This is a genomic window from Rhodococcus sp. 66b (assembly GCF_002076325.1).
Lineage (GTDB): Bacteria > Actinomycetota > Actinomycetes > Mycobacteriales > Mycobacteriaceae > Rhodococcus_F > Rhodococcus_F erythropolis.
Map to the genome: position 1 here is coordinate 173,015 of NZ_MUZB01000001.1, position 115,343 is coordinate 288,357.

Annotated in this window: 102 protein-coding genes and 1 pseudogene (1 of these 103 cut by a window edge); 55 read left to right on the forward strand and 48 right to left on the reverse strand. The window is 61.9% G+C overall.

From position 1 onward, the window contains the following. Positions 1 to 345: the end of a 23S rRNA (guanosine(2251)-2'-O)-methyltransferase RlmB gene (gene rlmB / locus B0E55_RS00805; RefSeq protein ID WP_020906105.1), read on the forward strand. The gene continues 633 nt to the left of window position 1, outside the view; only the last 345 of its 978 coding nucleotides appear in the window; the start codon falls outside the window, past its left edge; it ends in the stop codon at positions 343 to 345. A 34-nt stretch (positions 346 to 379) separates the two neighbouring features. On the opposite strand, the gene B0E55_RS00810 is transcribed toward rlmB, so the two are convergent. Further along, positions 380 to 2,161, reverse strand: coding sequence for an ABC transporter ATP-binding protein (locus tag B0E55_RS00810; protein ID WP_080908899.1), 1,782 nt, complete (start codon positions 2,159 to 2,161; stop codon positions 380 to 382). Further along, the gene (locus tag B0E55_RS00815) at positions 2,158 to 3,786 is read right to left on the reverse strand and encodes an ABC transporter transmembrane domain-containing protein (RefSeq protein WP_031330913.1); all 1,629 of its coding nucleotides are present in this window, start codon (positions 3,784 to 3,786) and stop codon (positions 2,158 to 2,160) included. The genes B0E55_RS00810 and B0E55_RS00815 overlap by 4 nt, the downstream gene beginning before the upstream one ends. A 199-nt stretch (positions 3,787 to 3,985) precedes the next feature. Here B0E55_RS00815 and B0E55_RS00820 point away from each other — a divergent pair, with 199 nt between their 5' ends. Continuing rightward, positions 3,986 to 4,975, forward strand: a complete 990-nt coding sequence (locus B0E55_RS00820) for an iron-siderophore ABC transporter substrate-binding protein (protein WP_029254436.1) — start codon at positions 3,986 to 3,988, stop codon at positions 4,973 to 4,975. Positions 4,976 to 4,979: 4 nt separating this feature from the next. On the opposite strand, the gene B0E55_RS00825 is transcribed toward B0E55_RS00820, so the two are convergent. Together B0E55_RS00825 and B0E55_RS00830 are read right to left on the reverse strand one after the other, a co-directional pair. Beyond that, on the reverse strand, positions 4,980 to 5,777 hold the full coding sequence (locus B0E55_RS00825; protein ID WP_020968391.1) for a helix-turn-helix domain-containing protein: 798 nt from the start codon (positions 5,775 to 5,777) through the stop codon (positions 4,980 to 4,982). A 172-nt stretch (positions 5,778 to 5,949) separates the two neighbouring features. Continuing rightward, positions 5,950 to 6,669 carry a hypothetical protein gene (locus B0E55_RS00830; RefSeq protein WP_241895978.1) on the reverse strand — a complete coding sequence of 240 codons (720 nt, stop codon included), beginning with the start codon at positions 6,667 to 6,669 and terminating at the stop codon, positions 5,950 to 5,952. 366 nt (positions 6,670 to 7,035) lie between these two features. Between B0E55_RS00830 and B0E55_RS00835 the strand changes: the two genes are divergently transcribed. Beyond that, positions 7,036 to 7,683 (forward strand): hypothetical protein, encoded by a 648-nt coding sequence (locus tag B0E55_RS00835; protein WP_080908901.1) that lies wholly within the window; start codon positions 7,036 to 7,038, stop codon positions 7,681 to 7,683. An 88-nt stretch (positions 7,684 to 7,771) separates the two neighbouring features. Here B0E55_RS00835 and B0E55_RS00840 read toward each other — a convergent pair whose 3' ends face one another. The 7 genes from B0E55_RS00840 to B0E55_RS00870 form a co-directional block, all read right to left on the reverse strand. Then, complete coding sequence (locus tag B0E55_RS00840) at positions 7,772 to 8,464, reverse strand: LpqN/LpqT family lipoprotein (protein WP_080909048.1); 693 nt, start codon at positions 8,462 to 8,464, stop codon at positions 7,772 to 7,774. A 77-nt stretch (positions 8,465 to 8,541) separates the two neighbouring features. Continuing rightward, the gene (locus B0E55_RS00845) at positions 8,542 to 9,414 is read right to left on the reverse strand and encodes a biotin-dependent carboxyltransferase family protein (protein WP_080908902.1); all 873 of its coding nucleotides are present in this window, start codon (positions 9,412 to 9,414) and stop codon (positions 8,542 to 8,544) included. Positions 9,415 to 9,471: 57 nt separating this feature from the next. Further along, positions 9,472 to 10,086 carry a 5-oxoprolinase subunit PxpB gene (gene pxpB, locus B0E55_RS00850; RefSeq protein ID WP_030534778.1) on the reverse strand — a complete coding sequence of 205 codons (615 nt, stop codon included), beginning with the start codon at positions 10,084 to 10,086 and terminating at the stop codon, positions 9,472 to 9,474. Next, the gene (locus B0E55_RS00855; protein WP_020906114.1) at positions 10,083 to 10,844 is read right to left on the reverse strand and encodes a LamB/YcsF family protein; all 762 of its coding nucleotides are present in this window, start codon (positions 10,842 to 10,844) and stop codon (positions 10,083 to 10,085) included. Before B0E55_RS00855 ends, pxpB begins: the two co-directional genes overlap by 4 nt. Before the next feature lie 34 nt (positions 10,845 to 10,878). Next, a complete protein-coding gene (locus B0E55_RS00860) occupies positions 10,879 to 11,760 on the reverse strand; it encodes a metal ABC transporter permease (RefSeq protein WP_003945811.1) in 882 nt (293 codons plus the stop codon). Beyond that, positions 11,757 to 12,599 (reverse strand): metal ABC transporter ATP-binding protein, encoded by an 843-nt coding sequence (locus B0E55_RS00865; RefSeq protein WP_020723636.1) that lies wholly within the window; start codon positions 12,597 to 12,599, stop codon positions 11,757 to 11,759. Before B0E55_RS00865 ends, B0E55_RS00860 begins: the two co-directional genes overlap by 4 nt. A 102-nt stretch (positions 12,600 to 12,701) precedes the next feature. Next, complete coding sequence (locus B0E55_RS00870; protein WP_019746850.1) at positions 12,702 to 13,652, reverse strand: metal ABC transporter solute-binding protein, Zn/Mn family; 951 nt, start codon at positions 13,650 to 13,652, stop codon at positions 12,702 to 12,704. A gap of 139 nt (positions 13,653 to 13,791) precedes the next feature. On the opposite strand from B0E55_RS00870, the gene B0E55_RS00875 reads away from it, so the two are divergent. Next, positions 13,792 to 14,880: a LacI family DNA-binding transcriptional regulator gene (locus B0E55_RS00875; RefSeq protein WP_007733995.1), complete on the forward strand. Its 1,089-nt coding sequence runs from the start codon at positions 13,792 to 13,794 to the stop codon at positions 14,878 to 14,880. Between the two features lie 3 nt (positions 14,881 to 14,883). Here B0E55_RS00875 and otsB read toward each other — a convergent pair whose 3' ends face one another. Further along, positions 14,884 to 17,424: a trehalose-phosphatase gene (gene otsB / locus B0E55_RS00880; protein WP_019746851.1), complete on the reverse strand. Its 2,541-nt coding sequence runs from the start codon at positions 17,422 to 17,424 to the stop codon at positions 14,884 to 14,886. An 87-nt stretch (positions 17,425 to 17,511) separates the two neighbouring features. Next, on the reverse strand, positions 17,512 to 18,150 hold the full coding sequence (gene kstR / locus B0E55_RS00885; RefSeq protein WP_003945752.1) for a cholesterol catabolism transcriptional regulator KstR: 639 nt from the start codon (positions 18,148 to 18,150) through the stop codon (positions 17,512 to 17,514). Between the two features lie 94 nt (positions 18,151 to 18,244). On the opposite strand from kstR, the gene B0E55_RS00890 reads away from it, so the two are divergent. The 6 genes from B0E55_RS00890 to B0E55_RS00915 all read left to right on the forward strand — a co-directional run bounded on the left by B0E55_RS00890 (position 18,245) and on the right by B0E55_RS00915 (position 25,294). Beyond that, the gene (locus tag B0E55_RS00890) at positions 18,245 to 20,407 is read left to right on the forward strand and encodes an acyl-CoA dehydrogenase (RefSeq protein ID WP_080908904.1); all 2,163 of its coding nucleotides are present in this window, start codon (positions 18,245 to 18,247) and stop codon (positions 20,405 to 20,407) included. An 83-nt stretch (positions 20,408 to 20,490) separates the two neighbouring features. Then, positions 20,491 to 21,531: an acyl-CoA dehydrogenase family protein gene (locus B0E55_RS00895; protein ID WP_020968401.1), complete on the forward strand. Its 1,041-nt coding sequence runs from the start codon at positions 20,491 to 20,493 to the stop codon at positions 21,529 to 21,531. Next, the gene (locus tag B0E55_RS00900; protein WP_080908905.1) at positions 21,516 to 22,667 is read left to right on the forward strand and encodes an acyl-CoA dehydrogenase family protein; all 1,152 of its coding nucleotides are present in this window, start codon (positions 21,516 to 21,518) and stop codon (positions 22,665 to 22,667) included. Before B0E55_RS00895 ends, B0E55_RS00900 begins: the two co-directional genes overlap by 16 nt. A gap of 10 nt (positions 22,668 to 22,677) precedes the next feature. After that, on the forward strand, positions 22,678 to 23,685 hold the full coding sequence (locus B0E55_RS00905) for a bifunctional MaoC family dehydratase N-terminal/OB-fold nucleic acid binding domain-containing protein (protein ID WP_021342830.1): 1,008 nt from the start codon (positions 22,678 to 22,680) through the stop codon (positions 23,683 to 23,685). Between the two features lie 2 nt (positions 23,686 to 23,687). Continuing rightward, a complete protein-coding gene (locus B0E55_RS00910) occupies positions 23,688 to 24,128 on the forward strand; it encodes a MaoC family dehydratase (RefSeq protein WP_020968404.1) in 441 nt (146 codons plus the stop codon). Continuing rightward, the gene (locus tag B0E55_RS00915; RefSeq protein ID WP_003945661.1) at positions 24,125 to 25,294 is read left to right on the forward strand and encodes a lipid-transfer protein; all 1,170 of its coding nucleotides are present in this window, start codon (positions 24,125 to 24,127) and stop codon (positions 25,292 to 25,294) included. Before B0E55_RS00910 ends, B0E55_RS00915 begins: the two co-directional genes overlap by 4 nt. 107 nt (positions 25,295 to 25,401) lie before the next feature. On the opposite strand, the pseudogene B0E55_RS00920 reads toward B0E55_RS00915, so the two are convergent. After that, positions 25,402 to 26,707, reverse strand: a pseudogene (locus tag B0E55_RS00920) (DUF222 domain-containing protein). Positions 26,708 to 26,792: 85 nt separating this feature from the next. Here B0E55_RS00920 and B0E55_RS00925 point away from each other — a divergent pair. The 6 genes from B0E55_RS00925 (at position 26,793) to B0E55_RS00950 (ending at position 32,666) form a co-directional block, all read left to right on the forward strand. Next, a complete protein-coding gene (locus tag B0E55_RS00925) occupies positions 26,793 to 27,335 on the forward strand; it encodes a GNAT family N-acetyltransferase (RefSeq protein ID WP_080908906.1) in 543 nt (180 codons plus the stop codon). Between the two features lie 55 nt (positions 27,336 to 27,390). Next, complete coding sequence (locus tag B0E55_RS00930) at positions 27,391 to 28,392, forward strand: AraC family transcriptional regulator (protein WP_080908907.1); 1,002 nt, start codon at positions 27,391 to 27,393, stop codon at positions 28,390 to 28,392. A 134-nt stretch (positions 28,393 to 28,526) separates the two neighbouring features. Next, entirely contained in the window at positions 28,527 to 28,937 is a 411-nt protein-coding gene (locus B0E55_RS00935; protein WP_047890314.1) for a VOC family protein, read from the forward strand. A 180-nt stretch (positions 28,938 to 29,117) separates the two neighbouring features. Next, positions 29,118 to 30,257 carry a serine hydrolase domain-containing protein gene (locus B0E55_RS00940; protein WP_241895993.1) on the forward strand — a complete coding sequence of 380 codons (1,140 nt, stop codon included), beginning with the start codon at positions 29,118 to 29,120 and terminating at the stop codon, positions 30,255 to 30,257. A gap of 103 nt (positions 30,258 to 30,360) precedes the next feature. Beyond that, a complete protein-coding gene (locus B0E55_RS00945; RefSeq protein ID WP_003945658.1) occupies positions 30,361 to 31,209 on the forward strand; it encodes a mycofactocin-coupled SDR family oxidoreductase in 849 nt (282 codons plus the stop codon). Then, the gene (locus B0E55_RS00950) at positions 31,206 to 32,666 is read left to right on the forward strand and encodes an MFS transporter (RefSeq protein WP_021342838.1); all 1,461 of its coding nucleotides are present in this window, start codon (positions 31,206 to 31,208) and stop codon (positions 32,664 to 32,666) included. Before B0E55_RS00945 ends, B0E55_RS00950 begins: the two co-directional genes overlap by 4 nt. 30 nt (positions 32,667 to 32,696) lie before the next feature. On the opposite strand, the gene B0E55_RS00955 is transcribed toward B0E55_RS00950, so the two are convergent. Next, positions 32,697 to 34,190, reverse strand: coding sequence for a glycoside hydrolase family 71 protein (locus B0E55_RS00955; protein ID WP_080908909.1), 1,494 nt, complete (start codon positions 34,188 to 34,190; stop codon positions 32,697 to 32,699). A gap of 326 nt (positions 34,191 to 34,516) precedes the next feature. Between B0E55_RS00955 and B0E55_RS00960 the strand changes: the two genes are divergently transcribed. From B0E55_RS00960 to B0E55_RS00970, 3 genes are read left to right on the forward strand one after another with little or no spacing between them, the layout of a single operon-like run. Then, the gene (locus B0E55_RS00960; RefSeq protein ID WP_003945489.1) at positions 34,517 to 35,473 is read left to right on the forward strand and encodes a daunorubicin resistance protein DrrA family ABC transporter ATP-binding protein; all 957 of its coding nucleotides are present in this window, start codon (positions 34,517 to 34,519) and stop codon (positions 35,471 to 35,473) included. Beyond that, complete coding sequence (locus B0E55_RS00965; protein WP_003945537.1) at positions 35,470 to 36,270, forward strand: ABC transporter permease; 801 nt, start codon at positions 35,470 to 35,472, stop codon at positions 36,268 to 36,270. The genes B0E55_RS00960 and B0E55_RS00965 overlap by 4 nt, the downstream gene beginning before the upstream one ends. 30 nt (positions 36,271 to 36,300) lie before the next feature. Then, positions 36,301 to 36,930, forward strand: a complete 630-nt coding sequence (locus tag B0E55_RS00970; RefSeq protein ID WP_080908910.1) for a TetR/AcrR family transcriptional regulator — start codon at positions 36,301 to 36,303, stop codon at positions 36,928 to 36,930. Here B0E55_RS00970 and B0E55_RS00975 read toward each other — a convergent pair. Further along, positions 36,921 to 37,715, reverse strand: coding sequence for a putative protein N(5)-glutamine methyltransferase (locus B0E55_RS00975; RefSeq protein WP_020906129.1), 795 nt, complete (start codon positions 37,713 to 37,715; stop codon positions 36,921 to 36,923). The genes B0E55_RS00970 and B0E55_RS00975 overlap by 10 nt on opposite strands. A gap of 207 nt (positions 37,716 to 37,922) precedes the next feature. Here B0E55_RS00975 and B0E55_RS00980 point away from each other — a divergent pair, with 207 nt between their 5' ends. After that, on the forward strand, positions 37,923 to 39,083 hold the full coding sequence (locus tag B0E55_RS00980; RefSeq protein WP_080908911.1) for a lipase family protein: 1,161 nt from the start codon (positions 37,923 to 37,925) through the stop codon (positions 39,081 to 39,083). A gap of 10 nt (positions 39,084 to 39,093) precedes the next feature. On the opposite strand, the gene B0E55_RS00985 is transcribed toward B0E55_RS00980, so the two are convergent. Then, on the reverse strand, positions 39,094 to 39,660 hold the full coding sequence (locus B0E55_RS00985) for a TetR/AcrR family transcriptional regulator (protein WP_042950808.1): 567 nt from the start codon (positions 39,658 to 39,660) through the stop codon (positions 39,094 to 39,096). Positions 39,661 to 39,787: 127 nt separating this feature from the next. On the opposite strand from B0E55_RS00985, the gene zapE reads away from it, so the two are divergent. Then, a complete protein-coding gene (gene zapE, locus B0E55_RS00990; protein WP_080908912.1) occupies positions 39,788 to 40,735 on the forward strand; it encodes a cell division protein ZapE in 948 nt (315 codons plus the stop codon). A gap of 9 nt (positions 40,736 to 40,744) precedes the next feature. Here the strand turns inward: zapE and B0E55_RS00995 are convergent, their stop codons facing one another. After that, positions 40,745 to 41,494, reverse strand: coding sequence for a helix-turn-helix domain-containing protein (locus B0E55_RS00995; protein WP_080908913.1), 750 nt, complete (start codon positions 41,492 to 41,494; stop codon positions 40,745 to 40,747). Here B0E55_RS00995 and B0E55_RS01000 point away from each other — a divergent pair. Continuing rightward, positions 41,469 to 42,314 carry an ABC transporter ATP-binding protein gene (locus tag B0E55_RS01000; protein WP_029254452.1) on the forward strand — a complete coding sequence of 282 codons (846 nt, stop codon included), beginning with the start codon at positions 41,469 to 41,471 and terminating at the stop codon, positions 42,312 to 42,314. The two genes, B0E55_RS00995 and B0E55_RS01000, sit on opposite strands and share 26 nt — an antisense overlap. Then, positions 42,311 to 43,618, forward strand: a complete 1,308-nt coding sequence (locus B0E55_RS01005; RefSeq protein ID WP_080908914.1) for an FtsX-like permease family protein — start codon at positions 42,311 to 42,313, stop codon at positions 43,616 to 43,618. The genes B0E55_RS01000 and B0E55_RS01005 overlap by 4 nt, the downstream gene beginning before the upstream one ends. Before the next feature lie 18 nt (positions 43,619 to 43,636). On the opposite strand, the gene B0E55_RS01010 is transcribed toward B0E55_RS01005, so the two are convergent. From B0E55_RS01010 to B0E55_RS01025, 4 genes are all read right to left on the reverse strand, one after another. Further along, positions 43,637 to 44,485 (reverse strand): sterol desaturase family protein, encoded by an 849-nt coding sequence (locus B0E55_RS01010; protein WP_019746874.1) that lies wholly within the window; start codon positions 44,483 to 44,485, stop codon positions 43,637 to 43,639. An 82-nt stretch (positions 44,486 to 44,567) separates the two neighbouring features. Beyond that, positions 44,568 to 45,377, reverse strand: a complete 810-nt coding sequence (locus tag B0E55_RS01015; RefSeq protein ID WP_020968420.1) for a PE-PPE domain-containing protein — start codon at positions 45,375 to 45,377, stop codon at positions 44,568 to 44,570. A gap of 188 nt (positions 45,378 to 45,565) precedes the next feature. Beyond that, complete coding sequence (locus B0E55_RS01020; RefSeq protein WP_176450500.1) at positions 45,566 to 46,753, reverse strand: serine hydrolase domain-containing protein; 1,188 nt, start codon at positions 46,751 to 46,753, stop codon at positions 45,566 to 45,568. Between the two features lie 144 nt (positions 46,754 to 46,897). Continuing rightward, positions 46,898 to 47,185: a MerR family transcriptional regulator gene (locus B0E55_RS01025; protein WP_020906139.1), complete on the reverse strand. Its 288-nt coding sequence runs from the start codon at positions 47,183 to 47,185 to the stop codon at positions 46,898 to 46,900. A 485-nt stretch (positions 47,186 to 47,670) separates the two neighbouring features. Here B0E55_RS01025 and B0E55_RS31495 point away from each other — a divergent pair, with 485 nt between their 5' ends. Then, positions 47,671 to 47,907, forward strand: coding sequence for a hypothetical protein (locus tag B0E55_RS31495; RefSeq protein WP_125461407.1), 237 nt, complete (start codon positions 47,671 to 47,673; stop codon positions 47,905 to 47,907). Positions 47,908 to 48,042: 135 nt separating this feature from the next. Here the strand turns inward: B0E55_RS31495 and B0E55_RS01030 are convergent, their stop codons facing one another. The 3 genes from B0E55_RS01030 to kstD all read right to left on the reverse strand — a co-directional run bounded on the left by B0E55_RS01030 (position 48,043) and on the right by kstD (position 52,447). Beyond that, positions 48,043 to 49,806 carry a cholesterol oxidase substrate-binding domain-containing protein gene (locus tag B0E55_RS01030; RefSeq protein WP_020906140.1) on the reverse strand — a complete coding sequence of 588 codons (1,764 nt, stop codon included), beginning with the start codon at positions 49,804 to 49,806 and terminating at the stop codon, positions 48,043 to 48,045. 69 nt (positions 49,807 to 49,875) lie between these two features. After that, on the reverse strand, positions 49,876 to 50,733 hold the full coding sequence (locus B0E55_RS01035; RefSeq protein ID WP_003945880.1) for a MaoC/PaaZ C-terminal domain-containing protein: 858 nt from the start codon (positions 50,731 to 50,733) through the stop codon (positions 49,876 to 49,878). Further along, positions 50,723 to 52,447, reverse strand: a complete 1,725-nt coding sequence (gene kstD, locus B0E55_RS01040) for a 3-oxosteroid 1-dehydrogenase (RefSeq protein ID WP_198538381.1) — start codon at positions 52,445 to 52,447, stop codon at positions 50,723 to 50,725. The genes B0E55_RS01035 and kstD overlap by 11 nt, the downstream gene beginning before the upstream one ends. Positions 52,448 to 52,562: 115 nt before the next feature. Between kstD and B0E55_RS01045 the strand changes: the two genes are divergently transcribed. The 6 genes from B0E55_RS01045 to B0E55_RS01070 are packed head-to-tail and all read left to right on the forward strand — an operon-like array spanning position 52,563 to position 58,142. Further along, positions 52,563 to 54,161: an FAD-binding protein gene (locus tag B0E55_RS01045; RefSeq protein ID WP_070385814.1), complete on the forward strand. Its 1,599-nt coding sequence runs from the start codon at positions 52,563 to 52,565 to the stop codon at positions 54,159 to 54,161. Between the two features lie 3 nt (positions 54,162 to 54,164). Further along, the gene (locus B0E55_RS01050) at positions 54,165 to 54,950 is read left to right on the forward strand and encodes a 2-keto-4-pentenoate hydratase (protein ID WP_003945480.1); all 786 of its coding nucleotides are present in this window, start codon (positions 54,165 to 54,167) and stop codon (positions 54,948 to 54,950) included. 8 nt (positions 54,951 to 54,958) lie between these two features. Continuing rightward, a complete protein-coding gene (locus tag B0E55_RS01055; protein ID WP_080908917.1) occupies positions 54,959 to 55,861 on the forward strand; it encodes an acetaldehyde dehydrogenase (acetylating) in 903 nt (300 codons plus the stop codon). Continuing rightward, positions 55,858 to 56,901, forward strand: coding sequence for a 4-hydroxy-2-oxovalerate aldolase (gene dmpG, locus B0E55_RS01060; RefSeq protein WP_020906144.1), 1,044 nt, complete (start codon positions 55,858 to 55,860; stop codon positions 56,899 to 56,901). Before B0E55_RS01055 ends, dmpG begins: the two co-directional genes overlap by 4 nt. A gap of 3 nt (positions 56,902 to 56,904) precedes the next feature. After that, on the forward strand, positions 56,905 to 57,657 hold the full coding sequence (locus B0E55_RS01065) for an SDR family NAD(P)-dependent oxidoreductase (protein ID WP_080908918.1): 753 nt from the start codon (positions 56,905 to 56,907) through the stop codon (positions 57,655 to 57,657). Beyond that, positions 57,654 to 58,142: a VOC family protein gene (locus B0E55_RS01070; RefSeq protein ID WP_020906146.1), complete on the forward strand. Its 489-nt coding sequence runs from the start codon at positions 57,654 to 57,656 to the stop codon at positions 58,140 to 58,142. The genes B0E55_RS01065 and B0E55_RS01070 overlap by 4 nt, the downstream gene beginning before the upstream one ends. Here B0E55_RS01070 and B0E55_RS01075 read toward each other — a convergent pair. Continuing rightward, positions 58,129 to 59,736: an FAD-dependent monooxygenase gene (locus tag B0E55_RS01075; protein WP_080908919.1), complete on the reverse strand. Its 1,608-nt coding sequence runs from the start codon at positions 59,734 to 59,736 to the stop codon at positions 58,129 to 58,131. The two genes, B0E55_RS01070 and B0E55_RS01075, sit on opposite strands and share 14 nt — an antisense overlap. 103 nt (positions 59,737 to 59,839) lie before the next feature. Between B0E55_RS01075 and B0E55_RS01080 the strand changes: the two genes are divergently transcribed. Next, positions 59,840 to 60,346 carry an HIT family protein gene (locus B0E55_RS01080; protein WP_230587419.1) on the forward strand — a complete coding sequence of 169 codons (507 nt, stop codon included), beginning with the start codon at positions 59,840 to 59,842 and terminating at the stop codon, positions 60,344 to 60,346. Positions 60,347 to 60,428: 82 nt separating this feature from the next. Here B0E55_RS01080 and B0E55_RS01085 read toward each other — a convergent pair whose 3' ends face one another. Continuing rightward, positions 60,429 to 61,862 (reverse strand): DUF1254 domain-containing protein, encoded by a 1,434-nt coding sequence (locus B0E55_RS01085; RefSeq protein WP_020968429.1) that lies wholly within the window; start codon positions 61,860 to 61,862, stop codon positions 60,429 to 60,431. 318 nt (positions 61,863 to 62,180) lie between these two features. On the opposite strand from B0E55_RS01085, the gene B0E55_RS01090 reads away from it, so the two are divergent. From B0E55_RS01090 to B0E55_RS01115, 6 genes are all read left to right on the forward strand, one after another. Next, a complete protein-coding gene (locus B0E55_RS01090) occupies positions 62,181 to 63,356 on the forward strand; it encodes an alkane 1-monooxygenase (protein WP_029254461.1) in 1,176 nt (391 codons plus the stop codon). Further along, positions 63,353 to 63,523: a rubredoxin gene (locus tag B0E55_RS01095; RefSeq protein ID WP_020906150.1), complete on the forward strand. Its 171-nt coding sequence runs from the start codon at positions 63,353 to 63,355 to the stop codon at positions 63,521 to 63,523. Before B0E55_RS01090 ends, B0E55_RS01095 begins: the two co-directional genes overlap by 4 nt. Positions 63,524 to 63,553: 30 nt before the next feature. Beyond that, entirely contained in the window at positions 63,554 to 63,745 is a 192-nt protein-coding gene (locus B0E55_RS01100) for a rubredoxin (protein ID WP_007734094.1), read from the forward strand. Next, the gene (locus tag B0E55_RS01105; protein ID WP_029254462.1) at positions 63,745 to 65,001 is read left to right on the forward strand and encodes an NAD(P)/FAD-dependent oxidoreductase; all 1,257 of its coding nucleotides are present in this window, start codon (positions 63,745 to 63,747) and stop codon (positions 64,999 to 65,001) included. The genes B0E55_RS01100 and B0E55_RS01105 overlap by 1 nt, the downstream gene beginning before the upstream one ends. A 70-nt stretch (positions 65,002 to 65,071) precedes the next feature. Then, positions 65,072 to 65,698 carry a TetR/AcrR family transcriptional regulator gene (locus B0E55_RS01110; RefSeq protein WP_020906152.1) on the forward strand — a complete coding sequence of 209 codons (627 nt, stop codon included), beginning with the start codon at positions 65,072 to 65,074 and terminating at the stop codon, positions 65,696 to 65,698. Positions 65,699 to 65,892: 194 nt separating this feature from the next. Then, on the forward strand, positions 65,893 to 66,726 hold the full coding sequence (locus B0E55_RS01115; RefSeq protein WP_080908920.1) for a hypothetical protein: 834 nt from the start codon (positions 65,893 to 65,895) through the stop codon (positions 66,724 to 66,726). A gap of 73 nt (positions 66,727 to 66,799) precedes the next feature. Here B0E55_RS01115 and B0E55_RS01120 read toward each other — a convergent pair whose 3' ends face one another. Further along, a complete protein-coding gene (locus B0E55_RS01120) occupies positions 66,800 to 67,171 on the reverse strand; it encodes a hypothetical protein (protein ID WP_007734099.1) in 372 nt (123 codons plus the stop codon). A gap of 2 nt (positions 67,172 to 67,173) precedes the next feature. Next, a complete protein-coding gene (locus B0E55_RS01125; RefSeq protein WP_003945847.1) occupies positions 67,174 to 68,334 on the reverse strand; it encodes a Rieske 2Fe-2S domain-containing protein in 1,161 nt (386 codons plus the stop codon). A 195-nt stretch (positions 68,335 to 68,529) separates the two neighbouring features. On the opposite strand from B0E55_RS01125, the gene hsaA reads away from it, so the two are divergent. The 4 genes from hsaA to hsaB are packed head-to-tail and all read left to right on the forward strand — an operon-like array spanning position 68,530 to position 72,077. Beyond that, positions 68,530 to 69,705, forward strand: a complete 1,176-nt coding sequence (hsaA, locus tag B0E55_RS01130) for a 3-hydroxy-9,10-secoandrosta-1,3,5(10)-triene-9,17-dione monooxygenase oxygenase subunit (protein ID WP_031332838.1) — start codon at positions 68,530 to 68,532, stop codon at positions 69,703 to 69,705. Between the two features lie 10 nt (positions 69,706 to 69,715). Continuing rightward, positions 69,716 to 70,594 carry a 4,5:9,10-diseco-3-hydroxy-5,9,17-trioxoandrosta-1(10),2-diene-4-oate hydrolase gene (gene hsaD / locus B0E55_RS01135; RefSeq protein ID WP_080908921.1) on the forward strand — a complete coding sequence of 293 codons (879 nt, stop codon included), beginning with the start codon at positions 69,716 to 69,718 and terminating at the stop codon, positions 70,592 to 70,594. Further along, a complete protein-coding gene (gene hsaC, locus B0E55_RS01140) occupies positions 70,594 to 71,496 on the forward strand; it encodes an iron-dependent extradiol dioxygenase HsaC (RefSeq protein ID WP_003945585.1) in 903 nt (300 codons plus the stop codon). The genes hsaD and hsaC overlap by 1 nt, the downstream gene beginning before the upstream one ends. After that, positions 71,493 to 72,077, forward strand: coding sequence for a 3-hydroxy-9,10-secoandrosta-1,3,5(10)-triene-9,17-dione monooxygenase reductase subunit (gene hsaB, locus B0E55_RS01145; RefSeq protein WP_003945677.1), 585 nt, complete (start codon positions 71,493 to 71,495; stop codon positions 72,075 to 72,077). The genes hsaC and hsaB overlap by 4 nt, the downstream gene beginning before the upstream one ends. A 63-nt stretch (positions 72,078 to 72,140) precedes the next feature. On the opposite strand, the gene B0E55_RS32100 is transcribed toward hsaB, so the two are convergent. Both B0E55_RS32100 and B0E55_RS01155 read right to left on the reverse strand, forming a co-directional pair. Beyond that, the gene (locus B0E55_RS32100; protein WP_019746907.1) at positions 72,141 to 72,965 is read right to left on the reverse strand and encodes an Abi-alpha family protein; all 825 of its coding nucleotides are present in this window, start codon (positions 72,963 to 72,965) and stop codon (positions 72,141 to 72,143) included. Positions 72,966 to 72,979: 14 nt separating this feature from the next. Next, positions 72,980 to 74,254 (reverse strand): DUF445 domain-containing protein, encoded by a 1,275-nt coding sequence (locus B0E55_RS01155; protein WP_080908922.1) that lies wholly within the window; start codon positions 74,252 to 74,254, stop codon positions 72,980 to 72,982. 330 nt (positions 74,255 to 74,584) lie between these two features. On the opposite strand from B0E55_RS01155, the gene thrS reads away from it, so the two are divergent. After that, complete coding sequence (gene thrS / locus B0E55_RS01160) at positions 74,585 to 75,805, forward strand: threonine--tRNA ligase (RefSeq protein WP_080908923.1); 1,221 nt, start codon at positions 74,585 to 74,587, stop codon at positions 75,803 to 75,805. On the opposite strand, the gene B0E55_RS01165 is transcribed toward thrS, so the two are convergent. Continuing rightward, on the reverse strand, positions 75,802 to 76,248 hold the full coding sequence (locus B0E55_RS01165) for a MarR family winged helix-turn-helix transcriptional regulator (protein WP_003945852.1): 447 nt from the start codon (positions 76,246 to 76,248) through the stop codon (positions 75,802 to 75,804). The two genes, thrS and B0E55_RS01165, sit on opposite strands and share 4 nt — an antisense overlap. Before the next feature lie 143 nt (positions 76,249 to 76,391). On the opposite strand from B0E55_RS01165, the gene B0E55_RS01170 reads away from it, so the two are divergent. Next, positions 76,392 to 77,588: an MFS transporter gene (locus tag B0E55_RS01170; RefSeq protein ID WP_080908924.1), complete on the forward strand. Its 1,197-nt coding sequence runs from the start codon at positions 76,392 to 76,394 to the stop codon at positions 77,586 to 77,588. Between the two features lie 81 nt (positions 77,589 to 77,669). Here B0E55_RS01170 and B0E55_RS01175 read toward each other — a convergent pair whose 3' ends face one another. The 3 genes from B0E55_RS01175 to B0E55_RS01185 all read right to left on the reverse strand — a co-directional run bounded on the left by B0E55_RS01175 (position 77,670) and on the right by B0E55_RS01185 (position 81,405). Continuing rightward, a complete protein-coding gene (locus B0E55_RS01175) occupies positions 77,670 to 79,724 on the reverse strand; it encodes a neutral/alkaline ceramidase (RefSeq protein ID WP_080908925.1) in 2,055 nt (684 codons plus the stop codon). Between the two features lie 95 nt (positions 79,725 to 79,819). Further along, positions 79,820 to 80,548, reverse strand: coding sequence for an acetoacetate decarboxylase family protein (locus B0E55_RS01180; RefSeq protein ID WP_007734116.1), 729 nt, complete (start codon positions 80,546 to 80,548; stop codon positions 79,820 to 79,822). Next, on the reverse strand, positions 80,545 to 81,405 hold the full coding sequence (locus B0E55_RS01185; protein WP_080908926.1) for an SDR family oxidoreductase: 861 nt from the start codon (positions 81,403 to 81,405) through the stop codon (positions 80,545 to 80,547). Before B0E55_RS01185 ends, B0E55_RS01180 begins: the two co-directional genes overlap by 4 nt. 139 nt (positions 81,406 to 81,544) lie before the next feature. Between B0E55_RS01185 and B0E55_RS01190 the strand changes: the two genes are divergently transcribed. Next, a complete protein-coding gene (locus B0E55_RS01190) occupies positions 81,545 to 82,750 on the forward strand; it encodes a cytochrome P450 (RefSeq protein WP_080908927.1) in 1,206 nt (401 codons plus the stop codon). Here B0E55_RS01190 and B0E55_RS01195 read toward each other — a convergent pair. Beyond that, complete coding sequence (locus B0E55_RS01195; RefSeq protein ID WP_003945598.1) at positions 82,739 to 83,173, reverse strand: cupin; 435 nt, start codon at positions 83,171 to 83,173, stop codon at positions 82,739 to 82,741. The genes B0E55_RS01190 and B0E55_RS01195 overlap by 12 nt on opposite strands. Before the next feature lie 125 nt (positions 83,174 to 83,298). Between B0E55_RS01195 and B0E55_RS01200 the strand changes: the two genes are divergently transcribed. After that, a complete protein-coding gene (locus B0E55_RS01200; protein WP_241895979.1) occupies positions 83,299 to 83,655 on the forward strand; it encodes a hypothetical protein in 357 nt (118 codons plus the stop codon). Between the two features lie 313 nt (positions 83,656 to 83,968). Here B0E55_RS01200 and B0E55_RS01205 read toward each other — a convergent pair whose 3' ends face one another. Then, the gene (locus tag B0E55_RS01205) at positions 83,969 to 85,192 is read right to left on the reverse strand and encodes a PucR family transcriptional regulator (protein ID WP_080908928.1); all 1,224 of its coding nucleotides are present in this window, start codon (positions 85,190 to 85,192) and stop codon (positions 83,969 to 83,971) included. 38 nt (positions 85,193 to 85,230) lie between these two features. After that, the gene (locus B0E55_RS01210; RefSeq protein WP_020968441.1) at positions 85,231 to 86,565 is read right to left on the reverse strand and encodes a lipase family protein; all 1,335 of its coding nucleotides are present in this window, start codon (positions 86,563 to 86,565) and stop codon (positions 85,231 to 85,233) included. Positions 86,566 to 87,032: 467 nt separating this feature from the next. Here B0E55_RS01210 and B0E55_RS01215 point away from each other — a divergent pair, with 467 nt between their 5' ends. After that, positions 87,033 to 88,418, forward strand: coding sequence for a hemolysin family protein (locus B0E55_RS01215; RefSeq protein ID WP_020968442.1), 1,386 nt, complete (start codon positions 87,033 to 87,035; stop codon positions 88,416 to 88,418). Further along, positions 88,415 to 89,428, forward strand: a complete 1,014-nt coding sequence (locus B0E55_RS01220; RefSeq protein WP_020968443.1) for a hemolysin family protein — start codon at positions 88,415 to 88,417, stop codon at positions 89,426 to 89,428. The genes B0E55_RS01215 and B0E55_RS01220 overlap by 4 nt, the downstream gene beginning before the upstream one ends. Before the next feature lie 89 nt (positions 89,429 to 89,517). Here the strand turns inward: B0E55_RS01220 and B0E55_RS01225 are convergent, their stop codons facing one another. The 4 genes from B0E55_RS01225 to B0E55_RS01240 all read right to left on the reverse strand — a co-directional run bounded on the left by B0E55_RS01225 (position 89,518) and on the right by B0E55_RS01240 (position 93,133). Then, positions 89,518 to 90,600, reverse strand: a complete 1,083-nt coding sequence (locus B0E55_RS01225; RefSeq protein ID WP_020968444.1) for an ABC transporter substrate-binding protein — start codon at positions 90,598 to 90,600, stop codon at positions 89,518 to 89,520. Positions 90,601 to 90,678: 78 nt separating this feature from the next. After that, positions 90,679 to 91,476, reverse strand: a complete 798-nt coding sequence (locus B0E55_RS01230) for an ABC transporter permease (RefSeq protein ID WP_003945590.1) — start codon at positions 91,474 to 91,476, stop codon at positions 90,679 to 90,681. Continuing rightward, positions 91,473 to 92,303, reverse strand: coding sequence for an ABC transporter permease (locus B0E55_RS01235; protein ID WP_029254471.1), 831 nt, complete (start codon positions 92,301 to 92,303; stop codon positions 91,473 to 91,475). Before B0E55_RS01235 ends, B0E55_RS01230 begins: the two co-directional genes overlap by 4 nt. Then, entirely contained in the window at positions 92,300 to 93,133 is an 834-nt protein-coding gene (locus tag B0E55_RS01240; protein WP_020906250.1) for an ABC transporter ATP-binding protein, read from the reverse strand. Before B0E55_RS01240 ends, B0E55_RS01235 begins: the two co-directional genes overlap by 4 nt. Before the next feature lie 97 nt (positions 93,134 to 93,230). On the opposite strand from B0E55_RS01240, the gene recC reads away from it, so the two are divergent. The 3 genes from recC to recD are packed head-to-tail and all read left to right on the forward strand — an operon-like array spanning position 93,231 to position 101,698. Continuing rightward, positions 93,231 to 96,512 carry an exodeoxyribonuclease V subunit gamma gene (recC, locus tag B0E55_RS01245; protein WP_080908929.1) on the forward strand — a complete coding sequence of 1,094 codons (3,282 nt, stop codon included), beginning with the start codon at positions 93,231 to 93,233 and terminating at the stop codon, positions 96,510 to 96,512. A 3-nt stretch (positions 96,513 to 96,515) separates the two neighbouring features. After that, positions 96,516 to 99,833 carry a UvrD-helicase domain-containing protein gene (locus B0E55_RS01250; protein WP_080908930.1) on the forward strand — a complete coding sequence of 1,106 codons (3,318 nt, stop codon included), beginning with the start codon at positions 96,516 to 96,518 and terminating at the stop codon, positions 99,831 to 99,833. After that, the gene (gene recD, locus B0E55_RS01255) at positions 99,830 to 101,698 is read left to right on the forward strand and encodes an exodeoxyribonuclease V subunit alpha (protein WP_080908931.1); all 1,869 of its coding nucleotides are present in this window, start codon (positions 99,830 to 99,832) and stop codon (positions 101,696 to 101,698) included. The genes B0E55_RS01250 and recD overlap by 4 nt, the downstream gene beginning before the upstream one ends. Before the next feature lie 26 nt (positions 101,699 to 101,724). Here the strand turns inward: recD and B0E55_RS01260 are convergent, their stop codons facing one another. Both B0E55_RS01260 and B0E55_RS01265 read right to left on the reverse strand, forming a co-directional pair. Further along, the gene (locus B0E55_RS01260; protein WP_069146986.1) at positions 101,725 to 102,093 is read right to left on the reverse strand and encodes a cupin domain-containing protein; all 369 of its coding nucleotides are present in this window, start codon (positions 102,091 to 102,093) and stop codon (positions 101,725 to 101,727) included. Positions 102,094 to 102,338: 245 nt separating this feature from the next. Then, positions 102,339 to 102,902, reverse strand: coding sequence for a TetR/AcrR family transcriptional regulator (locus B0E55_RS01265; RefSeq protein ID WP_020968451.1), 564 nt, complete (start codon positions 102,900 to 102,902; stop codon positions 102,339 to 102,341). A gap of 98 nt (positions 102,903 to 103,000) precedes the next feature. Between B0E55_RS01265 and B0E55_RS01270 the strand changes: the two genes are divergently transcribed. Together B0E55_RS01270 and B0E55_RS01275 are read left to right on the forward strand one after the other, a co-directional pair. Continuing rightward, a complete protein-coding gene (locus tag B0E55_RS01270) occupies positions 103,001 to 104,227 on the forward strand; it encodes a metal-dependent hydrolase family protein (protein WP_020968452.1) in 1,227 nt (408 codons plus the stop codon). Then, entirely contained in the window at positions 104,224 to 105,096 is an 873-nt protein-coding gene (locus tag B0E55_RS01275; RefSeq protein ID WP_020968453.1) for an alpha/beta hydrolase, read from the forward strand. Before B0E55_RS01270 ends, B0E55_RS01275 begins: the two co-directional genes overlap by 4 nt. A 165-nt stretch (positions 105,097 to 105,261) precedes the next feature. On the opposite strand, the gene B0E55_RS01280 is transcribed toward B0E55_RS01275, so the two are convergent. After that, positions 105,262 to 106,572: an NAD(P)/FAD-dependent oxidoreductase gene (locus B0E55_RS01280; RefSeq protein ID WP_080908932.1), complete on the reverse strand. Its 1,311-nt coding sequence runs from the start codon at positions 106,570 to 106,572 to the stop codon at positions 105,262 to 105,264. A gap of 257 nt (positions 106,573 to 106,829) precedes the next feature. Then, a complete protein-coding gene (locus tag B0E55_RS01285; protein WP_069147015.1) occupies positions 106,830 to 108,170 on the reverse strand; it encodes an MFS transporter in 1,341 nt (446 codons plus the stop codon). Between the two features lie 50 nt (positions 108,171 to 108,220). Between B0E55_RS01285 and B0E55_RS01290 the strand changes: the two genes are divergently transcribed. After that, positions 108,221 to 109,807, forward strand: a complete 1,587-nt coding sequence (locus tag B0E55_RS01290) for a PucR family transcriptional regulator (RefSeq protein ID WP_241895980.1) — start codon at positions 108,221 to 108,223, stop codon at positions 109,805 to 109,807. Positions 109,808 to 110,446: 639 nt separating this feature from the next. Here B0E55_RS01290 and B0E55_RS01295 read toward each other — a convergent pair. Continuing rightward, the gene (locus B0E55_RS01295) at positions 110,447 to 111,871 is read right to left on the reverse strand and encodes an outer membrane protein assembly factor BamB family protein (RefSeq protein ID WP_080908933.1); all 1,425 of its coding nucleotides are present in this window, start codon (positions 111,869 to 111,871) and stop codon (positions 110,447 to 110,449) included. A gap of 246 nt (positions 111,872 to 112,117) precedes the next feature. On the opposite strand from B0E55_RS01295, the gene B0E55_RS01300 reads away from it, so the two are divergent. Both B0E55_RS01300 and B0E55_RS01305 read left to right on the forward strand, forming a co-directional pair. After that, positions 112,118 to 112,717, forward strand: a complete 600-nt coding sequence (locus tag B0E55_RS01300) for an RNA polymerase sigma factor (protein WP_019746930.1) — start codon at positions 112,118 to 112,120, stop codon at positions 112,715 to 112,717. Then, positions 112,717 to 113,838, forward strand: a complete 1,122-nt coding sequence (locus B0E55_RS01305) for a CU044_5270 family protein (RefSeq protein ID WP_080908934.1) — start codon at positions 112,717 to 112,719, stop codon at positions 113,836 to 113,838. The genes B0E55_RS01300 and B0E55_RS01305 overlap by 1 nt, the downstream gene beginning before the upstream one ends. A 64-nt stretch (positions 113,839 to 113,902) precedes the next feature. Here B0E55_RS01305 and B0E55_RS01310 read toward each other — a convergent pair whose 3' ends face one another. Beyond that, a complete protein-coding gene (locus tag B0E55_RS01310) occupies positions 113,903 to 115,204 on the reverse strand; it encodes a TrpB-like pyridoxal phosphate-dependent enzyme (RefSeq protein ID WP_003945451.1) in 1,302 nt (433 codons plus the stop codon). Positions 115,205 to 115,343 lie beyond the last annotated feature (139 nt).

Genomic DNA, 115,343 nt, shown 5'->3' on the forward strand with positions numbered 1-115,343 from the left:
GCGAGCGTGAGTGCTGTCGCTTGGCGTACCAGCGCCGGTGCTGCCGCTCGTCTGCCGATTGCTCGGGCAACCAACCTCACCCGCACGCTCAAGGACTGGGCGTCGAAGGGTGTTCAGGTCGTCGGTCTCGACGCCGAAGGTGACACCACTCTCGACGATTTCGACGGCAGCGGTCCCGTGGTGATCGTGGTCGGTTCCGAGGGCAAGGGCCTTTCGCGCCTCGTCCGCGAGAACTGCGACGCGATCCTGTCGATTCCGATGGCGGGTCCGGTCGAGTCGCTCAACGCCTCGGTTGCCGCCGGAGTCGTCCTGGCGGACATCGCCCGCAGGCGTCGTAGCAGCTGAGTTGTAACGGCTTTCAGGTGAGCCTGGCGGGGTTCTAGCTCCGTACCGACCAGGCTTCCCACAGTGCAGCGTAGGAACCGTCCGCGCCGATCAGTTCGTCATGTGTCCCGCTCTCGACCACGCGGCCACCGCTCATGACGAGTATGCGATCGGCGCGGACTGCTTGGCTCAGGCGGTGTGCGATCACCACGGCAGTCCTGCCGGTGACTGCGAGCTCGGCTGCCTGATCGAGTAGACCTGCTGCAGTGGTTCCGGCTTCGGCAGTCGCCTCGTCGAGGATGACGACGGGCGGGTCGAGCAGAGCCAGCCGGACGAGGGCTATGTGCTGTGCCTGTGCCGCCGTCAACTGGTACCCGCCCGCCCCGACCCTGGTCTCGAGCCCGTCCGGAAGCTCATGGATCCATTGAGCTTTCATCGTTTCGACGGCTTCGGTGATCTTCGCATCGTCCGAATCTGGTGCGCACAACCGGAGATCGTCGGCGATCGTCCCGACGAACACGTGAACTTCCTGGCTGACCAGGACGACTTTGTGCCGAAGTTCGGCATCACTCAGGTCGTCAATCGGTGTGCCGTCGACGGTGATTCGCCCGTCCCCGACGGGAATGATGCCGGCAATCAGTTTGGCGAGTGTGGTCTTTCCGGCACCACTGCTGCCGACGACGGCGATTCGTTCCCCCGGTGCGATCGAGATCGAGATCGAATCGATCACCGGGGTGGAGTTGTCGTACGAGTAAGAAACCCGCTTCACGTCGACTCCGATGGGTGCGGACCGAGCCGAGGCAGGAATGCTCGCGGGACGCCCGGGCATCGCGGTGACACCGATCAGGCGAGCCAGGCTGGCACCCGCATCCTGCAATTCGTCGATGTTCGAGAGAAATACCGCGATGGGGCTGAACAGACTGTGGAAGTAGAGCGCAGCGGCGGTAGCGGCCCCGATGGACACCGATCCCGTGGTCACGAGCCAGTAGCCGACGCTCAGGACCGCGGCCAGTCCGAGCAGTTCGGCGCCGTTGAGTTGAGCGAAGAAGTTGGTGCGCAGTCGAACTGCCTGCATGTCGAAGCTGATGGCATGCTCGGAGGTCTCGGCGATTCGGCCGATGTGCTCGTCGGTTCGACGCAGGGCAGTGACAGTACCTGCACCACCCAGGGTTTCGATGAGCTGCTGTCCCCGCCTGGCCTGCGCAGCGCGAGAGCGTCGGTAGACGGGTCCGGAGCGTCGGAGGAAATGGCGAAGAGCGAAATAGTGAATTGGTGCAACGGCAACGATTGCCACGGTGAATCGCCAATCGATCACTCCCACACCGACAAGCGTCAGTGAAATCATGAACAGGGCGGACACCGTTGCGGGCAGCACCCGTGCGATAACGGTGTTGACCGCTTCGACGTCACCCGAGACCCGGGAAATCAGATCACCGGTTCCGGCATCCTCGACCAGTGACGACGGCTGCGCGAGCGTGGCGGCGAACACGTCCTCACGAAGATCGGCCAGCACGTTCTGCGCGACATTCGCGAGAAGCTGTGTGCTCCACCAGGTCAGCGCAACTCCTGCTGCCGCTGCACCGAGCATGAATGCGGTGATACGCAGAAGTGAGACAAACGGTTTGCCCTCCGTAACCGCATCGACCATGAGCCCGAGCAGCGCCGGGGTGGACAGGCCGCAGGCCGTAGCGGAGAGAAGTACGACGGTCGTGAGTGCGAGCGCTCGCCCCCGTGGCCGAAGCAGTGCGATCAATGCGCGGACCGTCTGTGTGGTCGACGCGATCGGCAAGGCAGATGTAGCCGGAACAGCAGATGCATCCGGAAGGGTGTCGGTCACAGTGAGTCTCCGTCCCGAGCGGCGTGGTCGATCGTGACGACACGGTCACACGAATGGAGCAAGGTCGGACTCGAGGTGATCACCACAATGGCCTTGTCGGGAAAGTTTCTCAGTGAGTGTGCAATTCGATGTTCGGTGACAGAGTCCACGGAAGTGGTGGGTTCGTGGAGGACCAGGATCGGCTGGGGTTGATGCAAAGCGCGGGCGAGGAGAAGGCGTTGCCGCTGACCTCCGGAGAGTTTCTTTCCTTGCTCACCTACCTCGGAGAGGTGGCCGTCGGGCAGATGCGTCAACACGTCGTCGAGCGCAGATGACGTCATTGCCGACGAGTCGACGTTCGGTGCAGCCAGATTGTCGAAGACGGTGCCGGTGAACACGGTTCCTTCATGAGCGGAGACGAACACCTGATCGCGAACTCCGTCCGGACCGAGTTCGGTTGCATCGGTGCCGAATACGAAGTAGCAGTCGGGGTCCAGCGGAGTCTGAAAGGCGAGTTGGCGTGCCAGTCGGTGAGCGGAATCGTCCGCGCGCACGCCCACCACCTCGCCGCGGCGAGCTGAGACGACAGTTCCGTTGTCCGTCGAAATCAGCAGGGCGTCTTCACTTCTGACAGCGCTGATCGGGGCGGTGGAGGGCGGCGATTCGATCAGGTGCGGCTCGGCCAGGAGTTCGGACAGCCTGCGTGCGGAGCCTCGCTTGGCAGCGAGTTCTGCACCGAAGAACCCCAGAGTTTCCATCGGACCGGCAATGACCCTGCTCAAGCCGACAACGGTGACGAAGTTGCCCACGGTGATCGTGCCTTGATGCGCCATCCACGCGGCTCCAAGTGCGACCGACGCCAGCACCAACGCGGAGACCCCGGAATTGAGCGCGGTCAGACTGGACATTGCTCTGACCGTCCGGATCGCTGCTTTCATCGACGCCCGGCTCGCCTTGACGTATCGCGACAGGGCAGTGGGCTCAGCCCCGAAACCCTTCAGTACTCGCAGTCCCAGCGTGAAATCAGTTGCAAGCATGCCTGCCTCGGCTGCCTTCTTCTGCTCTGCATACACACGCTCGTCCAGTGGACCGCTGATCTTGTGAATGAATACGAGCTGCGCAGCAGTGATGAGTACGACGATCAGTGCGAGCGGCCACGAGACGAAGGCAAGCGAAATCACTGCCGCGGCGAGCCCCGCAAAAGCTGAGCCCTGTTCGGCGACAACCCAGGAGAAGCCCGAGACGTGTGAGGCGTCCGAGGTGGAGATGGTGAGAACTTCACCCGTCGAGCGCTGAGCTTGCATGCCTCTGGCATCGAGTACCCGTCTGGCAGCGTTCAATCGTAGGTCGTGTTCGCCGTAGACGAAGACCTGCGTGTTCAGGCGAACCGCGATGCGCCACGACAGAGCAAGTCCCACGAACAGAGCACACAACACAGCAAGCCATACGAGAAGTGCTGTGCTGTCGGACTTTCCGATTGCACGGTCGACGACGGTACCGATCAGCACCGGAATGAGGGCTTGAGCTACCTGATACGACGCCTGGCCGGTGACGGCTGCAACCAGTCGCGGGCCGCGTCCGGAGGAGAACGATCCGACTCTGATCATCTCCATCGGACCGGAACGAGTTTCGGGCAGCGCTGACACTCGTGAAACTCCTCGCCCAGATCTGAACACTCGTTGTGCAGTTCTACGGTAGAGCCGGAGCGGGTGCGGAAAGTGCTCGCAGATGCCAAGGGCTACGCGGCAGCGGACAGATGGAGTATCGACACCCCATTACCGGGATCAGGTCTCGATATACCTGCCTGGTCGAAACAAGTACGTTTGCAAAGAGAGCTGACAGAAGATGAAAAGCACTACCCGAATAGTGGCTGCGTTGGCCGCGATTGCCCTGCTCGCAGGCTGCCAGAGCAGCACCGAGTCAACAGCGTCGGAGGACACGACGCAGTTGGCCGAGGCCGGCGCTCTGCCGGTCACCGTAGATCACGCGTACGGCTCGACCACCATCGAGACCGAACCTCAGCGGATCGTGACCATCGGCTGGAACAGCCAGGATTCGGTCCTCGCACTGGGCAAGACGCCCGTCGCCATGGAGTCGTTCAGTGGGGCAGGCTTGGAGAACGGAATCCTGCCGTGGGACGAAGAAGTGTTGGGCGACGTCGAACCCACGTTGCTCGACAGCACTTCCGGTGTGCCGTTCGAGCAGATCCTGGCGTTGGAGCCGGACGTGATCATCGCGGTGGTCTCGGGAATCACCGAAGACGACTACGCACGTCTTTCTCAGATCGCACCCACGATTCCGTTCAAGGAGACCGCATGGGCGACTACGTGGCAGGAGCAGATGTCGACCATCGGTTCAGTACTCGGACAACCGAAGCGGGCGGCTGAGCTGATCGAGGAAACTGACGATTCCATAGCCGACCTGGCTGCGGGGTCCCCGAATCTGAACGGGAAAACCTTGACCTTCCTCTCGGGAAACATCGACGGCCTCACCAATTACTGCGCCGACGACGGCAGAGTCATCCTGATGTCCCAGCTCGGACTGAAGCAGTCGGCCGGAAGCGCAGAGCTGTGCGGCGACACCCAGGGGTCGGTGACTGCATCGCGCGAACAGTACAACGAACTGGACGCGGACGTGATCGTGCTCAACGACGCGAGTGGTCAGGGGCTCCCCGGATTGATGGGGGACAAGTTGTTTGCCGACCTGCCTGCAGTCAAGGACGGCAGGCTGATTCAGCAGCTCGGTCTGGCCCGAGTCATGGCACTGGCTTCGCCCACGTCGCTGAGCGTCAAATATGCCTTCGCCGAACTGGTCTCGAAGATGAACGGCTTCTGACCAGCTAGGCTGACAATTCGCACGCGTCCGAGTAATAGTTCTTCGGTGTTCGTCCGGTGACCTTGCGGAACACGCTGGTGAAGGCGCTGGGGGTTTCGTATCCGACGCGACGGCTAACCGTCGAAACAGGAACGCCCGCAGCGAGATAGGACATCGCGGCGCGGACGCGAACTTGAATCCTCCACTCGGTGAAGGACATCCCCGTTCCCTGAGAGAACACGCGGCTCAGGGTACGGGGGCTTCCTCCGACCACATAGGCCCAATCGGCAAGCCCGCGTTGATCGGCGGGGTCGGCGATCAAGCGGCGTGCAACGGCGAGGGCCCGGGGATCGGCGGGCATCGGCACTGCGACATCAGCCGCCTCGATGGGCGCGAGCGTGTCGAAGACCACGGATTCCGCCCGCAAGCGAGCCTCGGTAGGCATGTTTCGCTGGTGCAGATGGATGAGCATCGTCTTGACCACGTCGTCGATGCCGATGATCGCGGGTTTTGTCCACGGGTGGGGGAACGACTCGGGCCGGAAATAGGTGAAGCGAGCCTCGGTGGATGCGCCGAGCGTGATGCGCCGTGGAGTTCCAGCCGGAATCCACATGCCGACCGTCGGTGGGATCTGCCAACGAACGTCGTCGATGTACGCGCTCATCTCGCCGGAAGCGCCCCACAGGAGTTCGTGCTCGGGATGGCGGATCTCGCGCCACACGCGCTTCTGATCGCGCCCGATGGTGGACGTCGTCATGGCGAAGGGGAGCGGAACGTACCGGCCTGCCGGCACAGCCCAGTACGGAAATCCTGTGGAACTCATCGGTGGATCATACCGCGAATGACTTAGGTAACGCTTTCCTATTTGGTTCTTAGGCGCAGGGCACGACGGAGTGCGGTCGCGACAAAAGACCGAGGGTGGCACCGAGTCCGAAGACTCGATGCCACCCTCGATCACATTCCCCGACGGAGTGTTTACAGGTGGAGCAGGTGAATCAGCTGCCGTTGGCCAGGACACCGCTGATGATGTCGGAGATGAAGCCGGCCGGGTTGTCCAGGATGGAGGAGCCGGCCGAACCGGTTCCGCCCTCGCCGTCAGAAGAGCCGAAGCCCAGATCTGCAGAGCCTGATGCGGCAGCCTCACCGGGGTTCTTGGCGCGGATCTTGGCGTACACGCCGCTGATGTTCTGCTCGGTGTTGAACGTCGAGATGCCGATCGAACTCGACATTTCCTGGTACGAACCGATCGGTGCATCGTCGGCGACGAGGTACTGCGCCTCGATCGTCACGGTCTTGCTGCCGGTGGGCGAGATCAGCCAACCGGTGCTGGGCACATTCACGGTTCGGGCGGCAGTGTCAACCGAAGGCGTGACGGATTCGGTCTTCTGACCGCCGATCAAATGCCAAGCGTTGACCGTCGCCGTGCCCTGGATGTATTTGAACGTGGCGGGGTAGCGGTCGACGAACTGGTCGACGTAACGCTCGGGGTGGCCGGTCGTGGAGATGACCGTGCGCACGGTGACTTTGCCGCCGGGTGCAACTTCGCCGTCGCCGACGATGTTCTTGGTGATCCGGACGTTGGAGGAGTTGACCGTTGCCGAGGACGGGTGGGTGGCATCGGCGCTCGCGGTGCCTGCGGTCATTACGAGCCCGCTGGTTGCAAGCGCAGCGATTGCTACTCCGGTGAGTGTTTTGCGCATTGAGAAACGTGACATGAAATTCTCCGTTCGAGGGGTTCACGCTGACGGCGATGGGGATGACTCTTCAAAGGTTGCGCCGTGGTAACCATTGAAACCTATCGGACGCTTGCCTATGTGTCAGTTCGGCAGAATTTACGGAAAAGTCCGAATTGAGAGGACTTTTTCGACCTTGATTGCCTGTTGTTAACTGATTGGCGACCAATTCGGCGAAAAGCTGGGCGAATGTCCAGGTCGACTGTATCGTACTTCGAGAATCGGGTTGCAACAAGTTCCAGTAATCAATGAATTCGGTTGTCCTGGAACCACACAGAGTGGAGATTGTTCGTGGCAAAGTTTGGATCCAGGAATCGTAGTCTGTCCACCGTTGGAGCTGGTTTGGGGGTGATTGCTCTTGCTGTGGGCGCAAGCGCGCTGGGTGCGGGAGTCGCGACTGCCGAGATAGCAACTTCTGGTGCCTACACATTTACTCGCACCGTGGACAATGCGTCCCCGAAGGTCGGTGACACGATCACCTACACGACAGTGTCGAAGAAGAGCGGAATCGACGGATATATCAGCAGGTTCACCGAGACGCATGCCGCATGCTTGACCTTTGTCCCGGGCTCGGCGAAGGTCACGAAGTTTCACGTTGGCGGGACGATGACCGAAACCACTGAAACGCCGGAACTGACAGCCACGACGCTCGAGGTGACCAGTGCCGGCTGGATCAACAACGGCAGCAAACCGGTGACCATGAAGACCAGCTACACGGTCACTGCTTCGTGTGCGCCGGGAACCGTGTACGGAAGTGGATTGGCGGTAGGTGCCACGGTGATGGGCAACGGATTCCAGTCGAGTGCGAATTTCGCCAACTTGGGCCCGTCCATCACTGTCCGCGCCGCGGATGTGGTCGATCCCGTTGACCCGGTTGATCCCGTTGATCCCGTTGATCCCACTGGCCCCGGAACCGGAACCGGTGGCGGAACCGGATCGCTCGGCTCGTTGAGTGGTGGCCTCGGTTCCCTCAGCGGCCTGTTCGGCTCCAGCTAGGCGAGAGTTGTGAAACGGCGGGCCGAGACTGTCGTAGTCTCGGCCCGCCGCGGTTGTTCGGTGATCAAGTGCTCAAATCATGAGGTGCTCAGCCGAATTCGATCGAGGTGTTGATTTCTTCCACCTGGTTGGAGGTCTGCATGTTCGTCGTGTCGGTGAACTGATTCGCAAAGCTGACCAGGTAGACCGGCGAGTTGTCGTCGGCTTGGTAAGCGACGACTGTCATGACGGCGTAGAGCGGAACGTCCAGGTTTGGGGCGGTCCAGGTTCCGGAGAGGCGGAACCCCTGCTGTCCGTCGACGTCGATCTCGGTGTACTTCACCTCGGTCCATCCGTCGAGGGTGGCGATCGTTTCACGCTCAGCGGCAAGAGCCTCGTCTTTTGTTGTGGTGCCTTGGTTTTCGACCTTCACGGTGGTGTTCGGCATGAAACCGCTGGGTTCCTGGCTGTTGCTGGACAACGCATCCGTAACGCCGGCAGGGATGTTCTCGCCGTGAGTCCAGCTCGGCGGGAGGCTGACGCTGATGTTCGGCGCTTCGGGGTCGTCGCCGGTTTCGATCGTCGTCCGCTCACCGATGAACGGTGTCCCGTCCCGCAAAGTCGGCGTCGCGGCAGCGGCAGACGACGAGGATGCAGAACTTTCGGAAGCAGTGGTCTCACTGGTGTTGGTATCACTGGAGACAGCGTCTCCGCTTTCCGAACTGCTGCATCCGGACAGGACGAGTGCAGCAGTGATCATTGACGCTATTCCGAGAGCAAGTGTGCTGCTCTTAGGGCTCATAGTGTGAAAGTCCTTCAGGTTCTGGCGACGGCCGAGCGCCGCCGGCAGCATTGCTGGCGCGGCTGAGACTATCAGCGCTAGGACGGCCTGGTAGTGGCCTTCAAGGTAATGGTGCTGCCGGGCCGCAGCTGTGCCAGCGACGCAATCCCTGCGTCGGAAACGACGGCGATGACCGGGTATCCGCCGGTCACGGGATGGTCTGCCAGAAACACGACGGGCTGGCCGCCTGGCGGCACTTGGATGGATCCCATCACGACGCCTTCGCTCGGCAATTCCTCGGTGCGTGAGCGATGTAAAGGCCCTTGGCCCTGTAACCGGACCCCGACTCGGTTGGTGTGTTCGGTGATTTTCCACGTGGTGTGAAGGAGCGCGTGAACGGATGCGGCGGTGAACCAGGAATTTCGGGGGCCGAGCGTGATCTCGATCGGAACCGCGCCGAGTGCAGGTGCGGGCGGTGGAATCAACTCTTCGGTGGGCCACGTCCCTTCCTCTGCCCCGAGGAGGAGTAGATCGCCGGCGGCGAGCGGCGGCGGCCCGAGCCCGGAGAGTGTGTCGGTGGATCTGCTGCCGAGTACCTGTGGGACGTCGACGCCACCGCGTGCAGAGATATACGTTCTCAACCCGGTTGTGCTGTAACCCAATTCGATAATGCTGCCACCGCCCAGGTGGATGCTCGCGTAGTCAGGTGCCGGCCGTCCGTCGACGACCAGCGGCACCCGCGCGCCTGTCACTGCCACCGTCATCGAACCGACGGCCCGCATCGCAAAACCCCCAGTGGTGACTTCGATGGTTGCTGCTCGAAAAGTGTTGCCTACGAGTCTGTTCGCGCTGTCGTGCGAGATCATGTCGACGGCGCCGGATCTGCCGACCCCGAGAGCGCCGTAGCCTCTCCGCCCGCGGTCCTGAACTGTGGCGAGCGGGCCGGTACGCACTACCTCGAGCCAGGCCATGAATCCATTGTCCCGCAACAACGCGGTGAAGACACCAAAATTATCCTTGCACCTAAATCATGCACGGACAAAGGTGACTGTGGTGCCGGGTAGAAGCAGCGCCGGCGGGCGGCGCTCGGCATCCCACACCGACAGTTCCGTCGTTCCGATCAACTGCCAGCCGCCCGGGGAGCTACGCGGGTAGACGCCCGAGAACGGTCCGGCCAACCCGACTGCACCGGCCGGGACCTGCCTGCGCGGGTCCGATCGACGTGGAACTTCGAGCTTTCTCTCGTTGCTGGTCAGATACGCGAAACCGGGGGCGAAACCGATGAACGCGACGGTCCACGACGCAGTCGTGTGAGCCTCGATGACACCGTCGACCCCGAGTCCGGTCAGCTTGCCCACTTCGACGAGATCGTCGCCGTCGTAGCGGACCGGAATCGCGACAGCAGGCCCGCTCTCATCTGCTGTGAGTTCGATGGGTACGGCCCCACGTACCCATTTCTCCACGAGTTTGTGTCCGGTAATCGTGTTGTCGTACTCGATCAGGATGGTTCGCGCCGCGGGAATCAGATCGATCACTCCGGGGATTCGACTGGCGTCGAGAGCCCTGAAGTTGCCCAGCACGCTCGGCAGTTCGTCGTACTCGACGAGGACTGCGGATTCACCGGCGGGCAGGATCGTGATCATGTGAACGGTGTGATCTCGACGTCGGAGGATTCGAGGAGATCGCGGATCGCTGCGGCCATGTCGACGGCTGCCGGACTGTCACCGTGTACGCACACCGACTCCGCGGTGATTTTGAGGGTGCTCCCGTCGACCGCATCCAACTCGCCGTCGACGACCATTCGCCGAACCCGTTCTGCAACAAGCGCCGGGTCGTTCAGAACGGCGCCCGACTCGGTGCGGGGGACCAAAGTGCCTTCTGCCGTGTACGCGCGATCGGCAAAAGCCTCGGCGACCACGTCGAGGCCGGCTTCGCGCGCCTCTTCCAGAAACACCGAACCAGGTAGTCCGAGAACAGGTAGCGAACTGTCGTAGGCAACGACGGCGGCGACCACGGCCCGCGCCTGCCGTCGGTGATGGACTATTGCGTTGTAAAGCGCACCGTGGGGTTTGACGTACGTGACCCGCGATCCGGCGACGCGAGCCAAACCGTCGAGTGCCCCTATTTGATAAATGACGTCGGCGGTGAGGTCTTTCGGGGACATGTCGATGAAGCGTCGGCCGAAACCGGCGAGGTCTCGGTAACCCACCTGCGCGCCGATCCGCACGCCGCGGGTGGCGGCTGATTCGCAAGTCGCCAACAGCGTTGTCGGGTCACCGGCATGGAATCCGCAGGCGATGTTCGCACTGGTGACAAGTTCGAGCATGGCGTCGTCGTCGCCCAGAGTCCAGGCTCCGAAGCCCTCGCCGAGGTCGCTGTTCAGATCAACGCTGTAGCCCATACCTCGATTCTAGGTAGGTATGGGCTCTCGGTGTTCAGGCGTGCGCCGGAATCCGTCCCGCATTCTTGCGACGTGCGGATCCGAAGAGTCGGCATATCAGGTAGATCACGAACGAGACCGAGGTGACGAAACTCGAGACGGGAACGCCGGGTGCCAGCGAGAGAAGGATGCCGCCGACGGCTGCCAGTTCGGCGAACACGACGGAGAGGATCGTGGCCTTGAGTGGGCTTGCCGTGACGTACGCGGCGGCCGCTGCGGGGGTGATCAGCAGCGACATCACCAGCAGCGCACCGACGATCTGTACGCCGAGTGCTGCGGTGATGCCGACCAACACTGCGAACACGATCGACAGTGCCCGAACCGGAACACCGCGAGCTGCAGCAACTTCGGGGTCGGTGCTCGCGAACAGCAAAGGGCGATAGATGAATCCGAGTGTGCCGATCACGATGACCGCGCACAGCAGAAGAAGTTCGAGACCACTGTTTCCCGGCGCCACGATCTGTCCGACCAACAGTGAGAAGCTGGTTCCCGTGCGACCGTCGTACGCCCAGAGGAACAACACCGACAAGCCGAGACCGAAAGCCATGATCACGCCGATCACCGAATCTCGGTCCCGCGCTTTGGCTCCGAGCAGCCCGAACAGCACTGCCGCGACCACGGATCCGACGATGGCACCGAAGCCGACGCCCACACCGACGAGAAGTGCGGCGGATGCACCCGTCAGTGACAGCTCGCTCGTTCCGTGCACCGAGAACGACATCTGACGACTCACGATCAGCGGCCCGATGATGCCTGCCAACAATCCGAGGATGGCACCGGCAATCAACGCCTGTTGGACGAAGTCGTACTGCAGTAGGTCGACGGTGGCGGACACGTCGAACATCCGCGACATCGCGTCGGTGAACTTGTTACTCACTGGTGGTGATCCTCATCAGAATGGTGAACGCCTTCTCCCGGGCGTAGTCCGCCTGCGCTGCCGAGCGCGTCGATGGCGTCTCCGGTGCCGATCACGACGAGGCGGCCACGAACCTGCAACACTTCGACGTCGGTGTTGTACAGATCCGAGAGAACCTCGGACGTCATCACTTCGGCCGGCGTCCCGATCCGGAATTTGCCGTCCACCAGATAGAGCACTCGATCGACCAACGGCAGGATCGGATTGATCTCGTGCGTCACGAACAGCACTGCGGTGTCATGGCTGCGCCGACGCTTGTCGATCAGCGTCGAGACCAGGTGCTGGTTGGCGAGGTCGAGGCTGAGCAGCGGCTCGTCGCACAGCAGGATCCGCGGGTCGCCGACCAAAGCCTGTGCGATCCGCAGTCGCTGCTGCTCACCGCCGGACATGGAACCGATGGGAGCGTCGGCAAACGACTGGGCGCTGACCTGTGCGATGGCGTCGTCGACGATCTTGCGGCGACGCCCCCGGCGCAGTAGGCCCGTACCCCACTGGTGACCGTCGACGCCGAGGCCTACCAGGTCGCGGCCGCGGAGCGGGAGGCCGTCGTCGATGGATTTCTGCTGCGGGATGTACCCGACGTGTGAGTTCCCGGCCCGTGCCGGCGTGCCGACGATCTGTGCGCTACCGCCGCTGAGTTGTAGTTGGCCCAGCAGAATCTTCAGGAGCGAGGTCTTGCCCGACCCGTTCGGTCCGAGTACGGCGATGAACTCGCCTGGCTGTACCTCGAGATCGAGTCCGTCCCAGAGGGTGCGGGCACCGAAGGACAATCGAGCGTCCTTCAGCGTCACAGCGGGCACGGTGTTATCAGAAGGCACGGTGTTACCAGGGGGCACAGGAGTATTCGCGGAAGTTTCTGTCACAAGCCGATCGGTTCTTCTCGGAAATGGTGGGGCAAATAATTACTGGGCAGAGAGGGCGTTTGCGAGCGACTCCGCGGTCTGCGTCTGCCACTGAATGTAGTCCAGGCCCTCGGGGAGAGTCTCCGTAACCTCGACGACGGGCACTCCGGCGGTTTCGGCTGTGGTGCGCATGTCCTGGGTCACTTTGTCCTGCGTCTGGATGTTGTAGACCAGTGCGCGGGCCTGCTTCTCCGAGAGGAGCTGGCGCGTTGCGGCGATTGCGGCCGGTGAAGGATCGTTGCCGTCTTCGATGGCACTGGTGAACTCTTCGGGAGTTGCGTCCTTCAGTTCAGCTGCGACCAGGAGGTAGTGCGCGATCGGCTCGGTCTGCGCCACCGGTGCGCCTGCGTGGGCAGCGGCTATGGAATCGGTGATCGCTGTGACGCCGGCGAGCTTCTGGCTGTATGCCTTCGCGTTGTCCTCGTAGGTCGCCGCGTTGTCCGGATCGAGAGCGCTCAGCTGATCGGCAACCGAATGTGCGACGGCGTCGACGGTCGGAATGTCGAACCAGACGTGTTCGTTGACTGCGCCGTGGGTGTGACCGTCATGCGATTCGCCCGCGGTTTCGCCGGCGTGGATGCCGCCGTCGAGCAGGTTGTAGGCGTTGACCGTCTTCTGCTCACCCTTGCCCGCGTCGAGGACGTCGGTGATGAACTGGTCGTAGCCGCCGCCGTTGTAGACGACAAGCGATGCGTCGGTGATCTTGGCGGCATCGGCGGGAGTCGCCTCGAACGAGTGCGGGTCCGCGGACGGCTCGTTGATGATCGACGTCACGGTCAGCTTGTCGCCGGCGACGGCCTGCGCGACGTCGCCCCACACGTTCGTCGATGCGACGACGGTGATGCCTTCGTCTTTCGACGAGCTGGAGCTGCACGCGGTGAGCGCGAATGCTGCGGCGACCGAGACGGCCGCGAGGGCGGTGGCGGTGCGGAATTTCGACGACGAACGCACGTGCTTTTCTCCTGAACAAAGGCTGGGCTAAATGCTATTGGAAACCGTTACCGTTACACATTAGCGCATAGTCGCTGGTAGTTCACCTTCGGTTCAGCCCCAACGCGCCGTCTGCGGGCACTACGGCTAACGTCCGTTTATGCCCCGGTCCCGTCAGCCACGCCGTCAAGCCACTTTGGCGTCGCTTGCCGCCGAGCTCAATGTGTCGAGAACTACAGTCTCGAACGCGTACAACCGACCCGATCAGCTCTCCGTCGAGCTGCGGGATCGAGTGCTCCAAGCGGCCAAGCGACGCGGATATCCCGGACCCGATCCGGTCGCCCGCTCCTTGCGAACTCGCAAAGCCGGTGCCGTCGGTCTTCTGCTCACCGAAGCACTCAGTTATTCGTTCCGCGACCCGGCCGCCATGAGCTTCCTTGCCGGTCTCTCGGAATCGTGTGAGGACGCCGGCCAGGGCTTGCTGCTCATCCCGGCCGGGCCCGGCCGCGACGAGGTGGATGCTGCAGCCGTGGTCCAGCAGGCGGGCGTCGACGGCTTCGTCGTCTACTCCGTGGCCGACGACGATCCGTATCTCGCTGCCGTGCTCGAGCGTCACATTCCGATCGTGGTGTGCGACCAGCCGCGCGAGATTCCCGGTGCATCCCTCGTGGGCATCGACGACCGCGCTGCCATGCGCAAGGTCGCCGATTACCTCATCGGGCTCGGCCACCGTGACATCGGCGTGCTCTGCATGAGGCTGGGGCGCGACCGGATGGACGGCGTTGTCAGCCAGGAACGACTCAAGTCCCCGCACTTCCACGTCCAGCGTGAGCGGATCGAAGGAGTGCGCGACGCGATGGTGGCGTCCGACATGGACCCACTCTCACTCACGGTGATCGAGCGGTACGTCCACACATCGCAGTCCGGGCACTCGGCGGCGGCGGAAGCTCTCGCGACCAACCCTGAGATCACCGCACTGGTCTGTACCACCGACGTGCTGGCTCTCGGCGCCTTGGACTGGGCGCGCTGGCAGGGCATCGATGTACCTGGCCAACTGTCGATCACCGGATTCGACGGCGTCGACGAGGCGCTGCGCGAATCACTGACAACGGTGCGCCAGCCCCAGGAAGAGAAGGGCCGGCGCGCCGGTGCGCTCCTGATGTCGCCGTCTGGATCCGGCGTTCCGATAGTCGAGATGCTCGACACCGAATTACTGGCAGGGCGAACATCAGGTCGGATCAAGGGGTAGCGCTCACGCCAGGAGTTGCGCGCACCGCAACAATCCCAGATGGCTGTACGCCTGGGGATGGTTGCCCAGCGAGCGTTCCGCGATGGGGTCGTACTCCTCCGCGAGTAGTCCGGTGGGACCCGCTGCCGCGACCAACTGATCGAACAGTGCCTCTGCTTGCAGGCGTTGTCCGATCAGTAGGTAGGCCTCGACGAGCCAGGCGGCGCAGAGGTGGAACCCACCTTCGATGCCGGGCAAACCGTCGTCGTGATGGTATCGGTATACCGTTGAGCCGCTGCGTAGTTCAGCTTCGGTGGCTACGACGGTCGCTGCAAAGCGTGGATCCGTCGGATCGATCAGTCCCGACAGCCCGATGTGCAGAGTAGCGGCGTCGAGATCGGTACCGTCGTAGGCCGCGGTGTACGACTGGACGTCGTCCTTCCAGCCTTTGTGTCGTACTTCGTCGGCGATCTGGTCACGCAGTTCCGCCCACTCGGGCAGAGCCTCGCGAGAAAAGCGAGTAGCAAGATCGACGGCGCGGTCGACGGTGACCCAACCCATCACCTTGGAGTAGACGTGGTGGCGCGGGTTGTCGCGAATTTCCCAGATGCCGTGGTCCGGTTCGAACCAGCGCCGCTGCACTGCTTCGACCATGGCGCACACCAGTTCCCAGTCGCGGTCACTCAAAGGATCGGGAGCACCGGCCTTTTCGCGTGCATTCGCCAGTTCGACGATCAATTCGACGATCGGGCCGAACACGTCCAGTTGAACCTGCTGATTCGCGGCGTTTCCGACGCGGACCGGTCTGGAGCCGGCGTATCCGGGAAGTGAATCGATGACGGCCTCTGGCGGTAGCGAGGTCCCGTAGAGCGTGTAGAGGGGGTGCAGGCGCTCGGGTCCCGGCAGCGTTTCGAGCACGCGGTGGACCCAGTCGAGGTAGTTCTCGGCTTCGTCGGTGGATCCGACGCTCACGAGAGCTGTTGCGGTGAGGGCGGCGTCGCGCAACCAGCAGTAGCGGTAGTCCCAGTTGCGGACTCCGCCGATCTCTTCCGGCAGGGATGTTGTGGCGGCGGCCATGATGGAACCGGAATCGGCATGAACCAGCCCGCGCAAGGTCAGCGCAGAGCGTTTCATCAAGTCCGGCTTCAGCTTCGGCAGTTCGAGCGTCTTGGCCCAATCGGACCAGTATGCCTCCGAGGTCGCTCGACGCTCGAGTTCCGGAACTTCGGAAGGGCCGAGTTCTTCTGTTCCGCAGCGCAATTCGAGTACGACGTCACCCTTGGACGGCTCGACGATGGCGTGGGCAGTCTGCTGGTTTCCGTCGGTTGCGATGTTCCACAGCACACCAGGGGAGCGGAGCACGTACGGCTCGTTGGTGCCGAGGACCCGAATGCCCTCGTCGACGACCTCGAGCGTGACCTGACCCTGGCCGAACTCGGGACGGGGTGCAAACGAGACGATCGCGTCTGCCTGACCGGAAATGATGCGGGTCAGGTCGGTTCGCCCCTGCGGGACGTCGTGGGGGAGGTAGTCGGTGACGGACAGGCTCGCCCAGCGGGTCTGAACGGTCATCGTGCTGTCGATGTACTTCTGGCTCAGCGGCAAGGCTGTTCGGCGAGGCCCGACCGAGAAGTGGCCGGCCCCGGTTCCGCCGAGAAGGTGCGCGAAGACCGCCGCTGAATCCGGTTCCGGGTGGCACAACCAGGTCAGCGTCGCATCCGGGGTCACCAAAGCGACGGTGCGAGGACTGGCGAGCATCGAGAGTCGCTCGATGGGCGGAGCGTCGGCACCGGAAAGCCACGTACGACGCTCGTCGAGCAGGAACGCCAGAGCAGCAGCGACATCCTCGGTGCTGTCGACGCGATAGTCGGCGACGGTGTCCCCGCTGCCGACCTTGATTCCGATGTCCGGCCCCTGCAGCCTGCTGAACGCCTTTTCGTCGGTCACGTCGTCCCCGATGAAGACGGCAGCGGTAGCGCCGTCCTGATGGCGGATCAAGTCGAGTGCGTGGCCCTTGTCGGTGGCGATGACCGCCAACTCGACCACCGACTTACCCTCGGTGACCTGAACACCCGGCCAGAGGGCCGATTCGGTGCGAACGGCGATGAGCGCCTTCTCAGCGTCGTCGGCGCTGGTGTTGCGTACGTGCAAGGCGACGCTGGCGGGCTTCTTCTCCACAGTTGCGCCGGGGGTATCGGCGGCAATTCGGCCTAACTCGGTGACGATCTCGTCGAGCAGTTTCCTGGCGTCGGCGTCGATCGCGTGAACGAATCCGATGTCGAACTCGGAGCCGTGGCTGCCGACCAATTGCACTTCGGCGGGAAGCCGGGACAGCGCCGCCAGATCCTTGAGGGCGCGGCCCGAGATCACGGCAGCAGTCGTCGACGCCAGGCTGGCGAGGGAGCGGAGCGCACGCACCGTTTCCGCGCGGGGATACGCCTTGTCCGGGTTGGCGACGATGGGTGCCATCGTCCCGTCGTAGTCGGAGGCTACGAGCAGACGCGGCGTGCGTGCCACGCCCGACAGCGCTCGGCGGAGTTCGATGGACAGATCTTGTGCGCTCACCTCTTCAAATCTAGGTGATGCAGCGACTCCTGGCTCGATACGTTTCTGCCAGATCAGTGCAAAAATGACAGATGCGACAAAGGATGTCTATTCGGGTTTCCGAGTTCCGTCACCGAGCAGCAGTTCAACCGTCAATTCCAGTCGATTGGCGACATCGGTAGCCGAAGAACGTCGCGTGAGCCAGGCCACCAAATTGGACAGCCACACATCGGAGATCACGCGCGCGATTGCCAACTGCTCTTCGGTCGGCTCCTCTTCGGTCATCGCTCGTGCGAAGAGGCGGTCCATCAACTGGCCCACCTGATCGACCTCTGCCGCTGCGGAGGCGTCGGCGAACATGAACGCGCGAGTCATGGCTTCGGTGAGGAGCGGATCGCGCTGCATCGCGCGGGTGATGAGGCTGAGGATCAGCTGCATCCGCTCGAGCGGGCTGGTTCCAGGTGGGATCTTGCCCTTGGAATCGATCTTCTCGAATTCGCGTGCCAGAGCGGACACCAACAGGTGAACCTTGGATGGGAAGTAGCGATAGAGCGTTCCGACTGCGACGTCGGCGCGCTCGGCCACGGCGCGCATTTGAACAGCCTCGTAACCACCCTTGGACGCCAGGGCGAGGGTTGCGTCGAGAATCCGCTTGCGGCGTTCACGTTGCGCGTTGGAGCTGAGATCGTCGTCCCCGAGCGTTGCAGAAGCAACCGCGTTGGAGCGGGATCGGGATGTTGTGGTCATCGACAAATTCCTTCGCGCCTTGACTCTTGGCCAGGTGTCATATTAGAACACGTTCTAAACAATTGTGTCACTTATCGAGAGGCGGGAACCAGTTGTGACAATCGCCACGACCGATGAACAGCGGGCGGTCCAGGAATCGATAGAGGCCTGGGCTCGCTCGGCCACGCCGATGGACATGGTACGCCGTGGACCAGCAGTTTCGTGGCGGGAGAAATGGTCCGAGTTCGCGTCTCTCGGGATATTTTCGGTCGCCGTTCCTGAATCGGTAGGCGGAGCCGGAGCCGAAATCGTCGATCTCGCAGCAATGCTCGAGCAGGCGGCAATCGAACTCGTGCCGGGTCCTGTTCTCACGACTGCACTTGCAGCTCTGGTGGTTGGGCGTAGTTCGTCGCCCGCTGCCAAGCGCTGGTCCGAAATGCTCGCCGACGGTGCGTTGCCGTGTGCCGTCGTATTGGACGAAAGTCCAGTTGCGGCAACGGCGAATGCGTCCGGCGGCATCGAGCTTCATGGCGAAGGAGGTTACGCCTGGGGTGGAGACTCGGGCGTATCGGTCCTCGTGTCGGCGGGCGTGGTGTCGGAAGGTGAAGGCTCGCGTGTCGTCTGGGCTCTCGTCGACGGAGACAGCGAAGGTGTGACCTACGAAGCGGTCGACACGATCGACAAGTCGCGACCACTGGCGCGAGTCTCCTTCGACCGAGTGACGGTCGACGCCGACCGAATCCTCGATGACATTGCGCCAGGATCGGTTTCCGATCTAGCGGCGGTACTTGGGGCTGCCGAAGCTGCCGGAATTGCGGCGTGGAGTCTGCGTACTGCGGTGGAGTACGCGAAGATTCGCGAACAATTCGGAAAACCCATCGGTTCGTTCCAGGCGATCAAACATATCTGTGCCGAAATGCTGTGCCGAGTGGAAAATGCCGGAGCTGTCGCCTGGGACGGTGCGGTCGCTGCAGAGTCGGGCGACGAACTTCCGATCGCGGCGGCGGTGGCGGCCGCGGTGTCTCTGGACGCCGCTGTCGACACGGCAAAAGACTGCATTCAAGTGCTCGGCGGCATCGGATTCACCTGGGAGCACGAGGCGCACTTCTACCTTCGTCGAGCACTGTCGCTCCGGCAGATTCTGGGTGGATCGTCCCGCTGGCGCGCACGCGTCGCTGAATTGACGATCGGTGGTGCACGGCGTCACCTTCAGATCGACTTGAGTGAGCTGGAATCCGACCGGTCCGACATTCGCGAAGAGGTAGCGCAATTGGTGGTGCTGCCCGAATCCGAACAGCGCAACGCTTTGGCCGAATCGGGCTACCTTGCGCCGCACTGGCCGAAGCCGTACGGCCGGGGCGCCAAGGCCGCGCAACAGATTTTGATCGAGGAAGAGTTGGCGGCCGTCGGTATCGGCCGGCCCGATCTCGTGATCGGGTGGTGGGCAGTTCCCACCATCCTCGAGCACGGCAGTGCGGAGCAGATCGAAAGATTTGCGACACCGACGCTCAAGGGTGAGATCACCTGGTGTCAGCTCTTCAGTGAACCTGGCGCAGGTTCGGATCTTGCCGCGCTGCGTACGACCGCGGAGAAGGTCGACGGCGGTTGGAAGCTGAACGGACAGAAAGTCTGGACTTCGCTTGCACGTGAAGCTGACTGGGCCATCTGCCTCGCCAGAACCGATCGCGAGGTTCCCAAGCACAAGGGCATCACGTACTTCCTTCTCGACATGAAGACAGCCGGGATTCGGATCTCGCCGCTGCGTGAGATCACCGGCGATGCTCTGTTCAACGAAGTCTTCCTCGACGACGTCTTCGTGCCGGACGACTGCGTCGTCGGCCAGCTCGGCGGAGGCTGGAAACTGGCCCGAACGACCCTCGCCAACGAGCGAGTCGCGATGAGCGGGGGCTCTTCGCTCGGCGGTGCGATGGAGGAATTGCTCGAGCTGGCGGGCGATCCCGATCCTGTGGTTGCAGACAAGCTCGGTGGGCTGATCGGAACCGCCATGGTGGGCTCGTTGCTGGAATTGCGCACGACACTGCGGCAATTGGATGGTCAGGATCCGGGCCCGGCGTCGAGCGTCCGCAAGCTGGTGGGCGTGCGCCAGCGTCAGAATGTCGCAGAGTTCGCCATGGAATTGGGTGGCCCAGCCGGATGGGTGGAGGGTCCGCTCTCGCGTGAGTTCCTCAACACGCGATGCCTGTCGATTGCCGGCGGAACCACGCAGATTCTGTTGACCGTCGCCGCGGAGAGAATTCTGGGCCTGCCCCGTGATTAGACGGCGTGAGTAGAGGCCTTTAGAAATGTCCACGTTGGTGATACAACTAGAACACGTTCTACATCAGAGACAGGATTGCCAGCGTGGACTTCACTCCCGATGAAACCCAGGAAGCGGTAGCCGAGGTGGCTACCGCGCTCCTTGCCCGTGAACTGGAGCCGGACGCGCTCTGGGCGGCATTCGCCGAAGCCGACCTGCTCACGTTGGCACTGCCCGAGCGTCTGGGCGGCGAGGGCCTCTCGGTCACTGACGTCGGCTCTCTTCTCGTCGAGGTCGGCCGGGCCGCCGCTCCCATTCCGGCTCTCGCAACCCTCGGCTTCGGCGTACTTCCCATCGTTGCTCTGGGGACCGACGCTCAACAGGACGAATTGCTCACCGGAGTCAGCGCCGGACGGGTGTTCACCGCGGCGCTCGGTGAGCCGGGTCAGCAGTTCCCGGCGCAGCCGTCGACCACCGCCCATCAGTCGGGCGACTGGTATCGCGTCAGCGGGACGGTGCTTGCCGTGCCTTTCGCGGCGAGCGCACACAGAATTCTTGTGCCCACCGACGCCGGAGTCGTTCTTGTCGATCCGACCGCCGCCGGCGTCGCATTGACGCCGACACCCAGTGCGTCCGGCAGTCCGGAGTTCGCCGTCACGATGGACGAGGCAGTCGGTGAACTTCTCGGTGCCGGCGAGGAAGCCGTCCAGACGCTGTACCGGATCGCTACGGCGAGTATCGGAGCCGTTGCAGACGGTTTGGTGTCCGGTGCCGTCGATCTCACTGCGGCACATGTCGGCTCACGCGAGCAATTCGGCAAGCCGCTCGCAACGTTCCAGGCGGTCTCACAGCAGATCGCCGACGCCTATGTCACCTCGCGGACTCTTCACGTCGCGGCGTTGTCGGCGTCCTGGCGCGTGTCGGAGGGCCTGGATGCCCAGTCGGACCTCGACGTCATGGCGTACTGGATCGCCCAGGAAGTACCCGCCACGATGCAGGTGCTTCACCACCTGCACGGCGGTCTGGGCGTCGACGTCACGTATCCGCTTCATCGTTACTACTCGACTGCAAAAGACTTGGCGCGCCTGCTCGGCGGCGCTTCGCAGCGACTCGACCTCGTGGGGGCCCGGTGTTCATCGATCTGACCGACAGTCAGCGCGCATTGCAAGCTGAACTTCGACGCTACTTCTCGACGCTGATCTCGCCCGAGGAGGCCAAGATCATGCGTGTGGAGCGCCATGGCCCTACCTATCGTGAGGTCATCCGTCGTATGGGCAAGGACGGTTGGCTCGGCGTCGGTTGGCCGGTGGAGTACGGCGGACGTGGGTTCGGTGAAGTCGAGCAGCAGATTTTTGTCAACGAGGCTGTGCGGGCGGATGTCCCACTGCCTTCGGTGACGTTGCAGACCGTCGGTCCGACTCTGCAGAAGTACGGCAGCGAGGAGCAGAAGCAGAAATTCCTGCCCGCGATCCTCGCCGGTGAAGTGCACTTCGCGATCGGCTACACCGAACCGGAAGCCGGCACCGACCTTGCAGCCCTGCGTACTTCGGCGACACGAAACGGTGACGAGTACGTCGTCAACGGTCAGAAGATTTTCACCACCGGCGGGCATGACGCCGATTACGTGTGGCTCGCCGTGCGAACCGGGTCTGCCGATTCGCGGCACCGCGGCATCTCCATCCTGATCATGGATACCAAAGATCCCGGCTACACCTGGACCCCGATCATCACTTGCGACGGTGCGCATCACGTCAATGCCACCTACTACGAGGACGTTCGCGTTCCGGCGAACATGCTTGTGGGTGAAGAGAATCAGGGTTGGCGCCTGATCACGACGCAGCTCAACCACGAACGCGTCATGCTCGGTCCGGCAGGTCGCGTCGCAGGGATTTACGACCACGTCTTCGATTGGGCCAAGCGTGAAAACCTGCTTGATCACGTTGACGTACGACGCGCGCTCGGCGAAATACATGCGACGTACCGCCTCAACGAACTGCTCAACTGGCAAGTGGCGTCGAGTGATTCGGATTCGGTGGATATCGCCGACGCTTCGGCAACCAAAGTGTTTGCGACCGAGCGTATCCAGCGGGTCGGTCGACTGGCGGAAGAGATCGTCGGGCGGTACGGAAATCCGATCGATCCCGAAACTGCTGATCTCATGGAGTGGTTGGACATGCAGATCAAGCGCAACCTGGTGATCACCTTCGGCGGTGGAGTCAACGAGGTGATGCGCGAACTGATTGCGACCGCCGGCCTGAAGCTTCCTCGCGTTCCGAGATAGGAAACAAATCGTGTCAGATCCCATTCTCACTGCTGCCGAGCGGGTTCGAGAGGACGGGCCAAGCGCTCCTCGCGCCGGCCGTGACCCCGTGAACTTGCCGATGATCCGCAACTGGGTCGAGGCGATCGGTGACGAGAACCCGATCTACGTCGACGAATCGGCCGCCCGCGCCGCCGGACACGACGGAATAGTCGCGCCGCCGGCGATGGCGCAGGTATGGACGATGCGCGGTCTGGGGGCAATTCGAGAAGCCGACGATCCGTTGGGCCGGATGACGGACATTCTCGACGAGGCCGGATTCACGTCCGTCGTCGCGACCAACTGCGATCAGATCTACCACCGCTATTTGAAGCCGGGTGAAGAAGTCACCATCTCCTCGGTGTTGGAAGACGTAGTGGGACCGAAGAAGACAGGTCTTGGTGAAGGGTGGTTCTTCACTACCCGCAGCTTCTGGCGGGTCGGCGAAGAACTGGTCTCGGAGATGATGTTCCGGATCTTGAAGTTCGCGCCGCCGGTAAGTGAGCGTCCCTCCACTGACGTACCTGCGGACCTGGACGCATCTCGGATGCTGCGCCCGACGGCGTCTCTCGACACACAGTTCTTCTGGGACGGTGTCGCCGCACACGAGTTGCGTATTCAACTGCGTGCGGATGGTTCGGTGCAGCACCCACCCGTGCCCGCGATCTGGAAGGACAAGTCGGAACAGACCGACTACGTGGTCGCGTCAGGGCGGGGAACGGTCTTCAGTTTTGTCGTTCACCACGCGCCCAAAGTTCCTGGTCGGTCGTTGCCGTTCGTCGTTGCCCTGGTCGAACTGCCTGAGGGGGTGCGAATGCTCGGCGAATTGCGCGGTGTCGATCCCTCGAGTGTGTCGATCGGAATGGAGGTGGAGGCGATCTACCTCGACTTCCCCGGAGACGACGAGACCGGGGGAACTCCCTGGACTTTGTACGCCTGGCAGCCGGTTGGGGCTTCTGCGGTTTCGGCGGTTCCTGCGGTTTCTGCGGGGAAGGAGTGACGATGACTTTGACGACGGATATCACTGTGGGAGAAGTTCTTCCGCAGCTCTCGATTTACGGCGACCCGACGTTTGTGGTCTCGGCAGCGCTCGCTACCCGCGACTTTCAGGATGTTCACCACGACCGTGATCTCGCACAGAAACGCGGCTCGAAAGACATTTTTGTCAACATCCTCACGGACACCGGCCTGGTGCAGCGATTCGTGACCGACTGGGCAGGACCGCGGGCAGTACTCACGTCGATCAAGCTCCGCCTCGGGGTCCCGTGGTACGCCTACGACACTTTGACGCTCTCCGGCACGGTGACCTCCTACGACGAGGATCTCGTTTCGCTCGCGGTGGTCGGCAAGAACAGTCTGGGAGATCACATCACTGCGCAGGTCACACTGGCATTTCCGGCGTCGGGCTCGAATGGAGACATTGAAAACGGAGACATTGAATGAGCGCATTGTCCGGCAAGGCCGCGATCGTCGGAATCGGAGCCACGGATTTCTCGAAGGACTCCGGTCGCAGTGAACTGCGACTGGCCGCCGAGGCTGTTCAAGCCGCGTTGGACGACGCCGGTCTGACACCCGCCGACGTCGACGGTCTTACCTCGTTCACCATGGACACCAACACCGAAGTGGCAGTAGCTCGTTCGGTGGGTATCCCGAACCTCAAGTTCTTCAGTCGTATTCACTACGGTGGCGGTGCCGCTGCGGCGACGATTCAGCAGGCGGCCATGGCGGTCGCCACTGGCGTCGCGGACGTCGTCGTCGCTTACCGCGCGTTCAACGAGCGATCGGGTGCGCGTTTCGGGCAGGTGAACTCCGGCCTTGTGGCGCAGGTCAATTCGTCGGGAACGGACAACGCCTTTTCCTATCCTCACGGATTGGGTACTCCCGCATCGTTTGTCGCGATGGTCGCGCAGCGATACATGCACGTATACGGAGCGTCCAGCGAGGACTTCGGTCGAATCGCCGTCGCGGACCGTAAGCATGCAGCCACCAATCCGAAGGCGTTCTTCTACGGAAAACCGATCACCCTCGAGGACCATCAGAACTCGCGATTCATCGCTGAACCTTTGCATCTCCTCGATTGCTGCCAGGAATCCGACGGCGGCATCGCCATCGTCGTCACCTCGGCAGAACGAGCCAAAGATCTGAAGAACACCCCTGCCGTTATCGCTGCCGCCGCACAGGGCAGCGGGGCAGATCAATACATCATGACCAGCTATTACCGCGATGGTTTGACCGGCCTACCGGAGATGGGCCTTGTCGGTGATCAACTCTGGTCACAAAGTGGGCTGCGCCCGTCGGACATGCAGACGGCGATCTTCTACGACCACTTCACGCCCTATGTTCTGATGCAGCTCGAGGAACTCGGTTTCTGCGGTAGGGGAGAGGCCAAGGACTTCATCGCCGGTGGCGCAATCGAACTCGGAGGCAAGCTTCCGATCAACACCCATGGTGGACAGCTCGGCGAGGCATACATCCACGGGATGAACGGTATCGCCGAGGGAGTTCGGCAGATCCGTGGTACTTCGGTCAACCAGGTCGACTCCGTCGAGAATGTACTGGTGACTGCGGGAACGGGCGTTCCGACATCGGGGCTTGTGCTGACTCGCTGATTATCGTGGGCACAGCTTCATCAGGCGTCACGGCCTGTTGGCACCGCATCGAGGTCTCCTTCGATGCGGTGCTGGCCCGTGTTCTGTTGTGCCCGAGGAGTACTACCTCAGGTTTTGAAGGTGGTGTTCGCCGGCCGCGGGTGCTGGCCGGGGGTCGATCGAGGGCGGCGGGATGAACCACGGTTTGTTGTCGACCCCGATCCGGATCACCCACTTCCCGACGAACCCGGACTTGCGGTGCATCAGCCGGTGATGTGAACGGCACAGCAGGACAAGGTTGTTCATCACCGTCGGCCCGCCGTTGGCCCAGTGCCGGATGTGGTGCGCATCCGTCCATGCCGGCACGCATGTGCAGCCGGGGAACGCACAGCCCCTGTCTCGGGCGATCAACGCGACCCGTTGTTCGGCGGTGACCAACCTCTTTCCGGGTTTCGCATCGAGCGGCGCGCCGTGACCGTCGAGCAGCACCGTGGACAGGAAACAATCACACCCGAGAAGCCTTGTCTGCGACACCGACAGTGGCCCCAGCCAGGGCATGTGCCCGACATCGAGATCCGACACAGCCATTCCGTCATCAGAAGTGGAGGGTGTTGCGGCGCAGTCCCGGTGCTCAGCGAGATCACGCGCGTTGATGTGCACGTTCACGTGCGGACGCTGGCCACCATCGAAACCGGTCTTCGCGCAATCGAGGTAACGCCGGATCAGTTCGGTGAACCCGTCCGCGGTCCGCTTCGCCGCCGACCGGGAATCCGGGGTTCCATCGGGTGCCGGGGTGGGCATCGTCAGATTCGACAGGGCGGAGAGCAGCATTTCACCGGTGAGAGCATCGAAATCACCTCGCACCACCACCCGACCGTTCAACGTCGACGCGATCCGCAACTCGTTGCGATCCACATCTTCCGCGGGCGGAATCTCATCCGACTCGAACACTCGCTCCAAGGTCGCGATAACACTCCGCACCTTCGTGGTCGTCGCCTCCACCCCGGACGCAGCAGCCAACAACAAATCGACACAGCGAGGGAGCGCCTCCTCCGGCATGCCCTTCGGAGGTGACTCGCAGAACGCCACGATCAACACGGCATGCTCGAACGAGCAGTCCCCGACATCGAACCGGGCAGCCACCGCCGGAAACGGCCGCAGCGCCGCACCCAACGCGGCGATCTTCTTCCCGTCCCGAACCTGCAGCATCGTGTTCGCCGCCAACCACGAACCGACACCGCGGCTGGCAATCACCTGATCATCCGGGCGCATCGAGAGTTCGTCCACCGCCGCCACACGAACGGCCTCGAGCCGCAGAATCTCCGCACTCGCCGACACCGCAGCCGCACGCAACTCAGAAGCAGACAACCGCCACAGGCGTCCGCGCAACCCCACCGCAGAACCCGACACCACATCCGACAACAGAACACTCATTGAATCCCCCGATCCCCTCCCCAAACAATACTCGAACACCCGTTCGAGTCAAGAGGTGCTTTCGGGCTCGCTCTAGGATCGCTGGATGTTCACGTTGACTACGGAACGCCTTGTTCTTCGAGATTTCACTGTCGCGGATGAAGATGCCGTCCATCAGTACGCGTCCGACCCTGCCGTCTGTAGATATGTTGATTGGGGGCCGAACACCCCCGCGGTGACCAGGGCATTCCTGGCTGACGCGGCACTCGAAGCTGAGCTCGTCGAACGTCGCACGTTCACCCTGGCCATCACGTCGAAGGCTGATGGAACGGTCATCGGTTCCGTAGCTGTGTGGGAAGTGTCCGCCGCGCACCGGCGGGCGGAACTCGGTTTTGTCGTGAACCCGAAGTCCCAAGGACGAGGTTATGCATCCGAGGCAGGGAGCGCGGTCCTGGGACTCGCCTTCGCTCGCCTTGGAGCACAGCGCGTGCAGGCAACGTGTCGTCCGGAGAACTCGGCGTCGGCGTCGGTGCTCACCAAAATCGGAATGGTGGAGGAGGGGCGGATGAGGGCACACATGGTGATCCGGGGGACCGCGGTGGATTCGCTGCTTTTTGCTGCAACACGATCTGCCGCCGTACAGCCATAGACCGCGTCAGCTCACTTTTCGTGACCTTCCCGGGCCCTGGTGCGATACTCGAACCATGTTCGAGGATGCCTTGCTCATCGACGCGGCCGGCCGGCCCACTATGCAGCATCACCAGGCCTTTTCTCGGGACTGGGACCGCATCAAGGAATGGTCCGACAACATCTACATGCCGTATACGGTCACGCCGATAGGAAGTCGGTTGAAGCCGGCTTCGGACATGTACTCGGCGGCGGTGGGCAAGATCGACGTCACCCGATTCTGCTACGGCATTCCGGTCTCTGTCGGTGAATGTTCTCCTGAGGCCGGAAACATTCTGGTTCTGACGACGATCAGAGGCAACGGCCGACATGCCCTTGGTCGGGGAGCTGCGGCAAATACTGCCGTGGGGGAGACTTTTGTCGCCGACTGTAGTCGGACCGACTATTTCGTCGAATTCGACGCGGATCATCTGCAGCTGAATCTCACTGTGCCGCATCAGCTTGTCGCGGACCACGCCCGGCAGTGGTACGGGGCGGTTCCCGACGATCGTCTGTGGCGGCACAAGTGCACCATCGGCGGGCGTGGCTCGAGTTGGCTCGCATTGATGGACTACGTCGTTCGCGCGATTGCAGAGTCGCCTGACGCGATGTCGGGTGAAAGGCTGGGCGCCAGGGTTCAAGAACTCATCACGGCTCAGCTTCTCGACGAGTGGGCGACGCAGGCCGGGTTGCAACTCGGCGCCGACGTCGCCTCCGCCGAACCGGCATACGTGCGATCGGCGGAGGAGTACATCGATACCTTCGCGCGCTCGGTGCCGACGGCGTCCGAGATCGCGGCTGCGGTGGGCGTCAGTGTCCGGGCGCTCACTGCGGGATTTCGACGATACCGAGACACCACGCCGGGGCATCGATTGCGCGCGCGTCGACTGGAGGGGGTACGCAGCGAACTGTTGCGTTCCGATGGGAGAACCGTCTCCGAAATCGCAAACGCCTGGGGCTACGTCAATCTGGGCATGTTTGCGGCCGCCTACCGGAAACGGTTCGGAGAGTTGCCTTCCGAGACTCGGAACCCACTCTGAGGACAGTTGTTTGAACGGTCATGACGATCGGTTTACGCACTCGATGAACTGCGATGATCCGTTGTTTCGTGTCGGAGCGTTCTGCAAGGATTGAAATCGAACGTGACAGCAATCCCACGAGCTAGGAGTACGTCATGGCAACTCGACTCAATCCGTACATCAGTTTCAACGGTAACGCGCGTGAAGCGTTGGAGTTCTACAAGGGCATTTTCGGTGGCACGCTGGCGCTGAGCACGTTCGGTGAATTCGGCAATCCCGGCGAAGGCGGGGACAAGATCATGCACGGAATGCTCGAGACCGATCAGGGATACACCCTGATGGGTGCTGACACTCCGCCCGGCATGCCGTTCAACCCCGGCGACAACATCACGGTCAGCCTCAGCGGCGACGACGGCGATGTGCTGCGCGGGTACTGGGAGCAACTGTCGGGAACAGGTACGGTCAGCGTTCCGCTCGAGAAGCAGATGTGGGGCGACGAATTCGGCGCCTGTACAGACAAATTCGGCATTTCCTGGCTGGTGAATATCGGAGCGCCCCAGAGCTGACTCCAGACTCTGCCCGGTTCTGCCGAAACGAGACAGTTTTCCTGCCGTTTCGAGGCAGAGCCGGGTGTGTGATCGCCGTTACATTCTGTTCGACAAGACAAGTTGCAAGTCGGATGGAGAAATGCAGTGACGATCGAAGATATTGCGCGGAAGCCCCTTTCGAAGCAGCGCCTCGACGACGTGCTGGCGCGAGCAACTCAGGGGGCTGATCGCGTCCCGGGTGTGGTCGCGATGATTACGGATCGAGAAGGCAACATCTACGAGGGTGCTGCGGGCGAGCGGACTCTCGGTTCCGGCGTTCCGATGACCCTCGATACAACCTTTGCGCTCTTCTCCACCACCAAGGCGATCACCGGTACCGCTGTCCTGCAATGTGTGGAGGAGGGATTGCTCGATCTCGATGCACCTGCAGTGACCTATGTTCCCGACATCGGTGAGCTGAAGGTCCTGGACGGTTTCGACGCCGGTGGAAACCCCGTTCTTCGGGAACCCAAGCGCGACATCACCACTCGCATGCTGCTCCTTCACACTGCAGGGTTCGGCTACGACTTCTTCAACGAGTCGTACAACCGGCTCTCACAGGAACATGGGCAACCCAGCGTGATCACGTGTAGCAAAGCGGCGCTCACGACACCGCTGCTCTTCGACCCGGGTGAGAAGTGGGAGTACGGCACCAACATCGACTGGGCCGGCCAGGTCGTCGAGTCGATTCGAGGTCAGCGACTCGGCGATATCATGCGTGAGCGCATCTTCGAACCTCTCGAGATGGCCGATACGGCATTCACGATGAGCCCGTCGATGAAGGCTCGACTTGCGCCGATCCATCAGCGCGAGAGCGACGGAAGCCTCACTCCGCTCATCGGATTCGAGCTTCCGGCCGAACCCGAGGTGCACATGGGTGGCCACGGTTTGCACGGCACTGTCGGCGACTACACGAAGTTCATTCGTATGTGGCTCAACGACGGCGCGGGCACATCCGGTCGCGTGTTGTCGCCGGAGACGGTAGCTGCAGCCGTTCAGAACGGGCTCGAAGGCCAGCACGTGGGGTTGTTGCCCGGAGTTCTCCCGACGCTGTCCAACGATGCGGAATTCTTCCCCGGTGTACCCAAGGGATGGGCATACTCCTTCATGACAAATGAAGAGGTGGCACCCACCGGTAGGCCGGCTGGATCGCTGGCTTGGGCGGGTCTTGCCAACCTCTATTACTGGATCGACCGGCAGACCGGCGTCGGCGGGTTCTGGGCAACGCAGATTCTGCCGTTCGCGGACGCTGGATCCATCAACGGATACCTGGAATTCGAGACCGCCGTTTACCAGTGATCGGCTGGATTCCCGCTGTCCGGGATCGACTGTTTCTTTCGGGCGGGTTCGGAGTACGCATGCAGTACAGCGCACGCTTGCATACGACGAACTAGGAGACGGCATGAACAGCCTCGAAGGCAGCTTCGAAGGAAAAGTTGCACTGATCACCGGCGCCGCACGCGGTCAGGGGCGCGCCCACGCTGTCGCATTCGCGGAGCGTGGCGCGGACATCGTGATCTGCGACCGGTGCGAGAACAGTGATGTCGTCGCCTACCCCCTCGCAAACGAGGAGGATCTGAAGGAAACCGTTCGTTTGGTGGAAGCCACCGGTCGTCGCTGCATTGCCGTCAAGGCAGACACTGCTGATCGCGACGCAATGGACGCGCTCGTTGCCCGCGCTGAAGCCGAGTTCGGCCGTGTCGACATCGCCGTCGCGAATGCCGGTGTGTCCGTGCCCGCTCCGATCACGTCGATGACGTCGGCACAGTGGAACGAAGTCATCTCGTCGAACCTGACCGGTGTGTTCAACACCGTTGCGGCCGTGTCAGGTGGAATGGCGGAACGTGGTTACGGTCGCATCATCACGATTTCCTCGATGATGGGTCGATCCGGTGGCACCCAGATGGCGGCGTACGGCGCCTCCAAATGGGGCGTCATCGGTTTGACGAAGAGTGTGTCGCTCGAACTGGCCAACTCGGGTGTGACCGTGAATGCTATTGCACCGGGAAATATCTCGACGCCGATGATTCACAACGACATGATGTACGCAATGATGCGGCCTGACCTCGAATCGCCGACGGCAGACGACGTCGAACCCGTGTACGCGACTCTGCATGCGCAGCCGGTCGGTTGGCTGGATCCCTTCGAGATCACGCGAGTAGTCCTGTTCCTCGCCGCCGACGCGAGTGCCCACATGAGTGGCATCGTGGTTCCTGTCGACGCCGGAGTAGCCGCTCGCTCGAACGCTTGACGGACAAGACTGTTCGCGCGAAAGCGCGGACCGGGTGGGTCGTCGGCGTCCTGAGTCTGAGCGGTGTGGTGGTCGCGCTGCAACAGACCTTGGTGGTGCCGGTCCTGCCTGCGTTCGCGACGGCATCGGGAGTATCGTCGTCCACCGCTTCCTGGCTGGTGACCTCGACGTTGCTGACCGGTGCCGTCGCAACCCCTCTCATCGGCAGACTCGCCGACATGTTCGGCAAGCGCGCGATGATGCTCGTCTGTCTTGCCGTGATGATCGTCGGCTGCATGGTTGCTGCGCTCAGCCAGAGTTTCTGGTTACTGATCCTCGGGCGCTCGTTGCAGGGGTTCGCGACGGCACTTCTGCCCGTCGGAATCAGCATCATGCGCGATGTCCTTCCTCCGGAAAAGCTCAGTGGTGCAGTAGCTCTCATGAGTGCGACGTTGGGGATCGGTGGCATGTTCGGTATGCCGATGGCTGGGGTGATCTCGGCGCACTGGGGACTACCCGCGCTTTTCTGGGTCACCGGTGGATTCGGGGTAGTACTGATAGTCGTCTTGCCGCTGGTGGTGCCGGAATCGGCGGTGAAGAGTCGCGGACGCTTCGACTTTCTGGGGGCCACGGTCCTTACACTCGCTATGACTGCACTGCTGCTGGCCGTTTCGAAAGGAACCGAATGGGGCTGGGCAAGCCCCGAGGTTCTGGTTCTGATCGCGTCCGGCGTGGTCTTGCTTTGTGGATGGATTCCGTGGGAACTGCACACGCCGGCACCGCTGGTCGATCTGCGGACTTCCCTTCGCGCTCCGATTCTGGTTTCGAACGTCTGCGCAGTATTACTCGGTTTTGCCATGTTCATCAGCGCGTTGGCGGCAACGCAGGAACTTCAGTTGCCCCTGGCGTCGGCGGACGGTCTCGGACTCTCGGCTGCCGAAGCCGGACTGGCGATGATGCCGGGCGGAGTCCTGATGATCGGATTGGCGCCGGTGTCGTCGAAAGTGACGAGGCGATGGGGAGCGAAGGCTACGTTGGCGTCGGGTGCGATCGTCATTGCAATCGGATATGTCTTGCGTGTGCTGTTGGCGCCGACGTTGGTCAATATCGTGATCGGCGCTGCCGTGGTATCGGCCGGTGTGGCATTTTCCCTGGCGGCCATGCCGACTCTGATCACCGAATCTGCGCCGATCCATCAGACTGCCTCGGCCAACGGATTCAACAGCCTGCTCCGTTCGGTCGGTACCTCCACCGGAAGCGCCGTTGCGGCAGCGGTATTGGCCAGTTCAACGGTGGTGATCGGTGCGAGCGCTGTGCCGACCCTGCATTCGTTCGCGGTTTTGTACTGGATCGGAGCGGGCGTATCAGCACTGGCCGCCGCGGTGACGTTGGCAGTGAAGGTGGAGCGGACGGGGGCGGTATCGCTGCCCGAGTTACCAATTGCAGCCGAAACCGATGGCGCAACGAAGATCGGGTGAGTCGACGGACTGACCCGATCTTCGTCACCGTTATCTCCGACTGGAATCAACCAGGTACTCGAGATTCTGGTTGTACGGGGTGGCAGTTACCGCAGCGTGCGAACTCACCCGGGACACCTCGGTAGTGCCGCGAACGACAGAAGCCTTGATGGAACCTACTTTCAACGGGGCGATGCAGCTGCTCATCCCGGCCGGGGCATTGCAGGTGGTTGTCGTGGTTCCCACCGTCACTTTGACGACTGCGGGAGCGGTCAAGAAGGTGAGAACCTCGACGGTGTCGCGAGCGGGGGATGACCATTGGCGCAGTGACATCGGGGGTGTCGAAGGGTTGGCAGGCACTGCGGATACTTTCTGCGTTCGATAACTCAAATAGGCAGTATCGCGGACGATCGTCGGCATTACCCCTGACCGGAACCAGTACAGACCGTAGGCGTTGATGTCCAGGAGGGAGCGTCCGTGCCCGGCGCTGGGAGCGAAGGAAGTCCCCTCGCTGTAATCGTTCCAGGTTGTCAGTTGGACCCATTCGCTGCCTGAATCGAGCGCGATCTGCCAGGTATTGCGAAGATTCTGTGTGTTTTCCGCTTCGTCGTAGATGGCCTGGCTCGGTCTGACGTCTTGGAAGGAGACCGATTGCATCCAGATCTTTCCCAACGCATGAGCCGCGGCAGCCAAATCAAGCGGAGTATTTGGGCTGTTGACCACTGGGTTTCCCGCCGGATTCCGGTTTCCCCAACTCGACATGCCATAGCTGATGGAGGCAAACGCATTGCGGTTTGCCGCTGCGTCTAAAAACACCGGAACTAATGCGACATTTATCCCATAGGACTGACTCATCAGGGTGATGAACTGCGACCACCATGTTGGACTTTTGGCTTCTGCAAGAAATGGGGAAATAACGAGGCGTCCGTCCGCAAGTTTGAATACGGACGGTTTTGTCGCATATGGTGCCATTTCTGCGGCGAGCTCTGCAGGCGTCATGTTATTGAAAGAAGCGCTCATATCGGGCATGAGCATTACTTTGAAATTCGGATCTACTGTGGCTGCGGCTTGCATGAGCGCGCCGGGAATGATTGAACCCCACCAACTGGTGTCCGTTGCCTTGGCCATGATGTCGACAGAGAACCCGTCGAGCCCAGCAGCGACCGCCTGACGAACTTCAGTTTCGAGATCTCTCTGACGCCACTGGGGATCTGCGATCGGAGGGCGTGGAGCAGGCCGATCGCGGATGAATCCAGCTGAGTTGACGTGTGCATTGTTCTCTCCATGCACTGTCATGTACTGAGTTGTGTAGAAGTCGCTGTTCGGGGTCGCGTTGTCGATAGATACCGGGTACGGCGGAAAATAATGTCCGAATACCTTCCGTCCGTTCAGCGTTGCCCGGTCCGGAATGTCGAAGGGGAGAGCAGCAGATTCCGGATTGGCAGAAAGAGCAGTGGGAGCAAACGTAGGTGATTCTGTGTGCCCTTGCCCCTGATAGGAATAGGCAAATGTGAGCGATAGTTCGATTGCCGTCGAGAGGCACATGAGACGGATTGTTTTCGGTAGGATTGCGTACCGTCGCATAGGGATGAAACGCATGGGAGTTATCCTCCAGGTCAGATTCTTCGGCTGTAGAGAAATTTGTTTGGAGTGCATTCTGAGGCACGAACTTTGCGACGCTAACATGAATTGAAATCCGGGGCACTCTCGTCCACTTGAATACGCGAGCGAGCCGAATCGTGAGGAGTCACGACGGTTGGGTCCTGTCGGGGCCCGTTTGCAGGACTGCTGCGTGAAATCCTGGAATGCGTCGGCCTCCTGGGTCACACTGGGGAACGGACTACCGACGGATTACCGATGCGGGAGGGCTCATGACCGAAGCGATTGTGGCCGAGGGGCTGGTCAAGAAGTACGGCGACGTCACGGCATTGGACGGCATCGACCTGGAAGTGCGCGAGGGTTCGGTGATGGCTCTATTGGGTCCCAACGGCGCCGGAAAAACCACTGCGGTAAGGATATTCACGACGCTGCTCATTCCGGACGGTGGACGCGCCAAGGTTGCCGGGCTGGACGTGGTCGAGGATGCGCGGGCGTTGCGATCCAAGATCGGTGCTTCGGGTCAGTATGCCGCGGTCGACGAGTACCTGACGGGCTATGAGAACTTGGACATGGTCGGGAGGCTGTATCACCTCGGCGCCCGAAGCAGTAAGGCCCGAGCGCGTGAATTGCTCGAGCAGTTCGATCTCGTCGAGGCCGGAGATCGGCCGGTCAAGGGCTATTCCGGCGGAATGCGGCGACGTCTCGATCTCGCCGGCGCATTGGTTGCTCGGCCGCAGGTGTTGTTTCTGGACGAGCCGACCACCGGCCTCGATCCTCGTGCGCGACTCGGTCTCTGGGATGTCATCGAAGGGTTGGTGGCGCAGGGGACAACACTGTTGCTCACGACGCAATACATGGAGGAAGCCGAGAGGTTGGCCGACCAGATCGCCGTCATCGACCGCGGCTCGGTCATCGCGCGCGGTACTGCAGATCAGCTGAAGGCGCGGGTCGGGGGTGAGCGCATCGAACTGAGTGTGCACGAGGTCGAACATCTCGACATCGTCCGAGAAGAATTGCGCTCGCTTGCCGTGGGGGACATTCAGGTTCAAGAGAATGTCCGTCGCGTCACCGTTCCTGTCGACGACGGTACAGATGCGTTGGTCGCAGCGCTGAATCTCCTGTCGGCACGAGGCATTCGGGTGTTCGACGTCGGTCTGCGCCGGCCCACTCTCGACGATGTCTTTCTCACACTGACCGGGCACCAGGCTGAACTGGAGGATCAGAAATGACCGTGCAGATGGCGCTCGAAGACGGTTTGACCATCGCCAGGCGAAACTTGATCAAGATCAAGCGCGTTCCGGATCTACTGGTGTTCACCACTTTGTCGCCGATCATGTTCGTGCTCTTGTTCGCATACGTGTTCGGCAGCGCGATCTCCGTCCCGGGCACGTCGTATCGAGAGTTCCTGATCGCCGGAATCTTCACGCAGACGGTCATATTCGGTGCTACCTGGACTGGTTTGGGGATGGTCGAAGATATTCAGAAAGGAATCATCGACAGATTTCGATCGCTGCCCATGGCTCCGTCTGCCGTGCTGACCGGCCGAACATCGAGTGACGTGTTGATCAACGTCATCAGCTTGGTGGTCATGTCGTTGACCGGTCTTCTGGTGGGGTGGCGCATCCATTCCAGCTTCCTCGAGGCGGTGGCCGGGTATGCGCTGCTTCTGTTCTTCGCGTACGCATTGTCATGGGTCATGGCTGTTGTCGGGCTTTGGATCCGCACGCCGGAGGTGTTCAACAACGCGAGTTTCATCGTCATCTTTCCGCTGTCGTTCATCGCGAACACTTTTGTCGAGACCACCAATCTTCCCGGCCCGCTCAAAGTGATCGCCGAATGGAATCCGGTGTCGGCGGTGACTCAGGCGGTGCGTGAACTGTTCGGCAATACCAATCCTGCGATGACGGTTCCGGATGCGTGGCCACTGCAGAATCCGGTCATCGCGTCGCTGTTGTGGACTTTCGGTTTGCTGATCGTCTTCGTGCCGTTCGCTATTCGTCGGTATCAGAAGGCAGTCAGCCGCTGACCTGGTGATTCCGGCCGGTAGGGTGGGTATGTGCCGGAGCCCGAACGCATCGACAAACGCAGCCTGAGATACGCCGGGCGACGTGAGGAGTTGCTCGACGCGCTGACCCGCTACATCATCGACAACGGTGTCGGGGAACTGACGGTGAGGCAGCTCGCCAAGGCCGTAGGTGTGTCGCATGCGTCGTTGCTCAACCATTTCGAGAGCAAGGAGAACCTGCTCTCCGAGGTCATCGAGAACATGCGTGGTGAGTCCATTCCGATTGCGGTTCCGATGAAACCGGGGGTCGATCCGGCGACAGTGCTGACCGCGTGGTGGACCGAACGTACGACGCCGGAGGTCCTGCCGCGGTTCCGAGTGATGGTCGAGATTTACGCCCTCGCGCTCGGCGACCGCGAACGCTACGGACGGTTCCTGGACCGTTTTGTAGGCGATTGGATCGAGGCCCTGGAAGCCGGTCTACGACAAGCGGGTTGCCCCGAGGACGATGTTGCCTCTGTCGCTACTCTGTTGCTCTCGCAAATGCGGGGTCTGTCGATGGATCTTCTGGCCACTGGGGACCGGGCCCGCGTCGATCGTGCGTTCGGGCTTTTTGTCGACGGCTTTGCCGCCCGCGCTCGGGAGTGGTCCACGCCAGGATCCGATCGCCTTCAACACTGACCGATCACCACGGTCGAGGCGGTCTCACTGTAGGTTGCCACTCGAGTGAGAAAACCTCCCCGAGTGAATGTTTCAACAGTCATTTCGACCTGCTCCGTACTCGTCTCGACGAGAAGACAGCCACCCGGTCGTAGCCACGGCGCAGCGTCCGCGATGATGCGTCGCTGCAGGTCCAGTCCGTCGGTGCCGCCGTCCAACGAGACCAGCGGTTCGTGAAGACGGGCTTCGGGCGGCATCAGCCTGATCGAATCGGTGGGGACATAAGGTGCATTGGCAACGACCACATCCACGCGACCGAGTAATTCCGTCGGCAGTGGTTCGAAGAGATCGCCTTCGAGTACGCGCTCGGGCGGTGTGATGTTTCGGCGAGCGCACCGCACCGCGGCTGGTTCCACATCTACCGCGTACAAATCGACGGCATCGAGCGTCGACTGCAGGACGGTACCGACAGCTCCTGAGCCACAACACATGTCGACGACGACGCTTCCCGAGACGACGAGTGAGCAGGCCTGCCGGGCGAGGAACTCGGTGCGCCGGCGTGGGACGAAGACTCCAGAGTCGATGTGAATACGCAAGCCGCAGAACTCGACCCATCCGAGGACAGGTTCGAGTGGTTCGCCGGCAACTCGTCGGTCGACCATCGCGTCGAGTTCATCGAGAGAGCGTGCGGTGTGAAGAAGTAGGCGAGCCTCGTCTTCGGCGAATACGCAACCTGCTGCTCGGAGAATCGCGGCCACCGACTTCTGCTGCGAAGCAGGGAAGGTCGGGAGATCAGGTGCTGACATGAGAGAGCCTTTCGGCCTCCTGATCTCGCTGGGACCTGCACGTATCGAACACCGCCACCCTACCCGAGCAGGCGTGTCACGACGGTAGATGCGGAGTGGGAATCTAGGTTGACCAATTGGTAAGGCTGTTCTATGGTCTGAACTCGATCGGCTGATGTGGGGCCGATCACCACAGATGCACCGTCACCGCAATCGTAGGAGAAGTACGTGAGTAAGCGACTGGGTAGGACGCTCGTCGGGCTGAGTGCGAGTGCTTTGGTGGCGTTGACAGTTGCGGCGCCGGCCGGAGCGGAACCGAATGATGCTCCGGGTGCTGTCGTGAGTCGGGAGTTACTCGGTCCCGATCGGGTGATCCCGGGTGCCGTGAGCGCAACAAAGGTGACGTACTGGTCGACGGGCCCGAAGGACGCGCCGATGACGAGCACCGGTGTGGTGTATCGCCCAGAGGGAGCTCCGCCCGAGGGTGGTTGGCCGGTCATCTCCTATGCGCACGGAACGGTGGGTGTGGCGGATCAGTGTGCGCCGAGCAGCAGTGTTCCGCTCGAACGGACCGCGACGCATCTGGGTCACTGGCTGGAGCAGGGATACGCGGTGGTGACGACCGACTACGTGGGGCTCGGAACACCTGGTGTTCACCCGTATCTCGACGGTCGTTCCGCTGCACACAGCGTTGTGGACATGGTGCGTGCCGCTCGTGCGGTCGACGACGACCTGTCGAGCGAATGGGTTGCGATGGGACAGTCGCAGGGCGGGCAGGCGACTATGTTCACCGCTTCGCTTGCCACTGATTACGCGCCGGAGTTGGACTACCGCGGCGCTGTCGCCACTGGTGTCCCCTCGAACATCGAAAATCTTCTACCGCTCGGTGGTCCGGCTTTCCCGGCGCTTCCGCTCAAGGGTACGACGGTCTACATCGCGAACGTTCTTGACGGACTGCGTGCTTCGCGGCCGGACATCGACATCGACTCGTATCTGACCCCGCTCGGCAAGACCATCCTCGACGACGTCGAGAACAACATGTGCTACACCGAGGCGCGCACGAAGTACGGAACCGTCACACTCGGGCAGGTGCTGACGAAGTCGCTGGACAATCCAGTATTCATGGAGGCTGCGCGTGAACTGCTCACTGTGCCGACCGCAGGATACGACCGCCCGTTCTTCATCGGTCAGGGGTTGTCGGACATCGATGTTCCGGCACCGCTGACACTGAAGTTCGCGGCCGACCTCGCTGCCAACGGTGTGGAGTTTGCATTCCATACCTATCCCACTGATCATCTGGGAACCGTCCCGGCTTCGGTTCCAGACAGCACTCCCTTTGTCGCGGCGCTGTTCTCTGGTCGACAACCCTGTACCGGAAGCCTCTGCTGACCAAGGTCTTTCAGATGACCCCCACTCCGCGAAGGTAGATGTCGATCGGGATCCGAAGTTGCCGAACGGTTTCGCTGGAGTGAGGGTCCCGGCTACGTGATCCCAGGCAATAGTCGAAGATCAAGCCCTCCAGCAGGCTCAGGAAATTTGCGGCAGAGACATCAGGGTCGCCAACACCAGCGGTTTCGAAGACGGGTCTTGCCTTCTCCAGCGAAAACAGACTGCCTTCGAGGAGTTGGTGCAATGCCGAATCTCGGGGAGATTCCACGAGTAGTGCATAGCGCGCGATCAATTCGTGTCTGCGGTGCGAGAGAAGATCGTCGAGATACTCGGCCGTCAGGGCAGCAGGATCGCTGGGCCTCTCGCGGAGTTCGCCGAAAGTCGAACGTGACCGGTGCACGATGTGCGATGCGGTTGCTTCGAGAAGTGCCTCGCGAGTGCGGAAATAGTACGACGTCGAACCGGCAGGAAGTTCCAGGGACTGATCAATCGCCCGATGGGTGAGTGCACGCGGGCCCTGCTCGGCGATGATCGTGACGGCGGATGCCGCAATGAGGGCTCTGCGATCGGGCTTCATGTCGTTCCTTGCTGTCGATGTTGCATGCTGCCGGAGTTGCATGCTGCAGATGGTGCGTCGTGAGGGTCACATTGACTCGATTTGCCTTCGGTCACTAGCCTCGACTCTACAGATGTAGAGGAGCCTCATGTTACTGGACGAAGAGCAGTTGGCGGCACGTGAAGCTCTCGATGCCCTGCGAGCCCGGATATCCGACGGTGAGGTCGGCGGAGGGATCTACCTCTGGGGTAGCGTCGGCCGCGGTAAGACGATGCTCATGGAGGAGTTCTACGAGAGCATCCGAGTCGGCAAGCGGCGCATTCACTTTCATCGGTTCTTTGCAGATCTGCACTCTCGGGCGCACGAACTCGGGTCGATGGGCGCGGCGCTGGACCACGTCGTCGACGGAATCCGCGTGCTCTGTTTCGACGAGTTCCACATCGACGACGTCGCCGACGCCATGTTCATGGCAAGGGTTCTCGACACAATCGTCGCGAAAGGTGTGACTGTTGTTGTCACGTCCAATGTCCCGCCGACCGATCTTCTTCCGAATCCGCTTTTTCACGAGCAGTTCGTTCCGTCGATCGAGTTGATCGAGCGGACTCTCGAGGTGATCGAATTGGGTGGCTCCGTCGACTATCGGACGGCGGGTCAGCCAGGTGCCGGGGACTACCGTTTTGCGACAGGGGCATTCCTCGTCGGCTCGGGAATTACGTGGCCTTCGGGCGAAAGTGTCGAATTGACGATAGGCACACGCACATTGGAGTGCTCGGCGATTCGAGACGGTGTTGTCTGGTTCGACTTCGAGGTGCTGTGCGCTGGTTCGACCTCGGCTGCCGACTATCTCGAGCTTGCCTCCCGCTTCGACGACTGGGTGATCTTCGGAGTACCGGTGCTTGCCGAAGCTTCGGAATTTGCCCTTCGCCGTTTCGGAAATGTCGTCGATGTTCTCTACGACGTCGATGCGCGACTGACGGTGTATGCCGCTGCCGGTGTGGAGGACGTTGCGGGCAGTCTTCGGGACGTTCCCGGATTGGCGCGCCTCTACAGTCGTCTGTCGTTGCTCGCGAGGACGGAGATGGACAGCGTCAGCTGAGGGGCAGCGTCAATTCCAGGTGAGGCCGCCGGTCGCGGCGCTGGGCGTGAGCCCGAACATACTGTGGCAGATACGGTTGAGATGGGCGCTGTCGGTGAAACCGGCCTCGTGTGCACTGGTTGTCAGAGTTGCGCCACTGCTCATCACTTCCATGGCGCGTCGTAACCGTAACCAGCGGATGTAGGTCGAAAAGCTCATCTGCAGTTGATCGTTGAAGATTCTTCCCAGCCGTCCGGGCGAGATGGAGACCAGGGCGGCGATGTCCGTCAGTGTGACCTGCCCCGAGATTCTCTCGGGAAGTAGCGTCAGGGCATGCTCGAGGGCCGGGTGAAGAGCGCGCAGGCTCGACGCCTTTTCGCGTTCGGATAGTGAATCGATCAGCCTCGCTGCGTATTCCAGATCCGAATCAGCGCCGCGGTCCGTCATCGCTACTGCGGTCTGCCCAGGGTCCGACCAGTCGGCCACACCACCGCGGCCCGGCTCCGGTGGCCTGATGCGCAGACCCATCCCGGTGGTGGAGTCAATGTAGATCGCCCGTCCCCGCGCACCCTCGGAGGCGGACAACGCGTGGACCGCCCCGGATGGAATGACCACGGACCGCACGACTTCACTGTGGCCGTCCCCGTCCGTGACCGTGACGTCCCCGTCGTCGATGATCATGATCTGAACAGCGGCGTGCGAATGCATGTGCGCGGATCCCACTGCGCCGGTGAACATGAGAATTCCGGGCTGCATGTGGACGGCGCCGGACCAGGTCATGTCGGAAATCATAGTGACGACCCTGACAGAGCTCGGGGTCCGGTCATCCTCCGGTAGGACCGAGCTCAGTCCGAAGATCGTGCGCTGGGCCGATGTGTTCGCGAGGGGTTCACGAGAAGGTGGAATCATGAACAACGCACAAGCACCCGCAGTCCTGTCGGTCCACGCGCTGGGCAAGTCGTACGGCGACGTTCCGGTGCTCCGAGGTGTATCGCTGGAAGTGCGCGCCGGTACTGCCACGGCCATCATGGGTCCTTCAGGATCGGGGAAGTCGACACTGCTGCATTGCATGTCAGGAATCGTCAAGCCCGACTCGGGAGCAATCTTGCTGAGCGGCCGGCATATCGAGAACCTCGGTGAGAACGACCGCAGCCGGCTCCGACGGGAGTCGTACGGGTTCGTTTTTCAATCGGGCCAACTGTTGCCGGAGCTTCCGGCGATCGAGAACGTCGCTTTGCCCTTGGTGCTCAACGGGTTGTCCATCGCAGAAGCCAAGCGGACGGCGCACGGCTTCTTCGCGCCGTTGGGGCTGGATGGGTTGCAGGATCGTCGCCCGGGTCAGATGTCGGGTGGGCAGTCGCAACGTGTGGCGATTGCGCGAGCGTTGGTAACCAAACCCGCAGTTCTCTTCGCAGACGAGCCGACCGGTGCCCTCGACGCGCAGACGAGTTGGGAAGTGATGAGGGTGTTGCGTGATTCGGCTCAACAGATCGGTTCTGCGTTGGTCGTCGTCACTCACGATGCCGAAGTCGCTCGGTGGTGTGATCGCACGATGATGATGCAGGCCGGTTCGCTCGTCGGGACACAGGTGGCGGCATGAAGGCCACAGCGCGCGTTGCATTGATGACGGTGCGCGGTGAAGGGCGAAAGGCCTTGAGTACCTTCGCGCTCCCAGTGTCCGCATTTGCCGCCTCGACGACGTTGTTGCTGACGGTGCTCGGCGGCTACGGTGCATTCGCGGGCAGATCGAGCGAACCCGAAGCCGAGGCGTACCTAGCGCTCGCAGGGGTAGCTTCGGTGTTGATGATCGTTCCAGCCGTCACTCTCGGTCTGGCGGCGGCCCGCTTGGGCGCGCGCCGTCGCGACGAACGACTCGCCTCGCTGCGACTCATCGGATCCACCCCTCGCCAGATCGTTGCGCTGTGCGCTGCGGAATCGGGTATCCAGGGCTTGGCCGGTGCGTTGATCGGTGTGGTGGGATACCTCCTCGCGTTGCCGCTCGTAGCTCTCTTGAGATTTCAAGGTCGGACATTCGAGTGGAGTGAGCTTTGGGTTGGCACACTCCCTCTGGTGGGCATCGTATTCGGAATGACCATCCTGGCTGCTTTGACGTCGATGCTCGGGATGCGCCAGGTGTTCGTGAGCCCGTTGGGCGTCACGGCGGGCAATCCCAGCGCCGCACCGAAGATGATCTTCGCTGTGGCTGGGGTGGGGGTTCTTGTGGGATGGAGTGCATTCGGGGGCTCCGCGGCAAGCATCGCGGCAATCCTGGTGGGCCTTGGTCTCTGCTTCGGCGTTGTTGCGTTGGTCGGTCCGTTCGTCATTTCGCTGCTTGGACGGATCATGCTCAAATGCGCCAAAGACGGTGCTTCGCTGATTGCGGCGCGTCGGGTCCTGGACAATCCGAAGGCTGTGTGGCGCACGGTCAGCGGTGTGACGATGGCCAGCTTTGTTGCCGCAGGCACATCTCTCCTCGCCGCGATAGGCAACGGGGAGGGGCAGGATTTGCAGCCAGGGCAGGAGTTCCTGTTCGCGGACATGAGAACCGGGGTGTTGTTCACTCTCGGAGCAACATTCACGTTGGCTGCCATCTCGTCTGCGCTCACCCAGGTATCCGGGATCCTCGACAACCGTGAGCTGTATCGGAGTCTGACTCTGGCCGGTACACCTGTCGAGGTGATGGACAGCGCCCGCGTGAGGCACGTTCGCACTCCCGTGGTGGTGATGGCACTGGCCGGCGCCGGCGCTGCACTGCTGTTCCTCTTCCCGCTGGCAGGGGCAGCCGTATTGACCACTCCGATGGCGCTGGTTCAGTTGGGCGTCACCCTGGCTGTGGGGATCGCGTTGGTGTTGGCCAGTGCGTTTGCAGCCAAGCCCGTCATGCGACGGGTACTCGCGGGCTGAATCTCCACCGATCGTCCGTCAGTTCTGTTTCCGGAACGGTTCGGCCAACTGGCCGAGGTAGTCGTCCGGGTAGTCGGGTTTGGCCGCCATTCCGAGATCGTCACTGCTGAAGCGCTTTTCCGGATCGAAAGAATAAGTGCGGAAAAGGTGATCCCAGATCAGAGTGAACAAACCGAAATTGACGTCACCGATTCCCGCCCACTTCAGGTGATGGAATCGGTGGCCGGCGTTGAGGGCGAGTATCGGACGCAGGGGGCCGATGCGGTAATCGGCATTCGAATGCTGAAGCAGGAGTTGGACAGCGACACAAACCGCGAGCGCCGAGGCAACTGGAACGGGCATCCCGAGGAGGATCAGTGGCAGGACGCCGCCGGCGGTTTCGAAAGTCTGATGCACGGGGTGCTTCATCAGTCCGTTCATACCGTAGAACCGTTCGAGGCTGTGATGAACCGCGTGGAAACGCCACAACCATCCAACCTTGTGGCTGATCAAATGCACCACGGTGATGCCGAAATCGGCAACCAACACTGCGAAGACGACCTGAAGGACAAACGGAAGACCGCTCGGCCACAGCCCGTCGAACGGAATCACCGCGGCCATCAACGGGATTACCGCGACGCTGACCAAGATGAGGGATTCGTTGACAAACGCATGGACAGCGTCGCGAAACCTGTCCGGTCCCGGGGCATTCCACGAAGATTCGTAGGGAAGCGCCCGTTCGGCCGCGAAAGAGCAGGCCACTGCGAAGAGAATCAATGCCACCAGTGACCATTTCGGCGCGCCGGATGCCGCCAGCGCGATTGCGGCTCCGTTGATTCCCAAGAGCATGAACGGGACGTACCCGTATCTGACGATGAAGGTGAGCATGTGATCGATGGTGCTCGATACTGGTGGCTCTCGACTTGTACGAATCGGTCGACTTTCAGTCAACCGAACAGGCGGTATCGCGTTACTTCGTCAGCACGGTCGCGAGTGCAGCGCTCAGATACGGAGTGATGTTCTCGACGACCCGCGTCACGATCGCAGTGGCAACGTCAGCGGGTTGCAGTGGCACAGACGGCGTCTGCGGCAGTGCCGGGGGAGCAGGCGGAGCGGGCTCGGACATCATCGGCGTATAGGTGTTGTGCTTCGTGAAGTAGCCGAAGACCGAATCCACGAACACCTCGGGCGCATCACGCGGCTTGGGCATGTTGCAGATGCCGTCACCCTCGATGCAGACTTCCTGCACTGCGATGTCTCCGAATCCACCGCGTGCTCCGGACATCGTCGCTCCCGGAACGACATTGGGCACTACGGTTTCGATGCCCCCGGCCGAGTTGCGAGGGTCGGCGTAGAGGACGCCTTCGACTTGCGACTGCGGAATGGATCCGTCGCGTGCGATGTCACCGAGAACGTCGCCGGCAATACGCGCTCCCTGTGAGTATCCGGTGACGACGATCTCGCTGCCCGGGCACTGAGCGTGGAAAGCGTTGACTTCAGTGCGAAGCGTCTGGGCGCCGGCGGCAACGCTCTGGTCGTACGTCTGATCGCCGAGCGGCCAGAAGCTGGCGGGGTAGGTCACCGGCTTGGAGGCGTAACCCTGGGCCACGTAGCGGTCGGTGACGGGTTGCGTCGTTTGTCCCGTCGGATCCCACGTTCCGCCGACCGCGAATACCGCACCGGCAGGGCACGACCCACTGTCATTCGGGTCCGCTCCGGCAGGCACCGACATCACAAGAGTCACCCCCGCTGTGACTGCAACCGTGCATGCCACTGACATCGCGTATTTCCTCATCGGGCCTGTCCCCATCTATCTACGTTCTCGTTCACTGGCGAGACAACCCGCGGTCCGACGCGTTTCGTTCGGTACTGAAGAGAATGGTGATGGGGCGATAAGTCCTGGAGGTAATCCGTGCGTAAACAGGAAGTTGCCGACCGACGCTGTTTGCTACCAGCGTGTGTGGCGCGTCACGGCGTCGGGACCTGCGGTGGGTGATCCGGTTCGAGGAGGGTTCCGATCGCCTTGCCCATCGGCACGGCGTTGTTGAGGTCCGCGTTGGTTGTCGGCCCGAGCGTGGCGTAGACGACGATCGTCGTCTTCGAGTCGGGGTAATAGAGCGCAAGCCCGTTGTAGCCGCCGTACGACGGGTTCATCACCAGCCAACCGTCGAGGTGCCCGGTCCCGAAGGAAAAGAACTTGTCCGCCGTCATACTTCCCAAGCCCGCAGTCGTCGGCGCCATCTGCTGCTCGAAAGCCTTGTCGGAGAGCAACTCTCCCGTTCCGAGCGCGCGCACCCACTTTCCGACGTCGGCGACAGGCGCGTTCATGTTTCCGCTGTGCAGGAAAGCCGTCGGATTCCAGAAAGTGGAGTCTTCGAATACTCCGCGTTCATTGGTGTAGCCGTGCAGGATCGGCTCGTCCATCTGCGACGTGAGCACAACGCTGCTGTGATCCATCCCGAGCGGATCGAAGACGCGCTGCTGAAGTAGGTCGCCCAGCGGTTTTCCAGTCGCTTTCTCCATGACGTCGCCGAGCAGCGTCAGGTCGCTGTGCGCGTACGCCCAACTGGTGCCGGGTTCGAACAGCGGTGGGCGGGAGTTGGCAAGATTCAGGATCTCCTGAGAAGTCCAGCCTTTCATCGGGTTGTCCGTGAAGAGTTTGAGGAACTGTGGATCGGTCACGTAGTCGGAGATGCCCGACGTGCTGTTGGCCAGCATTCGTGGAGTGATGGTCTCTGCGCGTGGAAAGTTCGGTTCCCACTTCGCGATCGGTTGATCGAGGGGAAGCGTTCCCTCTTCGTCGAGTTGCAGCAGAACTGTCGAGAGCATCGGTTCCATCGGCTGACCGACGCGCAACTGCATGTCGGTTGTCGCCGGAACTCCGATAGGGGACTCTCCGACGGCACCGAGAGCAATCTCGTCGTCGCCCCGCCACACTCCGAACACGGCGGCACTGAGGCCCAAGTCGGCCACCTGACGGCGGACGAGGTCCGCGATCTCGGTGGATTCCTGACTGCTCGCGGTGCTGGGAGATGCGCTGCTCGTGTTTGTTGCCGAGTCCTCGTCGGAACTGCACGCAGCGGTTGCAATGGCAACGGTCAAGGCGATCGACAGAGCAGCTAGCCGCACCCGAGTGCGGTGGTGGGAGGAATTCATGCCTGCGATCCCTTCGATGTGGAAATCGAGCAACCGACGCCTAGCAATGTCCCAATTGACTGAATTTAGCGCAGTTCGAAGGGGGAGGGAACAGATTGACGGTTAGGGGTGACTGCTACTCCCAGTGCCTGATCACGTCAGTCCTCAGTCCGGCGTTGCGTCCGATTCCGCTCGTCGGTCCTGTGCTTGCTGGAGCTCGGCGTTGATGCGACGAGCCTCGGTGAGTTGGTCTTCGAGGATGATGATGCGGCAAGCCGCGTCGAGCGCCGTGCCGTTGGCTACGAGTTCGTGCGCGCGGGCCGCGATGCGCAGCTGGTACCGGGAGTAGCGGCGATGTCCGCCCTCAGAGCGTTGTGGGGTAAGCAGTTTCGCGGCATCGAGGCTACGAAGGAAAGCTTGCCTGACACCGAGGATCTCGGCCGCATGTCCCATGCTGTACGCAGGATAGTTCTCGTCGTCGAATCTGCCGGAGGGGTCCCCCGGTGGTGTATCTGCCGGAATGGCTCGCTTCTTTCGCTGAACGGACGGGGCCCCCGGCGCGAGGTGCGCCGGGGGCCGGATGGGGTTGAACTTACTTACATAACTGCATTCTTTCGAACTTCCGGACTCGCACAAAACGTCCGGTAGCCGCTTTGAAGGGGGGGTGCCGGGTCCGACTACACACTCACACACGAATTCGGCCCCGGCACGTCCCTGCCCTGCGGTACTGCTTGCGGGTAGTTCATCTCTCCCGCATCTCTTGACTCGTTCCTTGCTACGAGAAAAAAGATACAACACCCTCGTGAGAATGTCTACCCTGACCGCTGTAGATATTTTGTCGCGAACTTTCTAGGTATCGATGTTCAGGAACGGCCTGGTCACCGGGGGTGAGAGCGCTCCATGTGAGTCATGGGAGATGAATCTGGGACAATGCTCCGATGCGAAATACCCCGAAGTCCGAGTCGTTGTTGCGCGCCCGCGCGGAGAGGGAAGAGCGCACCGGCTCCTCCGAGCATCCCGCTGGTGGCGCGTCGAACCCCGGAGAGGACTCGTCGTCGTCCGAGCCGGGGGCGCGCAGCGACAGCGCCACGATTCGGTCGGCTCGGTCCGAGCTCTCAACTCATGCCAGGGCCGTGGAAAGTATGCACGAGGCGATCCATCCTGATCGCGATTGAGTCAGTTACCTGGTCGGGATGCGGGGGGACTCCTTCATCCCGCTCACTGCAACGCACGACGGCCGCCGCACTCCCGAAAGTAGGGGAGTGGCGACGACCGTCGAGTTGGCAGAGTGCGTGCCTGGTGCTTGGACCTCAGGGCAGCAACTGGTCCAGGAAGGTGTTGCTGAAGACCTTGTGCGGATCCAACGCGTTGTATGCGGCGTTGGCGGTGTCCCAGTTGTCGCTCGATGGGACGCCGTCGCGGTAGGTCTGGGGGAGGCCCTGGGTGATGATCGGGGCGTCGGTGTACGGCTTGTCGGGGCCGAACGCCCAGCCCTTGGACCATTCGGGGCGGAAGGTGGCGTCGTTGTTGTTGTAGTGATTACGCATCCACTGTTCCATTTCGCGGTAGAACGCGAACATGCCGGGGGTTCCGGGGACGCCGAGGACGTTGAGCCAGATGGCGGTGTCCCATTCCGGATGGTCTGGGCGCGGGCGCATGGCCGAGATGGTGGGGGCGCCTGCCGAGTCGACCTCGACGTCCGAGGGTTGATCGAGGCCGCAGCAACGGATTTCGACGGGGCCGTTGAGGGGGAACTGTCCGATAGAGCGGTAGTACTCCATGCGACCGTTGAACCACTGGGTGAAGTCGTGGATGACCTGGCCGATGTTGGCGCGCGAGGTGATGACGGCTCCGCCGCCCTCGGTCAGACGAAGGGTGGTGGCCCGGATGTAGAACTGGACGTCCTTGGACCATCCCCACAGGTCGTTGGAGAAGGTCGCGGCGAGTCCGGCAACGGTGGTGGCGTACATGATCTGCCCGAATGCCGGTGCGATGCCCGGGTTTCCGGCGTTGATCTGCCCGATCATGTCGGTGACCGGCTCCGGGAGGTTGTCGGAGAAGATGTAGTTGTAGGGCCCGGTCACCTCACGCGAGAACGGCGGCTTGGTGGGGGCAAGTGACCACACCTTCATCCACGGGCGTTCGGTGAAGGGGTACCAGATTGCTTCTGCGCGACCGTTTTCGCGGACGAACTTCTCGAAGGTGCGTCCGGACGCTCCGCGGGCGCCGAAGAGTTCCTGCCAACCGATGTCGGTGTGGCTGACGCAGCGCATGCGGTAGTTGGGAGCGGCCTGCAAGGTCACGGAGGTGAGGAAGGTGCGTCCGAGGTGAGTCAGCAGCGGCTTGATCGCTGCATCGCTACGCGCGTACGTCTCGAGCGCGTACTCACTGCCGTTCCAGACCACTGCGGTCAGGGAGGTGACGAGGTTGGAGAGTGAGCCGAAAGTCTGTCCGGGAACGTGTGCTTCGCCTTCGGCGGGGAGCGCTGCACCGTGAGCGTCGACGGCGAGGCAGCCGGCGATGGTCAACACACCGGGCGCCGGCAGGTTCGCGAACCCGAGGCCCTGTGCCTGCAGTGCGGTGGTGATGGCGTCGAGGGTCGCGCCGGGTCCTGCGGTGACGGTGGCCGGGCTGCCACCGGCGTTGACGGAGACGCCGGTGAGGTGGACCGTGGTGTCGGCGAGGATGACCTTGTCGACCGGCGCACCGTTGACGATGGTCAGCGGCGTCCAGCCGTGCATGGCACCGCGGGGACGAATGGTGTAGCCGTTGGCATGGCCCCAGTTCGCGAGGCGGACTACGTCTTCGGGCGTCTTGGGTGAACAGGTCCAGATCGCGTCGAGCATGATCTCTTTGGACCAGTTCTGATATGCCTGCTGGTACAGCGCGATGCCTTCGGGGAAGGCGGGCGGCGGTGTGAGGGTGGAGACAGGACCACCCGCGGAGCCGGAGGAGCCGGCGGGGACGGCGTAGGCCGGCGTCCAGCCGGCGAATGCGGTCGCTGCCACGGCGCCGGCTCCAGCGGCCATGAAACCTCGTCGGGACAGTCGGAACTTTTCGTCTTGTGCCGTCATCTTCGGGCTACTCCATCGGGTTCGAGAACTACGGTGAGTTCTAACAGGTGGGTATCAGACAGGTTGGTATCAGACAAGAGTGAGAACTACGTCAGCCAGGGCAGGAGCTTCGCGCTCCAGTACGGAAGCTGAGATCAGGAGTCGCCCATTGTCTTTCCAGATCTGGATACTCAAGTTCTCGCCGGGAAATACGACCCCGGCAAAGCGGGCCCGAAATCCGGCTACCCGACTGCTGTCGCCGTCGAGCATGGTATCCACTGCGGTCTTGCAGACCATTCCGTAAGTACACAGTCCATGCAGGATAGGCGCTGGAAAGCCTGCCGCGGAGGCGAATTGCGGATCCGAGTGCAACGGATTCCGATCACCACACATCCGGTACAGCAAAGCCTGCTGTGGAAGCACAGGCGTCACCACTGTCTCATCTGCTTCGCGATCCGGAAGCGTAATCGACTCCGACGGACCACGTTCACCCCCGAAACCACCCTCGCCGCGGGCGAAAATGGACGAGCGAGCTGTCCACAGCGGGTTGCCCTCGGCGTCGACCGTGACGGATTCCTGCACGATCACCGCGGCCTTGCCCTTGTCCCAGACCTCGGCGATTCGAGTTGTGGTGCGGCCACTTCCACTTGCCGGGATCGGCTGATGGACAGTGACTTCCTGGCTCCCGTGGACTACCTTCGCCAGATCGATTTCGACGCCGGGGAACGAGACCTTCGGCGCTTCGGTGGCGTGGAAGTTGGCGGCGACGGTGGCAAAGGTGGGTAGTACCTGAGGCTTTTCGTCGTCGAGGTATCGAAGCTCGTTCGGATCGAGCGGACGAGCACCTGCCCCTAGTGCCAGGTGGTAGTGCTGCACATCCGACGGGGTCCATGAGAACTCTTGTGGCGCAAGCTCGGCGCCGAGTGCGATCTTCGGATCAATTGGCATGGTCGACCGCCGTCTTTTCAGCTGCCGGTGCCTCGGTGCTCTCGGCCTTCTTCGCACGCTCGACGATGTCGAGTACTGCCAGGTAACCGAAAGTCATTGCGGGGCCGATGGTCGCGCCTGGTCCGGCGTAGGTGTGGCCCATGACCGGAGCGCTCGCGTTGCCAGCGGCGTAGAGGCCGTCGATGACGCTTCCGTCTTCGCGTAGTGCTCGGCCGTTGACGTCGGTGCAGATACCACCCTTGGTGCCGAGGTCACCCGGAACCATCTTGATGGCGTAGAACGGAGCCTTGCTGATTTCGGCGAGGCTGGGGTTCTTCAGTCGGGGATCGCCGTAGTACGCGTCGTAACCACTGTCACCGCGTCCGAAGTCCTCGTCCTTGCCGTTGCGTGCGAAGCCGTTGAACCGGTCGACGGTTTCGGTCAGCGATGCGACGGGAAGCCCTGTCTTCTCGGCCAATTCGGCGATGGTTCCCGCCTTGACCACGATGCCGGCCTTGAGCCAGCGGCCGGGGAAGGGGGAGCGGGGAGTGATACCGGCAAACGTGTAGCGGTTGCGGTAGCGCTGATCGAGGATCATCCACGTCGGGATGTTCTCGCCGGCGCCTTCGCCCTGACCGTACTCACCGCCGTACATCGCATGGGTTGCCTCGACGTACGGAGCAGCCTCGTTGCCGAAGCGCTTGCCCGACATGTTGACCATCATGCAGCCCGGGAGGGTGCGCTCGGAGAGAGCGAACCACGGTCCGCCGGTCAGCGGAATGGACGGGCCCCACCAGGCGTCGTCCATGAAATCGACTGCAGCGCCGACTTCTTGGCCTGCGCGGATACCGTCGCCGGTGTTTGCCTTCGCGCCGACGGTCCATTCGGTGCCGATGGGTCCGCGCTGGTACTTCTCACGCATTTCCTTGTTGTGCTCGAATCCGCCGGATCCCAACACAACTCCGTGGCGAGCGCGGATGACCTGCTCCTCGCCGTCGATTAGGACGTTGACGCCGCGAACTGCGCCGTCTTCGGTGTACAGGGAGGTCAGCGGGGTGTTCAGCAGGATGGGTACTCCGGCGGACTGAAGTCCGAGTCGAATACCGGCGACCAGTGCCTGGCCGCGAACCAGCAGATCCTTCTTTGTGGCCTTGGCTGCGAGGAATCGCATGCCGACCTTCATGGCGCGCAGGGGTCCGCGAGGATTGCGCATCAGCAGGTTGAGCCACTTGTAGTCGGCCTGGGTGATGACGAAGTTCTTGGGGGCCTTGACGTAGTCGGGCTCGAGGTTCTTGCGGTCGGCGCCCAACTTGTTGCCGTCGAACGGGGTGGGCTCGACACTGCGGCCACCTAGGCGTCCGCCGGGAGCTTCCGGGTAGTAGTCGGAGTAGCCGGGCACCCACTGCAGTTCGAGAGGGCTGTTCTTCAACACGAACGAGAGCATCTCGGGACCGCGCTCGAGATAGGTGTCGATGCGTTCGGGAGCGACGACGTCGCCGATGATGCTGTGCAGGTAGGAACGTGCGGCCTCCGGGGTATCGGTGACACCGTCCGCCTGAAGTGCCTCGTTGTTGGGGATCCAGACCCCACCACCGGAACGGGCGGTCGATCCGCCGTAGTGGGCGGCTTTCTCCACGATGACCACACTCAAGCCCTGGTGGGCTGCGGTCAAGGCCGCTGTCATACCTGCGGCACCACTGCCGACGACGACGATGTCGTATTCCTGCTTGCTCATGTAGAACACGTTATAGAATGATGGGGGTGTCAGTCCATGCTTTCTGCCAGGAAGTATTTCCGGACGTTGTCATTGATAACGAAACACGTTGCAGTGAGATTGAGGATGGTGCGGTGTGACCTGGGATACTTCGGTTGACGTCCTTGTGGTCGGGTTCGGTGTGGCGGGCGCCAGTGCGGCGCTCGAAGCGGTAGCGGCCGGTTCGTCGGTTTTGGCGATCGACCGAGCACTCGGTGGTGGGGCCAGCACGATTTCCGGAGGAATCTACTACGCCGGCGGCGGCACCGTGATTCAAAAGGAAGCCGGTGTCGAGGACAGTCCCGAAGCCATGCTCGCCTACCTGAACCGCGAGGTCGGTGACGCGGTGACGCCGCAGACCCTGCGCCGGTTCGTCGACGAGAGCCCGGCGTCGATCGACTGGCTGCGCAGTCACGGCGTGCCGTTCGAAGCCTCACTCTGTCCGTACAAGACGTCGTACCCGAGCAACAAGCACTACCTCTACTTCTCGGGTAGCGAATCTGCCGGCGGGTTCCGTGACATCGCAAAACCTGCTCCTCGCGGCCATCGCGCCAAGGGGCGTGGCACGTCGGGAAAGATGCTCTACGGCCCGCTCGCGAAGTCCGCGGAGGCCAAGGGCGTCCAGTTGCTCGGCCAGACGAGAGCGGACCGGCTGATCATCGAGGACGGCCGGGTGATCGGCGTCGAAGTACTGACTCTTCGTGACGCACCTGCCGGAGTTCGTCGGCGTCACGCGACGCTCGGGTCCCTGTCCTCCAAGCCCGGCGTCTACGCACCGCAGTTGCGCACGATTCTCGACGCACTCATCGCGAAGATCGAGAAGAAGCACGCCAAGCGGATTCGCATCCAGGCGCGCGGCGGCGTGATCCTCAGCGCCGGCGGCTTCGTGTCCAATCGCGAGATGATGCGCACCCATGCCCCCGCCTACAAGGGCGGTATCCCGCTCGGCACCTCCGGGGACGACGGCAAAGGCATCAACCTCGGTATCGAAGCCGGGGGAGCCACCGACAAGCTCGGCAATGTTTCCGCCTGGCGATTCATCGTCCCGCCGAGTGCTTTTCTCGGCTCCATTTTGGTGGGTGAATCCGGTGCGCGAATCGTCGACGAGTCACGTTACGGTGCCGCTCTCGGTCAGGCGATGGCAGAGAAGAGCAACGGAATCGGTTGGCTGCTGGCAGATTCCGAACTCGTTCGCGAAGCGAAATCGCAGATCAGTGACCAGTCGATGTGGTTCCAGCGGGTACAGACCACCGGCATGATGCGTACCGCAGTGCGTGGCAACACCATTGCCGAGGTCGCCCGTAGAGCGGGCATAGACGTCGCCGGCCTTCAAGCCACCGTCGACGCGCACAACTCCGCTGCCGCTGCCGGACAACCTGATCCGATGGGCAAACCGTCGGACTTCGTCAGGCCGATACTGTCTGCGCCGTTCACGATGTACGACGTCTCGATCAAGCCCAACATGATGAATCCGTGCCCGATGCTCACGCTCGGTGGATTGGTGGTCGACGAATCGTCCGGCATGGTGAAAAACGAGGCCGGGGAGGGTATCCCTGGCCTGTATGCCGCCGGCCGTACCGCCGTCGGTATCTGTTCCAACTCGTATGTGAGCGGCTTGTCGCTCGCCGACTGCGTGTTCTCCGGACGACGAGCCGGTCAGCATGCAGCCGCATTCTCCACTGTCGGAAAGGCCTGAACGATGCTCTCGACGCAGATCCGCGGCGAACTTGCCGACCATCTTGATTCGGCGGAACGGGATCGCGCTCCGATCAGCCCGCTGATCGCCACGTATCCGGACATCGACGTCGTCGACGCCTACGAGATCCAGCTCATCAACATCAGGCGTCGTGTTGCCGGTGGCGCAAAGGTGGTCGGGCACAAGGTCGGGCTCTCGTCACTGGCGATGCAGCAGATGATGGGCGTCGACGAGCCAGATTACGGTCACCTGCTCGCCGAGATGGAAGAGTTCGAGGACCGTCCGGTCGACACGTCGCGCTTCTGCTTCCCACGCGTCGAGGTGGAGGTCGCCTTCATTCTGGGAGCAGATCTGCCGGGCGCCGGGTGCACCGAACAAGACGTCATCGACGCCACTGTCGCCTATGCGCCGTCCATCGAGTTGATCGACAGCCGGATCAAGGACTGGAAGATCGGCCTCTCGGACACCATCGCGGACAACGCCTCATCCGCCGGGTTCATTCTCGGCAAGGAACGAGTTCGCCCGTCGGACATCGACATCAAGGCGATCGATGCGGTTCTGACCTGCAACGGCGAGCGGATTGCGGAGGGGCGCAGCGATGCGGTTCTCGGGAACCCGGTCACCGCTGTCGCATGGTTGGCGCAGAAGGTCGACACGTTCGGAGTTCGGCTCAAGGCCGGCGACATCGTTCTGCCGGGTTCGTGCACGCGAGCGATCGACGCTCATCCAGGCGACAACTTCCGAGCCGAGTTCAGCGGCCTCGGTTCCGTCTCTCTTCAGTTCACGTAGGAGTAGTCATGACCAAGGCAAGTGTGGCGATCGTCGGATCGGGAAACATCAGTACCGATCTGTTGTACAAACTGCAGCGTTCCGAGTGGCTCGAACCGCGATGGATGATCGGAATCGATCCCGAGAGTGAAGGATTGGCGCGCGCCCGCAAGATGGGACTCGAGACCTCCGCCGAGGGCGTCGACTGGTTGCTCAGCCAGGCGGAGAAACCGGACCTGGTCTTCGAGGCGACGTCGGCATACGTGCACCGCGAGGCAGCACCACGCTACGAGGCCGCCGGTATCCGTGCCATCGACCTGACTCCGGCCGCGGTCGGCCCGGCTGTGGTTCCGCCCGCGAACCTGCGTGAACACCTGGACTCACCCAACGTCAACATGATCACCTGCGGTGGGCAGGCAACCATTCCGATCGTCTACGCGGTATCGCGAGTCGTCGACGTGGCGTACGCCGAGATCGTCGCCTCCGTTGCATCGTTGTCCGCCGGCCCGGGAACTCGCGCGAACATCGACGAGTTCACCAAGACCACGAGCCGCGGTATCGAGACCATCGGCGGCGCACAGCGCGGTAAGGCGATCATCATCCTCAACCCCGCGGACCCGCCGATGATCATGCGCGACACCATCTTCTGCGCTATCCCCGAAGATGCCGATCAGGCCGCGATCACCGACTCCATTCACCGTGTCGTCACGGACATCCAGCAGTACGTGCCCGGCTACCGGTTGCTCAACGAACCGCAGTTCGACAAACCGAGCGTCGTTTCCGGTGGCTATGCAACGGTCACCACGTTCGTCGAGGTCGAAGGCGCAGGCGATTTCCTGCCGCCGTACGCGGGCAACCTCGACATCATGACGGCAGCAGCCACCAAGGTGGGCGAGGAAATCGCCCAGAAGCTTCTGAGTGTGAAGGCATGAGCGACATGATTCATTTCGATTCGAGCTGGGACATCCGCGTCACCGACACTTCACTGCGCGACGGCTCCCACCACAAGCGTCATCAGTTCACCGTCGAAGAAGTACGAGCCATCGTCGGTGCGCTCGACGGAGCCGGAGTGCCGGTCATCGAGGTCACTCACGGCGACGGCCTCGGCGGGTCCTCCTTCAACTACGGCTTCTCGAAGACTCCCGAGCAGGAACTGATCAAAGCTGCAGTCGAGACGGCGACCAACGCGAAGATCGCCTTCCTGATGCTGCCCGGGTTGGGCATCAAGGACGACATCGTCATCGCACAGGACAACGGTGCGTCCATCTGCCGCATTGCAACTCACTGCACCGAGGCAGACGTATCCATCCAGCACTTCGGCCTCGCGCGTGAGCGTGGACTCGAAACAGTCGGATTCCTCATGATGGCTCACTCGATTCCGCCGGAGAAGCTGGCCAAGCAGGCTCGCATCATGGCCGACGCGGGTTGCCAGTGTGTGTACGTGGTCGACTCGGCCGGCGCGCTGGTACTCGAGCAGGTATCCGATCGCGTCGAGGCGCTGGTTCAGGAACTCGGCAACGACGCTCAGGTCGGCTTCCACGGCCACGAGAACCTGGGCCTGGGCGTCGCCAATTCCATTGCGGCAGTTCGTGCGGGAGCCAAGCAGATCGACGGTAGTACCCGTCGGTTCGGTGCCGGCGCCGGCAACGCCCCGGTCGAGGCCTTCGTCGGTGTTTGCGACAAGATCGGCGTCAAGACCGGTATCGACTTCTTCGCCATCGCCGATGCAGCCGAAGATGTTGTGCGCCCGGCAATGCCGCAGGAATGCCTGCTCGATCGTCAAGCACTGATGATGGGCTACGCCGGCGTGTACTCGAGCTTCCTCAAGCATGCCGAGCGTCAGGCCGAGCGGTACGGAGTGTCGTCCGCGGAGCTGTTGGTGCGCGCAGGCAAGCGCAAGTTGGTCGGCGGCCAGGAAGATCAGTTGATCGACATCGCGCTGGAACTCCAGCGCGAAGCAGCGGCTTCCTAGGCCATGGCAGACGTACTGGCCGGAAAAGTGGCCTTGGTGACCGGCGCGTCCTCAGGGTTGGGGCGCGCCGTCACCGAGATCCTCCACCGCAGGGGCGCAAAGGTTTTCGGTATCGCCCGTGACAAGGAAAAGCTGCGGCAGTCGATGGTCGAGGTGGTCGGCACGGACGGTGAGCGTCGTTACGCAGCGACGGACGTCTCGGATTCTGCTCAGTGTGATGTGGCCGTGCAAGCGTGTGTCGACGAACTCGGTGGTATCGACATCCTCGTCAACGTGGCGGGATCGCACTCGTTGCGCCACACGGCAGACATTGCGGATTCCGAATGGGCACATGACCTTGCGGTCAATCTGAACGGACCGTTCTTCCTTTCCCGAGCAGCACTGCCGCACTTGCTGGAACGGGGCGGCAACATCGTCAACGTCTCCTCGATCGCGGGGCTGGAAGGGCAGGCGTACTCGGCTGGATACTGCGCTGCCAAGCACGGACTCATCGGACTGACCCGAGCGATGGCGATGGAGTTCACCGGAAAATCTCTGCGTGTCAACGCAATCTGCCCCGGCGGCATGATGACTCCTCAAGTCACCGGATTCACCTTCCCCGACGGAGTCGACTTCGATCTCGTCATGAAGGTTGCGTCGCCGCGTGGCTTGATGGAAGCCGAGGACGTTGCGAAGATGGTGTCTTTCGTGGCCTCCGACGACGCCTCGGCGATACACGGGGCCGTCTACTCGGTCGACAACGGAAAAATGGCATGAACCCGTTGGTCTCGGGACCGATCTTCCAGATCTGCTGGGTGGTCGAGGACATCGAGGCTGCCGAACAGGAGTTCACTCGGCAGTGGGGAGTGGAGCGGTGGCTGCGTATGCCAGGCATCGTCTTTGGCCCCGAGACCACAACGTATCGCGGGGAGCCCGCGGACTATGTCGTGCACGTGTCGATCGGATATGCGGGCAGCCAACAGCTCGAGCTGATCCAACCAGTATCCGGACGCAACCTGTACACGGAATTCCTGGAGACTCACGGCGTCGGAGTTCATCACATGGCTTGGGTTCCAGACGATTACGAGGCGACGTTGCTAGAGGCCGAGCGTCGCGGAATGTCGGTGGTGCAACAAGGTCGGGTAGAGGGCGCCGGCATGGAGTTCTCCTACCTCGATGCCGGGCCATTGGGTGGATACGTCGAGTTGATGAAGCTCTCACCCGAGATCCGGTTGATGTTCGCTTCGCTCATTCCTGATTGACGGCAAACACTTTTGCGAAGTAGTCGGAAACGTTCTCCGGGTGACCACGGAATCCGAGGTAGCCGTCGGGGCGAATGACCAGCGCCGCCGTACCTTCCACCCCATACGCGGCGCATAGCTGCGAGTCGTTGTCCTCGATGATAGGCACCAACGAATCGACGGTCACGGTTCCCGGTGGCACTATCGCGTAGACGTCCAACATGCCGTGCGCTGATCGAATGGCGGCGTCGGCGACCTTCTCGAGGCTGTTGATGCTCTCTGCGGATCCGTCCGAAGTCAGCAGTAACGTGTGGTCGACTCCGGACAGCAAGTCGAACAACCGAATTGGATACTGCACACCGTCTCGGCGCATTCCGCGTGCATCGGGTGCACGCTCGCCCGGTTGAACGTGTGGACTCGAAGAATCACGCCCGGTGTTCAGCGGACTCTCCGAGTAGTCGATCAACAATTGAGCCTGGCGCCGCATTGCCGTGTCGATGGAAGACTCTCCCGAACCGATTCCTTCTCGAGCATTTCGGACGGTCATCCCGACGACTTCTTCACCGACCGGACGTCTTTCGACATCGTAGGTCCCGAGAAGATCTGTTGTTGCAACGCCTTTGACGGCGAGCGCTACCTTCCATGCGAGATTGTGGGCGTCCTGGATGCCGGTGTTCATGCCCTGCGCGCCAGTCGGGGGATGGATGTGCGCGGCGTCGCCGGCGACAAAAACCCGTCCGCGACCGTAAGCGTCGACGATGCGGTGGCTGATGCGGAAGACCGAGGACCATCGCAGCATCGAGGCGGTTGTCGGTTCTGGGGACAATCTGTCGATCACAGCCTGGATGTGATGGAGTTCAGGTGTCTTGCCGGTTGAAAAACCGTGTTGTACAGAGGCTTTGTTCGACGATTCGTCCGGCATCAAATCGTCCGGAACGAGCATCGACATGCGGTACCGCTTGTGTCCGGGAAGTGGGATGCAGACGAGTAGGTCGTCGGTGGTTCCGTCGTCGGTGGTGTGGTTGGCGCGGACGGAGTAGCCGCTGGGGATCGACCAGTCGACTTCGACGTCACCGAGCATGTAGCTTTCCGCAAACGCGCCGCCCTCGAAGCTCAGGCCAAGCCCTTTGCGGACCACGCTGTGAGCGCCGTCGGAACCCACCAGATACTGGACATTCACGGTGCTGCCGTCGCTGAGTGTGCAGGTGACGGCGCCGTCGGATTGTTCGAATGCGGTGAGACCGACTCCGCGTTCGACGGTTGTCCCCAGCTCGGCGAGGCGCTCGGTGAGGATGCGCTCCGTCGAGTACTGGGGGAGGCAGAGGAACCAGTAAGGAACGTCCTCGGGGAGGGTGAGGTCGACGCGGGCGACCTCGACGCCGTTCGTGTACATGATCTGACCGCGCATCAGTGTCGAGGCGTCGAGTGCCTGGCGGAGCACCCCCATGTTCTCGAAGAGCTCGAGAGTGCGTGGCTGAATCCCGACGGCTTTCGCGTATTGCCGCGGTTCGTCGAGGGGGTCGACTATTCGACAGGAGATGCCGCGTCTGCGCAGCTCGATCGCGGTGGTCAAACCGATCGGGCCGGCGCCCGCTACCAATACGTCGGTATCCATGAGGACCCACTCACGTCGGGGACAGTCGGTCATTTCAGTATGGGTAAGCGAACTTCTGTTTTGGGGAAATTGACCCTAATCGGACATTTTGGGGGTTTCCTGCATGGATCGAAGATCGTGGGAAGATCGCGAGGTGAGGGCAGACGAGTTGCATCATGAGCCGCCGGGGTACCGCTGCCCGTTCTGTCGCTACGCGCTCGGTGAGTTCGACGAGTACAACGCGTCGACCGACCTCGTCGCCCGAACCGACAATGTAATTGCTCGGATTTCCCCGAAGTGGTGGCCGGACAACCCTGGCCACGTACTTGTGTCACCGATCGAACACTTCGAGAATCTCTACACTTTGCCCACGAGCGTCGGGCACTCGGTGTTCGACCTGGTTCAGGCTGTGGCTGTTGCAATTCGTGAAGAATACGGCTGTGACGGTGTCTCGACCAGGCAGCACAACGAACCGGCGGGCAACCAGGACGTCTGGCACCACCACGTCCACGTATTTCCGCGCTACGAGGACGATCGCCTGTACTCCCGGCATGGCGAGGCTGCATACGTTTCACCCCAAGCGCGAGCGCCTTACGGCGCACTGCTGCGCGCTCGATTTTCTGAATGCTGAGCCAATACGCGCTCGGCCGAGTGCTGGGGCAGGCGGAGGAACCGGGTAGTGAATTCGCGAAATGGCCATTTCCGCGTGGGCGTCAGCGTATCGGCTCGAGATCACCTGGCGTCCATGTCTGGTCGAAGAATGGCTTGCCAGGGCCGTAGAGACGAAGGATCACGAAGTAGCCCTTTCCCGGCAGAGTTCGGAGCCAGTTCGTCTCGTCTGCAGCGTTCGGCTTGGTCGGCCCGAAGTAGATGTCGTGTGACCCGTCGGGGTTGATCGTTGGTTTGTCCATCGTGTTGACCGAGGGGAAGGGTTGTCCGTTGTCGAGGCCGGACGCGGTGACGCTGTCGTAGAGAGCAACTGACCAGAAAAGCGCCGCGGGCAAGTCCGGAGGTAGATGAAGTGAGTACGAGTTCCCCCCGTCCAACCAGTTTCCTTCGGAATCTTTCATAGTCGCCGGGTACTTTGCGCCCTTGTCGACGATGTTCACGACCATGCCAGGTGAGTTGGAGTACGCCGCAGTGAAGAACGCACCGCGCTGCTCGAGATTCGTGAATGTGCCGCTCGATTGGAACTCGGTATTCTCACCGGCAAAAGTGTTGACCCACGGTTGATTTGGATAGTAAGTGCCCCCCGGTTCGAGTGCCAGCAAGCTGGTCACTGTCACCTTGGACATCTTGAACGCTGTGCGAGCGGCCTTGTCGAGAAGTTCTCGGTCGTCAGGAGTGGGATCGAATGCTTTTCCCTTTTCGATTCCGAGTGTGTGGAGAAAGCCGCGCAGGTCAAGGTCATAGGGGTCGACGGCCTCACTCTGGATGAACCTGTCGAGCATCTCGAAGTAGGTGCCGTCCTGTGGAAAGAGCATGTTGCATTCCACCCCTGAAGCGCGTGGGAACTGCATGGGTAACGCGCCGTCCTTCTGTCCGAGGGGATATATGACGGTGCTCTCGATCCGGTTGACAGCGGGAGACAAATCGGCGGGATCGGCGAAGAACGCACGCCAGAAAAGGAATACGTTGTTGGTGCGTGAGCGGTAGATGTATCCCTCGGCCGGTTCCGGCCCGGAGTACCCGGGTGGCAACAGCACGTATGTCGCACCGGATCCGGCGTCGGGCCCCGCCAAGCCGACATCACCTTTCCAAGTGTGTCCCTCGATAGTGGGGCCGACGATGGGACGTTGCCAGAAGTCGTCGAAAATCCCCTGGACTCCCGCCGGGGCCTCGACGACCAAAGGGCCGTATTTGTCGAGATCGAGATATCCCATGGCATAAACGACGTCGAAGTTCGGGGTTGTCACGAGAGTCTTTGCATCGATTCGGTTTTGCCATATCGGGAGGACATTGTATCCGGCACCGAACGTCGATTCCGAACCCTCTTTCATCGCCCAGATGTTGATCGCCGGCAATGACCACAGATAGCTCTGTACGGCTCGTTGGAACACCAACTCGTTTCGCAACGAGATCGAAGTCTCGCGAGTCGGGAATCCGGTCTCGAACTTCGAGTCCGCCAAGTCGTCGTAGTGCCCCATCGTCGATCCTCTCGCTCGGTCGCGGCGTGGCAGTGCGCGCCGACTTCGACCACACAATCACGGTTGGAGCGCTGGGGGATCGCCCGTCAAGGATGAGAACTGCGCTCTGGCGAGCGGATCGACCGGGGATTCCGAAGTCGACACCTGGCCCTCCCAGAGCTTCCGGCGTGTACAAATCAGCATGTTTGTAAAATTTTTACCTTCAAAACCGTTGACAAAAGACCGCAATTTGTCCACTCTCTATACATAAATGTTGTTCGTGTCGCGGGTTGCCGCGCAGGACGCACTCACTGATCCGAACGAGAACTGGAGAATTCGATGGCGGCGTTGGTGTACACCGAGCCAGATGGTCGGCCCGCAACTTGGAGAGACCGGAAACGCTACTTATGGCTGTTGGCGCTGATTCCGTCATCGGCAACTTTCATCGCCGTGGGGCTTGTTACCGCCACCGGATGGAATGTCTTCTGGTGGACCGGCCCACTGATTGCGTTTGCTCTCATTCCCGTCATCGACATCCTTGCGGGTGAGGACGGGAAGAATCCGCCCGACGAGGTGATCGACGAACTCGAGAACGACCGCTTCTACCGGTGGTGCACCTACGCCTATCTGCCGCTGCAGTACACGGCCTTCTTCCTGTCCTGCTACATCTGGGCGCGTTGGGATTTGAGTGTTCTCTCCAATATCGGGCTCGCAGTGACGATCGGCGTGACGGCCGGAATCGGCATCAACACCGCCCACGAACTCGGGCACAAGAAGGAGAGCGTCGAGCGCTGGTTGTCCAAAATCGTTCTCGCACAGAGCGCTTACGGCCACTTCTACCTCGAGCACAACCGTGGCCACCATGTTCGAGTTTCGACTCCGGAAGATCCGGCTACCTCGCGCTTCGGTGAGACCCTCTACGGTTTCTGGCCGCGCAGCGTCGGCGGGGGATTGAAGTCGGCGTGGCATCTCGAGAAGACCCGTTTCGAGCGTTTGGGCACCACACACTGGAGCATCAAGAACGACGTGCTCAACGCCTGGCTCATGTCTGTAGTCCTGTTCGGTGTCGCGCTTGCAGTATTCGGGATCGGCATTGCGCCGTACCTCGTGATCCAGGCCTTCATCGGGTTCTCGTTACTCGAAGCGATCAACTACCTCGAGCACTACGGACTCCTACGTCAGAAAACCGCAAGCGGACGGTACGAGCGATGCACGCCGGCACACAGCTGGAACAGTGATCGCATCTGCACCAACGTCTTTCTCTACCACCTGCAGCGGCACAGCGATCATCATGCGAATCCGACACGTCGCTACCAGGCGCTTCGCAGTATGGAAGAGGCCCCTCAGCTCCCGAGCGGCTACGCCAGCATGATCATGCTCGCAACAGTCCCACCCCTGTGGCGCAAGGTGATGGACCACCGCGTTCTCGAGCACTACCGAGGCGACATCACCCAGGTCAACATCGCGCCGAAGAAGCGCGCCAAGATCCTCGCGGCCTACGGGGTGAATGCATGAACGCCTACATCTGCCCGATCTGCGACTACACGTACACCGAATCGACAGGCGCTGCGCGAGAGGGTTTTCCGCCAGGTACCGCGTGGTCGAGTATCCCGGACGACTGGTGCTGCCCCGACTGCGGCGTCCGCGAGAAGGTCGACTTCACGCTCGTCGCGCAATCCTGATCGAACTATTCACAGGCGAAAGGAAAACCGATGTCCGAGACTGCCACTGCTTACAAATTGTTCCGCTGCCTCCAGTGCGGGTTCGAATACGACGAAGCGATCGGCTGGCCCGACGACGGTATCGAGCCGGGCACTCGCTGGGACGAGATTCCCGAGGACTGGTCCTGCCCTGATTGTGGTGCTGCCAAAGTCGATTTCGAGATGGTCGAGGTGGACCGCTGATGACAGCGGTCAGTGAGCCCGACACCCGGACCGTGGTGATCGTGGGCACGGGCATCGCCGGTTCCGGTGCTGCGCAGGCCCTACGCAAGGAAGGGTTCGGCGGCAGCATCATCCTGATCGGCAGCGAAACGGAGGAGCCGTACCGACGTCCGGCACTGTCGAAGGAACTACTGTCCGGGAAAGCGTCGATCGATCGGGTTCGGTTGCGGCCGTCGACTTTCTGGAACGAGCAGGGTATCGACCTTCGGATCGGCGTGACTGTCACGAGAATCGACACAGATTCCCGCACCATACATTTAGCCGACGGTGACGGCGTCGACTACGACGTTCTGATTCTTGCCACGGGTGGACGGTCCCGACGGTTGACCGCGGAAGATTCCGAGCGCGTTCACTATCTTCGGGATATCGCAGACATGCGACGCTTGCAATCCCAGCTGATCGAAGGATCCTCGCTACTGGTGGTCGGCGGTGGCTTGATCGGATCGGAGGTGGCATCAACGGCACGTGACTTGGGTTGCAGTGTGCAGGTTCTCGAAGCGCAACCGCTGCCCCTGTCCAGGCTGCTTCCACCGTCGATAGCGGAGAAGATCGCCGCGCTGCACAACTTGGCCGGCGTCGCCTTGCAGACGGGGGTCGACCTCGAGACGCTGACGACAGGTGTCGACGGTGTCACCGCACGTGCGCGTGACGGGCGTGAGTGGACTGCGGACTTGGCCGTCGTCGCAATCGGATCCTTGCCCGATACCGATGTGGCTGCTGCTGCGGGTATTGCGGTGGACAACGGGATTTCGGTCGACCGATACCTCCGGACCTCCGTCATTGATGTGTACGCGATCGGCGATGTGGCCAACGTGCCCAACGGTTTTCTCGGCGGCATGCACCGTGGTGAGCACTGGAACACTGCGCAGGACCACGCAGTTGCAGTTGCCAAGACCATCGTCGGGAAGGAAGAACCCTTCGAATCCGTCCCATGGAGTTGGTCGAACCAATTCGGCCGCAACATTCAAGTAGCTGGTTGGCCAGGCGCGGACGACACCGTGATTGTTCGAGGAGACTTGGACTCCTATGACTTCACTGCGATCTGCATGCGCGACGGAAATATCGTCGGTGCTGTGAGCGTGGGCCGGCCGAAGGACATTCGCGCCGTCCGAACCCTTATCGAACGCTCCCCGGACATCAGCGTCGACGTACTCGCCGATTCGAACAGGGATCTGACCGAACTTGCGGCGGGTCTTGTCGCCTTACCGGTGCTCTGAGTTCGTGACTTCTGTTGCTTGCGTGTCCACCGTTTTGACACCGAGCACGGGCGATGGAAATCTTCCCGATATGTCCACCGCTCGTGCCCGTGTCCCGTACCACGAGGCAGCTCGTCAACTCCTCCGTGCGTCAGCGCTCGACGCCACACGCGAACTCTTGACCGAGAAATCGTGGAACGACATCACGATGGCGCATATCGCGGAAGCTGCGGGTATGAGCCGGCAGACGTTGTACAAGGAGTTCACGTCCCGGCAGGGATTGGCGTCCGGATACCTCATCCGTTTCGTCGACGAGTTCCTCGAAGAGGTGGAACGCGAAGTAGCGCTGCACCATTCGGACCCCCGGGGTGCGGTCTCGGCGGCCTTCCGTGCCTTCTTCGACGCCGGTGCCCGGGATCCGATGGTGGTCAGTATTGTCGGTCCTCGTCCGCAACATGACCTGCTGAGCCTGGTCACCACCGACGGGACTCCGCTGCTCGAACATGCGAGCGCGAGGTTGGCCGAGATCTTCATGACCAGTTGGGCGAACGTCGACCGCATCCATGCCGAGATGTTCGGCAGCACGATAGTGCGTCTGGCGATCAGTCACGTGACGTTGTCCTTCGGTACTCCAGATCAGATCGCCGAGAACCTGGGGGAGATGTTCGGGCCGTTCCTCGATCAGGTCATCGGTTCGGGCACAGTCGAACCGAACTGAGCCGACAGGATCGATACGGTTTCCGAGCTAGGACGGAAGTTCGATCGAGACTGATCGCCGTAGTTCTTTGGTGGGAAGTTTCGCCGATATGTGTGAATCCAAGTCCCGCTTCTCGGTAGCGTGCCGGACGTGCGTCGAGGTGCAGCCCGTGGGCGGCTCTCGTCAGATTCCGTCAACGGTGGAGGGTTTCGAAGATGAAGAGTCGCAATAAGTCTCGAGTGATGTCGACAGTTGCGCTAGTTGCAACATTTGTCATGGCCGGTGCAGGTGTGGCAATCGCCGACGAATCATCGTCAGGGTCTTCCGGCAGCGGATCGCTCGGTTCCTCCGGTGCGGCAGAGGTTGATCCGTTGACCTTCGACGGTTGGGGCACGTGCCCGATCGAGGATCTCGAGGTGACGACGTGCGCCAGCGTCGTAGTTCGCGGAGGGACCATGAAATTGGGCGCGCTTTCGGTGCCGATCCCGGACGGAAGTCTCAAGGTTGCGGGCGGCGTGAAATACGCGACCCAGCCGGACAACAGTTTCATCGAGACGTTCGTCGCCAAGCAGGACGGGTCCAACGGGGTCTATTCCAATCCAATTTCGGTACCCGGAGGTGCTCTCGGGATCGATACTCCGCTGGGACTGACTCAGATCAGCGCGACGGTGGAATCGGTGGGAGTCCCGGATCTGAAGGTTCTCGAGCAGGAACTCACCATGCCTGTTCGATTGAAACTGTCTAATCCGTTGCTCGGTGACGATTGCTACATCGGTTCGGTTTCGAATCCGATCAACCTTCACCTGACCACAACCGGAAACCCTCCGTCGGAACCTATCGGTGAGTTCCCCGGTGCAGTGTTCCCGGCAGTCCCACATTCGGATGCTGTGTTTGCGACGCCGGGAGCCAGCGGATGTGGACCGCTCGGTGCGCTCAACTGGGCGGTGAATCTACGCGGGGGACTGCCGGCGGCCAGCGGAAAGAACTCTCTCACCACGTCGAGCGACGTCTACGCGGTGGCTGCACGAAAGGTGCGACCGCCTGCCTGACGGACGCGCAGTCGCTGGAACGTAAAACGAGGGCCGACCCGTGGTGGGTCGGCCCTCGTTCTTCACAGTCAGGTCAGCTGACCTCGGGATCACGCACCGTGATGGTGCCGTCCCTTACTGCGTCGGCGATGCTGTCGTGCAGTTTCGGGCAGCCGTCCTTCAACGCCGTCGACTGCCCGGAAGCAATTGCCTCTTTGAAGGTGTGGCAACGCAGCGCCGGGTCGGAAGTCCACTGAACACTGGTGTGCTTGTACGTGTTCTTGCGAACAAGCACGCAGGCACCGCATGCCTTGCAGTCGACTTCCTGCAGACCCGAGTCGAGGTATTCGTGCTTGTCCTCGATCGTCTGGGCCGCGATCGCCTCGAGTCGTTCCGTCTGCCCGGCAAAGTCCGGTGCCTTGGCCCAACGAGCCCACCGTGCGTCGGTTCCGATCGAGGCGCTCACGATTAGACCTCTGCTTCCTTCTTTGCCGCTTCTGCTGCAGCTTCCTTCTCGGCCTTCTGGCGTGCGAGGTTTTCCTCGACCTCGGCGTGCCAGGCCTCGTTTGCCTTGGTGGTGTCCACCTCGAACTCGAAGCGCTGCGTCATCTTCTCGGTGACGTCGGCCTTGTCCACGTAGAACTGCTCGTACCAGCGTCGTAGCTGGTAGACGGGGCCGTCTTCTTCGCAGAGGAGGGGATTTTCGATCTTGGTCTTGTTCTTCCAGATCGCGACGTCCTGTAGGAAGCCTTCGCTGATGCCCTCGGTGAACTTGCCGGCCAACTTGTCGGCCATCTCGTCGGAGACACCCGTCGGCTTCTTGACCGTCACGCCCCACTGCAGCACGAACGAGTCCGGGCTGATCGGGTAGTGGCAGTTGATCAGAACACTCTCGACCTCGTATCCGCTGTAGCTGTTCCACAGGGGATTGACCATGTACGACGGTCCGTAATACGCAGCTTCGGAGCGAAGAAGCGTGTCGCCGCCGTACTGGGAGGCCATTCCGATGTCGGGACGGCCGGTGGTGTTGAGGTACTGAGTGGCGATCTCACCTTCGAAGACGTTCTTGAAGTACGTCGGGAAGGCGTAGTGGATGTAGTAGAAGTGCGCCATGTCGACCACGTTGTCGATGATCTCGCGGCAGTTGGACCCCTCGATGACCATGGAGTTCCAGGTCCAGTCGGTCCATTCGTCGCTGTACGCACCCTCGATACGAGGAATCACGATCTCCTCGGGCGGCGGATTGCCCTCGGGGTCGTTCCAGACGAAGAGCTGACCGTTCTGCTCGAGGGTCGTCCACGCGCGGGTGCGTGCGAGCGGAGGCACGCGGCGGGCATAAGGAATGCCGGTGCACTTTCCGTTGCCGCCCCAGCGCCAGTCGTGGAAGGGGCAGGCGATGGAATCGCCCTTGACCTCGCCTTGTGTGAGGTCACCGCCCATGTGACGGCAGTATCCGTCGAGAACTTTGATGTCGCCCTTGCTGTCGGCGAACACCACGAGCTTCGTACCGAAAGCCTCGATCGCGTGCGGTTTGCCGTCCTTGAAGGTCTTCAGTAGACCCAGGCAGTGCCAACCGCGGGCGAAACGAGTTTGCACCGTTCCGACGTCGATCTCGCGAATCTGCGCCATTGTGACCTCACATCCCTTCTAGCTGTTAGTAGAACACGTTATAGAACTCGATCCGGTTCCGCCAGATTTTGGGGGCACTTGTTACAGCATTGCGGCCACAAACGGGACCTTTGTCAGCGTCTCGACAGAAAAGAGAACGTGTTCTAGTCTCAAGTGTAAGTGAACCAACCGATCGAGGAAGACGGGAGCGTCGAAGTGGGTAACCATGACAGCCACGAGGTGATGCAGAGGCTCGACGCACTACTGCCGGCACTGCGCGAGCGCGCACAGGAGACCGAGGATCTGCGTCGTATCCCCGACGAGTCCATCAAGGGGCTCCAGGAAACGGGCTTCTTCCGCTTGCTGCAGCCGAAGCAGTGGGGCGGGTACGAAGCCGATCCGGTGCTGTTCTACTCCGCGGTCAAGAAGATCGCCAGCGCGTGCGGTTCCACAGGGTGGGTCTCCTCGATCATCGGCGTACACAACTGGCACCTCGCCCTCTTCTCTCAGCAGGCGCAGGAAGACGTGTGGGGCAACGACACTGACGTGCGCATCTCGTCCTCTTACGCTCCGATGGGTATGGGTGAAGTAGTCGAGGGCGGATACAAGGTCAACGGTGCGTGGGCGTGGTCCTCGGGTTGTGACCATGCCAGCTGGGCCGTTCTCGGTGGTCCGGTGTTCAAGGACGGCCGCGCAGTCGATTTCGTGAGCTACCTGATTCCTCGCGAGGACTACCAGATCGACGACGTGTGGAATGTGGTCGGCCTGCGTGGAACCGGCTCCAATACGGTTGTGGTCAAGGATGTTTTTGTTCCCAAGCATCGCGTTCTGAGCTTCCGGGCGATGAGCGAATTGACCGCCCCGGGCCTCGAGAAGAACACTGCACCGGTCTACAAGATGCCGTGGGGAACCATTCACCCCACCACGATCTCGGCGCCGATCGTCGGAATGGCTTACGGCGCTTACGAAGCGCACGTCGAGCATCAAGGCAAGCGTGTTCGTGCTGCGTTCGCCGGCGAGAAGTCGAAGGACGATCCGTTCGCCAAGGTGCGCATCGCCGAGGCGTCCAGTGACATCGACGCCGCGTGGCGTCAGCTCTCCGGCAACGTCGCCGACGAGTACGCGTTGATCCTTGCAGGCGAAGAGGTTCCGATGGAACTGCGGCTGCGCGCTCGACGCGACCAGGTGCGCGCCACTGGCCGTGCGATCGCCTCGATCGACAAGCTTTTCGAGAACTCTGGTGCCACCGCACTGCAGAACGGCACTCCGATTCAGCGTTTCTGGCGCGACGCCCACGCTGGTCGCGTCCACGCCGCGAACGATCCCGAACGCGCATACGTCATGTTCGGAACCGGCGAATTCGGTCTGCCGATCACCGACACGATGGTCTAGAGGAGGCTCAGTGACAACCACCGAAGAAGCTCTCACCTACGAGTCCACTTCGCGGTTCGCGCAAGTGCGCCCCGATCTGAAACTGCACTTCCACGAGGCGGGCGTCGGAAACGACAAGACCATCGTGCTGCTGCACGGCGGTGGCCCAGGCGCGTCGTCGTGGTCGAACTTCGCCCGCAACATTCCGGTGTTGGCGAAGAACTTTCACGTCATCGCCGTCGATCAGCCCGGTTACGGGCAGTCCGACAAGCCGACGGAGCATCCGCAGTACTTCGTGCACAGTGCGTCGGCGCTCAATGATCTTCTGGATACGCTCGAGATCACCGGTCGCGTTGATCTGCTGGGCAATTCGCTCGGTGGTGGCGCTGCTGTTCGCTTTGCACTCGACTACCCGGACCGTGCGGGTCGCCTCATTCTGATGGGCCCCGGCGGTCTCAGTGTCAACCTGTTTGCGCCGGACCCCACCGAGGGCGTCAAGAACCTCGGGAAGTTCAGCTACCAGCCCACGCGGGAGAACCTCGAAGCGTTCTTGCGGATCATGGTCTTCGATCAGAAGCTGATCACGCCGGAACTCGTCGACGAACGTTTTGCTGCCGCCAGCACTCCCGAGTCGCTGGCTGCGGCCAAGGCGATGGGTAAGTCCTTCTCCAGCGGTGACTTCGAGCTCGGCATGCTCTGGCGCGAGGCGTACAAGCTTCGTCAGCGCGTGTTGCTGATCTGGGGCCGTGAAGATCGGGTCAACCCCCTCGACGGCGCACTGGTTGCGCTCAAGATGATCCCGCGCGCGCAACTCCACGTCTTCGGCGGTTGCGGTCACTGGGCGCAGCTCGAGAAGTTCGACGAATTCAACCGGCTCGCAACCGACTTCCTGCTCGACGGAGGTAAATGATGGGTATTCGATCTCTGGCGTACATGCGCATCGGGGCCACCGACATGGCCGCGTGGCGCGAATACGGACTCAAGATCCTCGGAATGATCGAGGGCAAGGGCGTCGACGCGGAATCGCTGTATCTGCGTATGGACGACTTCCCGGCGCGTCTTGTCATCGTTCCGAACGACACGGACCGTCTGCTCGTCTCGGGCTGGGAAACCGCGAATGCGGCTGAGCTGCAGGATATCCGTGACAGGTTGTCGGCAGCCGGTGTTCCGTTCAAGGAAGGCACGGCGGAGCAGCTCAAGGACCGTCGCGTCGTCGAGATGATCGCGTTCGAGGACACCTCGGGCAACTCCCTCGAGGTGTTCCACGGAGCTGCTCTCGAACACCGCCGGATCGTGAGCCCGTACGGGCACAGGTTCGTGACGGGAGAGCAGGGCCTCGGCCACGTTGTGCTCACCACCGATGACGACGACGCTTCGCTGCGGTTCTACCGCGACGTACTCGGATTCAAGCTTCGCGACTCGATGCGTCTGCCTCCGCAGATGGTCGGCCGGCCCGCGGACGGCGACCCGGCGTGGCTGAGGTTCCTCGGCTGCAACCCGCGTCACCACAGCTTGGCGTTCCTGCCGTTGCCCAACCCGACGGGCATCGTGCACCTGATGCTCGAGGTGGAGAACTCCGACGACGTCGGACTGTGCCTCGACCGGGCGCTGCGCAAGAAGGTCAAGATGTCGGCGACTCTCGGTCGCCACGTCAACGACGAGATGCTCTCGTTCTACATGAAGACTCCGGGCGGGTTCGACATCGAATTCGGTTGTGAGGGGCTAGAGGTCGAGGACGAAAACTGGATTGCGAGGGAAAGCACGGCCGTGAGCCTGTGGGGTCACGACTTCACGGTGGGAATGAAGCCGTGAGTTCGCCCGACGCGTCGGTGAGTGCGGAACAGGCTATCGATCCACGCCAGTTCCGCACGGTTCTCGGGCAATTCTGCACGGGTATCACCATCATCACGACAGTCGACGACGGTGAGCCGGTCGGGTTCGCGTGTCAGTCTTTTGCCGCCCTGTCACTCGACCCGCCTTTGGTGTTGTTCTGCCCCACCAAGGGTTCTCGGTCGTGGGCGGCAATCGAGCGGACCGGGAAGTTCGCCGTCAACGTGTTGGCGGAGGAACAGCAGGCGGTGTGTGCTCGTTTCGGGTCGCGTGAGCCGGACAAGTTCGCGGGTATCGATTGGACGCCATCACCGTTGGGGTCACCGATCATCGACAAGTCGCTTGCCCACATCGACTGCACAGTGGAAACCGTCCACGACGGCGGTGATCACTACGTCGTCTTCGGACGGGTGTCGTCGATGAGTGAGATCAAGACCGAACGCCCGCTGCTCTTCTATCGCGGGCAGTACACGGGCATCGAGCCGGACAAGACTGTTCCGGCTACCTGGCGTGACGATCTGGAAGCGTTCCTGACGACCACGACAGAAGATACCTGGCTGTAGGGGCACCCCCGTGAGTGGTTAAGGAGTCCAGGGGCTCCTTAACCACTCACGGGGCCGGAGGCCCTACAGAGAAAAACAGGTATGACAGAAGTCGTCACCGAACGGCGTCAGCAGGATGCTACGACGCACTATCTTGTTCGATCGTCCGGCTCGCTTGACCGCCTCGATCACCGACGGCTGTACCTCGACCACCTGGTACCGGTCGGCCTCGACGGGCTCTCGTGAGAACGCCACCAAACCGAGCCGATGCAGGTTGTTCAGGTACGCGCTGATGCGGTCCAGATGGCGACATCCCGCCAGTTCTCCGATCATCGACAGACCCTCGTCGATCATCTCCGAGCCGACGCCGAACGGCCGCGCCGTACGTACGTCCACGCTCGGTTGCGCACCTGAAGTGGCCAGCAACCGAAGAATTCGAGCTTCGTCCGGCGCGATTTCGTCGAGGATCCGGTCGTAGGCCGGGTGCAGATCGTCGCGATCGGTCACGTCCGCGGAACGGTCCAGCAACCTGTCGCCGCGTGCCCGCAGCGCCGCGAGAGTGGCTTCGACACTCTGTTTGCGATTGGTTCGAGTTGCCATTGCTGCCCGTAGGTTTTCGGTCCGCGAGCCGTCTCCGTTGGAGTTCTCGGCCCGACGTTCGGATTGAACATTGGCCGATTCAGCGGCCTCTGCCGCGGCTTCGGCGGCAGCCTGAACGATCTGCCGCGTCGCCTCCTTCGCCGTTCCGAAAGCCCAACCCGTCAGCTTGATCGACGTGAGCGTCGTCGTGGCAGTCAGCCCGACAAGGCTGCGGATCAGACGCTTTTCCACGGATTCGACCGGCGCGATGTCCGCAGCCCAGTCGTACGATTCCGCTTCGACGATCAGGCGATGGTCGTGCTCACTCATACTCATACTCCGACTCATACTCCGAATATTGCGAGGTGCAGGAAACCGGCAAACGAGCCCAGCACGGCCCCATGTACGAACAACAGCCACTCGTCCTGTTTGACGGCTGAGCGTAGTAGTTCACTGAAATCTTCCGGTGAAAGGATGCTCATGCGTTCGGTGACGAAGACACGAATCTTCTCCGACTGGCTCTCGGCGAACTCCGCGTCCTCGAAGACCCTTGGGTACAGATCGAGCACTTCGGTGGTGGCCAGGCCGGGCAGACGCTTGTAGCTCTGCGAACCGACGGTCATCTTGACCACCGACTTTGCCCAGCCGGCGGCGTCGTCGACGGATTCGCGCAGTACCTGATCGAGCATCCGCCGCGTTCGGTCCGAGCGGGGACCTTCGAGGAGTTCGGTGCCGATGTTCTCGAGCGTCACGACGTGATCGGCCAGGGTTTTTGCGTACCCGGCGATGATCTCGGTGCGGCGTTTGAGGAAAAGTCCCTGCCGCCACGGCACCCAACGGCTGGGGGTGATCGGTTCGAAGATCATCGTGATTCCGAGGTAGTTCACGATGTACCCGATGATCACGCCCCCGACGGGAAGCACCCACCACTGCGGAACCAGATGGAGGATTCCGACGAGCACGAAGCCCATCGGGAACCCGAAGTAGAAGCCGAAGTTCTGCATGAACCTGAGCTCTTTGTTGCCCATCGTGCGGAAGATGTCGTTGAGCAGTTTGGGATGCGAGGAGAGGTAGCGGATCACCATCAGCTTCGCGTCGATGAACTCGTCGATGTCCTCTTCGATGCGGTCGGTGATCATGCGCACGCTGGCAGGCAGATCGTCCTCCACCTTGCGGAAGACGGCCTCCTTCACCGACGTCGGAAGGTTGTGCCAGAGCTGAGGATTCTCGGCCGTCATGATTCTGGTGACCACGCCGCGCACTTCACTGCGGGAGATGTTCACCAAGTGCTCGGCGATGCTGTCCGGGTCCAGGACGCGATAGAAATCGGCGATGCTGCCGACTTTCGCGAGGGATTTGTCGACGGCGATCGACGCCATCTTCTCCGCCCGCGAGGGGACGATGCCTTGCCAACCGAATCTGCCGTCGCTGGTGATCGCGGGGATCACCTGGACGCGTCGGGGGAGGAACGGGAAGAGCAGTTTGAGGCCGGGCACTTTGATCCCGTGGAAGTTGATCGGCGCAAACAGCATCAGGACGCCCGACCAATTGGTGATGTACCCGATGATTCCGGTGAACAAAGGAATGGTGATCAACTGTTCGAGCAAGTGGTCCGGCACCGTCGCACATCCTCCTCATATCCGAGAACCTCACGTTCGGACATGATTGCCGAAACTTCGCTCTTCGTGGGTGTTTCGTTGGCTACTGCTGCGCCTTCCCAGTTGCGTCAGCATAGAGGCCCGACAATTCGGGCTGTAGGTGGGTAGGAAGTTGATGTAACCTCACGTACATGGTCAGTATTGCGCACAACACGACGACGCCGGTTCTCTTCCGGCGCATCGTTTAGCAACTGCTGACCGAACCCTTTCAGCCCCGGGAGTTATCGCCCCGGGGCTTTCCTGTTTCGTCGCTCCGTGTGCGTCTCCCCTTGAACGATTTGGAGAGCTCTCATGAGCGTTGACCACCGCGAACTCGGACGCGACCTGGAGTTTTTCGCCACCACCCCCATAGTCGGAGCCGGCCTTCCGCTCTGGTTACCGGACGGCGCCGTCATCAGGAACGAACTCGAAAAGTTCGCCGCCGAACAAGCAGCGCGCTCCGGTTGTCAGGGTGTCTATACCCCGGTTATGGCGAAGAAAGAGTTGTACGAGAGATCTGGTCATTGGTCCAAGTTCTCGGAAGACATGTTCCCTGAAATGAAGATAGGCGGAGAGTCATTTCTCCTTCGTCCGGCTAACTGTCCTCATCACGCTCAGGTATTCGCCGCTCGCGGTCGTAGTTATCGCGAGCTACCTTTCCGCGTTCGTGAACTCGGCCCGATGTTCCGTAGCGAACTCTCCGGAGTTCTCAGCGGATTGAGTCGAGTCCGACAGATCAATCTCGACGACGCACATGTCTTCTGTAGTCGTGAACAAGTGCAAGCGGAAGTGATCGTCGCGCTCGACGCGATCGAGCGCTGCTACTCGACTCTGGGGATTGCCGAACGGGGGTACCGACTCTCGATCAGAGGGGGAGAGGGGCAGTACCTCGGCACCGACGAGCAGTGGGTGGACGCCGAGGATCACCTTCGCGGGGCGCTGAACGCACGCTCGATCGAGTACGTGGAAGCGAAGGGGGAGGCAGCGTTCTACGGTCCCAAGATCGACGTCCAGGTGCGAGACGCGCACGGCCGCGAGGAAACACTCTCGACCGTGCAACTCGACTTCAATCAACCGGAGCGGTTCGACCTCGAGTACACCGCTGAGGACGGATCCAAGGCTCGCCCCGTCATGATCCATCGGGGCTTGCTCGGGTCGATGGAACGCATGACTGCGCTTTTGATCGAAAGGTTCGAAGGGCGGATGCCGCCGTGGCTGGCACCCAACCAAGTCTCGATTCTGCCCGTCGGCGACCGGCACCAGGTTGAGGCCGAGCGTTTGCGGGCCGATCTCGAGGCTCGCGATGTTCGAGTGGCGATCGCGCCTGACGGATCGTTGGGACGTCGCATCCGCGAGGCACGCACTCACCGTGACCCGTACATCGCGGTGATCGGGGACAACGAGGTGCACGGCGGCACCGCCGACGTTCTGGTCCCTGCGCGTGGTGGGCGGGCGGTCGTCGATGCGAGTGTGTTTGTCGCTCAGGTGGTCTCGGGCATCGAGGAGCGTGCCCTGCTTCCGGCAGACTTCTAGCCGACGGGTAGTTCGTGGAGCGCGCGCACCAGTGGCGCGAGTTCGGGTGTTTTGCATGCCTCGTCGAGTGCGGCCTCGAGGGTGGCGTCGTGCGTCGGCCGTGCGCTTTCGAGAAGCTCGCGGCCGGCCGGCGTCAGTTCGGTGTAGATGCCTCGGCGGTCGTCGGCGCACAGGATGCGCGTCAGTAGTCCTCGATCTTCGAGTCGATTGACCAAGCGCGTCGTGGCGCTGCTGCTCAGTGCGGCAGCGCGAGCCAACTGGGCCATCCGCATGTGCCAGCCGTCCTGGCGGCTCAAAGCGTCGAGCACGGTGTATTCGACGACGGACAGTTTGTGCTCACGCTGGAGCGCGCGTTCCAGTTCGGTGTCGAGGGCGCCGTGCAGTGCTGCGAGCGTGCGCCACCCTTGCGAACGGATTTCGACTGCGTCGTCGGCGATCCCCATGTGATTCTCCTTGTCCGTTTCCTGCGACTCCAGGCTACCAGCTTGCGCATGTAGCGCGCGCGTGCAACTATTTATAGCGCGCCTGCAACTACTGCACACGCCCGCTAACGGCTTACGCGTAAATCTGTGAAAGGAACATCGAGATGCCATTGGGTCTCATTGCCCTCGCTATGGGCGGGTTCGGGATCGGCCTCACCGAATTTGTCATCATGGGCCTCCTGCCCGAGGTCTCGGCTGATTTCGAGGTCACCGAGTCCGTCGCGGGCTACCTGATCTCGGGCTACGCACTGTCGGTGGCGATCGGCGCGATCCTCCTGACCGCTGCCGTCACCCGCTTCGAGCGCAAGAAGGTCCTTCTCTCGCTCATGGTGCTGTTCATCATCGGCAACCTGATGTCCGCGCTCGCGCCCTCCTACGAGGTCATGATGGGCGGACGCATCGTCGCGGCACTGTGCCACGGTGCGTTCTTCGGGATCGGTTCGGTGGTTGCCGCCGACATGGTCGCGCCCAACAAGCGTGCCGGCGCCATCGCGATGATGTTCGCGGGCCTGACCATCGCCAACGTTCTCGGCGTTCCGTTCGGCACTCTGCTGGGCCAGCAACTCGGATGGCGCTCGACGTTCTGGGCCATCACCGTCATCGGCGTCATCGCGCTCATCGGAATTGCAGCACTCGTCCCGACGACGCCCGCCAGCACGACCGGCGGCGGATTGCGCGGAGAGTTGGGGGCATTCCGCAACAAGCAGGTATGGCTCTCGATCGCCATCACCATCCTCGGCTACGGCGGAATGTTCGGAGCCTTCACCTACATCGCCTTCACCCTCACCGAGGTCACAGGCTTCGCGACGTCCAGCGTTCCGTGGCTGCTCATCCTCTTCGGCTCGGGCCTGTTCGTCGGTAACTTCCTCGGTGCCAAGGCGGCCGACCGCTCGCTGACGAAGGCGCTGGTCTGGATTCTCGCGATCCTGATCGTCGTTCTGATCGTGTTCGCCGCCACCGCCGAGAGCAAGGTCATGACCGTGATCTCGCTGTTCTTCATGGGCGCCTTCGGTTTTGCGACGGTTCCAGGTCTGCAGATGCGGATCATGAACTACGCGTCGGCCGCACCGACCATGGCGTCGGGTGCAAATATTGCCGCCTTCAACGTCGGCAACGCGCTCGGGGCATGGTTGGGCGGAATCACCATCGCCGCGGGACTCGGCTTCACCTCCCAGATCTGGATGGGGGCGGCGGTCACCGTCGCAGGTCTGCTGGTCCTGATCGTCGCGGCGAAGATCGACCGCCCGGCAGCGTCAGAGCAGTCGACGTCGAGCACCTCGCTGCACCCGACCGCCGCCTGAACGTGGCCATTGCGCTCTGATCCCATCGCGTGAACGTATCGCTCCCCTTGTCCAACAAGGGGAGCGATACGTTCACGCGGGTCAGGTGAGGCGGAATTCGGCGGTCACCCCGGAGAACGGCGAAATCGCGCCGCTACCCCGAGCCTTCGACGCACCGAAGTGTTGGACTCGATACGTACCCGCCGGAGTATCGGCCGGAACATCCCACGTGATGCGAACGACGGAACCGTTGCTCCCGACCCGGCGCCAGTGCAGTTTGGTGGACCAGTCGTTGTCGTCGGCAACACGCGTCCAGGATCCGCCGGTATTGCGCTGGATCTCGTAGAAGGTCCCGTTTCGGTGAGTGTCGTTCTTGGGGTGGCCGGTGACGAACTCGACGGCAACCTGCGCACCCGGTGAGCTGTCGCCGGGCTGGACGGTCGCATCGCCGAATTGTGTTCCCGGCAAGGGCTCGTCGAAGTCGACGCCAGGTCCGAAGCTGGGTTGGAACCCGGACAGGTCGGCCGGCGCGGGGCCGCGAGGAGGTTCGGTGCCGTCGCGCATCGCGGCTGCGAGGGTGGCGTACCCCTGTTGATAGGCCGGCAGTGTGTAACGGCCGAACATCGTCGAGCCGCCCTCGTACTGCTGCGAATCGTATTCCTGTGGCGTGGTGCAGTAGCTCGAGTACGAGTTCGCGTAGCCCTGGAAGATGACGTTCTCGAGCGGAACTCCAAGCTCCTCGGCGACGGTTCGACGCACTCGTAATCCGGAGACGATGGTGAATTCCGCAGGGCCACCGACGATGTAGAACTGGCCGATCCGCAGGATCTGGATCTTCAGTACGTTCGGCACCCATCCGCCCGGTGGCAACAGGCCGACCGGAACGACTACGAGCTTGGGGGCCTGTGCATCCTGAAGCCATTGAGGCACAGGAGCATCCATGCCGCCCAAGGCGTCGATCATGGGGTTTCGGGTGCCCTCGGGGAAGATCGGAATTGCAGGCCCGTCCTCGACGCTTCCGGCGCTCATTGCCGCACCGATCGCTGCCGGTGCAGTGCGGTGCTCGCGCCCGTCCGGGGTGAATCTTCCGCTCACCACCTGATTTGCCATGTCCAGGTACATGATCCGACTGTCGACACCACCAGTGACGGTTTCGGAGGCCGAGCCGAAGGCAGTTTGAGCCGCCGCAACCTGGCGCAGCCCGATGATGCGTGCATTCTCGAATTCGTCCTCGGTCGGTCCGCGTCCGGGCTCGAGGAAGAGGTTCGGTGACATGTCGCCGCTGTTGGTCTGCGGAAAAGCGGCAATGAAGCTGGTGTCGCCGTCGAGGTAACGCACACCCCGGTCGTCGTGCTCCCAGAAGTACGCCGCGGCGCCCTTGTTGTCCCCGGAGATGAGATGGTTCTCGTTCGTGAGCGAGGCGCAGTGGGTGGCGAACCAGTTGATCGCCCCGATGTCCTTGCTGCCCCGACTGACCCGCATGACACGCATGTGGTGATCGTTGCCACCGGGGTAGTAGGCCTTGTCCTCTTCGGGATTGAGGTCGAACGCCACTCGCGATCGATTGACGCTGGCATCGGTGAGATCGGACCGCCCGAAACGGACGGAGCCCGGCGCCAGGTTCTCGTGGGCAGCGCTGATCGCCTCGACCATGCCGTTGACCTCGGCTTCGAACACCTGCAATTCGAAGCCGAGAACTGCGAGGTTGTACGCGTAGTTGTGCGAGGCCCCACCACATGCCGCGTGTGAATGGATGGCCGTCAACATGACGTTGCGTTCGGTGTAGATGTCGCCGAATTTCCCAGCCAGCCGGCGTAGGACCTCGTCGTGAACGGACTGGAAGATCATGCAGTTGTCGACGCACACGTAGGCGACCCGTGACCCGCCGGACTCGAAGACGAAGGCGCGTGCGCGCATTCGCTGGTGCAGGCCTTCGGCGCGTTGGTCGAAGCTCGAGTAGCCCATCATGCCGACCTCGGCGACCGGTCCGGTCACATCGGAGATCCCGACGCCCACCTGCAACGACGACGACTTGTCGGTACGTGCGGGTGAAACGGTGCGTGCCGGCGAAGCTGCGACGGCCTGGTTCGTCGACAGAGCGGCGAGCGCAGGTGCGGCGGCAGCGCCTGCCAGTACGGTGCGTCGGGTGATCTGCACGAGTGTCCTTTCGGGCGGTCTGACGCGAGTTGGTCAACCGTCCAGGAGTGTAGCCCGAGTCACACGTGACCGAAAGGGGTGCCGTCGGCTGACACTCAGATCGTTGTCGCCTCCCCGAACGTCATCGCCAGGTTTTTGATGGTCGTGGTCATCAGGGCCCGGCGGGGGAGTCCCAGTTTCCGAAGCTCCGCCGCCATCGGGTGACTACCCAGCTGAACCTCTGCTCCACCAGGGCGCGATTTGACGCCGGTCGGCGCCATGTCCCACGACGTGCACCTGGTTGCGCCGTCGAGATGCGAGTACGCGGCCAACGACATGTTGGCTCCGCCGCCAGGCACGCTGACGCCGGACTTCACACTCAACTGTGTGATGAGTTTGCCGTCGCGCGAGACGGATCCGCGCTTGACCGAGCCGACGTGCTCGGTGTCGAACTCGGCGAGCACCTTCGGGAATCCCCAGATTTCCCGGCCGGCGGCCTTGGTGAACTCTCCGTCCACCGGCAACTCGTGAATGAGTGCCCCTGCAGTTCCGGCAGCGAGCGAACGTAGATCTCCCAGCACCGAGGTTTCGGGAGGCGCAGTGTGGCTACGCACCATGTACGTCACCCCGAATTCGTTGTACGGCCCCAGATCCCCATCGATGTAGTCGACAAAAACCAGGCCGCACAGCGCCCGGCCGGGACGGTATTGGAGGACGGTCAAGCCGGTGTAATCGATGATCGACTGCGCCGTTGCGCTGGGTACCGAGTACAACGCCATGAAGGCTGACGCGGTGCGAACTTCGACGGGCATCTCGACCTTCTTGCCCAGAATCGTGTAGCTCATGGCGCGACCACCCCGCGGAGCCCGTCGGATCCGTAGACGGGTTCGAGCATCGAGCGGAAATCCGGTCCGCGGCGCAGCATTTGGCCTCCGTCGACGTTGATGATCTGCCCGGTGATCCAGGTGGACTGCGGTCCGAGGAGGAAGGAAGCGAGTCCGGCGACGTCCTCGACCTCGCCGACGCGTTCGAGCGGCGTGTTGGCCAGGTAGTCGTCCAGGATGGGGCCACCGTCGGTGATGAGCGCGACCAGATCCGTTCGGGTCAGCCCCGGGCGGATCGCGTTGACACGAATGTTGCTGGCGCCCAGTTCGTCTGCTGCCAACTGCACCAGGTGGTCGACGCCGGACTTCGAGACACCGTACGCGCCGAACCAGCGATGTGTGTTGCTGCTGGCGATCGACGAGATCGCGACGATGGATCCACCGCCGCCTGCCACCAGCGCCCGAGCGCCGTGCTTGATCGTCAGCATGGTCCCCGTGACGTTGAGGTCGACGGTGCGGCGCCACGCGTCGACGTCGAGTTGCGTGACCGGTGCGATGGTTTCGTTCCCGCCGGCGCAGGCCACGACTCCGTCGAGCTTTCCGGTGACGGAGACCGCCGCGGCGACAGCGGCGACGACGTCTGCCTCGATCGTGACGTCGGCAGGGGAGACGCTGACGGATCCTTCCGGACTCGACTGCCGGATCGATTCGGCGGCAGCTTCGAGTTTCTCCTTGTTGCGTCCGCAGATCGTGACGTGAGCGCCAGACGCAACCAGCGAACGAACGATGCCCAGACCGATGCCACTACCGCCGCCGGTCACCAGTATCGATGTGCCGGTGAAAGTGGGTATGCCCGCTGAGGCGGTGTCGTCGTCCATGCGTGTCTCCTGGTCGTTGCTCCGGCGGGCTCGCGTGCTGATTCTGGAGGTTTTCCGGTTCGGCTTCGGTGAAAACGCCCCACGCTATATAGGAACAGGTTCTACTTATTGAGGCAAGGGTTGTGCGAGAGGCGGAGTGATGGCTACCAGACCGACCTTCGATTTGATCGACGGACGCTTCTACAGCGGAGACCTCGGGAATGTGCGCGACGCATACGCCTGGATGCGTGATCACGAGCCCGTGTACCGAGACGACGCCAACGGAATCACCGCGGCCGCGAGCTACGACGCCGTCGTCGCAGCCGAGCGGGATCCCGAACTGTTCTCCAACGCCGGCGGCATCCGTCCCGAAACGGGTCCATTGCCGCAGATGATCGACATGGACGACCCGCAGCACCTCACGCGTCGACGCTTGGTCAACGCGGGTTTCACACGTAAGAAGGTCGAAGCCAAGGCCGGCCGTATCCGGGAGATCTGCGATCAACTGATCGACGCCGTCTGTGAGAAAGGGGAAGCCGACTTCGTCGCAGACCTGGCGGCACCGCTTCCCATGGCCGTCATCGGCGACATGTTGGGTGTCCGTCCCGAGGAACGCGCGTTGTTTCTGCGGTGGTCGGATGATCTGGTGAAGGCATTGGGAAGCAACGCTTCCCAGGAGCAACTGGAGGCCATGATGGCTGCGTATGTCGACTTCACCGCGTACATGATGCGAACCATTGCCGAGCGGAGGAGCGAGCCGGCCGACGATTTGGTGAGCACATTGATTCACAGTGAGGTCGACGGCGAGGCCCTCTCCGATCAGGAAATCGTCAACGAGTCCCTACTGATACTCATCGGCGGTGACGAGACCACACGGCACGTCCTGAGCGGCGGCATGGAGCAGCTGCTGCGCCATCCGGACCAGCATCGAGCGCTGGTCGACGATCCCGATGCCATTCCGTTGGCGATGGAGGAGATGCTGCGGTGGTCCTCGCCGATCAAGAACATGGCTCGAACTCTGACCCGTGATACCGATTTCTTCGGTGCGCAACTGAAGGCGGGTGAGAAGATGCTGCTGCTCTTCGAATCGGCAAATTTCGACGAGTCCGTGTTCCTGAACGCCGAACGGTTCGATATCGGCCGCACACCGAATCCGCACGTGGCCTTCGGCTTCGGAACGCATTTCTGTCTGGGTAATCAGCTGGCCAGGCTCGAGGGACGGATCATGTTCGAGCAACTCTTCGCCAGGCTGCCGGGAATGGCACTTGCCACCGACGCGCCGTTGCAGCGGCGTGCCGCCAACTTCGTGTCCGGTCTCGAATCGATGCCGGTGCGGTTTACGGCTTCGGCGCCGTCAGCCGGGTAGTTGGCAGTTGGGAGGCGCAGCATCTTCGGAGAGGGGGCTGCCCGCCGGATTGACGTAGACGACCTCGAGTACCAATGGTGTTGTCTGCGAGTTGTTTCCGATGTGCACATGATCTGAACCGCTCGGTTCGATCAAAGTATTTCCGGCGCTGTAGATCCCGTCGACGGAGCAATCGGATCGGTAGTGGCTCAACGTGCCCTGCGCGATCAGTGCGTAGAGCGTCCCGTCGTGGAAGTGCCAACCGGTGGAACCGCCGGGGTCGATGGTGATCTGACGCAGGATGTAGTCCTTGCCGTCGAAAGTCACCTGCCCGAGAATTTCACCGTGTACTCCCGTGCTCGGTGTTGCCGACGCATTGATCGGCGTCAGAGACAGCCCGATCGCTGCGGACACTGCAAGCAGAACCTGATGGCGTTTACGCATGAGCGGCCCTCCCAGACGGATGTGCTCCTGAGTGTCCTCCGTCGATGCCCGGTTTATCCCAGTTTTCGTGGATCCAGCACTGCGAAGGCAGAGGTATGCCCTTGAGAGGCGGTTACGCTCGTGCCATGCAGCAAGTCGCGACGAGGCGCCGGAGCCAGCCGCCGCCTGCGCGCTTCATGTTCGAGGCATTGATCGATCCGTACCGCCAGCCCGCCCGGCACTGGTTGGAACTGCTCAAGAGCGAGATCGCACCGGAGATCGTCAGGGCTGAAGAACCGGGGCTGGTGATCTGGTCGTCGATCTGGCCGGACCGCCCCGACGCCGTCATCCGATTCGACATCGAGGCGGTCGGAAACGGCACGATGCTGCGTTGGACGCTTTTCCTCGAAGATCCGATACCGTCCGAGGCGGAGGTCGTGCGGATGCGAAAGCGGCTCAACACCTTGATAAATGCGAATCTCAGGTTCAACTTCGGCCAATAGTTCGCCAAAAGCGGGAACTCTGTGGGCGCCCGTCCCGCCTACCTGCAATTGCGATACGGCATGGACAAAGCCGCCGGCACCGAAAAGGTGTCCAGCGGCTTCACAGCGTCGGTGCTCGTCTTGCGCCTCTCGGCAAGTGGCCGCTCGAATCGGCATTTCTTTCGGTGGTACCCGGGGCAAAGAACTTCAGCACCGACGGCCTGTCGAGATGCAGCGAAGATTGGCGGGACGTGCGCCGCCACTTTGGTGGGCTTCGGGCGAGTCTCCGAAGCCCGCCAAAGTAGTTGCTTCGGCTCCAATAGCTTCTGAATACTCAGACCGCAGGATCGGAGCGGCGCCGGTGAGGATTCGCGGTGTGAGCAGAGTAAGTAACGATGCGCTGGCCGACCCGTGCGGCCATGAGAGTGGAGACGCCGCTGGGCAGTAGCGGGTCATAGCCGGTGAGTTCGGCGATGCGGGAGAGCCGGTAGGTAACTGTGTTGCGATGGATGAACAGTGCCTGGGCGGAGACGTTGTGGTTGAACTCGCTGTCGATGAACGCATCGAGCGTCTCCAGCAGCGCAGGATGATCGGCAAGGGGATCGAGTAACGCTGCCAGGGCCGTCAGCGTTGGTCCGCCCGCAGCCACGGAATACTCGAATATCATGCGATTTCGGGTGCAGACCGTTTCAGCCCGGCCGAGGGCGCGGGCGGTCTCGGCGACGGTCCGTGCTTCGGCATAGGCCCCGGGGATGTCCGCCCGCGTAAGTGCGGTCGCGACCCCAATCCAGAATTCAGACTGAATGGCACTGTTGGACAGTACGATTCGGCTGGCTAACGCCGACGCCGGATCGCGTTCGTCGCCCGGGCGCAGGGGGACGAGCGCGATCCAACCGCCGTTGTCGCGGTAGAGGAAGGTGCCCGGGAGCAGCCCGAGCCGGTCGCGGAGGGCGGTGAGGGTGCCGGGCGCCGGTTGACCGAGTCGTACCGCGGCAACGATGAACGATTCCGCGATGGGGATCTCGGGTGCGCCCGTCCATCCGCTGACCTCGCGTCCAGCGAGCAGGTCGGCGGCGATCTCGCCTTGGCGTTCCAGGATGTCCCAGCGTGGCTGCCGGCTGTCCTCGATCAGGGTGGTGGCGATGTGTGTGACCACCAAATTGAGGTAGTTGGTCAGGCACAGCCCGAGTTTGGGCAATAGCGGGTACTCATCTGGTTCGAGGGCCAGGATGGACTCGCTCCATAGGAATGCGGTGCCGACCCGGTAGTTGGTCAGGATCTCCTCGAGGGACATGCCGTCACGGATCAGTCGCAACGCCCGTTCGACGATCGGGCGGGTGTCTTCCCTGGTCAGTTCGTGTTCCATGACGAGTGACCGGAAGAACAATGCGATGTTGAGCTGCACGCTGGGCACGAAGTCTGCGTCCAGCATGGAGTGCGGCAGCAGGTCGTCGGTCTTTAGAGTGGTGGCCAAGCCGGCCGCCCGGGCGTGCGCCCGGGCGATCACGTGCTGCCATTGCTCGTCGTGCGCGGGCCCGGGTTCGGGGGAATGCGCCATATTGCCTCCTCAGTCACTGGTACCCACGACCAATTCGCTCAAGCTCCTGGGAAGCCTGCGGGCAGAGGGGCGGGGGACCCGAGATTGAACTTCGGACCTGGGGACAAGCCGCGCAGTACGGCGCTGGTCCACGCTACCGCCGGAGCCCAACCAGTGACGGCATTGAGTCCGTGCTCGGGCAACGGTACGGTGATGAACCGCATGTCGGCACCGCTGTCCCAGTACTTGTTCACTGTCGGCAGCACTGTCGAGGGTGGCACGATCTCGTCCCAGATGCCGTGCCACCACAGGATCGGGCTGTCCGGGATGTGCTTGCCGAGACTGTTTTCTTCGAGCACTTGCATGACCGCAGGTTCGGTGTCCAACGATTTACCTGGTTTGAAATATGCGCTGAGTGGGCGGTAAGCCCCTGAGGGCGCGATGGTGATGACACAGCGAGATTGGAAATCGCGCAGCAATTGCTGGCCTTCCTCGGTGAGCAATTCCTCAGGCCGGAACACGTCCGGGTATTCCCGTGCCAAGGCTACGAACCCGAGCCACATGGTGAAATTTCCGGCTCCCGCGAGTCCGGGGTGCGGCTGCACTGCATATCGTGCGATGCCGGTGAGGCTGCCTGGGGTGGCGCCCGCGGCCGTGCCCAGCAGCCGTACGTCGGGCGCGTAGGTCGCACGCAGTTCGGCAGCGCGCATCGATCCCGAGCCGCCACCGGAGTATCCGTACAACGCGATGCCCGGATCGGCCAGGCCCAGCCCCTCATCGTTCTTCACCGCGCGCAGGCTGTCCAGCACCATCTTGCCCTCGGCATAGGTGTTGAACGTGTTGAACTTGCCGTCGAAGTCGGGGACGTTGATGGCGAAGCCCTGCGCCAGCCAACCGGCCACGAGCGGGGACTCCTTCATCGTGCCGACCTGCAAGGTGTGCGAGGGATTGCAGGACGAATCGGTGGAGTCGATGGCCTCCTGGAACGAGACCACCGGCCGGGTACTTCCCTGCCACGGAATGCCTGGCACGATGACCGTCGTGGCTGTCACGATCGGATTGTCGTGGACATCGTTCGATCGGAAGAGTAGTTGCTTGGTGTAGACGGGAACCGGAATACCGACCAACCGGGTCTGCACCTCCCGAGTGCGCACAATCTGACCCGGTGCATAGGACGCGAGGTCCTCCGGATCGTTGTACCAGGGGTCTTCCGAGGGGGTCGGAATCGGCAGCTGATCGTAGAGTTGCGGTTCGGACGGCAGTTGTGGGAGCTGGTTCTGGTCCGGAGGAAATACGATATCGGTGGGATCACCCGCCGCAGTATTCGCACCGACCAGCACAGCTACCGCGGATATCATTGCCACAGTCGAGTGTCGCAACCACGTCTTACTCATTTAGCCTCCAGCGTCATCGCCATGAGGTGAAAGTCTCCAGGCGTCTGGAACAAGAACACCGCATGACACGGTGTGAAATCTTCGGCACGATCCCAGCGGTGATTGCAATTATTAGTGCATGTGCACAATCGAATCGGCTGCGCTTCATCTGACTGGACAGGAATTGCTGGCGGGACGCTCCAGGAAGGACGCGATGCGCGTAGGCCCCGGTATCGAGTAGGGCAATCTACGGTCCCCTGGGGGGGAAATGCTGGGAACCGATGTTCTATTCGTAGCCACATCGTTTCCCTCTTCGCAGCGAATACTTTCGGTGAAAACGTATGCCGGTGGGAACTTTCCCGGCAGGGTAAACGTAGAGTAAAGAACAAGGCTTCTTTCGCATCGACAGAGAGACCCATGGACAGCCACAGACCCAGGCCGGACACACCCCACTACGTGAACGCATGTGATGGCGAGGTGTCCGGCTCATGATGATCGCCCTGACACTGCTGCTCGGTGTGCTGGTCGTTCTGCTGATCACCGCAGTGACCGGCTACTTCGTTGCCCAAGAGTTCGCCTACATGGCCGTGGACCGATCCCGGCTCAATTCACTCGCCCAGGCCGGCGATTCGGGGGCGCAGCGGGCTCTGGCGGTGACGCGACGCACCTCGTTCATGCTCTCCGGCGCCCAGCTGGGTATCACGGTCACCGGTCTGCTCGTCGGTTATGTCGCCGAACCTCTCATCGGTGAATCGTTGGGAACGATCTTCGGTGGCATCGGCATTCCCACCGCCGTCGGGCTCGGGATCGGTGCTGTCTTGGCTTTGCTGTTCTCCACTCTGGTCCAGATGCTCTTCGGTGAGCTCTTTCCGAAGAACCTGGCCATCGCCCGTCCCGAACCGGTGGCCCGGTGGCTAGCTCGCTCGACCACCCTCTATCTGAAACTGTTCGGCTGGCTGATCTGGATCTTCGACCAAGCGTCGAACCTGCTGCTTCGCGCCCTGAAGATCGAGCCGGTGCACGACGTCGAACACTCCGCCTCCGCCCGCGACCTCGAGCACATCGTCGCCGAGTCCCGCGAAACCGGGACTCTGCCGCCCGAGTTGTCGACGATGCTCGATCGTATTCTCGATTTCCCCACTCGTCCGGTGGAGCACGCGATGATCCCCCGCACCCATGTCGACACCGTCCGCGCTGACGACTCCCTCGACCACGTCCTCACTCTCATGGGGCGAGGGCACTCCAGATATCCCGTCGTGGGGGCAGATTCCGAGGACATCGTCGGCGTCATCCACCTTCAGGATGTTCTCGGCCTGACGCCGACCACTGATCTGACTGTGCGCGCACTCACCCGCTCCGCCCTGATCTTCCCGACGATACTTCCCCTGCCGAAGGCCCTGGCCGAACTCACCGACAGCAAGAACCAACTCGCTTGCGTCATCGACGAATACGGTGGATTCGCCGGAATTATCACCCTCGAGGACATCGCCGAAGAACTCGTCGGCGAAATCACCGACGAACACGACCCCGATCTGCCACTCGAACTACCCAGCGAGGACGGATCGTGGACCGTCGACGGTGGCGTGCACCTCGACGAGATCGAACGCACCATCGGACACGACCTCCCGAGCGGTGACTACGAGACGATCGCCGGCTTCACCATCGCTCATCATGGCGAACTTCCGGCCGAAGGGACCCGAATCCGCGTCGAATTGCCACCTGATCCCGCCGACCTGATTTCCGACGGCGAACAACCCCGACATTCACTGGTCATCGATGTCCTGTCCGTCGAGCGGCACGTCCCGGCATCACTACGACTACGCCTCGACCCCACCGAGATGGCCGGGACTGAAGCCGCGGAGGAGAACCGATGAGCAATCCCTGGATCGTCATTGCGATCACCGTCGGCCTCATCGCATTGAGCGCCTTCTTCGTCGCCGTCGAATTCGCCCTCATTTCCGCCAAACGGCACCGCCTCGAAGACGCCGCCCCCAACAGCCGCTCCGCCCGAGCCGCACTGCGCAGCGCCTCCGAACTAACCGTGCTCCTCGCCGGCTCCCAACTCGGCATCACCGTCTGCACCCTCGCACTCGGCGCGATCACCAAACCCGCCGTCCACCACTGGCTCACCCCTGCCTTCTCGAATTGGGGTATGCCGCTGTGGATCGCCGACGTCGCCGGTTTCGTTCTCGCGCTGATCATCGTGACTTTCCTGCATCTGGTCGTCGGTGAAATGGCACCGAAATCCTGGGCGATCGCCCACCCCGAGAAATCCGCCACACTGCTCGCCATCCCGATGCGCGGATTCATGTGGATCACCCGGCCTCTACTGCAATCGCTGAACTCGATGGCCAACTGGCTTCTGGTCAAAGTCGGTGTGCAACCGGTCGATCACGTCGGCAGCGGCCAGGACCCCGACGCCTTGCGGCACCTGGTCGAGCACTCCACCAACGTCGGAGCCCTCGACGCCGGATACTCCGCGCAACTCTCCGGCGCCCTCGACATGCAGACCCTGACCGTCCGCGATCTGCTTCCGAGCAACAAAGCTCCGACCTCCGTCACCACATCCGCGACCATGAACCACGTTCGATCGGTATCGAAACAATCAGGGCACCTACGAATCCTCGTTCGCGACAACGGTGTTCCTCTCGGGATCGTGCACGTTCGCGACACCCTGCTCCAACCCGACCACACCCGCGCCGAGGACATCATGCGACCGGCGTTCACCCTTGCGCCCGATACCCCCGTCCACCTCGCACTCGCCTCGATGAGGGAGAGCCGAAATCACCTCGCCGTAGTCACAGACGAACGAACAACGGTCGGCATCATCACTCTCTCCGATGTTCTCTCGCGATTGTTCCCGCGGTCCGAACCAGCAATCTGACCCGGGCTTGGGCACGACGATCAGATCTCAGGTTGCTCGAAGCGATGCTCGAAAGGAACGACCAGATCGTCGTGCCCAACGACCGGTGTTCAGATCAACTCCGGATTCTCGGCGTACACCTCTTCGAGGATCGACATGTCGAACAGTTGGTCCGCCGTAATCTCCAGCCCCGCTTTCGACAGTGCCGCGATGTTCTGTTCGATCAGTTGGGGTGTCATCGTGAACAACCCGTTGGCTTTGGTATCTGCCGACACCACAAGATCGTTCTGTGCGGTGGCTTCCTTGATCTGCTCTTCGAGTTCCAGGTTCTGGTCCTTGCCGTAGACCTCGACGGCAAGCCGCGCCGACTCTGCCGGATCAGCGACCGCGTCCTTCCAACCCTGGATCTCGGCCTTCAGGAATGCCTTGAGCTTGTCCCTCTCGTTGTCGATGGTGGACTGGAGAACCGTGAACGATTCGGCGACCAACGGCAGGTTGTAGTCCGCGAAGAGGAAGTGGGCGTTGGGGAAACCTTTGGCGGCCAGTGTGATCGGCTCGTTGGTCACGTAGGAGACCCAGCCGTCCACCTCGCCGTTTGCCAGGGGGCTCGGATCGAACTGCGCGGGCACGATCGTCATCTGGCTTTCGGTCAGGCCGTTGGCTGCCAGGAGAGCTCCGAAGACGAGCTGATTGGAATCCTGGACGCCGATCTTCTTGCCGATCATGTCCTGCGGTGAGTTGATCGGTGCCGCAGCGGAACTGACAATCGCAAACGGATTCTTCTGGAACGTCGCCCCGACGATCTTTGCCTCCAGTCCGTCGAGTACGGCGGGTGCTGTGAGCTGCGGTGCGGACATTCCGATCCACACCTTGCCGGTGTCCAAGCCGGCTTCGACGCCGGTACCGGCTGCGCCACCTGCCACCAGGTCTACATTCCCGAACCCGGCATCCTTGTAGTACCCCTTGTCGAGAGCGAAGTACTCACCGGCGAACTCGATGTTCTTGATCCAGGACAACTGCACTGCAACTGTTCCGAATTCGGAACCGTCGTCCGTGGTTCCGCCACTCGAACTGCTGGAGTCACTGCTACACGCGAGCAATGACGCACTACCGGCGACTGCGATGCCGGTCAGCGCGGAGTAGCGGAAGAAGGCCCTGCGGTCCAGCTGGCGGACGGGCTTGAATGGCGTCATGAATCGGAACACTAGGGCCAGTCGGTTTCGTTCAGTTTGCTTGGGAGAGAGAGTTTGTTGAGGTCGTGTTAACAGATGTCACGACTTGCCCGCCGAAGGACCGAAACGAGACAGAGCGATGCTTTCGAAGATCCCGACCACGGCGTAGAGGACGATCGACACCACGGTGATCACCACGATAGATGCCCACAATTCGTTGTACTGGTAGCGCGGAATGGCTTTGATCATGCTCGAACCCAAGCCTTGACCGCTACCGAGCCATTCGCCGATCAGTGCTCCGATCAAAGCGCCGGGCACTGACACCCTAGCGGCGGCGAACACCGCCGGAAGTGCGGACGGTACGGACACCATTCGCAATGCGGTCCAACGACTCCCGCCGTACGCAGCTATGAGGTCTTGTGCCTGAGCCGGAGCGGCACGTAGACCGACCATGATCATGACGAGGGCTGGGAAGAACACCACTATCGCAACCATGACCGTCACACCCACGATTCCGCGGCCGAATATCAGGACGATGATCGGGGTCATCGCAACGAGAGGAACAGATCGTAGAAGCATTGCAACGGGCATGAAAGTCTGTTCGACAGTGCGGGAAACGACGAAGATCGATGCCACCACGAGCGCGGCAGTCATTCCGACGGCAAAGCCGACACCGGCGTCGCGCAGAGTGATGAACAGGTTGTCGATGATGCCCGAACGAGCGTCGGCGGACTTAGGACCGGAGAACAGGTACTCCCAGACGTCGGCCGGCGTCTTTCCCACACGCGGGCCGACCTGGGGGAAGGCGTTGAGGAAGACCACCCAGATGACAAGCAGCAGTGCCGAGGCGATGGCAATCGGAGCGAGGAATCTCAATGTTCCTCGTACCGCGGTCATTTCTGTGCTCCCGGAGCGCTCGTCCACGGGGTGACGAGCCGGGCGATCGCTGCGACGACGGCGTATCCCAGGCCGGCGAGCAAGGCGGCGGCGATGGCCATTCCCCACGTTCGCGGGACGTTGTACGACGTCTGAGCGGCCGTGAGTGCGACGCCGATCCCGCTGTCCACCCCGCCGAGATACTCTCCGAGGATGGCACCGAGTACAGCCGAGGGTGCAGCAATCTTGAGGGCGGCAAAGGTACTCGGAAGTGCGCTCACCAGTTGAACTTTGGTGAACTTCTGCCAACGCCCACCACCGTAGGCGGCAACGAGATCGAGACTCGTCTTGTCGGCCGATCTCAGGCCTGCGAGTGTGCCGACCATCGTGGTGAAGAAGCAGTACATCGCGGCGAGAAAGATTGTGGGGGTCCGGCCGCCGAAGACGACCAGGATGATTGGGCCAAGCGCCAACAGCGGTGTGCAGTAGCTCAGAATCGCCAATTGTGTGGCCAATCCCTCGATGGGCGGAATGAGGACGACAAGCACGGCAAGCGTGATCGCCAGCAGATTTCCCCAGAGAAAGCCCTGCAGCGCACCGGAAGCCGTGACGGTGAAATTGGGTCCGTACAGCGACCAGCCGTCGTCGAACATCGTCGAGACAACCACCCACGGCGTCGGAATCGTGCCTCCCGCAACACCGGCCGCCGCCAGAATCCACCAGAGAACGATCAGTCCGCAGATGCCGACTGCACCGCCGAACCACGTTGGACGCTTCAATCGGATCCGGCGCGGTACAGATTGCTGCGCCGCCGCGGTCGCGACGTTCTCGATATCGGTAATTGTCATGCGACGCCTGCTTTTCCGAAGAGCAGTCCGGAGAGGTAGTCGTGGATCTCGTGGAACTCGGGTGTACGCATCATCTCGGGAGTACGCGGGCGCGGCAGGTCGATCGGCACGACTTCGAGGACGCGTCCGGGCCTCGGCGTCATGACGGCAACGACGTCGGAGAGGAACACGGCTTCGGCGATTCCGTGAGTCACCATCAACGTGGTCGCCGGTTTCTCGGTCCAGATCCTGAGCAATTCGATGTTGAGCCGTTGGCGGGTCATGTCGTCCAGTGCGCCGAAGGGTTCGTCGAGTAGCAGGACACTCGGCTTGACCACGAGCGATCGTGCGATCGACACACGCTGACGCATACCGCCGGACAATTGAGCGGGCTTGGCCTTCTCGAATCCTTCGAGGCCGACGAGAGCGATCAGGTCGGCGATCTGGTCGGGGTCGGGATCGATGCCGGCAACCTGAAGCGGCAGTTTGATGTTGGAGGTCACCGTCCGCCACGGCAGCAAAGCCGAATCCTGGAAGGCGATTCCGAGTTCGCGGCGCTTGCGTAACTCGGCGGGCGACTGTCCGTTGACAAGTGCTGTTCCCGACGTCGGAGTGTCGAGGCCCGCAAGGATGCGGAGAACGGTGGACTTCCCGCATCCGGACGGCCCGAGCAGAGACAGAAAGGAGCCTTCGCTGGTTTGAAGGGACACGTCGGTCAGCGCGGTCACCGACCGACGACCCATCTCGAAGGTCTTGCCGAGGCCGGAGATGTCGAGACCGGTTCCAGCGGGGCGAGGTGTGGTGACGGGACTGGTCATTCCCGCACAGTACGAACGTCCGGTTGCGGTCATGTTGCCTGCGCGTCACCGCTGCGTGAGGCTGGTTCGGCGTCTCCTGTCACAGCGCCGTGGTGAGATGGACGTCTGGACGGAGTGAGGGGAGCGAAGATTGCTGAAGTTGTACCGGGCCGAGCGTTCGGACACCTTGGTCTCGGCGTTGGCCACGCTCCTCCGTACACCGCTGTCGGATCCATTCGCCCGGGAAACTGTTGCGGTGCCGGCCAAGGGCGTCGAGCGTTGGCTCAATCAGCGGCTGTCCTCCCAGCTAGGCACGTCCGGACCGTCAGCAGTGGACGGAATTTCTGCGAACATCGCGTTTCCTTCACCCGCGCGCCTGGTCGCGGAGTCCGTGGCCGCGGTCAGTGGAATCACGGCTGACGACGACCCATGGTCGCCGACGCGATTGGTGTGGATGGTTCTCGACGTGATCGACGAGTCCCTCGGCGAGCCCTGGTGTGGAGTCCTGGCGAAGCATCTCGAAGGCCATCGTGAAGGTCGACGGTTTGCCTCCGCCACACATGTCACCGAACTCTTCCGCAGTTATGCCGCGCAACGCCCGCAGATGCTGATCGACTGGGCCGCCGGGCGGTTGACCGACGGGCACGGATTGGCGCTGTCGGAGGATTTCGAATGGCAGGCACGTCTGTGGTGCATCGTCGCGGACAAGATCGACGTTCCGGGGCCCGCAGAGCGACTGGGGCAAGTGAGCCGCGCGCTGGTCGAGGACCCGGCCTTGGTCGACCTACCGGAACGCCTGTCGGTCTTCGGGCCGACTCGGCTGCCGGTCGATCAGCGAATGATCTTGAGCGCACTCAGTGCGAATCGGGACGTGCACATCTGGCTCCCGCATCCCAGCCCCGCGCTGTGGACCAAGATGAGCTCGCGCATACCGCCTCGAAGTGAGAGCACGATCCGACGTTCGGAAGACGGGTCAGCGCTGATATCTGCCAATCCGTTGCTGTCGAGTCTTGCTCGCGACGTTCGTGAACTTCAGATCAGCCTCGGTGCCGCCGAGTTCGAGTCGGTGCATCTTCCCGAACCAGCCGGCCCGAAATCCCTCCTGGCGACGGTCAAGGCCGATGTCATCGCAGATCGTGCTCCCAGCGTTGCAGCGGAACCGGATGGGACAGTTCAGGTCCACGCTTGCCACGGGCCGGCACGGCAGGTCGAGGTGCTCCGCGAATGTCTGCTCCGATTGTTCGAGGACGACCCGACATTGCAGCCGCGCGACGTACTCGTGATGTGCCCGGACGTCGAAACGTACGCACCCTTGGTTCGTGCTGCATTCGGGCAAGGCGTCCATGGCCACCCGGGGCACCTTCTTCGAGTAAGGCTGGCAGACCGCGGATTACGTCAGACCAATCCTGTCCTGGCCGTTCTCGGCTCTCTCCTCGAATTGGCCGACGGCCGGGCCACAGCCAGTGAGGTTCTCGACCTGGCAGCGGCTGATCCTGTCCGCACACGTTTTTCGTGGGGCGAAGACGAGTTGGAAAGACTGCGGGAATGGACGACGGAAGCGGGTGCTCGCTGGGGAATCGGTAGTCGGCAGCGTGCCACGTTCGGTCTCGATGCATTTCCGCAGAACACCTTCAACACCGCCATGGACCGAATCTTGTTGGGGGTCAGCGCGGACGAATCGGAAAATGCCTGGCTGGATCTCGCGCTACCACTCGATGACGTGGACGGCACAGACATCGACCTGACTGGACGTTTCGCAGAGTTCGTCGATCGCCTGGCCGTCTCGCTTCGCGATCTTGCCGGCCCACATTCACCGGCCGAATGGCTTCGTGTGCTGATGCGGGCCCTGGATCTGCTGACCGACACAGCGCCCGCAGATTCCTGGCAGAGCGCGGGGGCCCACCGCGAACTTGTAGCTGCTGTCGAATTCGGCGGAGAGACGATGTTACGTCTGGCCGATGTTCGCGCGATGCTCTCGCGCAGCCTCGCGGGCAGACCGACGCGTGCCAACTTCCGAACCGGCGAAATGACGGTGTGCACGATGGTTCCGATGCGTTCGGTACCGCATCGCGTGGTCGTGCTGATCGGACTCGACGACGAGGTGTTCCCTCGAACCGGTGGAGTCGACGGCGACGACATCTTGTCCCGTCATCCCGTTGTGGGGGAGCGTGATCTGCGCAGTGAAGACCGGCAACTGCTTCTCGATGCCGTGATGTCTGCGGGTGAGCATCTGATTCTGTTGTATACCGGTGCCGATCCGGTCACCGGTGTCGTCAGACCGCCGGCGATCCCCCTCAGTGGCCTCCTCGACGTACTCAGTGCGACTGTGGGCCCGGAAGCGATCAACGGGGTGCTGACTCGACACCCGTTGCAGTCGTTCGACAATCGAAACTTCTCGCCGGATCAGCCGTTCAGCTTCGACACGGCAGCGCTGGCCGGTGCCAGGGCTGCTGCCGGAACGCCGATCGAATTGCCGACAGTCTTGTCGGCCGAGCTACTCGAGGTGCATCCGAAGGAAGTGAACCTTGCCGACCTGGTGAACTTCCTCGTACACCCCGCCCGTGGTTTTCTGCGCCAACGCCTCGGCGTCCGGGTACCGGAACTCGACGACGACATCGCGGATTCGCTGGCAACCGAGCTCGATCCACTGTCCACCTGGGCTCTGGGTGACCGGATGCTTCTCTCGCGCTTGGCTGGACGCAGCTCGGCGGATTTCCGTGCAGCCGAGTGGCGCCGCGGTACTTTGCCGCCCTACAACCTGGGCGCCTCGGTTCTGGGCAACGTCGAGTGGGTGGTAGACCAACTTGCCGGTCTTGCATTGCCACACCTCGAGGGCGACTCCGAGGCTGTCGACGTCGACATCGACCTCGGTGACGGGCATCGTCTCACCGGAACGGTAACCGGTGTGCACGGCAATTCAGTAGTGCGGGCATCGTATTCCTCACTGGCGCCTAAACATCGGATGACGGCCTGGATCAACCTGCTCGCCTTGAAAGCACACGGACGGCCCGGTGCGCTCGATGCAGTCTCCATCGGACGGGGCCGGGGAAAGATAGCAGCGGCACGGTCGGTGCTCGATGCGCCAGGCAATGCGGCCGAGATCCTGCAGCAACTGGTGGACCTACGCGAGCGGGGGCTGCAGCGTCCGTTGCCGATGTGGGCCGCTACTTCAGCCGAATACGCGCGTCGACGCTTTGGTGGCGAGTCGGTCGACGATGCGACAAACGGTGCGGACACCCAGTGGACCGGGCAGTACGGCGAGATGATCGATCCGAGCAACGCTTACGTTTTCGGAGAAGCTCGAACACTGGCGGAGTTGGCTGCGGATCCGCCGTCGGACGACGAATTCGTCTGGGCCGAGGAACCGACTCGATTCGGAGTTCTCGCCCGACGACTGTGGGATCCGTTGCTGACCAACGAAAGAGCGGAGTAACCCGTGGACTTCGACCTTTTGGGGCCACTACCGACCGGCACCACGGTGTTGGAAGCGAGCGCCGGAACTGGCAAGACCTACGCGATCGTCGGACTCGCAACCCGTTGTGTTGCCGAAGGTCTCGCTGACATTTCGCAAGTTCTGCTGGTGACATTCAGCCGGGCCGCCACTCAGGAACTTCGTGAGCGTGCCAGGGAGAGGTTCGCCGGAGTGTCCGCCGCTCTGGTCGACCCGGAGGCGGCGAGGCGGTCGGATGATGATCTGGTGGCGTACCTCGCCACAGCTGACGACGAGGAGATCGGCGTGCGGCGTCGTCGACTCCTGCGCGCTCTCGCGGAGTTCGACGCCGGCACCATCACGACCACCCACAGTTTCTGTCAGAGGATGCTCGACGGACTCGGCATCGCCGGGGAACGCGAACCGGACACAACTTTTGTGGAGTCGGTCGACGACCTGATCAGTGAGGTCGTCTCGGATTTGTACCTCAGCCGCTACAGCCGGACGGACTCGTCTCCACCGTTTTCCACGAAGGACGCGCTGGCCATTGCCCGAATCGCAGTCGGCGATGGCCAGGCAATTCTCGAACCCGACGGCGAGGAGGAGACCGCTCCCGGTCAGCGCGTCCTGTTCGCGGCGGCTGCTCGTCTCGAGGTCGAACGACGTAAGCGGACCAAAGGAATTCGCGACTTCAACGATCTCCTGACGCTGCTGCACGGCGTGTTGACGGATCCGGAATACGGCCCCGTGGCGTGCCGTCGGGTGCGCGAAAAGTTCAAGGTCGTGCTGATCGACGAGTTCCAGGACACCGATCCGTTGCAGTGGGACATTCTGCGGTTGGCCTTCCACGGACACACCACCCTGGTCCTGGTCGGTGATCCCAAGCAAGCTATCTACGCGTTCCGCGGTGCAGAAGTCCTGAGCTATCTCGATGCGGTCGATCAGGCGGATGCACACCAGGAGTTGACCACCAATTGGCGCAGCGATCCAGGGTTGTTGGCGGCACTCGAACACCTCTACGGCGGCGCCGCACTGGGTAACGAGGGTATCGTCGCGCATCCAGTGGAGGCTTCGCACAAGAAGTCTCGGTTGTCCGGCCCGGTGCCGATGCGTGTACGCCATCTGCCGCGTACCGGAGCCGGACCGCTCAATCGTTCGGGATTTCCGGCCGTAGGCAGACTTCGCAGTCGCGTCGCGGACGACGTCGCAGCAGACGTGGTCGGACTGCTTGGCAGCGATGCCCGCTTGGCAGTCGACGGTGATCCGCGCCCGGTCGAGCCGGGAGACGTCGCGGTATTGGTGCGCACCCACAAGCAGGTGGCGATGATTCGCGATGCCCTCGATGCCGTAGGTGTACCGTCCGTGTTGACCGGCGGTTCCAGTGTTTTCGCGACACCCAGCGCAACACAGTGGCTGTGGCTGCTGCAGGCGATCGAGCAGCCGCACCGGTCTGATCGCGTCCGGTTGACCGCCCTCTCTCCGATTTTCGGGCGCACCGCCGAAGAATTGGACCTCGACGGCGACAACGTCGTCGCGGAACTCGCGGGTCAACTGCGCTCATACTCCGGGTTGTTCGCACGCGTCGGGTTCGCAGCCGTGTTCGAAAGGATCTCCGCCGAAACGAATCTGGAGAAGCGTGTACTCGCGGCCCCGTCCGGCGAACGAGATTTCACCGATCTGCGGCACGTCGCACAACTTCTCGGCCGCGTCGCCACCGAGGAAGCGTTCGGGTTGAGCGCATTGGTTCGCTGGCTCTCCGATCGGATCAAGGACCCGACGTCCGGGAGTGCCACCGACAGAAGCCGTCGCCTCGACAGCGATGCTGCCGCTGTACAAATCGCAACCGTGCACGCCACCAAAGGGCTCGAATTCCCGATCGTCTACGTCCCGTTCAGTTGGGAGAGCGTGGGCGGCTTCAACTCTCCGACGCAGTTGTTGCACGGTCCGGATGGGCGCCGCATCCTCGACGTCGGTGGGCAGGAAGGCCCGGGGCACAACGCCAGAAAGACTGTTGCGGAGGCTGAAGAAGCGGGCGAAGAACTGCGGCTGCTGTACGTGGCGCTGACCCGGGCGCAGTGCCAACTCGTGCTCTGGTGGGCGCCCAGCTACGGGACCTCCCGCTCGCCGCTGCACCGGTTGATGCTCGGACGTACACCCGGCATCGCCGAACCTGCTCGGGTAGTGAAGGTGCTCGACGACGGTACAACCGCAGCACGACTCGCGACGTGGCCGGCAGCAGCTTCCGATGTGATCTCGGTGGAACCTGTTGGTCCACATCCACCCTCGCCCGTCCAGTGGTCCGGTGCAGCCGCGAACGTGACCGAACTGGCCGCGGCGCGTTTCGATCGAGACCTGGACACTCTCTGGCGTCGTACGTCGTACTCGGCACTGACCGCCGGAGCGCACCACGCGGTCACGAGCACCGACAGTGAGGTAGAGGATCCCGAAAAGGACGACGAGCCGGAGGATTCCGTAGACGTCGGGACCGTCACCCCCTCGCCGCTGGAGGCGTTGCCTTCACCGATGAACGGTCTTCCGGCGGGCGCCGCATTCGGCACGCTGGTGCATGAAGTGCTCGAGGTGGTGGATACGGCTGCTTCAGACCTGAGAGCGGAACTCCGTATACGCTGCGCCGAGGCGGTCTCGGTTCGGGCGGCCGAGGTCGACTCCGAAGCACTCGCGGATGCATTGTTGCTGGTGATGCAGACTCCACTGGGATTCGGAACCTTGGCCACGATCGCGCCGAAAGATCGTCTTCCCGAACTCGATTTCGAACTCCCACTGGCCGGTGGCGACGATCCGGTGTCGATGAGTGTCACACTTCGCGGAGTGTCGGAACTGTTGAGGCGCCACCTTCCCCCGGACGACATTCTGGCGTCGTACGCCGACCATCTTGACCGTGTCGAGACGTCACCGATGCGCGGGTTCCTGACGGGCAGTATCGACGCCGTCTTGCGGATCCCGGGCCCGTCGTTCGTGATCGTCGACTACAAGACAAATCGGCTGGGCCGCGGCGATCTGACGGCTGCCAACTACACGCGCGAACTCATGGCGACGGAGATGATGCGCTCGCACTATCCCTTGCAGGCACTGCTGTATTCGGTTGCGCTGCATCGATATCTGCGGTGGCGACTGCCCGACTACGATCCGCATCACCATCTCGGAGGCGCGCAGTATCAATTCGTGCGGGGGATGCTCGGCCCGGACAGTCCGCCGGAATGTGGTGTATTCGAATGGAAACCGCCTGCTCAGCTGACGGTTGAACTATCGGATCTGCTGGCCGGTCTTGATGCGTCCCACACAGTAGGGGAGAAGATTCGATGACCGAGGCGCAATTGGCGCAGCGCGCCAAAGGGATCGTGCGAATCTTCAACGAAGCCGGGGTTCTGGTTGCCGCCGATGTTCATGTCGCGATGAGAGTGTGCAGCCTGGGCGGTGAAACTTCCGAAGAAGTGATGCTGGCCGCGGCGTTGGCAGTTCGGGCCGTGCGATCAGGTTCGGTGTGCCTCGATCTACGACGGATGCGTGATGTGAGCGTCGACAATGCGACGGAAGACGAACTCACGTCGTTGCCGTGGCCCGAACCGTCGGAGATCGTTGCTGCCCTTCGCCTGAGCCCTCTGGTGATCGGCGGCAACGCCGGACCGCTCAGGCCCCTCCGGTTGGTCGACACGGACGACGGTGAGCTTCTCTACCTCGATCGGTACTTTCTGCAGGAGCAGACGATTCGGCGAGTGCTCGACGAGCGTGCGTCCACGTGGCCGCCCGCCGACCTGAAAGCGGTCCGAACGCGCCTGGATTCGCTGTTCGTCGACGAGAACGGGCCGACCACCAGCCCTGATCGTCAACGGATAGCCGCTGCTCTCGCCGCGACACAGTGGACGACGGTCATCGCCGGTGGGCCCGGAACCGGCAAAACCCATACGGTCGCACGTATTCTCGCTCTCCTGTCGGAGGAACTGGGTTCGAATGCTCGCATCGGGCTGGCCGCACCGACGGGCAAAGCCGCAGCACGTCTGCAAGAGTCCGTACGTGAGCAGACCGCGAGCCTTGGCCTTCCCGAAGAACTCGCGGCCATGACCCTGCACCGGCTACTCGGTTGGCAGCGGGGGAGTTCGAGCCGTTTCAAATACAATGCGACCAACAGACTTCCCTACGATGTGGTCGTCGTCGACGAGACGTCGATGGTCTCCCTCACCTTGATGGCGCGCCTGCTCGAGGCCGTTCGCCCCGATGCCCGGCTACTGCTCGTCGGCGATCCCGATCAGTTGACCTCCGTCGACGCCGGCGCTGTTCTTGCTGACCTTGTCGCCCGCCCGGTAGAAGTCAGTGGAAATCCGGCGCTGACACAGTTGGTGGGTGACGATCTCACGGCCACCGGTTCCGAAGAGTCCCTGAGTGTGGACGAGCAGGATCGTCTGCGGGGCGGGATCATTCAACTCTCACGTGGGCGCCGCTTCGACGGAACCATCGCGTCGTTGGCCAGAGCAGTACGCGCTGGAGATTCCGCTGAGGTTCTGCGCATCCTGCGTAGTGGCGATCCCGCCGTCTCCTTCCATTCTCCCGAGGACGTTGACGCATTACGCGCCGATATCGTTGCGAGTTCAGAGGTGGTGACGGCGTCGGCCGAGGAGGGTGATGCGATCGGCGCCCTGAAAGGCCTGGAATCGCACCGTCTTTTGTGCGCTCACCGTGACGGACCGTACGGTGTCGGGCGGTGGGCGCAGCAGGCGATGGAGTGGGTCGGCACGGCATCAGGGCAATTCCTGGACCCGACGAGGTGGTATCCGGGCCAACCCCTGTTGGTGACGGCCAACGACTACGAGGCCAAGATCTACAACGGGGACGCCGGGGTGATCGTGCAGCGTGAGGATGGCGTTCCTATTGCCGCATTCCAGCGGGGGAGTGATGCGTTTCTGATTCACCCGAGTCAACTCTCGTCGGTGCAGACCGTTTACGCGATGACGATTCACCGGAGCCAGGGCAGCCAGTACGACACGGTATCGGTGATGCTGCCGGCCGAAGCGTCGTCACTACTGACCCGGGAGTTGTTGTACACGGCGATCACTCGCGCCAGAAACCATGTGAGGGTAATCGGCACGGAGGATTCCGTGAGGGCGGGAGTTCAGCGACAGGTGCTCAGGGCAAGTGGGCTGCGTCGGGAGATCCGTCCGTACGACGGGCCGTAAAAGTCGGATGTTGCGGATTCTCTTGGTCATTCGTTGTATACGACGAACACCTTACGCACGGTCTCGGTGACCGTCCACGTACCCTTCCATCCGATTGGGAAGATTGCACTCGTCCCGGCAATGAGATGTACGGGATCGCCGTCGTCCTCCTCGACGGTCATGGCGCCGGAGACGATGGTGATGATCTCGCCGCGGGTGAGGAACTCCCACCGCGACTTTCCCGGTTCGCTCTCCCAGACTCCGGATTGAATGCGGCCGTCGTCACTGGTGAACTCGACATCTGCACGAGTGATGGTGTCTCCGCCGAGTGGCTCTGCACTGGGTTGGCCGAGCAGTGCTTGCTGGAAGATCCCACTTGCGCTGTTCAACTCTGCGGCACGGAAGGTAATGGTCACAATTCAATCCTGACTTTCGAAACTCATGTGAATCATCGGACTTGTCGATGATGTCGTGTGTCTGCTGGGTCGGGATAGGTTCACTTGTCGCATCTTTCGGCACTTCGCTCGTACAGATGTCGAAAGTGCGATCGGCCACCATTCAACCGGGGTTCAGAGACCCGACTCGCGCCGAAACGTGACCGAGCCAATGGCAAACGGCCCCGCGTCGGTGATTTCGAACGAGGGTGATCGGTTGTCGGGCCTTAGGTGATGGTCGTGGTCAGCGAGGTGATGAAGCGCTCGGCTGCCGCGTCGACCTCGGCGTCGGGGGTGAGCAATTTCTGCAGCAACAGTCCTCGCAGACATGCGGTTGCGATGATGCTCTGCTGCTTTGCATCCACCACTGTGAATCCTTCGCGAAGGGCTGCCGCTTCAAGGAGATGAGCCAAGTCGTCGAGGTCGGCGGCGAAATCTTGAAATGCTTTGTGCTCGTACACCGCAAGTCCGGCCAGGTGAAAAAAGGTGCGGCTTCGATCTTCATGCTCGGCGTTCGAGTAGAAACTCCAGATCGCCCTGCACAGGGCCGCGAACCCGAGATCCTTGCCCATCGCGGCGATGACGAGGTTGTCACGGCGGCGCGCTTCCGACAGTACGGCGCTGAGGAGACCTGGTCGTGATCCGAAGTGATAGGTCAGAAGCGTGTGGTGCACGCCGAGTCGCTCCGCTACTTGGCGCATCGACAGCTTCGGACTTGGGCCGGTTTCACCGAACTCGTCGAACAGCGCCTGTAACAGTCGCTCTCGACCCTCCCCAACCGGCGATCTCACGCTACCTCCATTGACGGGTTCACCACTGTTGAGTACGGTACCGCATATCGAATTCACCAGTGTTTAGGAGAGTGGTTTCTAATGCTCGGGAGGTCCCTTTGACTGACGTATGGTTTGCCGGCGGCATGGTCGCGGATGGATCGGGTACCGACCCGGTCGAAGTCGACGTGTGCGTGAGTGGCGGCATTGTCACCGCGATCGGACAGGCGCCGTCGGGTTCGACGACAGTTGACTTGGACGGCATGCTTCTGACTCCGGGGCTGATCGATGCTCATGTCCACCTGGGTATTTCGAGTCCGATCCGAAGGCAATTCGGGTTTGAGCTCTCGGCAGCGGAACTGGCTGCGGGCATCTTCGCCACCGCGGGCGATGCCCTCGACGCGGGCTTCACCACGGTGCGAGACGTCGGTGGCATCGACGGCGGAGTCGTCGACGTTATTGCGAGCGGCAAGGTGCGTGGTCCGCGTGTCCTCTCGTGTGGTCCTGTGCAGTGCCAGACCGGTGGACACGGCTACTACGGGGCCGCATGGGAGCCGACCGAGCTGTGGAACATGCACCACATTCCAGGGCTCTGCGCCTTGTCCTTGATGTCGGGTAATGCCGACGAGCTACGACGCAACGTGCGCGAGTCGTTCCGCCGAGGGGCCACATTTCTGAAACTGTGCGTCACCGGCGGTGTCGTCGGAGGCCATGACCGCCTCACCGACACACAGTTCACCGTCGAGGAAATCTCCGTGGCAGTGGAAGAAGCAGCGTCGCGCGGCACCTACGTCACGGTCCATGCGCACAACAATGCGGGCATTCGCAACGCAGTGCGGGCGGGAGTGCGGTGCGTGGAACACGGCACCGACATCGACGCGGAGACTGCCCAGTTGATGCGCGAGCACGACGTGGCTCTGGTCCCCACCTTCGCCGTGGTGGAGCAGTTGACGGACACCGAAAGCATGGACCTGGACCCGGCAATACGAGAGCGTGCAGCCGGAGTGCGTCAACGCATGGCCAGAGCGCTCGAGGCCTCTCGCGCAGCAGGCCTGAGGATCGGCCTGGGCTCGGACCTCATCGGGCCGCACCAAAAGCGCCGAGGTGAGGAGTTGCGCTTGCGCGCGGAGTTGGAGTCGCCGATGCATGCACTCGTTTCGGCCACCAGCGTCAATGCCGACATTCTCGGTATCGGGGAAACCGTCGGGACTATCCGCGTCGGTATGCAGGCGGACATGGTTGCCTGGCAGCAAGACCCACTCCGAGACGCAAAGGTGTTCGCCGATCCGGACATGGCTGCTCTCGTCGTGAAGTCCGGCAATATCGTCAAGGGAGACGTTCGATGAGCGCAATGCTGCACGGATGTTTTGCAGACACGGAGTACTTCGAAATAACGGCGAAGTCGGGGCACAGCTACGGCGTCTGGGTGACCACACCCCCCGGCTACGCGGACTCCACGGATCCCTTACCGCTGATCTACGTGATGGACGGCAACTGGGCTGTAGGTCTTACCGCCCCGCTCATCGTCACGCAGGCAGACCCGTACCTGACGGTCGCCCCGTACATTCAGGTCAGTGTCGGATATGCCGGTGAGGAGGCCGCCAACTGGGCACGGCTCCGCAACCGCGATCTCGTGCCGCCTGGGGAACCGGTAGGCGAAGAAATGATGGCTACTCTTGCCGCTGCTCGCGACTCGGGTGCAATGACCCAGGAGTACGTGGACGCCTACCTCGAGGAGCTGGCAGACACCCACGGGGACGTCTTCCTCGACTTCCTGACCAACGAACTCCACCCTCGCCTGTACTCGTCGGAGCTACGTGTCAGCGAGTCCGGGCACGGACTCTTCGGGTACTCGTACGGAGGCCTTTTCGCCCTCTACGCATGGCTGCGCGACGCGCCCCCATTCGCGACCTTCGGTGCGGGTAGTCCCGGAGTTGTGAACGCTGACAGCCAGATCCACACACTGGTCGAGGCGCTGCCCGAGCGTGGCGTGGGCTCAGTTGTGCCGCAGCTGCACGTTACGCTGAACGAAGCCGAACTGACTGGACCAATTCCGATCTATCGCGGACTGTCACGCAACGTTCTCGCCGTCGTGGAGCAGTTGCATGGCAAGGGACGGTCGCAGGATGTTTCGACCGCGTTGTTGCACGAGACGCACGTTACCGGGCTGCAGGCATCGTTCCTGAGCTACTTGAAGACCTGCCATGCACGTTAGAGCTCTCCGTCCCGGAGACGATGTGCCGCTGACACGTTCTAGGGCGATTTTCCGTAGACGCCGTTGAAGGAGAAGTCGGCTGTGGGTGTCCACCACGTGGTGGACACCCACAGCCGTGTCTCTTCAGTTGTCGCGGCTATCGATTCTCCAAGCCGGACAAGACTTCTAACCCATGACCGTCCCGGTCGACTCGGCATTGGGTGCCCGAAGGCGGGAGAATGCGCCGAGGTCGATTTCGAGCCCGGTGTGCATCCCGACATAGGTCAGGGGATCAGCGTCGTGATCGTGTCCAGCTTCCACTTCGTCGATGATCCTGGACATGAGGCGCCCAGCGATGGGCGCATTTTTGAATTGGTTCCCGCTGGTGCCCATGGCGACGTAGAAACCTTGTCTGTCTGTCTTGTCGTAGATCGGGGTCCAGTCAGATGCTGCGTCGTACACGCCGGCAATACCTTTCGGTTGTGAAGGGACCTCCAGGGTGGGGAAACGCCTGGCGGCGCGGAAAACCTGCGCTTCGAACCGGGCAACAGTGCGATTCGGGTTTGCGGTATCAGGATCGTCGATCCACTCGAGCGGATCGCAATCCGGTTCGGTTCCGCCGACGAGGAAACCGTTTCCAGGTACGGCTCGCATGTAGGTTCCGAGATCCAAATCGGCGATCATCGGGCCGAGGATCTCGTTTTCGTTGTACCCAGTGGGTGCGGTGACGTGATGGACTTCCTGACGCAAGGGCCGAACCGAAACCTTGAAGTCGGACCCGACATTCGACAGCTTGTTGAACGCTCCTGACCAGGGGCCGGCGGCGTTGACGACAATCTTGGATTTCACACTTTCCCCGTCGTCGAGCCCTAGCTGCCAGGTGCCGTCAGGCAACTGCTCGACTGCCACCACACGCGTGTTGTATGCGAAAACCGCACCGTGCGAACGTGCTGCCGCAGCAAGATTCGCGGCTGCCAGTTGCGGGTCGTCGACGAACCCCGCCTGCGGTGTGTACAACGCGCCGAGCGTGGTTTCCGCATCTGCGAAGAAGGACTCCGAGTCTACTGGCTTCGGTGGATAGTATTTACCTGCGTCGATACCGGGAATCTTTTCGACGAGTGTCGTTGCGTCCCACAGTTGGTAGTCGATTCCGATCTTCTCGAAGAGTCCAATCGTGCGCGCGTGGGGTGCGACGTCGACATCGAGCAGTGCCATCCCGCATTGCCGAAACTTCGCAAGCGCGCCGTCGACTGTCGCGTTGAGATGCTCGTTCCAGTTTTGCCAGCAATGCAGCGACTCCCAAGCCGCAGCCATACCGTCGAATGTGGAGTAGTTGAACCGGATGACCGCACTGGATGCACTGGTCGAGCCGTAGCCCGGACCACCAGACTTGTCGATGACCAGGACTTCGTAGCCTCGAGCGGCCAGTTCGTAGGCGATGGAGCTGCCGATCACTCCAGCTCCGACCACAACTGCATCGGTCTTGTCGGTAGGCACTTTCGGCCCCTCTTTCTACTGATGGCTTCGCCGGACCGAAAGCACAGCTATTCGATCCGGCGAGCTTGGGTTCTGGTAATTCCGACGCCGTCGACTTCCTCTGGAGACCCGCATCCCGACTTCTCGGATTCGGCTCTGCCTTAATGGATTTGGTACCTGAAAGTCCAGAGGTGTCCGTCGTCCTCAACTCTCTCGTGGCGGCCATCGGAACGCTATCGACAGCTGCTCAAAAAATCACGGCCGTGGCGCGTCCGTTGTCAGAAATGTTTCGTCGAGCTGCCCCGCGTGGCAGACCAGTTTTTCGATTCCGGAATCCCTCGCCACAGAATGGGAAGTGCGATCAAAGCGATGGCGGTCGCGTAGAAGGCAGGCGACAGATCGCTTCCAGTGGCGTTGACCAGTGCTGCGCACACCAGCGGCGCAGTTCCTGCAAAGAGTGCATATGCGATGTTGTAGGGGATCGCCGTGCCGGTGAATCGAGCATGCGTCGGCATCATTTCGAGGATTACGAGCAAAGCGGACGCGAGTAGGGAAAGCGCGATGACCAGAGCAGCCAGTGCAATGGCAATCGCGAAAATGTTTCCGGTGCCAATGAGCATGTAGCTGGGCACCGAAACGAAAACTGACATCACCATGCCGATTCTGACGAGAGGTCTCCGGCCGATTCGGTCGACCGTAGCGCCGAAGAAGATGAACAGCGGGACTGCGAGAACCAAAGCGCCGGTTGTCATCAGCAGTGCCACCGTGCTCGAAACGTCGGCTGAAAGAATCAGAAATGTCGGCATGTAGCCGAGCAGCATATGAGTAACGACACCGAGCGAGGCGAAATACACGAATGACGTGAGCAGAGTCCGCCAGTGATTGCGGAACAGATCTGTGAGAGGGCGGGTTGGAAGGGAATCGTTTTCTTTCATTTCCTTGAAAGCCGGAGTTTCCTCGACCGCAAGCCTCATGAACAGTCCCACCATGGCGACAACGCCTCCGATGATGAACGGCCAACGCCATCCCCCGTCGGCAAAAGACTCAGTGCCGACCAAGCTGAATGACAAGACTGTGACCGTGGCCAAGATGCTGCCGACGAACGACGAAGAGCTGATAATCCCTGCGTACAAGCCTCGGCGGTGAGACGGCGCATGCTCGACGACGAAGGTTGCCGCTCCGGTGTATTCGCCGCCGGCCGAGAATCCTTGAACCAAGCGACAGAGCAGCAGCAACAGCGGTGCTGCAACACCGATCGAAGCGTAGGTCGGTAGGAGGCCGATAGCCGCTGTCGAGCAGCCCATGAGCGTAATTGCCAGGGACAGTGACCTCCGTCGGCCGAGGCGGTCACCCAGTCTTCCGAAGAATATGCCGCCGGCAGGTCTGGCCAAGAATGCGACTCCGTAAAGAGCGAAGGTGGCAAGCAGTGCGCCACTGCCGAACTCCGGAGGGAAGAACACTGTCGCGAGAACTGCGGCAGTGAAACCGTAGATCGTGAAATCGAACCATTCGACGATGTTGCCTGTCGCGCCGGCAATCAGGGCCCTACGGCGCGCCGATCGACGTCCGGGTGACGTCTCGGTTTGATGCTCTACAGGAGCATTTGCTGTGCCGGTCATGATGATTCCTCTCGGGATATGCTGAATAGCAACGGTTTTGCGACGTCACGGTGGCCGATGTCGTTCGGAGGCATGCGAAATTGAAAGAGGCCGACCGGACCCACGTTGATCTGGCGAACGGAGGTTGCGATCGATTCCGGATCAGGGACGACGCTTTCTCACGCGAGAGCGTGTCGGCTGGCTTCGGCCCACAATGCAAATCTCACGGCTGCAACGAATCTCGTCGCTGTCGTGCAACCTGTCGTTGCTGGGTATGCCTGGTCGCGGGCCGAGCGAACACGTTCCGGGTCTCATGTGCTTCGGCATGTAGCGAGCTTATGGCGCGAAAGTTAGTTGCATCACTGTCATTCGTTCAAATTGTCGCGGACGAATTTAGTCATATGTTGCAAAACGGCGAGCGCTGCTCGTACAGTTCGACGATGGCCGGAGAACTACAGCATTTGGTGGATACTACCGGGCGCCGACTGGACCGTTCCGTTGCGATCGATGATGCACAGATCCGTCTACTCGCGTACAACTCGCATGACAGTGCCGTCGATTCAGTCAGAATGAATTCCGTTCTACAGCGGAATGTTTCACGCGAGATTGTGGACTTCATCTACGCGAGTGGAGGCCGTGAAGCCCTCGATCTCTTCACTGTTCCCGTCAACGAAGAACTAGGGCTGACCCTTGGCCGGGTCGGGATGCCGATCCGGTACCGCAATGCGCTGCTGGGCTTCGTCTGGCTGTTGACTTCAGAGGGCGAAGTTGACGAGGATCAAGCCGAGGTCTTGAGGCGCACGGCTGATGCGGCGGCGATGATCCTCCACCGCGAACAGTTGCTGGACGAGTTGTCCCGAAGTCGGGAGCGGGAACTTACTCGAGACGTACTGTCTGGCGAGCGGTCGCTGCGCGAGGACGCGGCAAGCAGATTGGCTGATGAGGGCTTGATGGCTGCGGGTCCAGCAGTCGCGGTCACTATGTTGCTTCGTCCCGTGGACCGGTCGACATTGACCGAAAGAGATCGTCTGAGTGTTGCCGTCGGCGTCGATCAGCTTCGGCGGAGGCTCCCGCGGAACAGTGCAATCCAACTCGACCGCCCCGACCACAGTCTGTTGATCGTATCGGTGGCCGAACGCTCGACTCAAACCCATCTGGACTCGTTGATCGTGGCAGCCCGGGAGCGAGTCTTGTCTGAAAGTGGGCGCCAGAACATCGAATGTTGGGTTGGTATCGGTGAACCGCGAACCTCGGTTGCAGACGTGCGCGAATCCTACGAAGAGTCCAGACGTTCCGCAGATGTGGCCCAGGTCGTCAAGGTGCTCGGAAATGTTGTGCATTATCGGGATCTCGGCGTCTACGGACTTCTGGCCGAACTGTCGGAGGATCGACTCGAGAACAGTATTCACTCAGGTTTGCAGTCCTTGCTCAGCCATGAGGACTCAAAAAGTGAGGCTCTTCTCGCGACGCTGGAGAGCTTTTTGGACAATGCCGGTGACGTAAAGCGAACGTCCGAGGCGCTCTGTGTGCATCGGGGGAGCTTGTACTATCGTTTGCGGCGAATTCAGGAGATAACACGCGCAGACTTGGCAAACGGCGACGACCGGTTGGCATTGCATTTGAGTCTGAAAGTCGCGCGGTTGTTAGATCTCCGATGATCCCAACCGAGAAGAGGGGACTGCGGAAGAATCCAGCGGCTCAACGTAGTTCGGGGCTGGATCGTCAAGCGGGATGGTTCTGGGGTGGGAAAGGAAGCGCGTCGTACATCGGCCGGCGTGGGTTGGCTTGACCTGCTGAGACGTTCATACGTTTGATCGGGCATCTTCTATCCTCCTGTCGGCAGATGCGGCGGAGTGCAACTTTTTCGGGCATTGAAAGTGCAGAATCGTCCAGATGAGTGTCGAGCTGCGTGAAGAACGCGCGTTTTTGCAAACCGAAATGACGACGAATTTGGTCTGAGTTCGGTCCCCCGGTGCGCAGATGTTTGCGCGCAAACTGGACTATTTGTTGCCGACTGCACACAGGGGATTTCGCGTCCATCCCGTTGGCTCCCTTTACGGTTGGAGTGGATCAGATACCTGAGTCGGTGCGATTTTTACGCACTCCTTCACTGCAGGTCTGGTCTGATCTTTCCGAAATTGGAGTCGCGGAGATATATGCAGTTGTTCGAGATCGTTCCCCCGAAATTGAACAAACGCGCCAGACTGGATTGTGGCCATTGATGCTGCAACGTCTAGCCATTTGCTTGCTGCTGAACTGGCTGGTCAGTACGACACGGTATCGGTGATGTTGCCGGCCTAACGCCAAACGGTGAAATGGTTCTGCCAGGAGAACGACACGTTTTTGCCGGCATTCGAGACGACGACTCCGCGTGGATCAACTTCTGGGGGAAGGGGAACCGACCACATCATCTTTCCGTCGCGAGCCCGGATCGCGTGCATGCCGGTGTAGTCGCTGAAGACGAAGTGGTCGCCATCGGTTACCCCGCTGCGAACCCAGTACGCGTCTTGCCAGGGCGTTTGCCACAACTGTCGGCCACTCTCGATGTCGAGACCCGAGATTGTGCGCGTCTCCGGCGACGTGACCAGGATTGTTTTTCCTACCACTGCGGCGATGGCGCTTCCCGTCCCGGCCATCGCGGTGTTGACGATTTGTGAACTGCGCCAAAGTTCGTCACCGGAATTCGGGTCGTAGGCGCCGTCGCCGAGAAACATCGGCAGGCCCGTCGAGGACTTACTTGGGTAGGACGACGATGAGTACGAGGGAATCGGTATCGCACGAATCGTGGATCCATCGGAAGCCAAGAGGTTTTGGGTTCCTGCATAACCTGACCTGCCGCCGACACTAGTCAGGAACAATCCATTCCCGGCCGGGACAAGCGAATCGCCCTCGAATCTGAATCGTTCGGCGCCGGAATCCAGATCGTAGATTCGATAGCGGTACTGTGGGTCCCCGCCATCGCCCTGTTCCATCGCAATGACAGTGTCGGTGTGAGGGACCGTGTAGACGGCCCCGAACTTCTCACTTGGTTCGAAGGTGCGAACGAAGTTGGCCGTTAAGTTGGTTGTGTTGCCGCTGGCGAGAATTCGTGTTCGAATCGTTCCGTCCATCCTTTCGCCGGACGTGTACACGGTGTCTCCGGTGATGACGGCGCCATTGAGATCGAAGTCGGTTCCGAGGTCGGACAACAGAGTTCCGGTCGCGGTATCTACAAAGATCATCCGTCGATCGCCCCAGCACGCGATGATTGTGGATTCGTTCTGCTGACTGCACTGGCCGATGACTCCGCCGATTCGCGTTTTCCACAGCGGACTTCCGTCGTCGGGATTCACACCGACCAGTGTGACGGCACCGACTCCCTGACTCGACGAAGACTCGTCGGTCTTGGGAAGGGGATAAGCAGTCGCAGCCACCAGCACGTCACCGACTTGGTACGTGTTGCCGTAGCCGTAGTAGCGATCGAGGCCGGAAGGCATCGACAGCAGTACGTCGCCGGAGTTGTCCGTGAGCGTTCGAACATCGAGTTCCCAAGCTTGTTGCGGAGGATCGGAGAGGTCCACGTCGACAACGCCCTGCTCGACGATCGGACCGCCTGTCTTCTGCTTCGGCGAGGCCGCCTCACTGGAGTCGGAGAGTGCCGATACGACGATGAACGCGATCGCCACGATCAACGCCAGTCCGAGGGCGACCAGTTTCCAGTGTTCCTTCAACCGAAGCTGCATCGAAAGACCGTAACCGATCGAGCAAACTGATCGGTTCGTTTCGTGGACGGCCGGCTCGATGCCGACCTCTAAATCGATCCCACGGCCTACCGCGTCAGGGCCGGGTAGCGTTTGTCTCCGACCAAGAGACTGAGAACCGTCGCTGCGTAGTGAAAAACTCGGGGGGAAATTGCGGATCGTCCCTCGTTATCGCCGCCCGCTCAGGCACTCCGGGGACGCTATGGGCCGCACCGACCAAGTATCACCGTGACATCTTCGAGCCCACCCGGTGATCGCGGCACACCGGACCCGGACCTGCACAGCCCGCGCGTGGCGGAGGTCTTCGCTCAACTCTTCGACGCCCATGCCGCCGATCTTCGTCGCTACGTGTGTGCCCGAGCCGGCGAACATCATGCCGACGACCTCGTCGCCGAGGCTTTTGCCGTCGCGATCGATCGTCGATCCACCTACGACCCTAGCCGGGCTCCCGTTCGCGCTTGGTTGTTCGGCATCACCCACACCCTGCTCAGGGCACACTTTCGCTCCCAGGATCGCGCCGAACGCGCACTCGCGCGGGTACATGGCGAACGTGCCGTGTCCGAGACTGCGCCGGAAGACCTTGTCACGGCTCGGGTGGACGCGTCCCGCCGCCTCGAGGTGATCGCGTCGGCACTCGCCGAGCTGACGGAGGACGAACGCGACGTGCTGCTCCTCTCGTCCTGGGCCCATCTCGAGCCGGCTGAGATCGCGGAGATCCTGTCCGTGCCGGCCAGCACCGTCCGGTCCAGGCTGCACCGCACACGCACTCGCCTGCGGACTTTGCTGCTCGACTCCGAAAACCTCCAACAAGCCTCGGGAGAGAACTGATGCCGAATCGTCGGACCGATCCCCTGGACGACACGTTGCTCGAACTCCGCGATGCGCTCGACAAGCCGGACGTCGACGCCTTGGCAGCGATCCGGAATCGGGTCCTCGCCGACGCGGAAGCGGCCGAAAGTTCTCCGCCGGTACCCAGTCGCAGGTTTGCTCTGCGGCGCGTGCCCGCTTCGGTCTACGCCGGTGCCGCGGTGCTCATGGCCGTCTGCTTGGCTGCGGTGCTGGTGCAGTTCGCACCTTCAGAGCAGACAGGCACTACGGGTGGTGTGTCGCTGCCGGTGCCTTCCATCGAACTCGCCTCCGCCGAACACGTCCTACAGCAAGCCGCGCGCTCTCTCGAATCGATCGAGATGATCTCCGTTCAACAGGGACCGTTTCGACTCGTCGAGGAGCACGCGTGGGTCCAACAGGGGATGGAGTACGGATCTCCCTACGAAGCAGGGCCCGACGCTCCACGCAACGGCTACACCTACCTGCTCGAAACCCGTTCGCAGCTATGGATTCCGGCAGACGAAACACAAGAATGGCTCGAGCGGCGGTCAACTGGCCAGTCGCGGTGGCTCGGCGGCACGACGCCGGAGAGTGAATCAGCTCTGTACATCGACGAAACCCGAAACGGGGAATGGCGTGCCCGCTGCGGCAGATTCTTCGACGACAATCGCGACAACATCAACTGCGTTCCGGACGACTGGGACGATCCCAACTTCTATCGGTCGCTGCCCGCTGACCCCGAGGGGTTGCTTCGATGGCTTCGCGACTACACGGCGCCGCGCGGTTCGACGCCGGAAGCGATGTTCCACATCGCGATTGAAATACTGAGAGCCGGCATGATGCCGCCTGACGTCAAAGCGCAGTGGTATCGCGCGATCGCCGGAATCGATGGTGTGGAGACCGTGGAACAGACCACGCTCGACGGTCGATCCGGAATCGCACTCGGGCTCAGCGGTGTTCACGAGCGTCGCGACTTGATCATCGATCCGGGAACCGGTGAGTTCATCGGTGAACGACGGGTCGCGGGCGCAACTCCGGAAGATCCTTGGATAGCCCCCGGCACCGTGTTGGGGACAAGTTCGATCACTGTCCGGCCCGTCGACGAATTGGGATCTGAATAGGGAACGTGCTCGGTGTGACGAAGTGTGGTGGCCTCGTACACACGAGACCACCACACCGACGGCGTCAGACGTAAGGCGAGTACGCCGGGAGATCCAACTGACCGTTGCCCGACAGTCCGATCACAATCACCTCGGGTTCGGTGACGGCGCGAGCGTGAGCGATGGCGCCGGCAACCGCGTGGGTTGATTCCGGAGCCGGGATGATCCCTTCGGCGCGGGCGAAAATCAGACCGGCCTGGAGCGCGTCGTCTTGATCGACGGCAATCGCATCCATGAGTCCGAGGTTGACCGCATGCGAGACCATCGGCGACATGCCGTGGTAGCGAAGGCCACCCGCATGGATCGCCGGGGGAACGAAGTCCTTACCCAGAGTGTGCATCTTGAGCAGCGGCGTCAACCCGGCGACGTCACCGAAGTCGTAGCGGTACTCGCCCTGAGTGAGGGACGGGCATGCCGAAGGCTCGCAGGCGACCAGACGAGTCTTGGTGCCTTCGCGAAGGTTTCGTCCCAGGAACGGGAAGGTGAGTCCGGCGAGGTTGGAACCGCCACCGGCGCAACCGAACACGGTGTCGGGGACGGCGTCGCCGGCTTCTTCGAGCTGGACCATTGCTTCCTGACCGATCACGGTCTGGTGAAGCATGACGTGGTTCAGCACGCTACCGAGTGAGTAGTGCGTGTTCGGATCCTGCGCAGCGACCTCGACGGCCTCACTGATCGCCATACCAAGCGAGCCGGTGGTGTCGGGATGCGACTTCAACAGTGCGCGTCCGGCTTCCGTCAGGTCGGAAGGCGACGGGTGACAGATTCCGCCGTACGCCTCCATCTGGATGCGTCGGTACGGCTTCGAATCGAAGGAGGAGCGAACCTGCCACACCTCGACGTCGAGTCCGAGCAGTGCGCCCGCGAACGACAGCGACGCACCCCACTGGCCTGCGCCGGTTTCGGTGGTGAGCTTGGTGGTTCCTTCGATCGCGTTGTAGTACGCCTGCGCGACAGCAGTATTCGGCTTGTGCGAACCGACCGGGCTCACGCCTTCGTACTTGTAGTAGATGCGAGCAGGTGTGCCCAGAGCGCGCTCGAGTCGGTGCGCACGGAACAGGGGAGAGGGCCTCCACATGCCGTAGATCTCGCGAACCGTCTCCGGGATCTCGATGTAGCGCTCGGTTGCGACTTCCTGCGCGATGAGGTTCATCGGGAACAGCGGCGCCAAGTCCTCGGGGCCGAGCGGCTCACGAGTGCCTGGATGCAGGTGCGGGGGAACGGGCTCGGGGAGGTCAGCCGCCAGGTTGTACCAGTGCGTCGGCACTTTCGACGGGATGGAGACGCCCAAAGGCTCGAGCGAACGGTTGAGTGGGGTGGTGGTCAACTAACTCTCCTTCGTGGATTCGGTACCTGATCTTGGCGGTCGTAGCGACGACGCGTACGGCATTTGCCGGATCGGGGATCCTGGAGAGGAGCCTGCTGGACCACCCGATGTCGGTCCGGGCAGCACGCAGTTGCGGCTG

Coding starts and splice junctions, on each gene's coding strand:
- B0E55_RS01215 (WP_020968442.1), top strand. CDS start 87,033: ATGATGATCGCCCTGACACTGCTGCTCGGTGTGCTGGTCGTTCTGCTG.
- B0E55_RS00975 (WP_020906129.1), bottom strand. CDS start 37,715: ATGTCAGCACCTGATCTCCCGACCTTCCCTGCTTCGCAGCAGAAGTCG.
- B0E55_RS01005 (WP_080908914.1), top strand. CDS start 42,311: ATGAAGGCCACAGCGCGCGTTGCATTGATGACGGTGCGCGGTGAAGGG.
- B0E55_RS01100 (WP_007734094.1), top strand. CDS start 63,554: ATGTCCGAGACTGCCACTGCTTACAAATTGTTCCGCTGCCTCCAGTGC.
- B0E55_RS00820 (WP_029254436.1), top strand. CDS start 3,986: ATGAAAAGCACTACCCGAATAGTGGCTGCGTTGGCCGCGATTGCCCTG.
- B0E55_RS00985 (WP_042950808.1), bottom strand. CDS start 39,660: ATGAAGCCCGATCGCAGAGCCCTCATTGCGGCATCCGCCGTCACGATC.
- B0E55_RS00955 (WP_080908909.1), bottom strand. CDS start 34,190: ATGTGCCTCTCGACGGCAATCGAACTATCGCTCACATTTGCCTATTCC.
- dmpG (WP_020906144.1), top strand. CDS start 55,858: ATGAGCGACATGATTCATTTCGATTCGAGCTGGGACATCCGCGTCACC.
- B0E55_RS01015 (WP_020968420.1), bottom strand. CDS start 45,377: ATGTCAGTGGCATGCACGGTTGCAGTCACAGCGGGGGTGACTCTTGTG.
- pxpB (WP_030534778.1), bottom strand. CDS start 10,086: ATGATCACGATCCTGCCCGCCGGTGAATCCGCAGTCCTCGTCGAGTAC.
- B0E55_RS01190 (WP_080908927.1), top strand. CDS start 81,545: ATGGCTACCAGACCGACCTTCGATTTGATCGACGGACGCTTCTACAGC.
- B0E55_RS00995 (WP_080908913.1), bottom strand. CDS start 41,494: ATGACCTGGTCCGGCGCCGTCCACATGCAGCCCGGAATTCTCATGTTC.
- B0E55_RS01030 (WP_020906140.1), bottom strand. CDS start 49,806: ATGACGGCACAAGACGAAAAGTTCCGACTGTCCCGACGAGGTTTCATG.
- B0E55_RS01170 (WP_080908924.1), top strand. CDS start 76,392: ATGCCATTGGGTCTCATTGCCCTCGCTATGGGCGGGTTCGGGATCGGC.
- B0E55_RS00925 (WP_080908906.1), top strand. CDS start 26,793: ATGTTCACGTTGACTACGGAACGCCTTGTTCTTCGAGATTTCACTGTC.
- B0E55_RS01180 (WP_007734116.1), bottom strand. CDS start 80,548: ATGAGCTACACGATTCTGGGCAAGAAGGTCGAGATGCCCGTCGAAGTT.
- B0E55_RS01020 (WP_176450500.1), bottom strand. CDS start 46,753: ATGAATTCCTCCCACCACCGCACTCGGGTGCGGCTAGCTGCTCTGTCG.
- B0E55_RS01275 (WP_020968453.1), top strand. CDS start 104,224: ATGAGCGCAATGCTGCACGGATGTTTTGCAGACACGGAGTACTTCGAA.
- B0E55_RS01295 (WP_080908933.1), bottom strand. CDS start 111,871: ATGCAGCTTCGGTTGAAGGAACACTGGAAACTGGTCGCCCTCGGACTG.
- B0E55_RS01075 (WP_080908919.1), bottom strand. CDS start 59,736: ATGGATACCGACGTATTGGTAGCGGGCGCCGGCCCGATCGGTTTGACC.
- B0E55_RS00910 (WP_020968404.1), top strand. CDS start 23,688: ATGACTTTGACGACGGATATCACTGTGGGAGAAGTTCTTCCGCAGCTC.
- B0E55_RS01210 (WP_020968441.1), bottom strand. CDS start 86,565: ATGAGTAAGACGTGGTTGCGACACTCGACTGTGGCAATGATATCCGCG.
- B0E55_RS01185 (WP_080908926.1), bottom strand. CDS start 81,405: ATGGACGACGACACCGCCTCAGCGGGCATACCCACTTTCACCGGCACA.
- B0E55_RS01050 (WP_003945480.1), top strand. CDS start 54,165: ATGCTCTCGACGCAGATCCGCGGCGAACTTGCCGACCATCTTGATTCG.
- B0E55_RS01000 (WP_029254452.1), top strand. CDS start 41,469: ATGTGGACGGCGCCGGACCAGGTCATGTCGGAAATCATAGTGACGACC.
- thrS (WP_080908923.1), top strand. CDS start 74,585: ATGAGCGTTGACCACCGCGAACTCGGACGCGACCTGGAGTTTTTCGCC.
- B0E55_RS01230 (WP_003945590.1), bottom strand. CDS start 91,476: ATGACCGCGGTACGAGGAACATTGAGATTCCTCGCTCCGATTGCCATC.
- B0E55_RS01225 (WP_020968444.1), bottom strand. CDS start 90,600: ATGACGCCATTCAAGCCCGTCCGCCAGCTGGACCGCAGGGCCTTCTTC.
- B0E55_RS00945 (WP_003945658.1), top strand. CDS start 30,361: ATGAACAGCCTCGAAGGCAGCTTCGAAGGAAAAGTTGCACTGATCACC.
- B0E55_RS00960 (WP_003945489.1), top strand. CDS start 34,517: ATGACCGAAGCGATTGTGGCCGAGGGGCTGGTCAAGAAGTACGGCGAC.
- B0E55_RS32100 (WP_019746907.1), bottom strand. CDS start 72,965: ATGAGTGAGCACGACCATCGCCTGATCGTCGAAGCGGAATCGTACGAC.
- B0E55_RS01125 (WP_003945847.1), bottom strand. CDS start 68,334: ATGGCGCAGATTCGCGAGATCGACGTCGGAACGGTGCAAACTCGTTTC.
- B0E55_RS01090 (WP_029254461.1), top strand. CDS start 62,181: ATGGCGGCGTTGGTGTACACCGAGCCAGATGGTCGGCCCGCAACTTGG.
- B0E55_RS01010 (WP_019746874.1), bottom strand. CDS start 44,485: ATGCTCACCTTCATCGTCAGATACGGGTACGTCCCGTTCATGCTCTTG.
- B0E55_RS01025 (WP_020906139.1), bottom strand. CDS start 47,185: ATGGGACATGCGGCCGAGATCCTCGGTGTCAGGCAAGCTTTCCTTCGT.
- hsaC (WP_003945585.1), top strand. CDS start 70,594: ATGGGTATTCGATCTCTGGCGTACATGCGCATCGGGGCCACCGACATG.
- B0E55_RS00875 (WP_007733995.1), top strand. CDS start 13,792: ATGCCCCGGTCCCGTCAGCCACGCCGTCAAGCCACTTTGGCGTCGCTT.
- B0E55_RS01065 (WP_080908918.1), top strand. CDS start 56,905: ATGGCAGACGTACTGGCCGGAAAAGTGGCCTTGGTGACCGGCGCGTCC.
- B0E55_RS31495 (WP_125461407.1), top strand. CDS start 47,671: ATGCGAAATACCCCGAAGTCCGAGTCGTTGTTGCGCGCCCGCGCGGAG.
- B0E55_RS00930 (WP_080908907.1), top strand. CDS start 27,391: ATGTTCGAGGATGCCTTGCTCATCGACGCGGCCGGCCGGCCCACTATG.
- B0E55_RS01105 (WP_029254462.1), top strand. CDS start 63,745: ATGACAGCGGTCAGTGAGCCCGACACCCGGACCGTGGTGATCGTGGGC.
- B0E55_RS01035 (WP_003945880.1), bottom strand. CDS start 50,733: ATGCCAATTGATCCGAAGATCGCACTCGGCGCCGAGCTTGCGCCACAA.
- B0E55_RS01220 (WP_020968443.1), top strand. CDS start 88,415: ATGAGCAATCCCTGGATCGTCATTGCGATCACCGTCGGCCTCATCGCA.
- B0E55_RS00855 (WP_020906114.1), bottom strand. CDS start 10,844: ATGGGCTACAGCGTTGATCTGAACAGCGACCTCGGCGAGGGCTTCGGA.
- B0E55_RS01305 (WP_080908934.1), top strand. CDS start 112,717: ATGCCGAATCGTCGGACCGATCCCCTGGACGACACGTTGCTCGAACTC.
- kstD (WP_198538381.1), bottom strand. CDS start 52,447: ATGAGCAAGCAGGAATACGACATCGTCGTCGTCGGCAGTGGTGCCGCA.
- B0E55_RS00935 (WP_047890314.1), top strand. CDS start 28,527: ATGGCAACTCGACTCAATCCGTACATCAGTTTCAACGGTAACGCGCGT.
- B0E55_RS01240 (WP_020906250.1), bottom strand. CDS start 93,133: ATGACCGCAACCGGACGTTCGTACTGTGCGGGAATGACCAGTCCCGTC.
- B0E55_RS01205 (WP_080908928.1), bottom strand. CDS start 85,192: ATGGCGCATTCCCCCGAACCCGGGCCCGCGCACGACGAGCAATGGCAG.
- B0E55_RS01115 (WP_080908920.1), top strand. CDS start 65,893: ATGAAGAGTCGCAATAAGTCTCGAGTGATGTCGACAGTTGCGCTAGTT.
- B0E55_RS01095 (WP_020906150.1), top strand. CDS start 63,353: ATGAACGCCTACATCTGCCCGATCTGCGACTACACGTACACCGAATCG.
- kstR (WP_003945752.1), bottom strand. CDS start 18,150: ATGACCACAACATCCCGATCCCGCTCCAACGCGGTTGCTTCTGCAACG.
- zapE (WP_080908912.1), top strand. CDS start 39,788: ATGTTACTGGACGAAGAGCAGTTGGCGGCACGTGAAGCTCTCGATGCC.
- B0E55_RS00830 (WP_241895978.1), bottom strand. CDS start 6,669: ATGTCACGTTTCTCAATGCGCAAAACACTCACCGGAGTAGCAATCGCT.
- B0E55_RS01165 (WP_003945852.1), bottom strand. CDS start 76,248: ATGGGGATCGCCGACGACGCAGTCGAAATCCGTTCGCAAGGGTGGCGC.
- recD (WP_080908931.1), top strand. CDS start 99,830: ATGACCGAGGCGCAATTGGCGCAGCGCGCCAAAGGGATCGTGCGAATC.
- B0E55_RS01285 (WP_069147015.1), bottom strand. CDS start 108,170: ATGACCGGCACAGCAAATGCTCCTGTAGAGCATCAAACCGAGACGTCA.
- B0E55_RS00840 (WP_080909048.1), bottom strand. CDS start 8,464: ATGAGCCCTAAGAGCAGCACACTTGCTCTCGGAATAGCGTCAATGATC.
- B0E55_RS01080 (WP_230587419.1), top strand. CDS start 59,840: ATGGATCGAAGATCGTGGGAAGATCGCGAGGTGAGGGCAGACGAGTTG.
- B0E55_RS01085 (WP_020968429.1), bottom strand. CDS start 61,862: ATGGGGCACTACGACGACTTGGCGGACTCGAAGTTCGAGACCGGATTC.
- B0E55_RS01055 (WP_080908917.1), top strand. CDS start 54,959: ATGACCAAGGCAAGTGTGGCGATCGTCGGATCGGGAAACATCAGTACC.
- B0E55_RS00825 (WP_020968391.1), bottom strand. CDS start 5,777: ATGAGTTCCACAGGATTTCCGTACTGGGCTGTGCCGGCAGGCCGGTAC.
- B0E55_RS01110 (WP_020906152.1), top strand. CDS start 65,072: ATGTCCACCGCTCGTGCCCGTGTCCCGTACCACGAGGCAGCTCGTCAA.
- B0E55_RS01235 (WP_029254471.1), bottom strand. CDS start 92,303: ATGACAATTACCGATATCGAGAACGTCGCGACCGCGGCGGCGCAGCAA.
- B0E55_RS01070 (WP_020906146.1), top strand. CDS start 57,654: ATGAACCCGTTGGTCTCGGGACCGATCTTCCAGATCTGCTGGGTGGTC.
- B0E55_RS00965 (WP_003945537.1), top strand. CDS start 35,470: ATGACCGTGCAGATGGCGCTCGAAGACGGTTTGACCATCGCCAGGCGA.
- B0E55_RS01195 (WP_003945598.1), bottom strand. CDS start 83,173: ATGCGTAAACGCCATCAGGTTCTGCTTGCAGTGTCCGCAGCGATCGGG.
- B0E55_RS00845 (WP_080908902.1), bottom strand. CDS start 9,414: ATGGCCTGGCTCGAGGTAGTGCGTACCGGCCCGCTCGCCACAGTTCAG.
- B0E55_RS01200 (WP_241895979.1), top strand. CDS start 83,299: ATGCAGCAAGTCGCGACGAGGCGCCGGAGCCAGCCGCCGCCTGCGCGC.
- B0E55_RS00915 (WP_003945661.1), top strand. CDS start 24,125: ATGAGCGCATTGTCCGGCAAGGCCGCGATCGTCGGAATCGGAGCCACG.